We start from the raw sequence: 115,343 nt of genomic DNA on the forward strand, positions 1-115,343 counted from the left end.
GAATCCGCTCGCATCGAGTTCCGGTTCCACATTCACGGAACTGCTGCTTGCAACAGGATCAGAACCCACGCTCGATGTCGGATTAGCGGAAGACGAACTCAAGAGCGTCACATCACCCGTTCTAGGATCTACAGTGGCATTCGCCTCGCAAATAGGCAAAACGGTAGGATCCACATTTGCCACCAAAACCTGACCGGCAGCATTTACAATCGTCCCTTCCACAAGAGTTCCAATTGAATTGCCCTCTGCGTCTGTCACGTGGCCATCGGCATAGATGATCCGGCTCGCGTTCCCAATATCAAGCAACCATGCCGTAGAGGTAAGCACTACCTTATCGCAAGGGTTGTTTACACGAGTCTCGGAATCAGAGGATGCCGGATTCCCAGCATCGACACTACTCGAAGACAATTCCGGATTTTGCTGAACGACACTTGACGATGAAAGTTCGTTACTCGGCAAATCGTTAACAGAAGTCGATTTGGCATCGTCGCCACAGGCACAAACCATTGCGACCGTACCGGCTGTAACCATCAACTTGAACAGATTGCTTTTCATAAATCCTCATTACGGAACGTAAGACTAGTAAGACTTGGCCTTGTCGGCAGCCAACTGGTCGGGATCGCAGTATTCACCCTGTGCATTGGGAGTTCGGGAGCAGGCATCCGTGGTAATGAATTGTCCGTCCCCTTTATATTTGTCCCACTTTTCAGAGTAAAGGATATTGGTTTCAAGTTCCAGGCTGAGGGTTGTCCGGTACTTATCCACCAAATACTGGGGGCACTCCACTTCTTCCCAAACGAAGGAAGGATTATCCGCAGCCTCGAAGAATGTGGCGAGCCACTTGCAACCACGATTCAGGTGAGGCCACACAGTGGAGTCAAACACGGCCTCGCACTTTTCAATCACGCACTCTTGGTATTGTTCCTTGGTAACTTGCCAGTAACCCAGCTTCTGCATGCAATAGCTCAGGACTCCACCATTGTTGCTACCGAGATCTTCGGGAGCCTTGCCGATCTGCGTAGAGAGTGCGTTAAAGATACCGACACCACCACCGGGAACAAGCAGGTCAAACTGGGTACTGCTGGCATCGACATCGTGACCGATATTGGAAGCCATGACGATCATGTGCTTGCCCTTAAGCGCTTTATGCGTGTCCTTTACATCCGGGCCGCCATTACCCATATTACTGGTGCTGCCATCATACTGCAAGTGGTAGCACTTGCCGCAACCCTGGTTGCTGGGGCCAGCCACAAAACCATAGGACAACGTATCGTTAACTTTAATGGGAGCCATATCGGTACAAGTGAAGGAACCCCCTGCACCAACTTCACAAGAACTGGGCACACCTTCCATGCCCCACCAATACCGTTCCAGGCCCTTGCTCAATGTGAACGTGGGAATTTCAACGTCATTGATGTTGCAGTTCCTTACCGTGTAACCCGCAGCCGCATACGCAGCCTGGCTGGAAGTATCAACATTGTCCATCCAGCTGCAGTGAGGCTTGCAGGAATCCCAGTAACGGGAGTTCCAGCCTTTTTGAGTCGTGCCTGCCGCCAGGAGGTTCTTATAGGAAGCGACAGGATACTTCTTGATGTCTTCTTCGGGGTTACCGGTCGGCTTGACAGGTTCTGCGCTGCTGGAGCTTTCGAGAGCCACATCAGAACTGGAAGTCGGATTCACGGGGCCAACACCGCTAGAGGAAGTGGGGTCAATTGCACTCGAGAGAACCGTGCCCGAGGAAGTCGGGTCGACCGGATTCACGCCGGAAGAGGAATTGGGATCAGCCGGATTCACGACATCTGCGGAGGAGGAACTCACCGGCACAATCGCACCCGTACCCGGGTCCACCGTCGCATTCGCCGGGCAGACCGTAAGTGCGTTCAGGTCAACGCCCCCCGTGATAGGAGCACCGCTCAAGTCCATCAGGACTCCGTCAGCAAAATAGCCGACAGGATTTCCTGCAGCATCGGTCACATTGCCGTCGGGATAAATCACGTACACGCCATTCGCGTTCAAAACGAAGGCATCCGCAGTGGCGACAATACCCGCGCATTCTGTATTGGCGGAAGGGGGATTATTCGGGCTCGAGGCGGAATCGTCACCGCAAGCACAGAGGGCAGCCACGGCGCTGGCCGCAACCATCATCTTCACAAAACGTCTTTTCATAAAGCTCCTTTTCTATTTACGCCCTTAAAAATATATTCTGTTCCCCAAATGCGGAAGTAAAAAAGCAATTTGACGCAACTTTGTGTTCCCAAAACGTGCCCGCGAGTGCCCAATCTCACAGGATTGTGCGACTTTTCGCCACAAAAAAAGACCCTCGCCTTCGCGAGGGTGACGATTTAGAATCGTGAGAGCAACGATGCAGAAGCGCGATTAGTCGCGGAACTTCACCTGCTTGGTGCCGGCGACGACTTCACCGATCTGCGTCCACTTCTCGCCCTTGGCTTCGAGGTGTGCAACGACTTCAGCCTTGTCTGAGGGGTCGATGAAGATGAGCATGCCCATACCCATGTTGAAGGTATTGTACATCTCGTCCTTCTCCACAGAGCCGGCCTGCTGGATGAGCTTGAAGATCATCGGAGGATCCCACGTGGTGCGGTCGATAATCACGTCGACATCGTCCGGGAGGATACGCGGGATGTTGCCCTGGTAGCCCGAACCCGTGATGTGGGCGAGGCCCTGGATAATCTTCTTGTTGCAGAGGTCGATGAGGCTCGGGTAGTAGCTGCGGTGCGGCACGGCGAGCGCTTCGCCAATCGTCTTGTCCATGCCGTCGACGAGGGTATCCACCTTGTAGCCGGCCACGTCGAAGAGCACCTTGCGGGCGAGCGAGTAACCGTTGGTGTGGAGACCGGTAGAAGGCAGACCGAGAATGATGGTACCCGGCTTGATCTTCTTGCCGTCGATGATGTTGTCGCGTTCCACGACACCCACGATGGTGCCGGAAATATCGTAGTCGCCCGGACCGTAGAAGCCCGGCATTTCTGCAGTTTCACCGCCAATCAAAACGAGGTCGTTCTCGCGGCAGGCCTTGGCCATACCGGCAACGAGCTTGTCCATGACACCCGGTTCCAGGCGGCCCGTAGCCACGTAGTCCAGGAAGAACAGCGGGCGCGCGCCCTGCACGAGGATATCATCGCAGCAGTGGTTCACGATGTCCTGGCCCGGCAGTTCGTGCGTGCCCATCTCGATATCGACCTTGAGCTTGGTGCCCACGCCGTCGACGGAACTCACGAGAACCGGGTCCTTCATGCCGAGGTGGTTCAGCGTGAAGAGACCGCCAAAGTTGCCGACGTCACCGAGGACGCCCTGGTTGAATGTAGTACGTACGGATTTCTTGACACCGACCATCGCTTCGTCAGCTCGGGCCAGGGAAACTCCTGCGTCTGCGTAATTCATCTTTTTTCCTTTGCCCGGAATCGGGCACTTTGTTTTGCCCTGCTAGCGGGCACCTTGTTTTTCATCAATATTTCTGAGCGCATCCAGAATGAGGCTCGTGGTATCGGCCATCTGGTTGATGTTCGTCGTCTCGGGCATCAGGTGCGTATCGAGCTTGTACATGGAGTCGTCGCCCCATGCAAGAATCTGCTCGAGTGCATCCGGCCCTGCCAGTTTACCGCACTTGGCACAGCAGATGCGGCCATCCTGGAACGCGACAAAGCCCCTACCGCCCTGGTTCGATTCGCAAATCACCGTACCGGTAATGCGGCTCTTTTCCATGGTCTGCGCGAAATCGATAAACGGCAACACCTTGCCCGAAGCAAGGAGCGAGAGGCGCTGGAACTCGTCGAACGCCTTGTTCTTCGCACGGAGGCTGTCGCACACCACCTTGTACAGGAACACCATGATGTTGGGGTTCTTGTCCAGGAACTTGACGAACTCGGCCTTCGGGATGTGAAGCACCGTGCAGCCATCCTCGGCAGCGATAATCGTGTTGCTCGTGGGTTCGTTACAAAGAATCGACATCTCGGCAAAGCATGCGCCACTTTCGATATAGGCAAGCACGCTGTAATGCCCATCGGGGAGAATCTGGCCGCACACCTGCGCACGGCCGCTCTGCATCACGCAGAAGAACTGCCCTTCCACTCCGCCCTGGACAATAATCTCGCCAGCATCGTACTCGCGGATCTGGGCGTTCAGCAGCAAAAAGTCGGCACATTCACGCGGCACCTGCTGCAGGAACGGGACCTTTGCTTCGTAGCTGGAGGCAATCCAGCCACCAATACCTGTAGGAGTCTTCATCATATACGCTAATTATAAATATTTCTATACCATCTGTAAGGTTCATCCGGCTTTTTTTCGCCGGTTTTGGGCGCTTTTTCCGAAAAGATGCAACCATGAAGATTCCATACCAGTTCAACGGGCCTTGCGACCGCCCCCTCGTAGAAGTCGTTCCCGCCACCCGCGCTCTTGCGGGCATCGTTCTGGCACACGCGCTTTTCCCTGAACGCCCTTATGCGGGAGAGACGCGGTTCCGCAGCCAGGATTTCTTCGGGCGTGCCGTATATACCGGGATTCACCCACACGTCGGCGCTGTCGGCAACCGCAAAGATTTCTTCGAGCGAAAGCTTCATCTCGCGGGTGGTATCGCCCGCCCACAAGTAACAGCCGCCCGCCTGCCTGATGAGGCTTGCGGTATAGCTCCTGCCACCCGGTGCATACCACACACCGCCATACGCCATGCCCGCAATTACACGCGGGCCGTTTGCCCTGCAGGCCGTAAGCGGGTCAGCTTCCTTCTTCGCCATATCGGGAATCAAGCCCGAATACGTTTTCGTAACGAGCGCCGCCTGCGGTTCCACACCGAAGAGTTTTGCAAACAAACTAATCCAATCGAATTTCGCGAACGGAGTGTCTTCTTGCCATTCCGAGGTAAGCATGAGCGGAATATCGAGCGTGGAGAGCCTTTCGTAATCGTCGTAGGCGCCACCGGTCGCAAATGTCATCACGAGGTCGGGCTTGAGCGACACCACCTTCTCGAGCGATACCTGAGGACCGTTCCCGACCTCCACGATTTCACCCGCAGTCACGCGCGCGGCAAGCGCGGAATCCACGATATACCTGCCCTCGCCCACGCCCACGATGCGGGACTCCACCCCGAGACGTTCCATGAAGCCGAGTTGCGCCGAAGACAGCACGACCACGCGCCGGAGCGGAACCCGGAGGGGCACCGCGCCCGCCCATTCCCTGCCCGCGGAAAGCTTCCGGAGCGTCGCGGTATCGGAAGCAAGGGCGGAATCCACCAGCACGAAGCGCTTGACCAGCGTATCGCGCCCGACTACGGAGCGGATTTCGGCCAGCGGCTGCCCGCAGGATACACCCATCCGGAGCAGGCGGGCGTATTCCAAGGGGTAAAACTGCACGGAATCCGAACAGAGGGGAGCGTTGCCTGCCCGCGATTCGCGGGAAGACGTTTCCCCGCGGGAATCCCCCCCGCAGGCGGCAAAAAACAGGGCGACAAGCACCGCGAGAGCCAACCTAGCCCCCAGGAACGGCCTCAAAAAAGCACGTAAATCGTTGATTTTTAACACTTTATGAAAATTTTCCCTGCACATGTGCAAAAGATAATGTATTTTATACACCGGAATTTACTTATTTCGGAGTCTTGTATGAAGACAAAAATAGTTTACCTGGTCTCGCTCCTCTGCGCACTCACGTTCGCGACAAGCGCGTTCGCAGATTCGGAAGACGGTTTCTACGAGAAGGACCATATCCGCGGGTTCATCTCCTTCGGCGCTGACTACCGTGGCATGTTCGACGGTTTCAACGACTACGTGAACACCATTGCGAGAATCAATCCGGGCCACATGGTAAAGGACAGCTCGGGCACAGCCGAACGCTATTCCGGCACACTGAAGTACGCCCCGTTCGACGACTGGTATGTCGGGCTGCACCTGAACATCGGTGCGCAGTACAAGCAGTTCCTCACCTGGTTCAACATCAACTTCATGCCGACCCAGATTTCGGAACGCCCCGCCGAGACCTACAACGTTACGGGTGAAACTTCCGGCAACTCCGAAAAGATGCCCCTGTACGACGTCAAGTGGTTCACCTACGGCGTGGACTGGATGTTCGCATGGAAACTCTTCGGCGAGCACACGTTCATCAACCTCATCCCGGCCGCAGGCTTCGGCTTCAACCTCATGAACTTCCACATGGCATCGAACTTTGCCATCGGCGAAGCAAGCAACTACGTAGACCTTCGCGACCGCTACTACAGCACGATGGACATGTCGTTCACCGCCGAACTCGAACTGCGCCTGGAATTCGACCCCATCGCTATCGGCATCTACGGCGGCTACCGCCACATCGACTACAGCGACCTCGAAGTCGAAGACAAGCTTGTCGTAAACGGCCCGTTCGACACCGACAACAACGGCGACACCTGGTTCGTGGGTCTGCGCGTCACCTGGATTTTCATGAGCGACTGGCAGCGTAAGCAAGCTGATAAGCTGTAGAGACCGCTCGCTCGACATCTCGGGTGTAGAACCTCCGGTTTCTCACTCGCTCTCGCAATCACGCCTCGTTAATACGAGGCGTTTGTTGCTCACAGAAGACCGCTCGCGCTTTATTTTTACCCGTCGCAGAAGAGGCCGCTACCCGCGGTACCCATCAGGCCTTCGGCCACGCAATCCATCGCCACGTAGAACGTGGCGTTTTCCTTAAGGTTCCGGTCGGTCTTCCACACCACATTGCGGTCGTTCTTCACGTACTGGAAGTTCCAGCCCATAAGGAGCGTCTTGATGCCCATCGCAGAGAGCTTTTCGGGCAAGGGCGCGAACTGCCTCTGCGAACTCAGGAGCACCAGCGCGTCCATCCTGCTGTATGTCGCGAACATCATCACGTCTTCCATGAGCGACATGTTGGGCTTTACGCCATCGGGCCCAATCTGCTCGCAGTAGTGGATCTGGAACCCGGTATACCTGAGTTCCCGTTCCAAGCACGAGATTCCGTGCGAATGGCAGTACATTTGCGGGTCCTTGTACGGATGGTAGTAATGGCACTGCATCTGCGCGTACCGCGATACGGGCGTGAACAGGCGGAGCGCCTCCTTCCGCGCCCAGTTCTTGATGGCGCGGAAGTCGAGCGGCGTGTGGCAAGGGTGGTAAAGCCTGTAGTAGTCGTTGGCTTTCTTGAGCGTGTATCCGTCCACGATGAAGAATACACGCAAGGGTGCTTTTGTCGTCATGGGAATCTCCGTTTTTAAGTGTTCCTATCCTTAAAACGGAAATCCCCCTAAAATGAGCCAATAAAATTTTGTTTACGTGAAAATTTTACAAAGCTAGTCCAGCAAGTCCCTCTTGTCCAGGTCGTCCGTCAGGGAGCCCGGCATCCAGTCCTTCATCTTCTTGAACGTATCGTCATTAAGCTTTTCACGCCACGCCTGCATCTTGGCCTTGTCGCCCATGTCGGCGTAGATGCGCACGAGGTTCATCACCGCGCACCAGTAGCGAATGGACTTGCCCGTACGCGCCATGTAGTCCGCGGCACTCTTCTCGTAGATTGCGGCAGCCTCCTTGTAGCGCTTGAGCCTGTAGAGCATGTCGGCCTTGACCTGCAACAGCACCGGATGGTTCGGGACCTTGCCGAGCCCGCGCTGCGTAAGCTTGAGACCCGCATTAAAGTCGCCCTTGTCATAATGCATCCAAACTAGCGAAGTGAGGTACAGCGGCCAGAACCGCTTGGAGCCCGTAGCAACGGAATCGAGCACAGCAAGGTATTCGCTGCGGCGATCGGACTTGAACGGCACCCAACTGAAACTCTTGTCTATGTAGTATGCGTATATCGCGTAGAAGGCGCGCGCCTCCTGTTCCGGAGACTCCTCGAACAGCTTTGCCGCAGAGCGCGTAGTCATGGCGCCCTTCACCGAATGGCCCGACTCGCTCTGCACGTAGCCCAGCTCGAACTTGCGGAGAGCCTCCCACAGCCCGGTAGAAACGCACTTCTCGAGGTTCACACCCGCCTTCTGCAACGCCACCGTATCGCCCAGGTCGTCGTAGCGGCTCACGCGAACGATGTTCTCGAGCACGCAGCCTACACCGTCGTCACTCCCGCGGACTTTTTTTGCGAGCGCCATGGCACCGTCGTAATCGAGCGCCATGGACTTCTCGGTCACCTGCTCGGACAGCTGCATCAGGGGCGCCGGGAGCGCAAGCGTAAGCGACCCGCCAAAGGCGAGCGCGAAAGGCAGTGCCACAAGTGCCAAGATACGGATAAACACAATACTCCAAAAATAAAAAATTTGGCTATTCACAAGCAGTCCACAAACAAGCTTTCGGCGCATGTTCATAAGTGAAGGGCAAAAACAGGGCGCAATTTTATAATCCAACATGGAATAATTGGAAAACACGTTCAACAAGGATACAGCCCTGTCAAAAAACGGCAAATTATCCCCTTTAGAATCAACGAGTTACGGATATCCCGAAGCCCTGCAATCCTTGTATTATGGGCACTTGCGGCCCATGGTGCCAAAACTTACAATAAGAATATTTCTTTACAAAAAGTGGTTTTTCAGGCCTTAGAAAATCTATAATAAAAACAAGAAATCCACAACGTTTTAACAATCATGTCACCAACCGCCGGCAAGAGGGACGAGCCCGACATGACAAACCCGTAGAAAATTGCGATAAGCGTATGGAGGCAACCCATGAAAACAATCCATAAAACATCCGCGATATCATTCTACCTGATCAACTCCGGGTTCAAGGCCTTCAAGAACAGGATCCGCGAGGAGTTGAGCGCCATCTGCAGCACTCCGCTGGAATCCCTCGTGGATGACTCGAGCCTGCAGGTGTATTACCGGAGCGGAGAATCCGCCGACTATGTCGCCGCCTGCATCGCGGGCCCCAACTGCGAAATTGACGACGATCTGGATTTTGCCGACGCGGGATAGCGAGAATTTTCTCTCTGTAAAAAAGGAGCCCGCGGTGTGCTGCCGCGGGTTTCCTTTATGCGACAAGGGAGGGCTATGCCCTCCCTAAGACCCTCCCAACACTTAATAATCCGCTTCGTTCACATCACTAGTTGCTGGTCAGCGCGGATTATTTGCGTGGGCGCCTTACGGCGCTACGAATAAATTATTTCTTTTTCTTCTCGTCCTTCTTGTCGGATTCTGCGGTGGGCTGTGCGGATGCAGGCAGGTTGCAGCCTTCCATCACGTAGAACTTGCCCTTGCGGACGGTCACGACCTTCGTGTTCGTGTTCGCTCCACGTACAAACTTGATTTCGCCATACACGCTCTCGAACGAGGGCGTGTTGTTCAAGTATTTGGTGAGGCTTTCGGCGTTCTTCTGGATACCCGAGAACACGATATTCGCCGCATCGTAGCTGAGGCCGCTCACCTTGTCTTCGGCGGGGTCCTCGCCCCACTTTTCCTTGAACGCCTTCGCGAATTCATCAAACTTGTCCTTGTTACCCGAAATGTCGAGGCCAGGCACGCTGAAGTAGGTACTGTCCACGAGGTGCTTGCCCTGAATCAAGAGTTCGCGGCCATACCAGCCCGAGGCACCGAGCATGGTGCCCGCAATCTTGTTGTAGGCGACCTGCCCCACCATGAGGCCCGCGTCGCCCGGGTTGGTGGAGGGAATAAATATGCCGGGAATCTTCATCGTGGAATCGGCCAGGTAGTCGCGGCGTTCGCGAGGGCCCACTGCATCGAGATCGCTTGCGCCGCGGGCAATGTTGCGCCTGCGGTTCTCTTGCTTGAAGCGCACGTCGCGGAGCAGCTTGAATTCGGTCGCGTAGTCGGGACGGCCTTCCTCGTAACTGCGGAAGGCTACCACGTTGCCGCCGCGACGCTCCACCGCGCGGGTGAAGCTCTGCGACATCGCCGCACCGTAATCGCCCAGCGGGCTAAGCACCGCAAACTCGCGAATGTCAAGGCACTTGGTGGCAAAGTCCGCAATCTTCTGCGCGAGGTTGTCCATCGTGATATTCACCTGGAAAATGTTCGGGCCCATCTTCGCGATGCCGTCGTCGGTCGCGGTCGGGGTGAGCATCGGGATGTTCTGGAAGTTGCTGCCGAGCCAGGCGGCAACGGTCGCGGCGGGCGCACTCATGATGGGGCCGATGACTGCGACGATACTATCCTGGTTCACCGCCTGCTGGGTTCGCATGAGGGCGATAGAGGCGTCGGCGCGGGTATCGGCGATGCGGATGCGCACCTTCTTGCCGAGGCCGGACTGTTCGTGGGCGAGGTACACGCCCCGCACCGCGGCGGCGCCGAATTCTGCAAAGTCACCCGAAAGCGGCGCGAGCACCAGGATGGTGGGCTTGCCGGCGCCAAGACCCTCGAGGGATTCGAGGCCCTGCTGGGCCGTAGCGGAAAGGTTCTCGGCGACACTGCCGTTCAATACCTTCTTGTACCAGTAGCGGGCGGCGCGGTAGCGCTTGGCGTTCTGGCATTCGCGGCCCATCTGGAGCTGCATCCAGCCCACCACGTCCTTGTCGACCGGGTACTTTTCCATAAGCGCCTGCAACTGGTCGGCATTCAGGAGGCTTGCCGCAAGCGTCTGGATGGCGACATCCTTCGTGTGGCTCTTCGCGGCCGGGTTCTTGGTATAGGCGAGAATGCGGAGCATCGCCTCGACACCCTCGTAGACGGAACCCTGCTCGGTGAGCACGATGGCGCGTGCAAGTTCCATGCGCTCGCGGTACTCGGAAGCCACATGGTACTCGAGGAACTTGGAGGCAAGCTTCAGGGCATCGGCACGCTTGTGTTCGCGCAAGTAGCACTCCGTGAGGAGCACTGCGGCCTGGGCACCTTCGTGCTTGCGGAAGCTCTTGGAATCGGAAAGTTTCTGGAGCGCGGGAGCCGCCTCGGCACACTTGCCTTCGCGGATGAGGGACTTGGCCTTCGACACGTCGTCCTGGGCAAAGAGGGCCGTAGCGAACGCGCACACAATGAGAAAAGGTAAGAGTCGATTCATAATAATCTACTGCGCTAGTCTTCGGCGACAGTTTGAACCACTTCGTGTTCTTTCTTGATTTGTTTCTGCATGGTATCCGGGAGCTTGGCCCAATCCATGACATCCACGCGGAACGAAAGACCGCTTTCGGCAAACGCCTTCTCCACCGCGGTCATCGCCTCGAAAGAGAGGGGCCTTTCGGCAATGACTACAAGGTCGAGTTCCGTTTCCGGGGTAAGGTCCACGCCCGTGAGCCTGGGACCGTATGCCCAGACCTCCAGCCCCTCGAAATGGAGGGAAAGGATTCGCTGGACGGTTTCCAGTTGTTCGGTTTCTAAGCAAAGAGCCATAGTGCGACAAATATAGTTAATGGGGGCGGTCAGGAATTGGCACGGGAGGGCCAGAATTGGCACGGTTGGCACGGAGCGTGCCAAAAATCGCCGATGCTAAATGTGAGAAAAATCACACGATTTTGCATAGTAAATTGCAAAATTTGTTCAAAATCGGCAATTACGATCGTACGAGGCCTCGCTTTTGACTTTTTTTGACAAAAATCTGCCCCTTATATGGGAGGCCACCCAAACGAAACGAGAAAAAAAATTTTGCGAAAAGACTTTACATTTCAAAACCACAAAGCGATAAGGAAGTATGCGATTGATGTATTCCCTTTTTTCCAGCAGCAAGACATAACGCAGCAGGGGACCCGACAGACGCGCACGGGAACGCGCCGCCGCCCCTACCCCTCTTCCCATAACTCGATACCCCAAAACCGGGGCATCAAAACAATCAAGCCCGACCATCGAGGCCGGGAAAAGGGAATTATGTCTATGAAGCAGACCCAGAAGACCTCCACCGCCAAGTACAACCTCTCCAAGGAACAGGAGATGGAACTCATCCAGGCAATCCGCCAGGGTGACTACGACGCCGAAAACCGGCTGTTCGAATCCCTCTACGGCATCATGAAGAAGACGCACGAGTTCGGACCCGACGGCATCACGGGCAGGGCAAGGAAAGAACTCAGCAGCAACTTCGAAAACGCGCTCGCCGACCTCGAGATTCTCGAGATCTTCCGCAAGTGCGTCGAGACCTACGACCCCGAACGCGGGTCGTTCAAGACCCATCTCGGCTACCGCCTGAACATGGCGGCCAAGGACCGCGTCCGCAACAGGACCAAGTCCAAGGGCTTCGACAATCCCGACACCCTCGTGTTCGTGGACACCGGTTCCCACGAGTGCGATGAGGGTGACGGCCAGAAGGGCGTCATCAACAGGTTCGACGCCATGACCGCCGACTGGGCCGAGGCAAAGGCAATCGAGGACGAGGAACACGACCTCTGCTTCAGGGCCATCGACCTGATTATCGAGCACTTCGGCGAGGAGAGCATCGAGGGTCGCTACGTGGAACTGTACTGCGCCCTCGGCGTGGACGGGAAGAAGCACACCGCCGAGATCTGCGAGGCGCTCGGCTGCTCGCGCCAGACGCTCAGCAACATCAAGAAGCGCATCTACGATGCGTTCGGCGGGATGTGGCCCATGGCGGCATAAGAATCTTCTTTGTGGTGAAGCCAGAAGCGGCGCCCTTCGGGGCGCCGCTTTGTCAACTCGATGCATCCACTTAACATTTTGTATATTACAAAATGTTAAACGAAAAGTCAATAGCGATTATCAATAAGGAATAGCCCTATACGAAAAGCCCGCGGATATTTATTCCGTGGGCTTTTATTATAGACCCTATCGGTCGAGCGTAGCTCTCCCTCCAGGGTGACATTTGCTTACAGGTCAATCACCCTGTCGTTCTGCAACAGCTGCTCGAACGTCTGCCTTTCGCGGATGACCTTGAGTTCGCCGTTCGTGTACATGGTTTCGGCGGCATAGCGGCGGCTGTTGTAGTTGCTGCTCATGGCCGCACCATAGGCACCGGCATCATGGAGAATCAGCAAGTCGCCGACCTTGGCCTTCGGGAGTTTGCGGGTCACGACGAATCCGCCTTCTTCCTGAGTGAACACGTCACCGGATTCGCAGAGCGGACCTGCCACGATGGCATCGACCGTCTCGTTCAATTCGCGACCATCGCGGGCGATGATGGAAATGCCGTGATAGCTGCCGTAGAAACTCGGGCGAACGAGGTCGGTAAAACCGGCGTCAAGCAGGTAGAACAAATTATCGCCCTGCTTCTTGACAGCGCGGATTTCGGCCATCAGGTAACCGCTTTCGGCCACCAGGTAGCGACCGGGTTCGACTTCCAGGTGAACCTCGTGGCCGATGCTCTGCTGGATGTTCTTGCGGGCCTTGTCCCACAGGTCGTAGTAGGCCTGCATATCAATGCGGTTGCCCTTGTCTTCCTCATGGTAGGGAATCGGGAGGCCGCCCCCTGCACTGATGGTGCGCAAATGAGAGCCCAGGCGGCGGCTAGCGTCCACCATGGCGTCGCAAACCTGCGAGAGGTGCTCGAAGTCGGAGCCGGAACCGATGTGCATGTGGAGTCCTGTAATCCACATCCCGTTTGCCTGCGCGAGCTTGACGCAGTCCTTGATCTGTTCGTGCCACACGCCGTGCTTGCTAAGCGGACCGCCGGTATTCACCTTGCTTGAATGCCCGTGACCGAAACCCGGATTCACGCGGAGCGTAAGTTCCGACTTCACGCCGAAATCGGCCAGCTGCTGGATCATGTCGGGCGAACCGACGTTCACCGCAATGTCGTACTTTTTCACGAGTTCAAGAGCGTCGCGGTCGAAGATGTCTGCGGTGTAGACAATCTCGGGAGCCTTGCCTTTCTGGACACCGCCCTTGAAACCCGCCTTGAGGGCGCGGACGATTTCGCCTGCAGAAACCGCATCGACCACGCCACCGAGCTTGCGCACGAGCGCTACGATAGAGAGGTTCGGGCATGCCTTCTGGGCAAAACGCACGGTGTCAAAAACCTGGACTTCCTTCACGCGCTTCTCGATGGTGGCGCGGTCATAAAGCCAGAGGGGGGTGCCGTACTGTTCGGCAGCCTTCACGAAAACTTCTTGAGGAATGGAATAATTCATGGGGGGAAAGATAGTAAATCTCCCTAATACAGATACCATTCCCAATCAATCTTGTAGACACTGGTGTATTGGTATTGTTCCTGCACGCTGTAATCGGTCAGGTAACCCACGTCAGAAACTGTCTTGCACCCACCCGACACGGTCTTTTCGTCATCGCTGGAGGGGTCATCGTCTACGACCTTCGGGCAGACCTTTATTTCATCCGTATTTACAGGAATGGTCAATGTTTTGCTGCTTGTACCGATCCACGACGTAACATCTTCCTTGTCCAGAAGAAGACCCGTCGACAGGGATTTCAACAGCGAACCCTCCGAATAGCAATAGACCGTAAAACTCACCTCCGGATCGCCCGCGTTATCGAATATGTCCCAGTCACTCGACACCTGCTTGTAATAGGTGAGCGAGAACTTCATCGTTTTCGAGGTCTTTAGGTAATATGTCTTGGCAGGAGCCGAGCTGCTAGAACTGTAGTACGAGTAATAACTTGAGGAACTGTAGCGGTAACTCGAACTTGAGTAGCAGATATAGTATCCGTAATCATCATAGCACTTATTGGTGCAGTAAGAGCATTCGTAGTACCCGTAGGCATAGTAGCAGTTGCTGCAGCAGGTAGAATTGTAGCGGGCCTCGCACATGCTACGGGCTTGCGCCATCGAACTGCTCGACGCCTTGATCTGCGCTTCATGTTCCATAGAATAATACGTGTCATTGCGTGCCCAATCTTCGGCATCCTCGATATCCTCGCCGGCCATATACAGCGGGCTATCGCCACATGCAGTGAGGAACGCCATAGCAAGGCCGGTCGCCAGTGCGACAAGAAGGGTGTGAATCCATTTTTTATAAACTTGTCTACAATTCATGGTGCCTCCCTAGAAAGTGTATTCAGCCAAGAGCCGGAAGGAGAAATATCCGTCGAAAAGATATTCGTATTGATGAGTTCCATTGCTTGAGCCATCATTTGCGAGCAAAGCCTGAAATTCAAAACCAAATCCGTTGTGCTGGACGCCCACGCCAAGCCAGAGGCCAATTTCAGCATCGTCCGCCGCAAAGAAATCAAACCCGTCACCATTATCGTAATCAAAACTGCTATAAGAATAGTTCCGGTAAAAATCTACCTCGTATTCATACCACTCGGCTATAGGCTTGCGCAGGTCAAGCGTGACACTCCCGAAGAACATGCTACCGAACCGAAATTCAATGGGAATGTCCAGCGTGATGTTTTGGTAACTGATCGAGCCATCCTCACTAACTGTGGTGTAGCTATAGCCATAGTAATAATCATAGGTATTCCCGGATACAGTCATTTCGTCATCAATGTTGAGAGTATTGTTCCGGAACGCGATGCCTATGCCGGGAGCAAACGTAACGTAGTCGTGCCACGCCCACTTGAACGTGTATCGCGGGAAAAGTTCCAGCGCCTGCGTAACATCCAGTCCACCAATATAACCGTATTCATCTTCGGCCAGGAACCCGAGCGAGAACGCGATTGCATGCGAAAACTTCTTGTTCTTGAAGCGCCTTGCGGGTTTCTTCGCGACAGGAGAGGAAACATCGCTTGATGCCAGTGCAACAGTTTGCGGGGCAGCAGCCTGCGGGGCAACTTCTTGCGGAGCCTGCCTTGTAGACTTGCGTGGCATGGCGATTGCCTGAACCGCGAAAGGCTTTACCTCGGTATCGGAAGAATAGTGTATCTCGGCGTAGCGCGGGATTTCCTGATTCCTGGGGCGAATATCCGTAGTCACGTTCCTGAGCGATGCAAATGTGAAGGAGGGCCCGTGCAACGTGGCCTCGAGAGTACAGAATTCCTTGCCCGCGCACATTTTTGCAAGTTTATCCGCAACTTGCTTTTTTTGAGCATCCCTGTCAAGCGGAGCCGCACTTTCAACACCGGATTCAAGAGAATCGCCTTCTACATCCGTAATGGGAGCATTGTGGGCAGAATCGTAATCTAGAAGTTCCTTATTCGATAGCAGCGACCTGGACTTTGTCATCTGCGAATAGGTTCCGTTCCTGAAGAATATCTCTACAGCACAGAAGCGTTTGCTACAAATTTTCCCGAGATCCTCAAAAATACGATTGTCGTAAGCAGGTGCAGCCGGTTCTTCAGGAGAATCCGGTGATGTCGCCTCATCTACGAAAACGGGAGCAGGTTCAGTAACAGCCGACACACTATCCTGTGCAAAGCACAATCCGGCGACAAAAGGCAATATCAAAAACAATAAAACTAATTTATTCATAGCTCGCCCGACCGTTATTTCTTGAAAGAAAGGTTGCCATCCTGTACACAACGGACAGAATATGTACTCCGCTTGTCGGACTCGCCCAAACGGAGTTTATCGTCACAAAGTTCCCAGTAACTTGCAACCATGTTATTCACTTGCGTATTGCTCCAGTACCTGGCACATTCCTTCTTTTGCGGTGGAGCCTGTGTCCCGTATTCCGTGAACTTAGCCAGCCTCGCACTGAATCCGTAAAGGTCGATGCCCGGATTAGCCCACCCGCGGGCGGCCTTGAGCATGGGCGGGATAGGGGCGCCATAGCTATTAGCATTCACGAAATTCCCGAGTTCTTTCCAGTCGTCATCCGTGGGCAGGTGCCAGCCCGCCGGGCAAGACTGCACGGCACGCCTCCAATCACCGGTACCCAGATCCATCGCGCTCCATTCCTGCTTGCCGACAGTGACGCTCTTGAAAATTCTCCCACTCTTGAACGCACGGACCGTGCGGAGCGGGGCAGTGCGGTCGCCCCAAAGCATGCGGCCGTTGAACCCTCTCTTCTGGATTTCTTCCTCGTTGAAGATGGCGTAATCCTTCCACTGGATACCCGACGTGTTTATGAAACGCACTACGCCCGCCTTGTCAATGGAAAGGAGTTTCGCACCCGCAAGGATGGACTTGCCGAAAAGGAATCGGTCGTTCACGTAGTAACTGAAGCGTTCCTGCTTGGCCTGTACCACCACAATCTTGCCGCCAATAATGTCGATATAGTTACCGGCCCGCGAGACCTGCTTCTTGATTCTCTGTACGAACAGCGGCGAATAGTCCCCCTGACTCAGGACACCCTCCCCACAGGCCTCGTACCACTTGGAAAGCTGTGCTTCAATAGCCTCGCGCTTTGCCCTGTTGATTGCAAGCGCCAGGTTATACCTGATCATCGCCATTCCGTCATCGAGAGGCTCGGGAGAAACTTCGCCAATGACCGTCATTATATTGGAGACCTGGTATGTTTCCGGAGTGAGGGCAGCAGCACACGCCTCGATCATCGCACGCTTATCCGAGAGCGTGTTGGAAGCCTTGACCGCATTCAGCTTGAATTCGCCGGTGAGTTCAAAAAACTTCGCCTCGAATGCAGGGAGTTCAACCTCGTAAAAGTGCTGGCACGCCTCGTCGGGGATATCGTTCAAAAGAATCGAGCCACAGCGATTGTTCATGGCGGCGACATTATTCGCCTGTGTCCACAGGTCGTTGAAATCCTTCTGTTGCGTGGCGTCGAGATTTGCATTTTCGCGAAGGTCTTTCAAGAAGCTGATTTTTTCACCCAAGTTCTCGGACGAGGGGAGCGATATAGAGATGTCGCCTGCGAAAACGGATGCGCATGCGGCAATAAGCGTGATGGCGGTTCGTTTAAGCATGGGCTAGTCCTTTATGCAGCGCACGGCAAAGAGTTCTTTTTTCCCGGCAGCACGCGGAGCAAGGTTCGTGTAGTCGAGTTCCACGTCCCACACGAACGCGGTTTTATTATCTGCCTGCGTACTTGTCCAGAATGCGGAAAAGGCTGTTTCGTAGCAGAGCCCGTTATCGAACGTCTTGCCATCATCATGGCATGCCAGGTTCACGACATCGTTCTTCGCCTTGCGCGCACTTTCGAGAGTCGAGAATTCCTGTAGACTCGGCAGGTGAAAACCTTCGGGGCACGCGCTGTTCGCACCTTGCCAGTCATAGACCATGAAGTTGTCGGCACACTGCTGGCCATTATTACCTTGCCTGTAACATTTTGCACCTTCGACCGGCGCATTCGCGTTGTCGGTCATCCAGGTCTGTTGCCCGATAACCACAGTCTTGCCTGCGCATCCCGTAAGCGCCATACCGGCCACGAGAAGGCATGCGACAAATAGCGCCTTCAATGTCCTTATTTCCACCATTGGTTATCCCCGGATTCATCGATCATCTGGTTGCGCGCAGGCTGTGCGGGCTGTGCAGGAGCAGGTTGGGCGGGCTGCTGTGTGGGTTGCTGGTATGCGGGTTGTTGCGACGGAACGGGTTGCGGCGCAGGCTGTTGGAGTGCAGGTTGCGGCGCCGCATGTGCAGGCTGCTGTGCGGGGGGTACGTAGTGGTCCATTTCCGGGTCGTCGGGCGGGTTGTCCACAAAACGGAAGCCCTGGCGGATCATGCAGTTGTTCACAGCGCGGCCCTGCTTGTCGTCGGGCAGCATCTGCATGCTCACGTCGTATTCGCACTGGGCAAGCGCATTATCAGTTTCGTACTTGGAGTAGCCCGCCTTATACCATGCGGGAGGGTTTGTCGCGCACGAACACAGGAGGATTGCCGCAGTAGCAAGGGCGGCGCATGCAGGAACGTATCGGGAAAAACGCGCTTTGATTTCCATAGAGTCTCCGTTTTTTTTTGCGGGGAGGAAAGCGGCGAAAAAACGGAGGGCCAATCAAAGGCGGTCATTGCATAGAAAAAGGCGTGTGTTGCCAATCGATTGCTTGCAGACTGAGGCTCGGCAAAGCCATAACGCACAAACAAAAATCAACAACCCACGCCCCGAACGGGACGTGAGCGTTTGCCTATTACCTTCCGCGTTTGAATTTTGCCGATTCCAGTCAAGAAGATAATAAGAAGCAAAGCTCCATAAATCCGGACGCAGGTTACCCCGCTATGTAAGTGTAAATATAATTAAACCAAGACGTTGGCGCAATAGGGTCGCACCAGAAATGTGAGCAAACGCATCTTTACACACCATAATATGATATCTAGCAAAAAACGCCGAGCGAATGGCCCGGCGTAATTTCTATATGGATTCTATCGCGCCTTGCGCTCCAGAATGACAAAGAACGTTAATTAGACGTGCTTGATCTTGTTGTCGCCTGCGTCCCAGTTCTTGCCGTCGCACACGAACTTGTATTCGTAGTCGCCAGCGGCGAGGGAAATCTTCGCGGTCCAGAGGCCAGTCTTCTTGTCCTTCTTGAGCATGTCCTTGTCGACAGCCCAGTTGTTGAAGGAACCGGCGACGGAAACGGTCGTTGCGAGCGGGCAGTCGGCGACGAATTCGACGGCGACCTTCTTCGCGGCGGCGGCCTTCGGAGCGGCCTTCTTTTCGGCGGCCGGCTTGGCGGCAGCCTTCGGGGCAGCCTTCTTGGCGGCGGGCTTTGCACAAGCCTTAGCGCAAGCCTTCTTTTCGGCAGCCGGCTTGGCGGCGGCCTTCTTTGCGGGGGCCTTTGCGACCTTGTTTGCAGTAGTCTTAGCCATGATTTTATCTCCTAATGTTAAGTTCGGGTTCAAAGTTAGTAAAAAATAAGTTTCGTGGCTAGATGTAAAATGAAGGCGTTTTGGGGGCTGACGATGCGTATTTCCGGCTTGATGATGTTTATTTTGGGTTTGAAGAAGTGTATTTCCGGTTTGGTGATGCGCCGGGCCTTGCTTTTTGCTAATTTTGGCGCATGCTCAAACAAATTATCGCCCCCAGCGTGCTGAACGCTAACTTCCTCGAACTCGGTAACGGCCTCAAGGCCATCGAAAACGGCGGCGCAGGCCTCGTGCACCTCGACATCATGGACGGACACTTCGTGCCGAACATCAGTTTCGGTCCGGGGATTTCCGCATGCGTGGGCAAGGGCACTAAGCTCCCGCTCGATTGCCACCTGATGATCGAGAATCCCGAGAACTACGTGGGCGAATTTGCGAAGGCGGGTGCAAGCATCATCAGCGTGCACGCCGAGACAACGAACCACCTCGACCGCCTGCTGCACCAGATTAGGGAACTCGGCGTGAAGCCCGCGGTGGCCATCAACCCGGCGACCCCGCTAGAAAGCATAAAGTACGTGCTCGACATCGTGGACATGGTGCTCATCATGTCGGTGAACCCTGGCTTTGGCGGCCAGAGCCTTATCCCGTACTGCCTCGACAAGATTCGCGAACTGCGCCAGATGAAGCCGGAACTCGACATCCAGATTGACGGCGGCGTGAAGCTCGACAACATCCTCGCCTGCAAGGAAGCGGGCGCGAACGTGTTCGTGGTGGGCTCCGCGATTTTCGGGAAGAGCGACCCCGAGGCGGTGTGCCGCGAGTTCGTGAAATTAGTTAACGGGTAGCGCGGGCGCCGCGTGCGGCGCATGGACTAGGGCGGGCTCTTTTACGGCGGCCAGGCTGGTTTACGGCTGGCGGGCAGACCAAAGCAAGGATTCAAAGCCATTTGGTCTGCCGATTTTTAGTTTGTAAGCAACAATTTGGATGGTTTTACGGCTGGCGGGCAGACCAAAGCAAGGTTTCAAGGCCATTTAGTCTGCCGGTTTTTAGTTTGTATGCAACAATTTGGATGGTTTTACGGCTGGCAGGCAGACCAATGCAAGGTTTCAAGGCTATTTGGTCTGTATAAAAGGGAAATCCCCGCCTAAAGCGGGGATGCCAGCGGGTGCTAAACCGCTATTTTAAATGCGTTCAGCGGGCTTATCGCGGGGATTTTCCGCTGGGCCTGCAGGCGCGTGACGATGATACCCGGGCGCACGTGGAACGCACGTGAAAAATACTCGATGCAGCGCGGTTCCTCGAATCGCCCGCAGCAAATAATCTCGCATTCCTCGGCTTCGGTGAGCAGCAGGTTTTCCGCGATGTGCATCGCGGCAACACCCCGCAAAGGGTCGCTCGAAATTACTTTATCTGCAGTCACGAGACACGAGAGCCTCTTGCGGTTATACAGGATATGCCCCATCGCGCCGTATGCGGATTCCATGAAGTCGCCATCGCTTGCCGTACCCGTGGGCAGTTGCAGTACCGGGCGCGCCCCCTTCCAGAAGCACGCCGCACGCGGGGCTGGCGCAGCAAGGAACGCAGGCACCTGCAATACGGCGACATCGCACTTGCGAAGAGTTTCCACAAATACGCGCCGCAGTCCGGCCCTGTAAGGCACCGCATTGTTCCGCAAGAAGGCAAGGTTACGCGCAATGCACCCGCGGTCAATCTCGAAATCTGCGGGAGGGCGGCTCACCTGGAGTTCCCCGACGCGCAGCCATGCGGAATAGGCGTGCGGGTTGAGCGTATCTTGCGCAATCGCGTAGGCCTTCTGCCAGCCGGCAATACTCGCGACGCCCATGAACCTCATTACCTCGCGGGGAACGAGCCCCGATTCGTAACGCTGCGCATGCGAATTGCACGCAGTGGTCGCAGAGGCCGCGTTGTGGCCGACGGTGTGGCCGATGGCGCCCATGCCGGCGGCGCTCGCAATAAGCCCGCGCGATTCAAGTTCACGCACCGGGAAGCGACGCGCCCAAGCGATAACCTCGCGCGAGCAAAGCATGCGGTTGAATTCCCTGCGGCCCGCCTGCAATGCACGCAGTTCGCCCTTCCGGAAATTCCACAGTTCCTTCGCGGGAGTGTCAAGCAGAAACTCGATGGCCGCGGCAAGTTCCATCGTGAAGTTGTCCACAATCTTGCGGCGCGACCAGCCGACACGCAAGCACAAATCCTCTTGCGTGTAGCCCTTCGCGGCCATTGCCCGGAACATTGCCGGAGTGAAAACTTCTGTTACCATCGCCATGCCGTAAAGATACATTTTTTTAATCGCGACCCGCAACGCGACCCGAGCGAAGCCCGCAACATACATGAACGCGACCCGAGCGCAACCCCGCAACACGCCCCCGGCCCGCATATAATACACCCGCGTATCATATACGTCGCATCTTGTATCATATTTTTCAAATCACAAATTATTTTTATAAAAATTGCGGTTTTTGTTGCTTTTTCGACTGTTTTGTATTATTTTTACTCATATGAAGCCCATAACCGAGTACAGTGACTACCGTACCTACATGCGCGACTTCTACGAGGAGCGCAAGAGGGTTTCATATTTCACATGGCGCGAATTCGCAAGCCTCGCCGGTTTTGTCTCGCCGACATACCTCAAGCTGGTTTGCGACGGGGGGACGCGCCTGAGCAAGCCCGGAATAGCGAAGGTTGCGCGAGCCATGGGGTTAGAGGGGTTCGACTACACCTATTTCGGGCTGCTCGTAAAATTCGGGAACGCGAAAAGTGCCGCGGAGAAGGAGGCGGCACTTCGCGAACTCGAACAGGAGGCCAGGCTCAACAAGATACGCATCGTCGATGCCGAAGCCTTCCACTACTACGAAACGCCCGCCTGCCCCATCGTGCGCGAACTCGCCCCGATAATGCCAGGAGCGGCACCGGGCGAAATCGCAGCGAGCATCAGGAACAAGACATCGGCACTCGACGTGCAGGATGCGCTCCAGTTCCTGGTGAAGGCGGGGTTTCTCGTAAAGACGGGCAAAGGAACCTACAAGCAGACGGAAAAATCCGTGAAGGGCTCGAAAGAGGCCATCCCGCTCGCCATCCGGTCCATGAACCGCGAAATGGCGGGCCTCGCCGTGCAATCCATCGACACGGATAGCCCCGACGAGCGCAACATTACGGGCGTCACCATGGGAATTGACGAGGCCGCCTACGCCCGAATCGTAGAAACGATAAACGACTGCCGCAAGAAGATTATCAACATCGCGCGCGAATGCGAGAACATCAACCAGGTGTATCGCGTGAACCTGCAGCTTTTCCCGCTTTCGGACAAAGTAAATAATAGGGTTGTAAAAAAGGAGACGAGCAATGAGCAAGATTAAGCTAATTCTACCCGCATGCTTCATTGCGTTTTTCGCCTGCTCCTGCTCGGAGAAGGTGACGGGCACCACCGAAGACGATAATACGGTCATCGCGCAGGGCGAAAGCTCCTCGAGCGAAGTCGTCGGCGAACCCGAGCCGGGCGAACCGGAATCCTCGAGTTCCGCGAGCAAAACTCCGAACAACCCAGAAACCATCGAACAGCACATCTACGCCATCATCGACACCAACACACGCGACATACTAATCGGTGGTGAATACGGTGGCATAGGCGGGGTCGGCTGCGGTGGCATAGGCGGCATAGACACCGCCACGACAAGCACCACGCTGAACCTCATCACGCTCGACAGCGTCCTTGCGGGCCGTATCGAGGTACTCACCCAGGGCGGAATGTCCAAAGACGCAGCAGATACCACCGCCAAGTGGGAACTGCTCAGCGCCATCGGCGTAGACAGCATACTCCGCGAGCACCCGGGCGTCGATACAAAGTTCATCGACTATGCGCTTGACTACATTTTCGGAGGGACCACGAAATCCGAGTTCTTCAAGGAAGTGGAAGAAACATTCGCGAGGACCGGCACCCTCGAGAAAAAACATTATTGCAACTTTAGCGACCTGTTTCAATTCCGGAAAAACGACGTTTCCACCATATATTCGGCAAGTGCATTCCCCAACTACATCCTCTACGACAATACGGCGTACACACCCAAGGGATGTGCTGGAGGCTTTTCGCGCCCCATACCCAAGTTCATCGTGAACAACGTTGCACGTAAGTGCTTTGACATTCCCTATTGCACTACCGACCTGAAGGATTCCATCCGCATCGGAGAATACAAAACTGATACCATTGGCATCGGGAATATCCGCTTTATATGCCGCAAAACCGGCTGGGACATCCCCACCGACAAAGAGGTCTACACGTACAATCAACCCTGCAACAGGGAAGGCAAGTACATCTTATACGGGGGCAAGCCCATCAGCAAATCATTTGTATGCAGTCTCGACTCGGGCTGGTACGAAGCAGAAACCATCGATGCGGAAACCTTCGACGTGCCCTGCGACAAGCACGGCAAACTATACATAAGCCCGAATAACCCGGCCAAAACCTATGTGTGCCGCAAGGAACACTTCTGCAGGAGTTACGACTTCTACAATGCTGACGCCCCCTGCATGGACGAAGGCTGGGATTACGCGAACCAGAACGACATCGAAATGTCAAAGACGGAATGCACTACCGACGGGCAGACGCAACAGAGCGAAATAGACCCGAACATGTACTACGTTTGCCAGGACGGGAGATGGAGCGAGTTCTACAACAGGCCCTGCGATACCGACAACCAACGCATCAAAATCGTCAACGAAAAAGTCTGGACAAACTTCACCGAATACATCTGCTACAACAAGACATGGCGCCCCACGTACGAATGGCATACCGAGTACCCGGCGGAATACTACTTTAACCCCGAAATTGATTACGGAAGTTTCAAGGACCCGCGCGACAACTACGTCTATCACACGATAGAATACAAGGGCCGCACATGGATTGCAGAGAACATGAAGTACGCCGGATTTACCGAAAGCGAACTCGCGAAGGAAACCCGATGCCTCGATGACAGTTGCAAGAATATCGGAAGGTACTACAGCGTGAACGTCGCGGGCAAGGTATGCCCCGAAGGGTGGAACCTCCCCGATTCCAGCGACATACTCACGCTCGGGACAAGGCAACCGGAAACCCCGCACAACATTTCGCAACTGGGCGGCACAGGGAGCAGTTATTCAGCGCCCGACACCTACGGACTGAGCTTTATACTGAGCGGGAGAATCATCGATACCGACCAACCCTATTCGCCCTGGCAAGGATACACCGCCCTCTTATGGATGAACGAGACAAACGAAAAAGGAGAACGGCTTATCGCTGATATCAGTTATTACGAAATTGAATTCTGGGGATACTACACCGATCCGCAAACCTACCGGAATACCTACCCCGATACGGACCCGACGGCATTCACCGACCAGACCTTCCTCGCGGTGCGCTGCGTGAAGAAGTAACGCGGTTTTGCCCCGCCACGGCAATGCAGGACAAAGTATTATATTTAAGATATGGTACTTGAAGCTTTCAAAAAATACCCGAGCCAGATTTCGAGCGCGTTCAGGCGGTTCCCCGTCGCATCGGCACTCGCCCTCTTCACCTTCTTCGCGCTTGTTTACAGCACGGAACATACAGAAATCTTTGAAAGACTCGCCGGAATGAGATTCCTCGCATGGCTCGGCATCTACCCTATCGCAGCGATGCTCATTTCCCTCACGACATCGCTCGTGCAGGAATCCCTGAAAAACGAAAGCAAGTTGCCGCAGGCAATCTCGGGCGCAGCATGGCTCGTATTCTCACTATTCCTGACTTTCGCCTTCTCGATGGATGTTTCCTGGGCGAACTACTACCTTGTCGCGACCGCCAGCTTCATCTATATAACCGCCACGCTCAGCATATTTATCGCCCCGTTCTGGAAAAACAAAGACGAAAACGCATTCTGGATTTTCCTGTTCAAAAACCTCAAGGCGCTAGTTGTCGCCGCGCTCGTCACAGCACTCCTGCTCGCATCCGTAGAAGCGCTCGTCTTCTGTTTTGGTGCACTTTTCGAACATGAATTCGATGAGAAGGTGTATTTCTACATTTTCTACTTCTGCGCGAGCACCGTCTTCCCCATACTCTACTTCAGCGGCATCCCTTCCATCGAGGAATGCCACAGCGAAACACCCGCGCTGAACAAGTTCGCTACGAGCACCATCCGGTTCCTCTTCGTGCCGGTGCTTTCGCTCGCCATACTCCTGTTCTACGCCTACATCGTCAAGTTCATCGTGCTGTGGGACATGCCGCAGGGAATGGTTTCGTATTTCGTCTCGGGATTCATGCTGTACATGCTCGCGCTCGTCACCGTCCTGTACCCCACGCGCCTTGCTCCCGGCAACACGTTCGAGAAAAAACTCCTCAAGGTTTTCCCCGCAGCGTGCATTCCGCTCGTGGCCATGATGTCCGTCGGCCTTATCCGCAGAATCAGCGACTACGGCATCTCGGCAGAACGCATCTACGCCCTCAGCATCAACATCTTCTTCTACATCATCATCGCGGTCTTCCTCATCGACAAAATCAAGTGCAAGTCGCGCTACATCGCCGTCATATTCTGCGCGATATTCTTCGTCATCACCGACACGCCGCTGAGCGCATACAGCATTTCGCAGCGCGTCTGGATGGGGAGCATCAGGGAAGCCCTTGCCGAAGCGGGCTACACGGAGTTCCCGCTCAGCAAGGATGACGCCCGGAAATTCGTTATCGACCTGCGGAAAAAAGACGACGAAAACTCGAAGCTACTTGTTTCGCGAATGCTCGAGCTTGCCGAAGCACACAACCCGGAATTCACCGAATACCTCCCCATCACAGGATACGACTACGCATTCACCAACGACCTCACCGAAGACGTATGTTGCGGGGAGGGTTCGGACAGCACCGGCGAAGAACCGTTCGACCAGTTCGAGGTCAGCATAGAGTACCCCGACAAGGCGCTACTCCAGGTGCCCCGCGGCACAAAGGGCGCCGTCGCCATAGACCATTACTTCAACAACGAGTTCGAATTCACGGGCGACACGCTCACCTTCCGGATTTCGCTGAAAGAAGACAGTGGCTGCAGTTGCAACAGCGACGAGAGTGACGCATGCCCCGACAGCACCGCAGGCCCGGCAGGCGAAAGCGCAACCAGGACCGTCTACAGCTTCACCGTCGACAGGCAAGCGCTCAAGCAGGACTCCACAAGGCAAATCAAGACCGACGGGGCTGCAATCGCGATAAGCTACCTGCATGCGGAAGAAGAGTCGAAAAGCAGCAAGTCCCTACGAATTAAGGGAATATTGTTTACGGAATAAGTCCTCCTGTCACCCTGGAGCCGAAGGCGATAGGGTCCATGTCCACATATCTATAGTTGACGCGGAATATGCATAAAACTATATTTATGCATAAATAAGGAACATAACCATGGAATACAAAATTAAGGATATCAACCTTGCTGTGGAAGGCCGCAAGGAACTCGACCTCGCCGAAACCGAAATGCCGGGCCTCATGGCTCTCCGCAAGGAATACGCAGGCAAGAAGCCGCTCGCGGGCGCCCGTATTATGGGTAGCCTCCACATGACCGTGCAGACCGCCATCCTCATCGAGACGCTCGTGGACCTCGGTGCCGACGTGCGCTGGGTGAGCTGCAATATCTTCAGCACGCAGGACAACGCTGCCGCCGCCGTCGTGGTCGGCAAGAAGGGTACTGTGGAAAATCCGCAGGGCGTGCCCGTGTTCGCCTGGAAGGGCGAAACGCTGGAAGAATACTGGGAAAACACCGCCCGCGCCCTCGTGTGGCCCGACGGCAAGACCGCAGACCTCATCGTGGATGACGGCGGCGATGCCACCATGCTCGTGACTTGCGGCGCAGAATTCGAAGATGCCGGCAAGGTGCCCGAATTCAACCCGGCTACCGACAGCGAAGAATGGGGCGTATTCCTCGCCACCTGCAAGAAGATTTTCGAGAAGGACCCGAAGCAGTGGACCCGCGCCCGCGAAGCTCTCCGCGGCGTTTCTGAAGAAACCACGACCGGCGTGCATCGCCTTTACCAGATGGCCCAGGCCGGCCGCCTGAAGTTCCCAGCCATCAACGTGAACGATTCCGTGACCAAGTCCAAGTTCGACAACCTCTACGGCTGCCGCCATTCCCTCATCGACGGCATCAACCGCGCCACCGACGTGATGATGGCCGGCAAGATTGCAGTCGTGTGCGGCTACGGCGACGTGGGTAAGGGCTGCGCCCAGTCCCTGCGTGGTCAGGGCGCTCGCGTGATCATCACCGAAATCGACCCGATTTGCGCACTTCAGGCCGCCATGGAAGGCTACGAAGTCAAGACCCTCGACGAAGTGGTTAGCTACGCCGACATCTTCGTGACCACCACCGGCAACACCGGCATCATCAGCGCCGCGCAGATGGGCAAGATGAAGCACCGCGCCATCGTCGGTAACATCGGCCACTTCGACAACGAAATCGACATGGCCGGCCTCAAGAAGATTCCGGGCATCGTCCGCAACGAAATCAAGCCGCAGTACGACGAATGGATTTTCCCCGACGGCCACAGCATCCTCGTGCTCGCCGAAGGCCGCCTGCTGAACCTCGGCTGCGCTACCGGTCACCCGAGCTTCGTGATGAGCGCAAGCTTCACGAACCAGACCATCGCGCAGATTGACCTGTGGCTCAATGCGCAGGGCAAGCAGACCGTCGCCGGCATCAAGTACGAAAGCGGTGTCGTGTACACGCTCCCGAAGATCCTCGACGAGAAGGTCGCACGCCTCCACTTGGAAAAGCTCGGCGTTCACCTGACGACCCTCACCAAGGCCCAGGCCGACTACATCGGCGTGCCCGTGGAAGGCCCGTACAAGGCTGATCACTACCGTTACTAATGAGGTCGCGCCCCCGCGCCTTACATGTCACCCCCGCCTCCGGCGGAAACATCCTCTTATAAAAGGCGCACCCCGCATTAGTGCGGGGGGCACCTTTTTACTTTCATCCCCACTTTTTTGTCATGCCCGCGCAGGCGGGCATCTCTTTTTTTAGAAAAAAAGTTATTTTAGGATTTAGAAATTCATGGATGAATTAAAGCCCGAAGAACAAGCTCGTGTTTTGATAGATGAAATGCTCGCCGCAGCCGGCTGGGCAGTTGTTCCGCGTTCTGAGTATTTGGACGTTCCGCATGCACAGGCGGTTACTGAGGCGCTGACCAAAGGGAACAACGAGGCAGACTATCTATTGTTTCTAGATGGAAAGGCTATTGGCGTTTTAGAAGCTAAGCGTGCAGAGAACTCTTTGGGGATGCATGTTGCTGAACAAACGGCGAAGTACTCCGCAGGGGCGCTTCCTTGGTACCAAACATGGACAAAACCTTTGCCATTCCTTTTCATGTGTAATGGCGACAAGTTGCTGTTCTGCGACCGAAGGGATTTCGCTGCTGGAGAGCCTCTGGAGTTCCTTCAACTTAAAAAGATGTTCACGCCGAAAGAAGTCGCAATTCGTGCAGAACTTAGTTCTGAATTTGCAAAAATGCCTGCGGTTCCCGCAGTGCAGACGAAGGCCAAAGCAGGTTTGCGCCAGTGCCAGTACGATGCAATTTGCAACTTGGAACTGAGCTTTAAGCATGGCAAGAAAAAGGCTTTGATTGTCCTTGCAACGGGTGCTGGTAAAACATTCACCGCATGCACAGCGGCGTATCGTTTGCTCAATTATACCCCGGCAAAAAAAGTCTTGTTCCTGGTGGACCGCAACAACCTTGGCAAACAAGCCGAAGGCGAGTTCGGTACATACAAGCTTACGGAAACAGGAATTCCGTTTAGCGATGAGTATGTCGTTCAGCGTCTCCACAACGTGAAGGATATCGAAAAGTCCCATGTGGTGATATCTACCATTCAGCGTCTTTATGCTGTTTTGACCGGGCAAACCTTTGTTGATACCGACGATGACGAATCAGAACTTGATGGCGACTCAACAAACGATCAGTCCTCCGTAAGCATTGAACTTCCGCAAGATTTGAAGGTTGCAAGAGATACCTTCGATTTGATTATTGTGGATGAATGTCATCGCTCCATTTATGGCAAATGGAAACAGGTGCTCGATTATTTCAATACGGCTCGTGTTGTTGGATTGACTGCTACTCCGACCGAAGAAGCTTACGCGTTCTTCAACAAGAATACGGTGGTAGAATACACCCTCGAAGATTCTATCCGCGATGGCGTGAACGTACCCCCGCGTGTATTCCGCATCAAGACTTTAGTCAGTTCGCAGGGCGGGACAATCGGTCAGGGCGAACACGTAGAGCGCATTACGCTTTTGAATGGTTCCAAGCAAAAGAAAATTCAGAAAGAGGACCAAAAGTACGAAAGTACCGAACTGGACCGCAGTGTCGTGAACCCGGCACAGATTAGGCTCGTAGTTGACTCCTTTAAGCAAGCCATTTATTCGTCGCTTTACCCGGAACGTTTGAGCGATGACCCTGTCCGCAATTGGAAATATATTCCCAAGACGCTTTTCTTTGCAAAGACCGACAGCCACGCCGACAACATCGTTGATGCCCTCAAGCAGTCCTTTGCCGTTGAATTTGAAAAGGTGGGGCTCAAGCTCCCCGAAAAGTTCGTGCAGAAGATTACATGCAAGGCAGGAAATTCCAATCAGCTGATTTCCGATTTCAGGAACGAGAAGGAATTTCGCATTGCGGTGACGGTGACGCTTGTGGCGACCGGTACGGATGTGAAACCTTTGGAAGTCCTTGTGTTCATGCGCGATATCAATTCCGCCGTACTTTACACGCAGATGAAAGGTCGCGGTTGCCGAACGATGGACGATGACAAGTTCCAGCTTGCAACTCCGAACGGAACGAGCAAGGATTGTTTCTACTTAGTCGATGCGGTTGGCGTTACCGAACACGAAATGAAACTTCCGGGTGCGACAAGCGATGCGGAATTTCACAAAACCTTGGGACTCGAAAGGTTGATGGAACGCCTGGCCCATGGCGAAGTTCCTGATGAGCACTTGAATTTGTTTGCGGGTTATCTCTCGAAAATAAACAACAAGGCAGAACAGGAAGATTTGAGCGAAGTTAACAAGTTGCTGGCTCCGACATCCCTGTATTTCTTTGTAAGTCGAATTTACGACGCCCTCACAGGTAAGAACGAATTCTCGACGCATCCTTTACCGGAATACAAGGACATCAACGACGCTAACATTGAACGCAGGGAGTTGATTTCTGCGGTCATCAACAATGTCAAGGTTCGTAAGGTTCTCCTTGAAATCAACCGTGGCTTTATCAAGATTCAGCATGAAGGCACTGATAGTCTAGTTTACTCCGGTTTCAGCATTGATGAATCTAAAAAGTATGCGGAAATCTTTAAGGATTTTATTGAGCAGAATCGTGATGAAGTGGAAGCTCTGCGCATTATCTACAACAGCGAAGATGTTGCCATTACCTACGAAATGCTCTCGGATTTGAAGCGCAAACTCGAAAAGTTCAATCCGATGCTGAACGAGAAGAATCTTTGGACTTGCTACAAGACATTGTCCGTGAATAAAGTGGGTAAGGCCGGAAAAGTAAAGGACCTAGAAAAGGACGAAGTTGGCCTTTTGACGAACCTTATACAGTTGGTGCGTTACGCTTTGGGGCAAAAAGAGTCGCTTTATTCATTGCAAAGCACTTCTGCCAGCCTTTTTGAATTATATTGCGGTCAAAATCAACGCGTGTTAAACGAAGATCAAAAGCAGGTGCTTAAGAGGATTGCTCAATATGTTGTGCAGAACGGTTGCGTCTCGGCGCCAATCCTGATGCAGTATGAGAAACCTCTATTCTTACAGGCGGCAAAACTCTTCGGCCCGCAAAATGTTAATACCGAAATCCAGAACCTGACAAAGTTCATGTTCCAGTAGAGAAAGATGAAAAAACAGATTGAAGTAAAATCCGAAACGACATTGACAAAAAAGGTCTGGAATATGGCCGATGTGCTGGCGGCTGCCGGCGTGGGCTTTACCGACTACATTATCCAGCTGACTTACTTGTTGTTCCTGAAGATGGATGCAGAAAAGGAATCCTACGGATTGGGTAGTGCTATTCCCAAGGGCAACCGCTGGAAAGATTTGCTTTCTCTTGACGGTCCGGATTTGCAGGCGAAATACGAAAAAATTCTTGAAACGCTCAAATCCAAAGACGGTCTGATTGGTGCAATCTTTACCGAAGCGCAGAACAAGATTCAAAAGCCCGCCATGCTTAAAAAGCTCATCAACATGATTGATGAAGAAAACTGGTTCAGCATGGAAGGCGATATCAAGGGTGCTATTTACGAAAGTATTCTTGAAAAGAACGGCCAAGATAAAAAGAGCGGTGCAGGGCAGTATTTTACTCCGCGTCCGCTTATTAACGCCATGGTCGATGTCGTGGCTCCGAGAATTACGGAAACCGTTGCAGACCCTGCTTGTGGAACGGGTGGCTTTTTGCTTGCCGCATACGATTACATGAAGCGCCAGAGCAACGATATCGAAAAGTTGAAGTTCCTGCAGACAAAGGCTCTTAGCGGTAATGACATCACGCCTTTGGTGGTGACCTTGGCGAGCATGAACCTTTATTTGCATGATGTCAGCCCGGATACGACTCCTGTCAAGTGCGTTGATTCCTTGGAACACGAACCTGAACATTTGGTGGATGTTATTTTGGCGAATCCGCCTTTCGGAACGCGTCCGGCAGGTAGCGTGGATATTACCACCATGCGCACCGATTTGATTGTCACGACGACCAACAATCAGCTGAACTTTTTGCAGCACATGATGTTGATGCTCAAGGATGGTGGCCGTGCGGGCGTGGTGTTGCCGGATAACGTTCTCTTTGCAGATGGTGCGGGTGAAACGCTCCGCAAAAAACTTTTGACCGAGTTCAACCTCCACACAATCCTCAGGCTCCCCACGGGAATTTTCTACGCGAACGGCGTTAAGGCAAATGTGCTATTCTTTGTCAAAGGAAGCCCCACCAAGGAAACTTGGTTCTATGATTACCGTACAGGCGTCAAACACACGCTTGCGACAAGACCCCTGAAACGCAGCGATCTTGATGATTTTGTGAGTTGCTACAATGCAAAGAATATCGCTAAACGCAAAGAAACTTGGAGCGAAGAAAACCCGACCGGGCGTTGGCGCAAGTATAGTGTCAAGGAACTCCTGGCCCGCGACAAGACGAGCCTCGACATAACTTGGATTAAGGACAAGGACGATATCGAAGACGTAACGCTTGCCGACCTTTTGACAAACATCAAGGACGAAGCGAAGGAAATTGCCGCCCACTCCGAAAAACTCGCCAAGATGCTCAAGGGAATCGACGGATGAACACGAAACTCCTGAAGCAAAAAATCCTTGACCTCGCCATTCGCGGAAAACTCACGCAGCAACTCAAAAGCGACGGCACCGCTCGTGAACTGTTAGAACAGATTTCTTTGAAGGTCTCGTCATCCTCCTCTACACTGTCATCCCCGCGTAGGCGGGGATCGCCTTCTTCGTCTGCAGCAAAAACAATCATCCCCCTCGACAAAAACGAGGCGCCCTTTGAAATTCCTGCAAACTGGGAATGGGTGAGGATTGGTGATATTTTTAATTTGCAAGCTGGAAAGAATATTGCCGCAGGATTGATTAGCAGTACATGTGAAGATGGTTATTATCCTTGTTTTGGAGGAAATGGATTAAGAGGTTTTGTATCGTGTTTCAATAGAGAAGGTGATTATCCTTTAATTGGAAGACAGGGAGCTCTTTGTGGAAACATTAATAGAGCCACAGGAAAATTTTATGCGACAGAACATGCTGTAGTTGTAGAAACGAATTCGATGATGAATGTTTCGTTGGCTTGTTTTTTTCTAACGCAACTAAATTTGAATCAGTATGCCTCATCTACGGCACAACCAGGTCTTTCTGTTGCAAAAATTAATGAAGTTCCTATCCCGCTTCCGCCCTTAGCGGAACAACAACGTATTGTCGCAAAAATTGAAGAAGCCTTCGCCGAAATCGATGCCATCGAAAAGAATAAGGAACTTCTCAAAACCCATATCAAGCAAACCCGCCAAAAAATCCTTGACCTCGCCATCCACGGCAAGCTCGTCCCCCAAAACAAAAACGACGAACCCGCCAGCGTTTTGTTAGAACGAATAACACGTGATAACCCCCATTATGAGAAGTTGACCGATATTCCCTTTGAAATCCCGGAATCGTGGGAATGGGTTAAGTTGGGGTATTTAGGTAATACCAATATAGGACTTACGTATCATCCCAACGAAATTGTTGACAACGGAATTCCTGTTTTGCGTTCAAATAATATAGTAGCAGGAAAATTAGATTTAAGCAATCTGGTATGTGTTAATTCAAAGATTCTTGACAATCAATTTCTAAATACAGGCGATATATTAATTTGTGCACGAAACGGGAGCCAATCCCTAGTCGGAAAATGTGCAATAGTTGACAAATCAGCAAAGCATTTTTCTTTCGGTGCTTTTATGGCTGTTTTTCGTAGTGAATATAATCCTTTTATATATCACTATTTAAATTCAGAATACTTTAGAGATTACATGTTTGAGGCAAATTCTACTCAAATATGTCAACTAACACAAAATATGTTGAAGAATGCGTTAATCCCATTTCCGCCATTGGCAGAGCAGAAAAGAATAGTGGATAGAATTGAAGAAATCTTTGCATCGTTAGACGAGATTTCTCTCCATTTGGTCTAGTGTAGAAAATAGTTCTTCAATCTTTGTAACAATCCGAGATTGCTCATTAAGCGGAGGTAGCGGAACCACGAGAGATAACAAATCATTGGCCGACAAGGATGTTATCCCCACACCACGTCCATTTAAGTTTCCCTTTTCTTTATTATACCTAATGACGTATAGATAAAAAACATTGCTCAAAGAAACAGATTTCGGGCGAAGTCTTGAAATATGATTTTGAAAACAAATGTCGTAATCAAAATTCCAAATAGCGGCACGCCCTACATCTCCTCCGTTGCAAAGAAGTAGATCACCTTTTTTGGCGGTACACTTATCCAACTCATCCTCTGTAAAATACATGGACCGTACTTCAGACAAGTCAAATTCGCACCAATATAAATTTGAAGTGGTGATATAGTTTCTCTGTATTCCTGTTGAATTTGCCTTTTTTAGCGCTTTGCCAGTTGTGTGAAAAAACAAATTTCCTAGCTTGCACCACACCCAATTTTGGGGTATTTCAAAAGGTTCGTCCTCTATCTTCTCATAATGGGGGTTATGCCTTACAATTTTTTTTCAAAAAAATTCCAAACCTCTTGACAAATTTTCAAAATAGTGTATATTTGTGCAGTAGTCCGTTTTTTATAGCGTGTAAACGGAGTGAGGTAGTATATGAGCAAGCAGAATGTGTCGACTTTTACCGCATCAAAATCAGCCGGCAAACTCTATTTTTCGAAGATGCCCCAAAGTTAGTTGAAATTTCTGCAACCAAAAAGAAAAAGGTGGTCTCCAACTTGTAAATTTGGTTCAGCAAAAAAACACCAAGCAAGAGGATAACCACCATGATGAAAAGTACAAAAAGAACCCCCAAACTGTCAATCGTCCGCCGCGAAGAAATCGACATTTCGACCAGTGTCGGGGTGGTTCTGGCCGACCTTGCCGAACAGGGGAAAAGCTGCCTTGACGCGCTGTCGAGGGAGATGGGCGCAAGGCTCGTGGAGGCGATACTCCTGGCCGAAAGGGAACAGCTCGGCGGTGCAGCATACCACCCCAGGAAGGGCTTCAAGAAGTGGTCCAGCCAGGGTGGTTCCGTGTACATCGCGGGTGGCAAGGCGAAGGTGCGCGTACCCAGGCTCAGGGACGAAAACGGCGAGGTCAAATCGCGTATCTACGCCCGTCTGAAAGACCCCGACGCGTTCTCCGAGCACCTGCTGCACGCATGCCTCTCAGGCCTGTCCGGGAGGCGTTACGAGGATGTGTTCTCGACTGCCGGGGAGGCGTTCGGCGTAAGCAAGTCGTCGGTGTCGCGCAAGGTCGTTGCCGCATGCACAAGGAAACTGAAGGAACTGAACGAGGAATTTGTCCCTTTTTTAGTTGAAAATCCAGGTCTCCAACTGGTGTAAATCTAGGCTATTAGCGCTTCATTGTCAAGTAATTTCATGCTCTTTTCCCGAAGTTTTTCGACAAGTTCGGGGATTTCCGCATAGCCGTCCAACCGTCTCCAGTTCTTTTCGCGGTGGAGGACCTCAGCGGCCATCCAGCGTTTGAACATTCCAATGTCCCTGTAGCGCTTCACGTTCTTCTCGATGGCGTCGAGACCGTTGAAGGTGGACTCGATTATGTTGGTCGTTATGAGCGACTTGCGCAGGAGCGCGGGGATGCCCAGCCGGTGGACCGTAAGCAGCCTCTCGCCGCCCTCGGAAAGCGATTTGGCGGCACTCGTGTTTATGCCTTCGAGCCACTCGTGGACCTTGAGAAGTTCCCTTCTCGCGTCCTCGTAGCCCACCATCCCGATGGCGTTGTTGTAGCGCCTGTCGAACTCGGCCCGGTACATCTCGGGCAGATGGGACTCGACGTTGCGCCTCTTGTGGATCACGCAGCGCTGGTGCTTGAGGTCCTTGCCGAAGCGGTCCTTGAGGGCGCGGTTGAGGCCCGTCCCGCCGTCGGTCACGAAGATGATGTCGGGGTGCAGGGCGAGGCCCCTGCTCTCCATGTCGGAAAGGAACGAACGGCACATTTCGGTGTTTTCCGAACTGCCCTGCCAGAGGCCAAGCACGCGCTTGTAGCCTTCCGCGTCAACGCCTATGGCGGCCATCACGACCTCGCCGCAGCGATGCATTGCGTCCATGAAGACGGCAACCGCCTCGAAGTCCTCCAGCCTGCGCTCGTTCAGTTCCTTCAGTTTCCTTGTGCATGCGGCAACGACCTTGCGCGACACCGACGACTTGCTTACGCCGAACGCCTCCCCGGCAGTCGAGAACACATCCTCGTAACGCCTCCCGGACAGGCCTGAGAGGCATGCGTGCAGCAGGTGCTCGGAGAACGCGTCGGGGTCTTTCAGACGGGCGTAGATACGCGATTTGACCTCGCCGTTTTCGTCCCTGAGCCTGGGTACGCGCACCTTCGCCTTGCCACCCGCGATGTACACGGAACCACCCTGGCTGGACCACTTCTTGAAGCCCTTCCTGGGGTGGTATGCTGCACCGCCGAGCTGTTCCCTTTCGGCCAGGAGTATCGCCTCCACGAGCCTTGCGCCCATCTCCCTCGACAGCGCGTCAAGGCAGCTTTTCCCCTGTTCGGCAAGGTCGGCCAGAACCACCCCGACACTGGTCGAAATGTCGATTTCTTCGCGGCGGACGATTGACAGTTTGGGGGTTCTTTTTGTACTTTTCATCATGGTGGTTATCCTCTTGCTTGGTGTTTTTTTGCTGAACCAAATTTACAAGTTGGAGACCACCTTTTTCTTTTTGGTTGCAGAAATTTCAACTAACTTTGGGGCATCTTCTGAACGAGCGCAGGCTGGAGGACTTCGAGGCGGTTGCCGTCTTCATGGACGCAATGCATCGCTGCGGCGAGGTCGTGATGGCCGCCATAGGCGTTGACGCGGAAGGCTACAAGCGCGTGCTTGGCCTCTGGCAGGGCAGTTCGGAAAACACCGAAATGTGCCGTTCGTTCCTTTCCGACATGGAGAGCAGGGGCCTCGCCCTGCACCCCGACATCATCTTCGTGACCGACGGCGGGACGGGCCTCAACCGCGCCCTCAAGGACCGCTTCGGCAAGGACCTCAAGCACCAGCGCTGCGTGATCCACAAGAGGCGCAACGTCGAGTCCCATCTGCCCGAGATGTACCGGGCCGAGTTCGACAGGCGCTACAACAACGCCATCGGGATGGTGGGCTACGAGGACGCGAGAAGGGAACTTCTCAAGGTCCACGAGTGGCTCGAAGGCATAAACACGAGTGCCGCCAAATCGCTTTCCGAGGGCGGCGAGAGGCTGCTTACGGTCCACCGGCTGGGCATCCCCGCGCTCCTGCGCAAGTCGCTCATAACGACCAACATAATCGAGTCCACCTTCAACGGTCTCGACGCCATCGAGAAGAACGTGAAGCGCTACAGGGACATTGGAATGTTCAAACGCTGGATGGCCGCTGAGGTCCTCCACCGCGAAAAGAACTGGAGACGGTTGGACGGCTATGCGGAAATCCCCGAACTTGTCGAAAAACTTCGGGAAAAGAGCATGAAATTACTTGACAATGAAGCGCTAATAGCCTAGATTTACACCAGTTGGAGACCTGGATTTTCAACTAAAAAAGGGACAAATTCATTCCAGGAAAGAACCTATCAATGTTTGGTCTTTTTAGAAAAGAGATATGAGTCAAATTTCGCATATAAGACATATTGTCATTATTTTGTATTAGAGCATTATTAAAAAGCAGAAATCCGAATCCCTAAAATTTGATTTTTCACATCATCCTTACCACTCAAATCCATCAAGGTTCCCGTTAGTCGCGAGGTACGCTATCGCATTGGCACCGATATGGGACTCCTCCGATTTGTGAAAAACGCCACTTAACTTCTTCAAGTTCAATCGCGACTTGTAATCTTGCAGAATCTGGTTTATAAAGTAGCGCAGGCACTTGGGCTTGATATATTCCAAATGGAATCGGTTGTTTATCCCGCAATCTTCGAGCCTTAGGGCATTATCCATCTGATCCTTGCCCAGCGGCAATACGAGGAAGGGGACATCGTAATAAACGCATTCCTTGATAGTGGCCAACCCGCCATGGATAATCGCACAACTACCATCATGTTTGCCATCTGCAAGCGCACTCAAGATTGTATGTTGCGGGGCCCAACCGCAAATGGTCACATTTTCGTAATCAGAAGACAATTCTTGGACAAGCGTAGAACCAGCACAAATAATCAAATGATAACCTTTCATGTCCGATGCCTGCATAGCACCAATTATGGACTGGAACAGAATAACAGCCTTATCTTTGTAATCAAGGATTTGTGAACCAGCCGTGACAAATACAATTTTACCGAGACTTGCCAGAAATGTTGTCCATGTATCGGCCGGGCATTCATCATTAGGCAAGGCAAGTTCCTTGTTAATGCACGGTTCGACATAGTGAACCTTGGGGCCGTGCTCATAATGCGAGTAGTCAAACACCTTCGGGCAAGGGATAAACTCATCAAGATTTGTCAAGGGCAAAATGAAGTCTTCTACACTTTTTTCAGGCTCCTTCTCCAGTTCATCCGTATCAACATCTTCGGGCATCACTATATTCAGGAGCATTCTCTGTTGGTAGTCATTGAAACCATTTAGATTTTGCAACACCCTGGTAGCAGAGTCTTCACTCGGATGCCGCAAGTAAGTCGTCGAAATGGCGAATTTCATCTCCCTCTTAAATTTATTACTGTTTTGGCTTAAATGATAAAGAATCGCTGTTTCCATTGAGGTGAAGAATCCGGAAACAATCAAATCTGGATTACGGCACTTATCCAAGCCATTTTCAAATGCATCTTTTGCACTTTCATCTAATCCCTTATAAAAATCCGGATAATAGTCATCATCAGTTTCATCATTCGTCAAAAAATTTCGTAGGGATAGTGCTTCAAAAATCTGCGACTCATTTGCGCCAGCATCTTTCATATCTTCCTCATCATCAAATCTCGCATAAACAAGACTCATAATATGGTCAGATTTCCAGCGTTCATTCGTAGTCGCCTGAACCTGTGCCGTATAACCTTCAGGATACGTTTTCGTAAAAATCGGATAATAGAAAAAATCCGTTCCGTTCGCAGCATTATAGTCATCGACAATCTGCTTGCAGTCCATTATCCCCATAAAGGCGATACTGTATAACTTTTCTCCGTCCTCTTCCAGGGAACTGAGATAATCCGCCCACGCAAGCGTCGGGAGCCAGTGGCCTTGTTCCTTGTAAACATCAGGCCAGAAAAGGATTTTTTTCTTATCAGCCATAATAATTTCTCCCCAAAAGGTTAATTATCCTTTATACAGCGAACTGGATTACCAGTTGTCATTTGGCTGCCATTTGTTCGAAAAAACACATCTAATCCATGAAAACTCAGCGTATAAGCGATTGTATATAAAGAAGAAGCTTGCGCCGTTGAAGACCATAATTTAGTAAAAACACCTATCCCAGTAAAACTCGGATTGTCGCCACTGTTATAAAAGAATCCCGTGTACAAAATAGAATAGCCAAATGCATTCGAGCCCTTTGTTTCACTAGTAGCAAGCACATCATACCCATATTCGGTCGGGCTATACTTTTTTATATAATTTATTAATTCTGAAGAAGATGTTGTATCTGGTAAATGCCATCCATTTGGACAAATTCCTCGATGATTATGGTATGCCTTACAACTTATTGTATCTGCACTACAACTTTTTTTAGGTATATCCATTGCAGCAGACCAACTATACAAACGACCGTATTTATCACAATTCAAATCATCATTATTATAGCACCAAGAGCCGCCCTGCAAATTTGGAGAAGCAACACTATCTGAGTAGTTCAAATTCTCTGCCATCCATTCCTGTGTTCCCATAAAGACTGTTTTATATGTCTGTCCATCTCGTTCATCATATAATTCACCGTAAATACACTTATCCTCAGTTGATGTTTTACATTTACCCACAACTGTATGGCTACTCGAAGATTCTATAACTAAACTTGATGAAGTTGTTGGTTCAGATGAACTTGAATCAACAATCTCATTAGAAGAACTGCTTTCCACCTGATGTTTTATGCTACTCGAACATTCTATAACTGAACTAGATGAAGTTGTTGGTTCAGATGAACTTGAATCAACAATCCCATCGGAAGAACTACTTTCTACCTGATGTTTTTCACTACTCGAACATTCTATAACTGAACTGGATGAAGTTATTGATTCAGATGAACTCGAACAATCAATCCCATCGGAAGAACTACTTTCTACATGCTGTTTTATACTACTTGAAGATCCTATAACTGAACTAGATGACACCCCTTCTTCAGATGAACTCGATAGGAATACATTCTCCGATGAAGACGATTCTAATGTCGAAAAAGGATTATCTCCAGACGATATTCCATCACTACAAGAAAGAAAGAAACAAGTAATTGCGATATAACATATAAGATTAATAAATCGTTTCATTTTTTACTTCCTTGCCGTGTAGGCTAAATAGATTAGAATTTGTCCCTTTTTTAGTTGAAAATCCAGGTCTCCAACTGGTGTAAATCTAGGCTATTAGCGCTTCATTGTCAAGTAATTTCATGCTCTTTTCCCGAAGTTTTTCGACAAGTTCGGGGATTTCCGCATAGCCGTCCAACCGTCTCCAGTTCTTTTCGCGGTGGAGGACCTCAGCGGCCATCCAGCGTTTGAACATTCCAATGTCCCTGTAGCGCTTCACGTTCTTCTCGATGGCGTCGAGACCGTTGAAGGTGGACTCGATTATGTTGGTCGTTATGAGCGACTTGCGCAGGAGCGCGGGGATGCCCAGCCGGTGGACCGTAAGCAGCCTCTCGCCGCCCTCGGAAAGCGATTTGGCGGCACTCGTGTTTATGCCTTCGAGCCACTCGTGGACCTTGAGAAGTTCCCTTCTCGCGTCCTCGTAGCCCACCATCCCGATGGCGTTGTTGTAGCGCCTGTCGAACTCGGCCCGGTACATCTCGGGCAGATGGGACTCGACGTTGCGCCTCTTGTGGATCACGCAGCGCTGGTGCTTGAGGTCCTTGCCGAAGCGGTCCTTGAGGGCGCGGTTGAGGCCCGTCCCGCCGTCGGTCACGAAGATGATGTCGGGGTGCAGGGCGAGGCCCCTGCTCTCCATGTCGGAAAGGAACGAACGGCACATTTCGGTGTTTTCCGAACTGCCCTGCCAGAGGCCAAGCACGCGCTTGTAGCCTTCCGCGTCAACGCCTATGGCGGCCATCACGACCTCGCCGCAGCGATGCATTGCGTCCATGAAGACGGCAACCGCCTCGAAGTCCTCCAGCCTGCGCTCGTTCAGTTCCTTCAGTTTCCTTGTGCATGCGGCAACGACCTTGCGCGACACCGACGACTTGCTTACGCCGAACGCCTCCCCGGCAGTCGAGAACACATCCTCGTAACGCCTCCCGGACAGGCCTGAGAGGCATGCGTGCAGCAGGTGCTCGGAGAACGCGTCGGGGTCTTTCAGACGGGCGTAGATACGCGATTTGACCTCGCCGTTTTCGTCCCTGAGCCTGGGTACGCGCACCTTCGCCTTGCCACCCGCGATGTACACGGAACCACCCTGGCTGGACCACTTCTTGAAGCCCTTCCTGGGGTGGTATGCTGCACCGCCGAGCTGTTCCCTTTCGGCCAGGAGTATCGCCTCCACGAGCCTTGCGCCCATCTCCCTCGACAGCGCGTCAAGGCAGCTTTTCCCCTGTTCGGCAAGGTCGGCCAGAACCACCCCGACACTGGTCGAAATGTCGATTTCTTCGCGGCGGACGATTGACAGTTTGGGGGTTCTTTTTGTACTTTTCATCATGGTGGTTATCCTCTTGCTTGGTGTTTTTTTGCTGAACCAAATTTACAAGTTGGAGACCACCTTTTTCTTTTTGGTTGCAGAAATTTCAACTAACTTTGGGGCATCTTCTGAACGAGCGCAGGCTGGAGGACTTCGAGGCGGTTGCCGTCTTCATGGACGCAATGCATCGCTGCGGCGAGGTCGTGATGGCCGCCATAGGCGTTGACGCGGAAGGCTACAAGCGCGTGCTTGGCCTCTGGCAGGGCAGTTCGGAAAACACCGAAATGTGCCGTTCGTTCCTTTCCGACATGGAGAGCAGGGGCCTCGCCCTGCACCCCGACATCATCTTCGTGACCGACGGCGGGACGGGCCTCAACCGCGCCCTCAAGGACCGCTTCGGCAAGGACCTCAAGCACCAGCGCTGCGTGATCCACAAGAGGCGCAACGTCGAGTCCCATCTGCCCGAGATGTACCGGGCCGAGTTCGACAGGCGCTACAACAACGCCATCGGGATGGTGGGCTACGAGGACGCGAGAAGGGAACTTCTCAAGGTCCACGAGTGGCTCGAAGGCATAAACACGAGTGCCGCCAAATCGCTTTCCGAGGGCGGCGAGAGGCTGCTTACGGTCCACCGGCTGGGCATCCCCGCGCTCCTGCGCAAGTCGCTCATAACGACCAACATAATCGAGTCCACCTTCAACGGTCTCGACGCCATCGAGAAGAACGTGAAGCGCTACAGGGACATTGGAATGTTCAAACGCTGGATGGCCGCTGAGGTCCTCCACCGCGAAAAGAACTGGAGACGGTTGGACGGCTATGCGGAAATCCCCGAACTTGTCGAAAAACTTCGGGAAAAGAGCATGAAATTACTTGACAATGAAGCGCTAATAGCCTAGATTTACACCAGTTGGAGACCTGGATTTTCAACTAAAAAAGGGACAAATTCATTCCAGGAAAGAACCTATCAATGTTTGGTCTTTTTAGAAAAGAGATATGAGTCAAATTTCGCATATAAGACATATTGTCATTATTTTGTATTAGAGCATTATTAAAAAGCAGAAATCCGAATCCCTAAAATTTGATTTTTCACATCATCCTTACCACTCAAATCCATCAAGGTTCCCGTTAGTCGCGAGGTACGCTATCGCATTGGCACCGATATGGGACTCCTCCGATTTGTGAAAAACGCCACTTAACTTCTTCAAGTTCAATCGCGACTTGTAATCTTGCAGAATCTGGTTTATAAAGTAGCGCAGGCACTTGGGCTTGATATATTCCAAATGGAATCGGTTGTTTATCCCGCAATCTTCGAGCCTTAGGGCATTATCCATCTGATCCTTGCCCAGCGGCAATACGAGGAAGGGGACATCGTAATAAACGCATTCCTTGATAGTGGCCAACCCGCCATGGATAATCGCACAACTACCATCATGTTTGCCATCTGCAAGCGCACTCAAGATTGTATGTTGCGGGGCCCAACCGCAAATGGTCACATTTTCGTAATCAGAAGACAATTCTTGGACAAGCGTAGAACCAGCACAAATAATCAAATGATAACCTTTCATGTCCGATGCCTGCATAGCACCAATTATGGACTGGAACAGAATAACAGCCTTATCTTTGTAATCAAGGATTTGTGAACCAGCCGTGACAAATACAATTTTACCGAGACTTGCCAGAAATGTTGTCCATGTATCGGCCGGGCATTCATCATTAGGCAAGGCAAGTTCCTTGTTAATGCACGGTTCGACATAGTGAACCTTGGGGCCGTGCTCATAATGCGAGTAGTCAAACACCTTCGGGCAAGGGATAAACTCATCAAGATTTGTCAAGGGCAAAATGAAGTCTTCTACACTTTTTTCAGGCTCCTTCTCCAGTTCATCCGTATCAACATCTTCGGGCATCACTATATTCAGGAGCATTCTCTGTTGGTAGTCATTGAAACCATTTAGATTTTGCAACACCCTGGTAGCAGAGTCTTCACTCGGATGCCGCAAGTAAGTCGTCGAAATGGCGAATTTCATCTCCCTCTTAAATTTATTACTGTTTTGGCTTAAATGATAAAGAATCGCTGTTTCCATTGAGGTGAAGAATCCGGAAACAATCAAATCTGGATTACGGCACTTATCCAAGCCATTTTCAAATGCATCTTTTGCACTTTCATCTAATCCCTTATAAAAATCCGGATAATAGTCATCATCAGTTTCATCATTCGTCAAAAAATTTCGTAGGGATAGTGCTTCAAAAATCTGCGACTCATTTGCGCCAGCATCTTTCATATCTTCCTCATCATCAAATCTCGCATAAACAAGACTCATAATATGGTCAGATTTCCAGCGTTCATTCGTAGTCGCCTGAACCTGTGCCGTATAACCTTCAGGATACGTTTTCGTAAAAATCGGATAATAGAAAAAATCCGTTCCGTTCGCAGCATTATAGTCATCGACAATCTGCTTGCAGTCCATTATCCCCATAAAGGCGATACTGTATAACTTTTCTCCGTCCTCTTCCAGGGAACTGAGATAATCCGCCCACGCAAGCGTCGGGAGCCAGTGGCCTTGTTCCTTGTAAACATCAGGCCAGAAAAGGATTTTTTTCTTATCAGCCATAATAATTTCTCCCCAAAAGGTTAATTATCCTTTATACAGCGAACTGGATTACCAGTTGTCATTTGGCTGCCATTTGTTCGAAAAAACACATCTAATCCATGAAAACTCAGCGTATAAGCGATTGTATATAAAGAAGAAGCTTGCGCCGTTGAAGACCATAATTTAGTAAAAACACCTATCCCAGTAAAACTCGGATTGTCGCCACTGTTATAAAAGAATCCCGTGTACAAAATAGAATAGCCAAATGCATTCGAGCCCTTTGTTTCACTAGTAGCAAGCACATCATACCCATATTCGGTCGGGCTATACTTTTTTATATAATTTATTAATTCTGAAGAAGATGTTGTATCTGGTAAATGCCATCCATTTGGACAAATTCCTCGATGATTATGGTATGCCTTACAACTTATTGTATCTGCACTACAACTTTTTTTAGGTATATCCATTGCAGCAGACCAACTATACAAACGACCGTATTTATCACAATTCAAATCATCATTATTATAGCACCAAGAGCCGCCCTGCAAATTTGGAGAAGCAACACTATCTGAGTAGTTCAAATTCTCTGCCATCCATTCCTGTGTTCCCATAAAGACTGTTTTATATGTCTGTCCATCTCGTTCATCATATAATTCACCGTAAATACACTTATCCTCAGTTGATGTTTTACATTTACCCACAACTGTATGGCTACTCGAAGATTCTATAACTAAACTTGATGAAGTTGTTGGTTCAGATGAACTTGAATCAACAATCTCATTAGAAGAACTGCTTTCCACCTGATGTTTTATGCTACTCGAACATTCTATAACTGAACTAGATGAAGTTGTTGGTTCAGATGAACTTGAATCAACAATCCCATCGGAAGAACTACTTTCTACCTGATGTTTTTCACTACTCGAACATTCTATAACTGAACTGGATGAAGTTATTGATTCAGATGAACTCGAACAATCAATCCCATCGGAAGAACTACTTTCTACATGCTGTTTTATACTACTTGAAGATCCTATAACTGAACTAGATGACACCCCTTCTTCAGATGAACTCGATAGGAATACATTCTCCGATGAAGACGATTCTAATGTCGAAAAAGGATTATCTCCAGACGATATTCCATCACTACAAGAAAGAAAGAAACAAGTAATTGCGATATAACATATAAGATTAATAAATCGTTTCATTTTTTACTTCCTTGCCGTGTAGGCTAAATAGATTAGAATTTGTCCCTTTTTTAGTTGAAAATCCAGGTCTCCAACTGGTGTAAATCTAGGCTATTAGCGCTTCATTGTCAAGTAATTTCATGCTCTTTTCCCGAAGTTTTTCGACAAGTTCGGGGATTTCCGCATAGCCGTCCAACCGTCTCCAGTTCTTTTCGCGGTGGAGGACCTCAGCGGCCATCCAGCGTTTGAACATTCCAATGTCCCTGTAGCGCTTCACGTTCTTCTCGATGGCGTCGAGACCGTTGAAGGTGGACTCGATTATGTTGGTCGTTATGAGCGACTTGCGCAGGAGCGCGGGGATGCCCAGCCGGTGGACCGTAAGCAGCCTCTCGCCGCCCTCGGAAAGCGATTTGGCGGCACTCGTGTTTATGCCTTCGAGCCACTCGTGGACCTTGAGAAGTTCCCTTCTCGCGTCCTCGTAGCCCACCATCCCGATGGCGTTGTTGTAGCGCCTGTCGAACTCGGCCCGGTACATCTCGGGCAGATGGGACTCGACGTTGCGCCTCTTGTGGATCACGCAGCGCTGGTGCTTGAGGTCCTTGCCGAAGCGGTCCTTGAGGGCGCGGTTGAGGCCCGTCCCGCCGTCGGTCACGAAGATGATGTCGGGGTGCAGGGCGAGGCCCCTGCTCTCCATGTCGGAAAGGAACGAACGGCACATTTCGGTGTTTTCCGAACTGCCCTGCCAGAGGCCAAGCACGCGCTTGTAGCCTTCCGCGTCAACGCCTATGGCGGCCATCACGACCTCGCCGCAGCGATGCATTGCGTCCATGAAGACGGCAACCGCCTCGAAGTCCTCCAGCCTGCGCTCGTTCAGTTCCTTCAGTTTCCTTGTGCATGCGGCAACGACCTTGCGCGACACCGACGACTTGCTTACGCCGAACGCCTCCCCGGCAGTCGAGAACACATCCTCGTAACGCCTCCCGGACAGGCCTGAGAGGCATGCGTGCAGCAGGTGCTCGGAGAACGCGTCGGGGTCTTTCAGACGGGCGTAGATACGCGATTTGACCTCGCCGTTTTCGTCCCTGAGCCTGGGTACGCGCACCTTCGCCTTGCCACCCGCGATGTACACGGAACCACCCTGGCTGGACCACTTCTTGAAGCCCTTCCTGGGGTGGTATGCTGCACCGCCGAGCTGTTCCCTTTCGGCCAGGAGTATCGCCTCCACGAGCCTTGCGCCCATCTCCCTCGACAGCGCGTCAAGGCAGCTTTTCCCCTGTTCGGCAAGGTCGGCCAGAACCACCCCGACACTGGTCGAAATGTCGATTTCTTCGCGGCGGACGATTGACAGTTTGGGGGTTCTTTTTGTACTTTTCATCATGGTGGTTATCCTCTTGCTTGGTGTTTTTTTGCTGAACCAAATTTACAAGTTGGAGACCACCTTTTTCTTTTTGGTTGCAGAAATTTCAACTAACTTTGGGGCATCTTCAATAGATTACAACATCTTTTATTTGATTCCCAGAGGCACCAGTTATTGAAAGAGTCCAGTTTGAAATAGCGCCGCGGCCTTCAAACAGTTGCCTTCTACCTGAAGACAAATTAAATTCAAATACGCCAGGATTTACGTTTGCCATACTAGCAGCAAATGATTCAGAATTGTTATCAACTATATTATTCAATTCACTTTGCATCAAAGTCAAATCGGCATTTACACAAAGAACATCTTCATCCGTTTCTACCAGCAACCGAACATTTCGAATTCTGCGGAATCTATGTGTATTGAAATCCCGATAAAAAAAGTCTTCATCCAATAAAATTGAGCACGTTCCACTATTTCTTAATGTGTTAAGTTGTGTCTTTTCAGCATCCAACTCGCTTAACCTTATCGGCCTTGTAATTTCCATTTCATGCACATCATTCTCCAAATACGCCTTCTCCATTCTCCGTAAATCTAACAAGATTCTTTCTGGAGCCAGCAATCCCTTGTAGAACGTTTCCCAATAATCGCCAGCCATAAATTCCGATGGTTTCGTGGAGTCTCCTTCAATTTCGAAATGGTAGGCCTTTTCCGCCATCTGGGCAACCTCAAGTAGCGTTTTCACATATTGCCGGAACACCTTGCCCAGTTCCTTCTCTAGCCAAATATAAAGGTCATTGTTAGTAAACTTCTCGCTCAGCACGTCGTAGATTTCTTCGGAACGCAGAATCTCCCTTTCAATATTTTTCTGTTCCTTCTCGACCTGCTGCACCTTGATTTCGTTTACTACCTCCTCCTTCTCTATCTCTGCAACCTCGGCATCGGCGACTTCGTCCTCGACAAGCCACTCCTTCTTGCGGCGTTCCAGTTCCGCCTGCAACTTTGTCTTCGCAGCATCTAACTGACGCTGGGCAAAGCGGGCGGCATAACTTTCGGCGGCACTAATCAGGTTTTCTGCAAGTTTCGTACCACCCAGCGACTCGATATCGAACCGAGGGCCACCGAAGGCATTTATGACAGAACCATACTTGAAGTCAGGCATCTTGTATGTCGCCGAGGCGATATTGCGCACCTTCTCGACAATCTCCTGTATCCTGGCGACCTTCTCCATCGCCTTCTGGTACATCTCCTCGCCCCTCGATACAAGGTGCATCGCCTTCTGCTGCTTCGTCACATTCTGCTTGGTGGCCTTCTTCTCCTCAATCTTTGTCTTTTCCACCTCAAGCGACTTGACCTTCATCTCGTGCACGGCCCTGGTTTCGGCAACCACTGCCTTGTCGCACTTCGCCTTGAATACCTGCAACTGCTCGGCATCCTGCTTCTCGAGTATGCCAAGCAGGTCGCGGCCCATCTGGCAGGCGTCCTTCGCCATATCGACAGCCAACTTAACAATGACACGGAATCGGTAGATCGGCAACTTGGCATCAATCGAGTTCAAGATGGAATCGACCGAGAGTCCCATCGCCTGCGCCTTGACCATCAGCCCAGGGTCTATTGGCGGGGCGAAAAGTGCCAGGGTTCGCTTTACACCCTGAATGTTGAGGCTGTTGCGAATCTTGTACAGCCTGTCGGCAATCGTGTCCCAGTAAGAGAACAGGGTCTCGTTGCGCGGGATGCTGAAATAGAACATAGATTCTACGATATTGCCGGTACGCCTGGTCTTGGCATCCATCGAGCGTATCAACAAGGCCTTCGCCCTGCCCTTGCCAACCAGTGCGGCATTCTCGTACTCGATAAAGGCGTTGCCCAAGTCGTCCGTCCTCGAGAGCAGTTCCTCCGCCGTCAACGGCGAGGCCGCATCCGGTTCCGGGGCTTCCGGGCTCTTCGGGCCAAGCAGTTCCGCCGCAAGCACATAGAACTGTATCGCAAGGTTCACGGATTCCGTCGTGTCCTTGGCGAACTCCCGGTCACCCCAACCAATGAGGGTGTCCAAGTACTTCATCACCACGTACTTCTGGTACGCCACGTTGCGGTAACGGGCTATCAGGTGCGGGTTGAACGGGTCGTTCTTCCACTTGTCCGCAAGCGACGAGAGCGCCGTGCGGTCAGGGAGCTTGTCGCGCTTTGTCGGCATCCCCAGCATCTGCAGTATGGACTTGTCCGCATCCTTGTTCGCAAAGAACGGCAGGAACTTCCAGTAACGCGCGCCCTTGGGCAAGAGGTGTATAAAGTGCTTGGTCCGCTCGTAAGCGGAATAGTTCTCCCTAGGGTCAAACACCAACTGCAGCCAAAGCAGCGCCTCCTCGTAGCTTTGTTCCGCAATCATCTTTTCGGCAATGAGCATCGGGACATAGAAGAACAGTTCCCAGTTGTACATTGCATTGGCTCCGCCCCACACAAAATCCACCATGGGTGCTGGGTAAGGGCCGTCCACGTTGGCCTTGTTGGGCCAGTAGTTGTAACGGAAAATGGTCTGTCCCAGGTCCCACGCCTGCCAGTCGCCCGCCATGTAGTAGCCGAGATACACGCTGAAATAGTAGTTGTAGTACGAGTAGGAGTAATAGTAACTATCTGAAATCGGCAAAGCCTGCGTCTCGCGGGTATAGAGCCACTTGGTTCCGCCGTCGCGGTATCGCTTATAGAAATCATCCACCAGCGAGTGAGACAACAGTTCGAACCTGTAGTTCTTCTGGCCGGAATTCACATCGCCGTCCTTCGGGACAGCCTGCACAAAGAATGTTCGACGGTCATCCATGTAGAAGAACGGCAAATCCTCCACCTTGTCGTTCCTGTCCAGTTTCAGCATCGAAAGGTTCGTCGCCACGATACGGAACAAACCCGGCGTATAGTTCAACACCGCGTTGTCCTCCGGGTAGAGCAACCCCTTGTTTCCGCAGGTGAACTCAGGAACTTCCGTAAACACGCCATGTACAAGTTGTGTGCGCTCCGGTGCGTAGTCGTCTATCGGCAGATAGTCGGAATCGAGGAACTCTATGGTATCGCTCCCGTCATTCTTGATAATGATGGACGCCAGGCACCTGTAAAACTGCCGCGACTTGTCGTAAACACGCTTTGTCACCTTGTTTATCTTGGTGGAGCCGTCCATGACCTCGGTGGTCCCGACAATCTCCTCATATTCCTGATACTTGTACGCCGTCTTGACTATTGAGACCTTCACCCAGTCCAGAGAAGATTCCGTCTTCAGGCTGTAGCGGTCGTCGATAGCCTCGTTGTCGCCGAGCGCGAAGTCGAGCTGGTTGCTGGACGTGTCGTACAGCGCGTTGCAGGTCATGCGGGTTCCGGTCCACTTCGTCCCCGTATAACTTGTCCAGCATATCCGGATCCTCGCGTAGTACTCGATATTCTCCATCCCGCCATCTGACGCCGCATCCATGGACCGTTGCCCCATGGTAACCTGGGGCCACAGCAGGTAAAGGCGCTGGTTCACGACAGCCGGCACAACCGTTTCCGAAGGGATATCCACATCGAGGCGTTCCCATGGGGTCCATTCCCCGGAAAGGGTCGCCTTCGCCTTGTACTTTCGGTAGTAGTAGGCGTGCGGCTCGCCGCGCGTACGCCCGATGATGTGCAGCGTATAGAGGATTCCGCCTTCGTCGCCGCCATCCTCCTTCGTCGCGCCGACAATCTCAATACTGGAAACCTCGCGGACCTTCTCGAGATACTCAAACAGGGCATCCTCTAAATTCTTGTGGTCGTCAGAAAATTCCTGAATCCGTTCCTCGAGTTCCTCAAAGAACGGGGTCTTGTCGTCGCGCAGGTCGGACGCAATCCAGTTCTCGGGGTAGAGGAACACCTTGCGCGCAGCCTCCCACACACGGTAGTTCTTCATCCATTCCCATTCACTGCGCTGTTCATCGGTCAGGATATTCTCACCTTCCAGGCCCAGTTCCGCACGCTGCACAAACAACTGGATGGATGCCGACGCCTGGACAATGCGGGAGATTGTCATGTCGGGTTCCATCTTCACGTCCATCAGGTAATAGCCGTAGATGTCGTTCTCGTCTACGAACTTTCTCGGGTACCGGCTATTCTTCTCGTAATCCTTATTGGGGAGAATGCAGGAATCCCAGCAGACATATGCCGCGAGGGCATCGCGCTTTCTCCTGCGCAGGTCATCGTTCATCTCCTGGGCAAACTTGAGCCACTCGGATTCCCTGGTATTGGCCCTTACGGCATCTTCTAGGGTTTTTACCGAGGCAGTATAACTGGATAGCGCCACCCCGATGTTCTCGTCATAGTTATCCGAACCAGGGACGAGGTCTATTTCGGACAGCAGGTCATCTAGGTCTGTCGGCAGCAGATGGGTCTTCGCATACAGTTCGTAGTAGCGCGTAAATTTCAACCATCCGTCAAGCGACGTGCATTCGACAGGGTCTTCAAAGGATGCTTCCTTTAGGGCGCCTATGACATCCGAGCCTACCGCCAATAGATTCTCAAGATCCTCGCCCTCCACCAGCCTGTCAATATCGAAATCACCTGAAAGCAGCCTATCCGTGACATAGTTCGCGACAATCAGCGGACGGATTACGCCATACTTCCCAGAATCCGACTCAGCAGCGTTCAAGAAATCCACCGTCGTCAAATCTATCCCCTGTTGGGTCTTCTGTATAAAGTTATAGACTGCGACCTTCCTTAAGAGGGTGACATACAGTTCATAGGATTCCGTGGGAAGGCGGGGAGTCTCAACAGTGCCTGTTCGGGTTTCGCCTTTGGGGTGGACTATTTCGTCATACTGTTTAGCATCGGCATAAAAGTCTTCCCATCCGTCCATTTCAGGAGGCCAATCATCTGGCAAGAGTTCTTCGCCCTGACCCTTGACAAGTCCAAATTCCGCACATATTAGGAGTTTCAAGTTATCATGCCAGGCCTTAATGACTTTGTCGTAATTTTCAGATTCGGAGGTCGGCACCTCTCCCAAACCAGATGAGGCTAGGTTCAAAGCAAACTGATTAGCCGCACTCTCCTCATCCTCGCCAATCGGGGCAAGCAAGTCCAAGTAAAACTCTGCGTCAACAGATGTTCCCGAAATGATACGCCATTCATCGGACAGTTCACGGATGGATTCAAGGGTATGGTCATCAGTCCATGCCCCATATTCTACGATTCTGCCCAAGTTAGGCACAGAAATGCCAAATGATTTCGCAATAAGGCTGTAACGGTAGCACTCGTAAAGCACCTGTAAAAGCGAATCATCGTCACCAACACTTATAGTGTCATAGATATTCTCAGAATCCTCTTCGGAAAGTCCCAGACCCTCTACCAACAGTTTAAGCGCTGTTCGACGATATTCATCGTCCCCGCTCATGCTCACCAGCAACCCCGGCAACTGATACACGGAATTGATGAATTCCGTCGTTGCCTCCTGCTTGCATCCCAGAACCATGGCGTCCTGAACCGATACGTTATAACGGCCAACCAGTTCACAGACAACATCCAGTTCTTCAAGAGACAGGTTAAATGTCAAGAGAATGTCGGAAAGGGACCAGCCGAGAATGTTCTTCCGGTGGACCAAAACCGCCATCTTCCTAAAGAACGAATCCCAATCAACGTTAACCGGGACCTCCTCTTCATCGACAACAACCATCCTAGGTACAAACTCATAGCCATTGATGTTTGCCAACTGGTAGAATTCGGAATCCTTGGGCCTATAGCGGACACCATCAAAGTTTCCGTTATTCAAGATTTCGTTCAGGTCATGAATCGTGAACCCGGTCCTTTGCAGGAATACCGCGACCCGACGCAGGACGCCAATGTAATTCCCCGTTGTTGTGGAATTCTTGTCTGGAAGGATAATCTCGTTGCCATGCTCCTTCAACCCCCACATGTCCCAGGTACTGAACTGGCCACAGTCCAGGCTTGAATCCATAAGGCATCGCTGGTTAAAGTCAAGCCTCAACTCCCTGCAGTCGCTAGTCGATTCCGCATTTGCATGCTGTAATTTGGGAATATCATAAAAATGCAGCGACAAGTTCGAAAGAATTTTTCTCGCCTTGTCCCTGCTGAAATTGGCAGGAAGCTGGAACGGGTAGATTTTCCTTGCCAACAGAAGGGCGGCAGCGTCATCGATCGATTTGTCCTCCCCGTCCTTAAACTCCAGAGGCTCCGCCCGCAGCACAGCCGCGGTCGCATCGACGGGATTGTTATTGGCGACAACACAGGCTTTCCCGTTTTTATCCAGGCCATCGTTTACCAGGCATTCCAGCAGTTCTATCCCTAGGTCTATCGTAGGCATCGGGATTTCAGCATTCGCCTTGGTCAACTGCAAACCGAGATAGTCCGGACGGCGCTTGGTAAATGCGCTATACGCCGTACTCTTCTTCAAAAACTTCAGCAAGTCAACGTAGTATGCAGACGCACTGAGTATAGATTGCCCCTGGGTCGCCTTCGTGAAGTTGATGTTCCCGAATAGGCCAGCCCAGTTAATGGTATTGCGTGTAGCCTCGCGAACTCTCGCCGTATTCGTATTGAGTTCGGGGTCGGTTGCCCTCAACATCCGGGTCTTGGGCAGGGCACGCGGGATTGCGCGAAGCGTTATGTTTTGCTGGCCATCCCGATTCTCCGGTACTGGGTATTCCTCCTCGGGTTCCTCGGCAGGTTCCTCGACAGAACTTGTTACATACGCCTGAATATTGAGCGAGGCCTCTGCCATGTAGTTCTGAGCAAGCCTATGGATTTGCCTTGCCTCTGCGACCTTGCCGATACCGTTACCATGCTTGGCGACAAACTCGTTCTCGCTCATTGTCGAAATTTGGTATGCGGACTTAAAACCGTGATTGATTAGATAGGCAATCGCCTCGGCGCTCTCGGTCAGGTGATAAAGTCGCTGCAACTGCTGGATCTTTTCTTTTGCAGATACCGTACTATCACCGATATACTCGTCAAGGTCGGTATCGGAAAGCGAGAAATCCTCCCATGCCGGACTCATCAATAAATCACAAGTATCTCCCCATTCCTGGTCTTCGAGCCTATCTTTTAGGCCCCACAACAACGCTTGCTGCGGGAACCACGCTATAATCTGTTCCGAAAGTTTGCGGGCATAGACAATTTTCTTCAAGTTAACATTGCTGCCAGGGAATTCGGGCGGCAGGGCACTTGAAAGTTGGCCATTCCCATTCGTCGGGACAGTTCCTTCATAACGATAAAGGGTATAATATTCCTTGGCAATTTCATCAACAATACTTTTCCAATCTGAATCATCCAAGTAAATTAAGTCTGCCAGTCTGCCAAATTCAAAATTTTCCTTTTGAATTGCATAGCGATACGCGCAGACCACTCCGGGAGCAAATTTTTCAAAGAAATCATTGAGGTCGAAGACTGCCTTCAGCCTAGAAATTTCAGCTTGAGTCAAATGCGGGGTTTCGGCTTCTTGCAGCCATTCAATCAAGGCGCCAGTATCCGCTCCAACGTTGTAGTAGGCTTCCAGCAATTCTTCGTAAAGAACCTGGTCATCCGATTTAGGTGGTTCCTGAATTTCCTCTTGACCATCTTCCTCTTGACCATCTCCATCTAAAAAAGATCCATTATCTGTTCCCGTCCCTTCATTGGCGGTTTCTTCGGCAAAGTCCTCTACAGCGACATAATGCGGGCGCCTACCGGCAGCCTCCTCTCCATCCTGGGATTGACCCTCGGACGGGAACTCTATAGTCAAATTTCCCTTGATATACAGGCTGATGAGTTGGCTGATAGTCAGCGAATCGTCCGTTTCGCCGTCTTCCCCCTGTAGCATATTGCCGTTTACCAACTTTTTCCAAAGTTCCAGAATATACATGGTATCGACAGGGCATATAAGCCCATCGGAAACCGCTCCAAAAAGTGTCTTCTGGATTACCGTCGGCTTAATGCTTTTCAGCCTGACAAGCGTAGAAACGCCCTCCCGCAATGCCAACGCGAAAAACACCTCGGGCCATTTTTTCGGGGGCTCCGGTGAAAGGAACTCATCCGCCTTAGGGTCGTTCGCTAGGCGTTTCTGCAACTGCAAAAACAGGCTATACGCCATAAAGTATGCCTGGGCCATGCTATCGGCAATGCGCTCGCGCCCCGTCACCAAGGGGAATGTCGTATTCGACTTCAGGAATGTCGCTATGGCAGAAATTTTCTTCGTTATGTCCGACCCGTCGTATTCCGCAAATACGGCATCATAATAAACGGCGAGCGACTGCTCTATCTTCTCGAATTCGCACCTGAATACTTTCTGCTGGCTCTTTAGCGTGAAGTTAATCTCCTGCTCGCTTTTCCCGTTAAACACGAGATGCTCGATTGCAAGGGACTTGTACGTTTCATTATCCCCCTGCTCAAAAACTTCGGCATAAAGCGAAACCTTGTCCTTGCCGTAGTCCTCCTTCGAATCCAGATGGAGGCCCGTAGGCAGCATTGAGGAACTATATCGGATTTCATACCGACCATCGAGATCGGAGTCGACCGTGCCGAGCACAATCTTCCTGAAACGGCGCGTAGTCGAATTACTCGAAACCGTTTCCTCAAAATGGAGGCAGTAGGCATTAACCTTCAGGCCCGAAAGGACATTGCCCTGGTTGTTCTTGACCGTACCAAATACGCGGCAATCGCCGCCTTGGTAGTTCAAGATGTCAACTGCGCCTATATTCAATGCAGAATCAGGTTCGTTGTATATGCCAGATGTCCAGAGGGTATTCTGCTGGTAGTCTTCTACACGAATCCGGAGCGTAGGGTACTCGAGAGTCGTATCGCCGTTCTGAAACTGCGAACTCGAAAAGCCAAGCGTGAAGGAGCCATCGGAAGAAATACCCGTTTCCGCAATCGTTTGAAAAACGCCATTCTTCAGGTTATCGGCATACACCTTACCCTCGTAAAATGGGATGCCGTTTTTGTTGAGCGTTCCGGAAACAATCCAATAGTTAGGTACGGGATAGGGCATTACGGCTCCTTTGTTATAGTCTTAAATCTATACACGAATTGCCGCCCAGTCAATATTTTTGATACAAAAAATTCGATTTATTTATTTTTCGCCAATATTTTTTCGCAAAATTTTAAATTTCAAAAATTTGAATACGCTTTGAATACGGCAAAAGAAAAATTTATATGCAGCCACAATTACATAACAAATTTATATCCAGCGTCATTTCATCTTCTTGTCTATGTATTTAAAAAACAGAAATTACCCTTATCTATCATAACAAGCCACTTTCTCCACCATGGGCAAAGATGCCAAACAATACCCACCAGCGCAGCCCAGTCTTTCCCATTTTTCCGGAGGACCATAAAATCCAAAATACCACCCCCTTGTAGAACTCGTATAACTATACCACTGTGCGGTATCCCGCTCTGCAATCACATTATAGTGATTCCCCGTGTAGAAGTTTATAACCGGTTCCACAATCTCAACATCATTATTCAAATAGACATGAAGTTTATCCTAAGGTTCGGGAAACATTCCGTACCATCGTAATCGCACCCCAAAAGGATACCGACCAGCATACAATAAAGGAGTCCAAGCACTTTTGTGGACTGGTTACGCTGCCTAAAAAAGGAAATAAGGTGAACAAATACCGTATGGAAAAATACACTTCAGTAAAAAAAAATATATATTAACATAAGGCAGCAATGGAGATGACTAAACTTACCGTAAAAAACAATTACCTTCCAAGGCTAGCTTTTCGATAAAAATACAAAAAATCCGTTATTCAACTCACCGCACGTTCTGCCGTGCCGCCAAAAGCAGGGAGAGGCTTTGCAAAAATTTAGTCCTTGCAAATGTCCTCAAATTTAATTTCAATATTTCCTCCAGAGCTACGGTATTTACCGTAAAAATATAAAGCCTTTTCACAATCATCTTTTGATGGTTTATATCCGTAAAGATTGCCAAGAGCAGAATAATAATATGCTTCTGGATATAAAGATGCATAGGGGTTCAATAGATTATATGGAAATAGAATCCAATTTTTTGAATCGCCTGCTATTGTTCCATTTTCAAGAGACAATTGATATATCAACATGCTAATAAAAAAATCAAAATTTCCCAATTCCACATTTGAGCGAGAATAATCTTTCAAGGCTTTTAAAACATTCTTGTCATTATCTTTAGCCACCATTTTTTTGAATCCATTTTCCATAACATCAACATGGGCTGTTTTGCAATTATTCAAGCGAAGTGCTGTGTTCGGATAAATCGAAATAATCATCGCTTCGACAAAGCACTGGACATCTGTTTTCTGGACTTGAAGAGAATCGCCTTTTTTTTTCTCCATACTTGATGTTTTTTTCAATATGGGTTGTATTGTATTTTTTGAGGAATCCAGGTTTACTTGGTATCCCCAAAGAAACCCCAACACAAACGCAACAACCAAACTTATCGCAACCTTTTTTTTCATTTTAATTTTTACCATACTCCTTTAGAAGACTCTGGCTTAAGCCCTTCGACTCCTTTCCATAGACGCACTTGAGTCACAGTATATTTATAACTATCCACATATTCTCGGAAGATGCCCCAAAGTTAGTTGAAATTTCTGCAACCAAAAAGAAAAAGGTGGTCTCCAACTTGTAAATTTGGTTCAGCAAAAAAACACCAAGCAAGAGGATAACCACCATGATGAAAAGTACAAAAAGAACCCCCAAACTGTCAATCGTCCGCCGCGAAGAAATCGACATTTCGACCAGTGTCGGGGTGGTTCTGGCCGACCTTGCCGAACAGGGGAAAAGCTGCCTTGACGCGCTGTCGAGGGAGATGGGCGCAAGGCTCGTGGAGGCGATACTCCTGGCCGAAAGGGAACAGCTCGGCGGTGCAGCATACCACCCCAGGAAGGGCTTCAAGAAGTGGTCCAGCCAGGGTGGTTCCGTGTACATCGCGGGTGGCAAGGCGAAGGTGCGCGTACCCAGGCTCAGGGACGAAAACGGCGAGGTCAAATCGCGTATCTACGCCCGTCTGAAAGACCCCGACGCGTTCTCCGAGCACCTGCTGCACGCATGCCTCTCAGGCCTGTCCGGGAGGCGTTACGAGGATGTGTTCTCGACTGCCGGGGAGGCGTTCGGCGTAAGCAAGTCGTCGGTGTCGCGCAAGGTCGTTGCCGCATGCACAAGGAAACTGAAGGAACTGAACGAGCGCAGGCTGGAGGACTTCGAGGCGGTTGCCGTCTTCATGGACGCAATGCATCGCTGCGGCGAGGTCGTGATGGCCGCCATAGGCGTTGACGCGGAAGGCTACAAGCGCGTGCTTGGCCTCTGGCAGGGCAGTTCGGAAAACACCGAAATGTGCCGTTCGTTCCTTTCCGACATGGAGAGCAGGGGCCTCGCCCTGCACCCCGACATCATCTTCGTGACCGACGGCGGGACGGGCCTCAACCGCGCCCTCAAGGACCGCTTCGGCAAGGACCTCAAGCACCAGCGCTGCGTGATCCACAAGAGGCGCAACGTCGAGTCCCATCTGCCCGAGATGTACCGGGCCGAGTTCGACAGGCGCTACAACAACGCCATCGGGATGGTGGGCTACGAGGACGCGAGAAGGGAACTTCTCAAGGTCCACGAGTGGCTCGAAGGCATAAACACGAGTGCCGCCAAATCGCTTTCCGAGGGCGGCGAGAGGCTGCTTACGGTCCACCGGCTGGGCATCCCCGCGCTCCTGCGCAAGTCGCTCATAACGACCAACATAATCGAGTCCACCTTCAACGGTCTCGACGCCATCGAGAAGAACGTGAAGCGCTACAGGGACATTGGAATGTTCAAACGCTGGATGGCCGCTGAGGTCCTCCACCGCGAAAAGAACTGGAGACGGTTGGACGGCTATGCGGAAATCCCCGAACTTGTCGAAAAACTTCGGGAAAAGAGCATGAAATTACTTGACAATGAAGCGCTAATAGCCTAGATTTACACCAGTTGGAGACCTGGATTTTCAACTAAAAAAGGGACAAATTCATATTCTCGATTCTCCGCAGTAATTTTTTGGGGTTTTGCTTTTTCAATTGCTCCAGTTTTCTCATTAACTTCAAAATTTACTGTTGGTGGTTCATGATCACTATTATCAATTCCAGAAAAACCAACAACCTTTCCATCCTTAGCATCATAACTAGTCAAAACTAAAAAATGTTTTGTAACGCCCTCATTGATCATCCTTCCATTTTTATCTTCGGCCTTTTTTCCAATAGACACACCGACAACAACAGGCAAACCTTTATCAATTGAAGCTTTTATATATGACAGCATATTTTCAGCAATTTTTTTTCTTATCGAAAGATTTCTATAATCCTTAGGTTGTTCTCGTTTTATAGCTTCTTTCCAAACACCACCAATGGCGTAATCCCTTTTATCCTTTGCACGACCGACATGAGCACCCGTATACTTTTGAGAAGCAGCAGCTTCTGCAGCTGCAACAGCCAAATCAAAACAAACAGCGTCATCATACCATCCAAATTCTTTGATTTTTTCAATCATCTCATCACTAATTGACTGGGGGCCATCAGTTGGTATATTTTTTTCCTCATCACTATCCCTATTTTTTTTCGATATTGACACTTGATTAACATTTCTTTGTTCTTGATCAACAACATTTTCTTCGTTGGTGCCATGAGGATCCACTCCGCTTACGGGGTTCCCGTGCACGTAGGCGTAGAGGTTTATTCCGTCTTCTAGCCATGTGGGGTCCGTGGAGACCCACCTTGATATATGGGCGGCGTAGTAGCGCTGCTCGCAGTAGTACAGCGAGGATTCCTCGTCCTTCTCCTTACCTGTGTAGAATATCATCTGCATGGCATCGTCTTTTTCGCAAAGAAATCCTAACTCAAGTAACTGCGCATCTAAATCAGAAGGGTTCTCCTGAAAATTAGAAGTCTTTCTCTGTAAAGAAACGCAAGGCATAGAGTTAATATAAGATAATTATTCGCAACTAAAATTTACTCTACAACAATTCCATATTTCTTTTTCAATTTTATGCGGGCGGCAGCTGTTATTTTCTCGGGCGGCAACTTCGTAACAGCAAATTCTAAAGCCTGTTTTGCATTTGTCACCATAAACGACAAGGTTATAAAAAGCGATTTAAAATTAGCAATCGTATAAAAAGTAAGTCCAAATTTTGTCACCGTAAATGGAAGATCAAGTTCCACTACATTATTCCAAGGGATACGAATTTCTTTTTTATATAAAGAGCGAGAAAAAAATTGCAATTTTTTTATTGCAGTTATTCCAGAATCATCAAATATTAAGCGCGTGTTAGGCAAATAGCAAAAAAGCCATACACATAGCAAAAGCATATATATAATTGAAATAATTATAAAATTTACAGAAAGATTGAGCGGAGAAGAAAAAATGGTTGCATAAGAGAACAGAGAAAAAAACAAACCTAAAAATGTTCCCACTATAATATAAATAGCTTTACTTTGTTTACAAACGATTTGCATTTATTCTACCCCTTTTTTATCAAATTCCGACATAATCAAATTTTGTAAAAGACTTAATCCAACCATAAACGTAATAGAGAGTACAACCACGCCACCAAGGGACAATATTGGAGACGCTAATAGAGAGCCAACACCAAAAATAGATACCATAGTAAAAGACGCAGAAATGGTCGGCCCCCATAATAATGATTTTAGAATGCTGAACAGATGATTCAAACAAAATCTTTCCATCAATCAAGTCATCTTCATATTCATCTTTGGTCTGTTTCGTTGTATCGACCTTTTTGAGTTTTGGACAAACAAAAACATCCTCCAATACGACATTTTTCTTTCGAGGGTGAGCATTAGTTAAAGGATCAGCGGAGTGTAAATAATCTTCAAATTCTTCACTCATCTGCATTGATTTGATTTTCTTGATTGTCTCAACAACCTTCTTTACACCATTATGAACATCCATTGAGGCTTTTTCTTGGCTTTGGATTTGTAGTTTTTTTAATAGTGGGTTCATGAACAACCATATTCATTACCGGTTAAGTTAAATATATCCTTTTTTCTTGTTAAGTGGTATACCCTTGTGGTCTAGGCAGCCTGTTTTGACAGCCTATATTCAACCGGAGTCATGTATCCCAGCGAACTATGGAGCCGTTTCCGGTTGTAGAACAGCTCGATATACCTGAAAGCGGCCTCCCGCACGTCTTCGATGTCCTTGAAGTCACGCCTGTAGGCCATCTCCTTCTTGAAGCTTGCGAAGAAGCTTTCCATGCAGGCGTTGTCGTAGGGGCAGCCCGGTGCGCTCATCGAGGGCGTTATCCCGTTCTCCGAGAGCATCGTGCGGTAACCCATGCTACTGTACTGCACGCCGCGGTCGGAATGGAAGATTAGTCCGTCGTGATGGCCGCGTTGCATGATGGCATTGGACAACGCGCGCTTGACAAGTTCCGTGTCGATGTTCTTGCTTACGGCGTAGCCCACCGCCTCCTTGTTACACAGGTCCAACACCACGGCAAGGTACACCCAGCCAAGCGTAGTCTTGACGTAGGTGATGTCGCCGGCCCAGACGGCGTTCAGGCTGTCGGGATCGAACTTACGCTGCACCAGGTTCTCGCTGTACATGGAGTCACATTTGCCCTTGCGGTAGGGTTTCCATTTCTTGAGCGTGACCGGATAGAGCCCGTTCTCGCGCATGATGCGGCGCAGTTTCCACACCTTTACCTCGACACCCTTGTCTTGGAGTGCCGCCAGCATCTTCGGGCAACCGTACACGCGGTGGTTTTCTTCGAAGGTGTCGCGGACCTTCTGGACAAGCCGTTCTTCGCGGGCCTTCTTCTCGGCACGTTTTTCCTGCTGGCGCGACCACTGGTAGTAGGAACACTGCGGTATTCCTAGGGCTCTGCACATCTTCCTGACTGAGTATTTCTTGCGGTTCACGTGTATCGCCTCGCATTTCAGTCGTGTGGTCGCATAAAGATGTGCAGGGATTTTTTTAGGATCTCTACCGTCTCCTTCTCGTCCGCGAGTTCCTTTTCGCGTTTCTTCAGGAGCTTCTCCAGTTCCCTGTTCTTGGCGGCGAGTTCCTCGACGGACACCTTGCGGATGCGCCGTTCCTCGCGATAGCTCGGCAGGTTGTGTTCCTTGCGGTACTCGTTTACCCACCTACCGACCGTATTTGGCCCTATTCCGAGTTCCTTGGCTATCTGATTTGCGGACTTTTCGCCTTTCAGGACCAGCTTGATGACCTGTTCCCTTGTCTCGGAGCTATAGTTGATTTTTGCCATTGTTTTACCTTTTGGGGGTTGCGCAATGAATATAGTAGCTTATGCTACCCTCTTATTAAACTCCTGCATGGTCCACTTTCCCAATAACCAGATTTTATTGCGTGACCATCGGTCGGTAGCGCAAGCAGCTTCTTCAGGAACGGATCATCTTGCCAAGGACTATCACCCACAATTATTGGAATTACCACCAGCCCCTTTTCTTTTCTCAATTTTTCAGCAATTTCTTTTTCCTTAATACATGATTCAGATGCCAAGTATGCAGTAGAAAGAAAGAGACATATAATATCGGACTCGTCCATCATTTTTGGAATATCTTCATTCCAAAAATCAGATCCTGCTTTTATATCTCTGTCCCATAGAATTTCAACCTCTTTGATTCTTTCCATAGGAGCAAATGTATCAATGACATTTTTTACAGTTGTGCCATCGCTATGTGTATAACTTATAAATATCTTTACCGACATAAATCCTCTCTTACTGACCTATTTTTTAACCAATTACTTATTCATACCACATATTATAACCCAAGACTACATTCCCTGTACCAGAATTTGCATAACGCTTTATCCTAATTTTCAAGTCACTATTGGAATTCGCATAGAAATCAACAACTTCGAACGGGTTCTTTGCACTATTCGAATATGCAAGAGTCACACCATCCTGTACTACAAATAAATCGATATCTTGAGGAATCGTCTTATTCATATAAATATATCCACCAGGCATAAGCCAAGAGATGGCAATTCGGTACCTCTTGTCTTTTATAATGCTCGTGGATTTGTAGTTTTTTTAATAGTGGGTTCATGAACAACCATATTCATTACCGGTTAAGTTAAAATATATCCTTTTTTCTTGTTAAGTGGTATACCCTTGTGGTCTAGGCAGCCTGTTTTGACAGCCTATATTCCACCGGTGTCATGTAACCGAGCGAACTATGGAGCCGTTTCCGGTTGTAGAACAGCTCGATGTACCTGAAAACGGCCTCCCGCACGTCTTCGATGTCCTTGAAGTCTCGCCTGTAGGCCATCTCCTTCTTGAAGCTTGCGAAGAAGCTTTCCATGCAGGCGTTGTCGTAGGGGCAGCCCGGGGCGCTCATCGAGGGCGTTATCCCATTCTCCGAGAGCATCGTGCGGTAGCCCATGCTGCTGTACTGCACGCCACGGTCGGAATGGAAGATTAGTCCGTCGTGATGGCCGCGTTGCATGATGGCATTGGACAACGCGCGCTTGACAAGTTCCGTGTCGATGTTCTTGCTCACGGCATAACCCACCGCCTCCTTGTTGCATAGGTCAAGTACCACGGCAAGGTACACCCAGCCAAGCGTAGTCTTGACGTAGGTGATGTCGCCGGCCCAGACGGCGTTCAGACTGTCGGGATCGAACTTCCGCTGCACCAGGTTCTCGCTGTACATGGAGTCACATTTGCCCTTGCGGTAGGGTTTCCATTTCTTGAGCGTGACCGGATAGAGACCGTTCTCGCGCATGATGCGGCGCAGTTTCCACACCTTTACCTCGACACCCTTGTCTTGGAGTGCCGCCAGCATCTTCGGGCAACCGTACACGCGGTGGTTTTCTTCGAAGGTGTCGCGGACCTTCTGGACAAGCCGTTCTTCACGGGCCTTGCGTTCGGCCCTTGCCGTTTCCTGTTTTGACCACTGGTAGTAGGAACACTGCGGTATTCCTAGAGCTCTGCACATCTTCCTGACTGAGTATTTCTTGCGGTTCACGTGTATCGCCTCGCATTTCAGTCGTGTGGTCGCATAAAGATGTGCAGGGATTTTTTTAGGATCTCTACCGTCTCCTTCTCGTCCGCGAGTTCCTTTTCGCGTTTCTTCAGGAGCTTCTCCAGTTCCCTGTTCTTGGCGGCGAGTTCCTCGACGGACACCTTGCGGATGCGCCGTTCCTCGCGATAGCTCGGCAGGTTGTGTTCCTTGCGGTACTCGTTTACCCACCTACCGACCGTATTTGGCCCTATTCCGAGTTCCTTGGCTATCTGATTTGCGGACTTTTCGCCTTTCAGGACCAGTTTGATGACTTGTTCCCTTGTCTCGGAGTTGTAGTTGACTTTTGCCATTGTTTTACCTTTTTGGGGTTGCGCAATGAATATAGTAGCTTATGCTACCCTCTTATTAAACTCCTGCATGGTCCAGCAACCTTCTTGACGTTTCCGATATCGGGCTGCTTGACATTCACGCCGGCGCAGGAGCACAGCAGGAACACAAAAGAGCAGAGGGCGATTAGCTTTTTCATCATTTTCTCCTTATAGGATTTAAAAGTTCTTTGTTCTCGTCTTAACCCGGCAGCGGGTTTAGAAAATAATTTGATTCCTGTCACAAGATTTTGACTATTCTGTTGTATATAATTACAACAAGTTAACATATTTTTTTCTTACTTTAGATGGAACGCGTTGTTTTGTAAGAAAAATGTATGATGATTACGGGTGCGAGATGTGTTTGCGGGGATGAAATATTTTTTTTGAGGGAGTTGAATGCGCGAGTAAAAAAAAGTTTTTCGAGGGAACAAAATGTGTGCGTTATGTTGTGTGCAATTTTTGAACAGACTTCACGTGATTCTGCTGGACGCTTTCGGGAACGTTCACGCAGGGCTGCAGCGCCTGCCACCACGATTCCAGCGTGCGGGAATCATACACCTGCGGGCGCGAACTGAATGCATGCTCGAGCGATTCACGCAGTTCGCACAGGTGAAGCACCTGCCAACCATTCCCGTTATTGCCAAACTTGCCACTGGCAGGCACGTTCCTGAGCGTACACCTGTCGCTGAACACCACGAAGGAATATATGCTCGCGCTCTCGAGACGGACTCTCAACTGCCGGAGAAGCGCCCCCATGTGGCCCGTGTTCTGCCGGATGGGGTTATACAGCGTGTGATGCACCCGCGGGCCCAATTCCTGGTTCCAGCGTTCCATCTCGAGATCTCCCTCGATTTCGCCGGAGATGTTCTTCGTTTCGAAAACATAGATGCCCGTAACGTGCAACAGCACCGTATCGATTTCGGTATAACCCGCATGCGTCGGGATAAAAACGTTCTGCAATATGTAATGCTTTCGCTTGTCCCCGAACGCCGCCCGCGCTACGAGCGCCGACGTGGCCGCCTCGCCGAACTTTCCGTGAACGTCATCGGCCAGGGCGGCCTCGAGCCCGCGGGCCTTGCGCGCATCGACCGGAGGGCGATCCTCTTGCCGGAACTGCACGTCGCGCGCATTCCAGTAGCCCGCGCCGTCGAATCCGTTACCTGCGGGCGACTTGCGGGAGCGGGCACTCCCCCGCCTGCCGAACCCGCGGGGGGCATGCCTGCCGGGCCGACCTTGCCGTAAATCTCCGCGATGCCCGCTCTTCCGCCGCGTCAATACGAGCAGCAGGAATATTGCCACCAGGATAACTGCGAGGAGCGTAGAATTCATAGCGCTACACCGGGTCGTTTGTGAGCAACAAACGCCTTGTATTAACGAGGCGTGGTTGCGAGAGTGAGCGCATATTACATTTCACTTTTGCCTCTAGCGCGAACGGTCTTATAACTGTTTACTGTAGTCGCGCTCGCCGAAGAGAGCCGTGCCCACGCGAATCATCGTGGAGCCCTCCTCGATGGCGACTTCCAGGTCGCCCGTCATGCCCATCGAAAGCTGGTCGAAGTGGGCAAACGCACCGCCTTTCGCGAGGAACTTCTGCTGGAGGGTGCGTAGGAATGCGAAGCATTCGCGGCTGTCTTCGGCATTGCCCGTATTCTTTCCGATGGTCATGAGCCCGCGGAAGCGCAAGTGCGGGAAGTTTTCGCTCTTGCCGTCATCAGTCGCGGCGCCCGCCTTTGCGGCAAGGTCGTTCAAAAAAGCCTCGGCCTCGTGCACGTCGAGCCCGCTCTTCGTCTCTTCTTCGCCGGCGTTCACCTGGAAAAGAATATCGAGGATTTTGCCCGCGCCGTTCTCTCCGGGGAGAGCCGCGCAGACGCGTTCCAGTTTTTCTACCGCCTCGATGCTCGCGATGGAATGGATGCAGTCGGCGACAATCGCCGCCTTCTTTAACTTGTTGCTCTGCACGGGGCCAATCACGTGGCAACGTACGCGGCTCCCGTCCTTCGCCATGCGCGGAGCACTGAACTTGAGTTCGGCTTCTTGCACGCGGTTCTCGCCGAAGTCGGTTGCACCCAAACTAATTGCATTTTCCACGGCCTCTGCAGGGTGGAACTTGCTCACCCAAACGAGTTTTACCGATTCGCGGCTACGGCCCGCAATCTTGCAGGCTTCCGCAATCTTTGCCTCGAGAGTAGCAAGGTGTTCACGCATTTCTTCGAGAGTGAATTCCATTTTACGCCTCTAATTTTCCAACGCTCAAATATATAAAACGAGTTATCGTCTAGCAAGAAAAAGGCCCAGTAAAACAATGAGATAGCAAGCCAAGAAAATAAAGGACGGTAAACCAAGAATCCCCACCATTTCCCATTCCCACTTGATAGACAACCAAATAGCGCAGCCCAATATATACAGCCATCCTGGAATAAACGGAACAAACGAAATCTTGGCAATGGTAAAGAAATCATGCGGCGTGCGCCAAAGTTTTCTATAGACGCACACAAAAGGGGCGCACAAAGCGAATGGAATAAAAGGCCAAAACACTGCAGAAAGAATCCACGCCCGTTTATCCGGACCCGTACCATAATCTACATAAAAACCCAAAGCAATCGCTGCCACAGTTAAAATTGTCGGCAAAAGAAAAAGAACAGTTTCTGCAATCACAAAAAAGAGAACATCTCTTTTTTCAAGCGTATATAGTGGCTTATCTTTCGACATATAATTTGTCCGTCAAATTTCTTTATTCAAAATACAAAAAAAATCCCCGGAGCGCACCGGGGACAATAAATGTAACATGGACCCTCTCGCGCTTCGCGCTCCAGGGTGACATTCCTGTTTTACGACTTCGCCTTCTTCTGCACGAACAGAATCTTCACGATTTCGTCAATGTGCTTGTGCGTGTAGATCTTGAGGCCCTTCTTCGCGGGTGCCGGGAGCTCGTCCACGTCCTTCTTGTTTTGCGCAGGCAGGCGAAGCGTCTTCACGCCGGCCTGGAGTGCGGCAAGCGCCTTCTCGTTGAGCCCGCCAATTGCAAGGCATGCCCCCGTGAGGCTCACCTCGCCGGTAAACGCGACGTCAGGCGGCACGGGAATCCTGGTGAACGCAGAAAGCAGGCAGAGCGTGAGGGCGATCCCCGCAGAAGGCCCGTCCTTCGGCACGGCGCCTTCGGGCACGTGGATGTGGATGTCCGTCTTCTTGACAATCGCGGGGTCGATGCCAAAACGATGCAGGCGTTCGCGCACCAGGCTCACCGCAATCTGGGCGGATTCCTTCATCACGTCGCCAAGCTTTCCGGTCATGATAATCTGGCCCTTGCCGCTCAGGAGCATGCACTCGATGGGCAGAATCTCGCCGCCCACGCTCGTCCAGGCAAGGCCTGTAACCACGCCGGGGCGGCCCGGTTCGGGCAGCTGGCTGTCGAGGAATCTCGGGGCGCCGAGGTATTCCTGCAACTGCTTCTCGGTAACGGCGGGCTTAATCTTCTTGCCCATCACGATTTCCTTCGCACGGTGGCGCACCGCACTCTCGAGGGTGCGTTCCAGTTCGCGCACGCCCGCCTCACGGGTCCAGCCGCGCATCACCTGGTTGATAATCGCATCGTCAAACGAAACCTGCTCGCCGAGTTTTACGCCGGTGCGTTCGCAAATGCGCGGCACCAGGTACTTGCTTGCAATCTGCAGTTTTTCGTGCGGGTAGTAGCCGGGCAGGCGCACGATTTCGAGCCTGTCGCGCAGCGCCTCCGGGATTTCGCTCTCGCTGTTCGCCGTCGCGATAAACAGCACGCGGCTCAGGTCGAGCCCCACCTCCATAAAGTGGTCGGTAAAGTCGTGGTTCTGTTCCGGGTCAAGCACCTCGAGCATCGCGCTCGCGGGGTCGCCACGGAAGTCGCTCGCCATCTTGTCGATTTCGTCGAGCAGAATAATCGGGTTCATGCACTTGGCACGGCGCAGCGCATGGATAAAGCGGCCCGGCATCGCTCCGATGTAGGTACGGCGGTGGCCACGGATTTCGGCCTCGTCGCGCACGCCACCGAGCGTAATGCGCACAAAGTTACGCTGCATCGCGTTCGCAATTGATTCCACGAGGGTCGTCTTGCCCACGCCAGGAGGCCCCACAAGGCACAAAATCGGGGAACGGCGTTCGGTCCCGGTGAGTTTCAGCACCGCGACGTATTCCATGATGCGCTCCTTCACCTTGTCGAGCCCGAAGTGCTTGGAATCGAGCTCGCTCTTCACCTTCTTCATGTTGAGGACGGTGTCGGTGTACACGCCGTAGGGCAGGTTCAAAAACCAGTCGAGGTAATTGCGGCTCACCGCGTATTCCGGCGAGGTCGGCTGCATGAGCTTCATGCGGCTAATCTCGTCCTCGAGCTTTTCCACGATTGCCGGGGTAAAGTTCTTCGCCCTGATTTTCTTCAAGAGCTGTTCGGGTTCCGAGGCCCCTTCGCCATCGCCGTCCAGTTCATCCTGCAACTGGCGGATCTGTTCGGAGATAAACCATTCCTTCTGCTGTTGCGCCATCTTCTGGCGCACGCTCTGCTGCACGCGCACGAGCACGTTCTCGTTGTCCTCGGAAACGTCCATCAGTGCAAGCAGCTTCGCCGACATCTCGTCGAGCGTCGCAATCTCCAGAAAGCTCTGCTTCTCGGCAAGCGACACCTGCAAGAACGGAATCATCCCGTAATAGGCATCCAGCTGGTTTTCCATGCCGAAGAACGCATCGACCATGCCCTCGGCGATGTTCCTCTTTGTCGCGTAGTCGCGGAAGCGCGTGAGCACCTCGTCAAAAAGGGAGGTCTTGTCCTTGGCACCGATGCGCATCTTGCGCGGGGAAACCGTCACGTTCAAGAAGCCGTCGTTCATCAGGATGGAGCGCAGGTCCACGACCTCTTCGCCCTCGAGCACCACCTTCACGCAGCCGTTCGGGAACGGCATCACGTTACTCACATGCGCAATCACGCCCACCGAATACAGGTCGAGCATCGGGTTCTGGATTTCTTCAACGGTCACGTCCTTCTGTGCAACGAGGACTATTTCATTATTGTGGCTTTCGGCAAATTCAAGCGCGCGTAAAGACATGTCGCGGCCCACCAAAATACGGCGGGTCGTGTGCGGGAACACCACGGCATCCCTGAGCGGGAGCAGCGGATACGTTTTCGAAAAATCAAAGTTCATACACTGCAAAGATAGTATCTTAAAACAGGGCGAAAAAAAAGCAGTTGTCGCAAAAAATGCGACAACCGCAAAATCGGGTTAAAAGGTCTTGCCCTACGAAGCCTTCTTGCGGCCACGGCGCGGGGAATCCTTCACGAACTCGGATTCCGAAAGGTCGGCAACCCCGCCGAACTCCACGGAATTGTCCTCGGGAGAAGCTTCCTCGGAAGCGACGGCAAGTCCCTTCTTCACCGTATCGGCGGTCACCACGAGCTTCTTCACGTCGGAACCGGGCATCGAGAACATTGCCTTCTGCAGGGTGCGTTCCATGACGGAGCGGAGCCCGCGGGCACCGGTCTTGCGGCTCATCGTCTCGTGCACGATTTCCTTGAGGGCGTCGTCGGTAAACGAGAGTTCGATACCGTCCATCTCGAACAGGCTCTTGAACTGCTTCACGAGCGCGTTTTTCGGCTGCGTCAAGATGTTGAGCAATGCAGACTCGTCGAGTTCCTCGAGCGCGACCGCAATCGGCAAGCGGCCCACGATTTCGGGAATGAGCCCGAAACGGATAAGGTCGTCAGGTTCCAGCTGCTGGAACAGCTCGCTCAGCGTGTTGTCCTTCTCGCTGCGGATGTCGGCGCCGAAACCCATGCCGCCCTTGTTCACGCGCTGGGCAATAATCTTGTCGAGCGTCTCGAAGGCGCCACCGCAAATGAACAGGATGTTCTTGGTATTCACCTGCACCAGCGGCTGTTCGGGGTGTTTGCGGCCACCCTTCGGCGGCACTGCGGCAACGGTACCTTCCAGGAGCTTCAAAAGGCCCTGCTGCACACCTTCGCCACTCACGTCGCGAGTGATGGAGGGGTTCGCGGTCTTGCGCGCAATCTTGTCGATTTCGTCGATAAAGATGATTCCGCGTTCGGCCTTCGCCACGTCGTAATCGGCAGCCTGCAACAGGCGCACGATAATGCTGTCCACGTCCTCGCCCACGTAGCCCGCCTCGGTAAGCACCGTGGCGTCGGCAATGGTGAAGGGCACGTCCAGGAAGCGCGCCATGGTCTGCGCAAGGAGCGTCTTTCCGCTACCGGTGGGGCCCACCAGGAGCAGGTTGGACTTTTCCACCTCGACGCCCGGCGCATCGGCATGGGCCTGCCTGTAACGCAGGCGCTTGTAGTGGTTGTAGACGGCAACGGAGAGCGCAATCTTCGCCTGGTCCTGGCCAATCACGAACTCGTCCAGGTGCGCCTTGATTTCGGTCGGGAGCGGGAGCGGCTTCTGCACGGCAGCATCCGCCTTGGCCCTCTCCTGCATCGAGCGGGACTTGTCCTCTTCGATAATGCGGTGGCACATCGCCACGCAGTCACTACAAATCTGGACACCTGCGCCAGTAATCATCTTCTCGACACGTTCCGCGGGCTTTCCGCAGAAACTGCATGTCACGGTCGGATGGTTTTTCCCGCTACGGTACATGAGCGCTACACTCCCTCTTTACGCGGAATAAAAATTTCGTCGATAACGCCGAAGGACTTCGCTTCCTCGGGCCCCATGTAAAAGTCGCGGTCGGTCTTCGCGCGGACTTCGTCGATAGACTTGCCCGTATGCTTCGACACGATCTCGGTGAGGGTATCCTTGGTGCGGACGATTTCCTTCGCGGTAATCTGGATATCGGTAGATTGGCCGGTAGCGGCGCCCGACGGCTGGTGCAGCATGATGCGGGAATGCGGGAGCGCATAGCGCTTGCCCTTGGTACCCGCGGCAAGGAGCACGGCGGCCATCGAGGCACAGCTTCCGATGCAGATGGTCGCGATATTCGGGCGAACATGCTGCATGGTATCGTAAATGGCAAGTCCTGCCGACACGTAACCACCCGGGCTGTTGATATACAGCGTGATATCCTTCTCCGGGTTCTCGTACTCAAGGAAAATCAGCTGCGCCATGACGTTGTTCGCCACTTCATCGTTGATGGGCGTACCCAAGAAGATGATGCGCTCCTTGAGGAGGCGGGAGTAGATGTCGTAGGCGCGTTCACCACGCCCGGTGGTCTCAATGACGGTAGGAATGATCATTAACTAACCTCTTTTACTTGGTTTCTTCGGCAGCGGGGCGGATGCCCACGATGAAGTCCGCAGCCATCTGGACACGGAGTTCGTCACGCAGCTGGTTGATTCTGCCGCTCTGGCGGAAATGGTTCTTCAAATCTTCGAAGCCGATATGGTAGGCATTCGCCATCTGCTGGAGGCGTTCGTCCACCTTGGCCTGGCTCGCCTTGAGCTTTTCCTTCGTGGCGACGAAGTCGAGAATGCGGTGCTTCTTGATTTCGCGGATAGCCTCGGGAGAAAGCGTCTTCACCTGTTCTTCGGTCGGCTCGACGGCGTCCTTCTCGTCCTGCACGTTGCGGTTGAGCGACCACCTGATGAGGTCGAGCACGCGGGCGTTCGGCACCTCGAACGGGTTCTGCTCGATAAGCTTGTCGATAGCCTCGTTCACGGCCTTCGTCTTGGCGGCATCCTGCTTCTGGTTGGCGAGGCTCTCGGCGAGGTTGGCCTTCAGTTCGTCGACGTCCTTGACGCCCACCTGCTTGCAGAATTCCTCGTCGAAGGTCGGCGGCACGATTTCGCGCACGTCGGTGATTTCCACGTTAAACTGGGCGGTCTTGCCGCGGTAGCGTTCGTCCTTGTGGTCATCGGGGTACTTGAAGTTGATTTCCTTCTTGTCGCCCGCCTTGACGCCCATGAGGCCCTCGTCGAATCCCGGAGAGGCGGATTCGCCGAGCAGGCTACGGAATTCCTTGTTTTCGGGGAGTTCCTGCTTTTCGCCGTCGATAACGACCTCGATGTAGTTGCCCACGACGACATCGCCCTTGCCCGCGGCGCGGTCGACGTGCTCGTCCTTGCTCCACATCTTCACCAGGCGGTCAAATTCTTCCTGGACTTCCTCTTCGTGCACGGCGGTATCGGGAACGGTAATGCCCGTGTTGTCGTAGCCCTTGATGTCGATTTCGGGGTCAATTTCGACTTCGAGGGTCAGTGCGACGCCGGCTTCCTTGTTGTCTTCGAACTTGGTGACCTTGAGCTGGCCGACCGGGATAATGTTCGCGTTCTTGAGCGCCTCGCCCACAACCTTGTCGACGGTCTCGTTCACGGCCTCGTGACGGATGGCGTCACCGAACTGCTTCAGGATCATCGCCTTCGGGACCATGCCCTGGCGGAAACCCTTCAGGGCCACCTGCTTCTTGTACTGGGAAAGCTTCTTTTCGAAGGGGGCTTCAAGGTCGGCCTGCGGGATTGCGACTTCGAGGGTGCGCACGGTTGCGCTTGTTTCTTTGATTTCAACGGACATTATGGACTCCGATATGCGGTTTAATTTGAAATTCTCTGCGAAAGGAGGGAGTCGAACCCTCACACCGAAGTACCAGATCCTAAGTCTGGCGCGTCTGCCAATTCCGCCACTTTCGCGTTTCCGCACCCAAAATTAGAAAAAGTCCAAAACATTTGCGAGCAAAACATCTATTTTATCCCTCGTTGCAAGTATTCAAGAACATAAAGATCGGCGTTTTCATTTCCTTGGTGAACATACTCATACAAGGCGTTTCCGTCCTTGTACAGAATATTATCGCAAATAACCTCGGAATTGTCAACTTCGGATATTTCGGAATCTTACAAAGCGATTACACCATATTCTGCGCGCTCGCCGATTTCGGCATGGCCACGCTCATTCTCGCCTATTTCGGGAAAAGGGCCACCGAGGGCAGGCTGTTCAGGAACGTGCTGCAGCTGAGGCTCCTCACCACGGCTATCGCCGCCAGCGCGATGGTCATCTTCGCGATTGTCGCACGCCACGACCACCCCGCCTTCTGGGGCGAACTCATTCTCGCCTTCGGGCTACTGTTCCAGCACGCGTTCTTCGACTGGTACTTCATCTGCGGGAACTTCTGGAAAAAGCTGCTCATCTCGAAAATACTCCACACCGTATCGTACACCGCCATCATGGGCATCGCACTCTGCGTGCTCCGCTTTGATTCCATCGCGCCCATCGCGCTTTCGATGGTGCTCGCGGCACTGCCCGCGTTCGGGTTCGGCGTGCGGCAGGCGTTTACCCCGGCAGTCCTTTCTATCGGCAGGCATGCGCGCAGGTTCTTCACCCTCATGTTCAAATCCGCGGTCCCCTACGCCATCGCGAGCATCGCAAGCTTCGCCTACCTGCCGGTGGGGCTATACACCGCATCGCATGCCGCAACTCCCGAATTCCTCGGCTCGTACAGCTTTGCGCATAAACTAATAATACTGGCGTCGGGGCTCATGGTACACTTCATATCGTCGAGCCTCATATCGCTCCACCAGACCGACAGCCGCACGCTCCACCTGCGCGATATCGGGATATTCACGCTGTTTATAGCCGCGGTGAGCACGCCGTTCTCGGTGTTCCCCGAATGGACGCTCAAGATAATCTTCTTTGCAGCGCCCTGGACAAGCGACGTGCTATACACGAGTTCGCTTTGCCTCCGCATACTCACCTGCTCGCTCATACTGCAGGCCATCCGCATGAACATGATATCCACCCTGCTCAAGGAACGCCGCATGGCGCTCTACTGCACGCTCATAGCCCTCGGCGGCATTTTCAATATCGGCGTGTGCTACTACGGGTCGGGCATGTTCGCGCCCGAATGCATTCCCGCGCTCACCCTAGCGGGCGACGTCTTCTTGACCATCGCGCTGGCATTCTACTTCACCCTCAAGCGGCGCATCCGCTGGTAGGCACTCCGCGCCGCCTTCCCGCGCATCACCGGTATCGGCAGTCGCATCTGCAAGCCCTGCAGGCGACTGGCCCGCAGGCTCGGCGCCTTCCTGCGAAAGTTCCACGGGCCTAGAGCATATCGTGGTCACTAGGTATATCGCCACGCCCCACATGCAGTAGATGCTCTGCTTGTAGCCCGAGGTAAAAAACCACCAGCCCACGAAGTAGATAAAGAACACGTGGAACATCACCTGCCTCGGCGTAAACGGCCTGCATAGCTTCAGGTGCAGAACCGTAAGGCCTATGCCGCACAGGAACGGGAAGAACAGCACTCCCAGCAGGTGGAAATCCTTGTAGACATCCCACAGGTAGTTCACGGTGTTGAACCCGTACTCCTTCTGGATGCTCTCGTTGAACGCGTCGTCCCAGCCGAACGAATTCCTGAAACTCCCCGGGATGCGGAAGAACTCGAGGAACCCGCTCAAAAAATCGAGCCCGTAGGTATGCGGGTGGTACTCGTCGTCGTTGGGCGGGTTAATCGCGTAGTCCATGTTCCAGTAGTTGTTGGCCACGTACTTGTACGGGAGCACCACCAACACCTCGAGCGCCTTGTTCTCGACCCCCTTGGTGCCGTACTGGTTACGCAGGTTACTGATGGCGACAAAGCTCAGGATGGCAACCGCCATCGCGATAAGGATAATGAGCGGCGATATGCGCTTGTAGAGATAGTTGATGAGTATCATCAAGAATCCCAGGTTGAAAAAGAGCGCCGTACGGTTCGGGTAGGCAAGCAGGTTCACGACAATCACCACGAACACCATCACGAACGAGACGCGCCTCACCCACACCACATCGTTGAACTTCTTGAACGCGGCAACCCCGAACATGAGCACGCACAGGGGCCCGCTACTGAACAGCAGCGGAAAGTACCCGTAGCTCACGTCCTTGCTCATCCAGCGGCCCGGATTCTCGGTGAATATGATGAGGTTTCCCGCGACCGCGATAATCTTTACCACGCCCACAAGGAACAAAGCAAACATGAAAAACGAAATTACCAGGTGGAGCCGCCAGTTGTAGCCCTGCGGGGGAGTCGCCTCCACGACGCGCACCGGGAGAGAGCGCGCCTTCGCCGTAAGTTTGGCCACAAAGCAGCCCGTACAGAAGGAGACAAGCCCGAGTATCCACACCATCCAGGTAAGCGGCTTGAAGTCCGACATGAACGCGTCTATCTGCAGGTAGGCAATCGCAAGCGTTATACACTGCGAAAAACAATAAACCGTCACCGGACTAAAGAAGTCCTTCTTCAGGAGCCACGACTGCAACAGGCAAAAGAGCACTACCAGAAGGAGCGCGCACGTTACCGGATATACAGCCATCCAGTGAAACATAGGCTATGCCTTCTGTTTTCTGAAGAACCCCTTGAACGCCTTCCACTGCTCGGCGACCGATGAACCGCGCGCCTCCTCTTCCTTGAGGTAGTCGAGCGTGTTCGCAACAATCGTCGCGATGAGGAACGTGACGAACACGGTAAAGATGAGGGTCACGCCGCGCAGGGGGGCGACCTTCTTATCATTTTCCCAAGGAGCTTCCAGCACGTGCAGGTTGGTGAGCATCTTGGATTCCTCCATGCGGAGTTCCTCGCTCTGCTGGCGCAGAATCTTGTAGAGCGCTTCCTGGATCTTTATCTGCGCCTTCCACTGCATGTACTCGGTCGTCAGTTCGGGAGACTTCTTGAGCGACACCACGCCCACGTTCTTCTGCTTGCCGTTGAGGGCGCCGTTCAATGCGGAGTTCACGCTCTTGTAGCGCTTGGAAAGTTCGTCGTAGCGCTTGCTGCCTTCGCCGCGGTCCGCCTTCTCGAACGCAAGTTCAATCGAGAGTTCCTCGCGCCTGCTCTGCAGTTCGCCCAAATACTTGATGGTCGATTCCAGCTGGATTTCCGGGTCGTAGAAGTCGTGTTCCACCTGGAACTTGGTAAAGCCCTGCAACAGCGAGTCGAGCGCATGCTCGCACGAATCCAGGCGCGACTGCATGTATTCCCTCGACTGCTTCGCCTGCGCCGTCTTGAACGCGTTGAACGCGGAATCCGCCTTGTCGAGCATGAACTGCACCATGGCGGCGGCAAGCTTGTAGTCCTTGTCCTCGATGGCGACCTCGAACATGCTTTCCTTGTTGCAGTCGAGGCTGAAGTTCTTGCGGAATTCCTTCAGCAGGTCGGCATGGAAGTTGCCGTCGAACTCGTAGTGCTCGGCAAGGTTGAACTTGTCGATGACCATGTTGTGGAGCTCCCACGAGTTGAGGATAGTCCACACGGCGTTCGCGTCGTTATCGCTGAACGAAAAACCGAGAAGCGAACTGAGGCCGCCCGAAGCCCCGCCCAGAAGGCTGCCCAGACCCTGGAGGCTCGTCTTCGATGCCGAGGGGGGAGTGACAATCGCCTTGGAACGGTACGTGGGCTCGATTACCCACATCACGAGGGCGAACACCGCGAGCGTAGGTATAATCACGATAGAGGCGCACAGCCAAAAGTGCCGCAGGTTGCTGTTGATGAGCCTGAGGCAGACTTCGATAAATCCTGAACTCTCTTGTTTCATAGTGCGCTACTTTTTGTTGTAACTGGCGTAGATGATGAAGGCCGAGGACACCACCGTGAGGAGCGAGGCGAGGAACAGCGTAAAGTCCTTGAACGCCTCGTAGCGGCTCTTGGGAATCTCGATGTAGTCGCCGGGGAGAATCGGGTCCTCGGTAACGCTCAGCTTCAGCGGGTCGGGCTTGTTGCCGCGCCACACCTTCACCTGGCTCCACGTACCCGAAATCGTGTTGAGACCAGCCGCGGCGATGTAGTCGATGGCGTGCCAGCTCGGGTTGTATTCCACCTGCCCAATGCGGGCAACGGCGCCGCCCACGTAAACGAGCATCTCCTTCACGGTAAACTCGAGTTCCGTGTTGGCCTGCACCGTGGTCTTGCTCATCTCGGTTATGGGAATCCAGCGCGGGTCGCTACCCGGTTCGCGCACGCACACGGCCTTGTAGCCGTAGTTGTGGAGGCGGCCGGCGCCCGAAAGCTCGAAGTATTCCTGGATGGTGCGCCCTTCCTTGTAGGGCACGCTCGTGCGGTATCCCGGGAACAGGAGCGCGACGTTCTCGCCCATCACCTGGTAGGGCACGAATATCCGGTCACCCTGCTCTATAATCGGGTCACTCGCGAAATCGCCCTTGGTCGATATCGCGTTGAAGTCGATATGCAGTGTATCGTCGTTCCTAATAAGGGTAATGTCTTCTAGGTTCGCGGTCGGGAGCGGACCGCCCGCCTGCCGGATAAAGTAGCTGAGGCGCGTCTGCGGGTCCACCGGGTGCTGGCCCACGTGCACCACCGCGCCCATGATGCTCGCGCGGAACCGCTTGAGGGCCGAAAGCTGCACGTAGCAGTACTCGCGCTTGTAGCGCTTCGATGCAAGGTCGAGGATAAGTTCGCGGGCCTCGGCGAGGGTCTTGCCCGCCACCTTCACGGAACCGCATTCCTCGATTGCGACATAGCCGTCCGGGTAAATCTGCACCGTCAGGTAGTTGTTCTCGAGCCCGATATCGAGAAAGTCGCCCGGCCCCAGCTTGTACGTGGAATCGACGGTGACTTCCGAATACGCGGGAGCAAGCGTCACGCTGCTCCTGGGCTGGATTCCCTGCTGGGTCACGCCGGTAACACCGCTCGGGAGCGTCGCCGAAAACGAGAGGGCGCAAAAAGCAGACAGGAACAGGATAAATGTCGCGAACCTAGACATAATTCATTAACCAGCAATAAAATAGACGTTCTACAAAAATACAAAAAAAGCGTGCCTACAGAGTCATTCCCGTGTCATTTTTATATACGACAACGGTAAATAGAAAGGCCCGGCAAATACGCCGGGCCTTTCTAAACGTGTCGAAACCTTAGTTCGAAGCCTTGCCTTCGCCTTCGACCATGCTAACGGCATCGGACTTGGCGGGTTCAGCAGCCTTCTTTTCCTTCACGACGATCTCGTCTTCGACGAGGCCGATGAGGGCCATTTCGGCAGCGTCACCAGCGCGGTTCGGGCCGAGCTTGATGATGCGAGTGTAGCCACCGTTGCGGGTCGCGTAGCGCGGGCCGATGGTAGCAAACAGGTCCTGCAGCACCTTCGGGCTCGTGATGAAGCGGGCAGCTTCGCGACGGGCAGAAAGGTCGCCCTTCTTCGCGTAGGTAATCATGCGGTCCACGTTGGAGCGGACAATCTTTGCCTTGTGGAGCGTAGTGCGCACGTAGCGGGCAGACTGTTCGGCTTCCATGCCCTTACCGATAATGGAGGTAGCAAGGGCGCGGAGGATGGCACGCTTGTGTTGGGCGTTCACGCCCAGTTTCTTGTTCTTTACACCGTGTCTCATTGTTAATCCTTCAAGTAGTCATCGACGTCCATGCCAAAAGAAAGGCCCATGGAGGTCAATACCTCGTTAAGTTCCACCAAGGACTTCCTTCCGAAGTTCTTGTATTTGAGCATATCGTTTTCCTTGTTGCGCACAAGTTCGCCGACGGTATGGATGTTGGCCATACGCAGGCAGTTGCTGGAACGAACGGAGAGTTCGAGTTCTTCCACGCGAGTGCGCAGGAGCGTCGCAATACGCTGGCGTTCTTCGTCCATCTCGATTTCTTCGGGGCTCTCGAGGTCGCCTTCGAAGTTGATGAAGATTTCCAGGTGATCGACGAGGAGCTTCGCAGCGTATGCGAGGGCGTCTTCGGGATCAATGGAGCCGTCAGTCGTGATTTCGAGTTCCAGGCGGTTGAAATCGGTACGCTGTCCAACGCGGGTATCGCTGATGTGCATCGCGACCTGCTGCACCGGGTTGAAGTTAGCGTCCGTGGCGATAACGCCGATCGGAGCGTCCTTGTCCTTCAATTCGTCGGCACGGACAAAACCGCGGCCACAGGAGATCTTCACATCCATGGAGAGCGAAGCGTTCCCGTTCAATGTCGCGATATGGACATCCGGGGTCAGGATGACCACGTTCGGATTGTCCATGAAGTCCTTGGCCGTGACTTCGCCGTCACCGGACATATCCAGGTGCAGTGTTTCGTCATGGTCGGAAAGGAGCTTCACGCGGATGCTCTTCAAGTTCAGGATGATATCCGTGACATCTTCCTTGACACCCGGAATCGTAGACATTTCCTTTTCAACGCCTTCGATTTTCACGGAGACGATTGCCGCACCCTGCAGGGAGGAAAGAAGCACACGGCGGAGAGCGTTACCGAGCGTGATGCCCCAGCCCCTTTCGAGAGCTTCGACAACAAACTTGGCCTTGCGACCGTCTTCGCTAGATTCCACCTTCTGGAAGCTACGCGGCATCTGAAGTGATTTCCACATCATAGGCGATACCTCTTTGGATTAGACCCTTCTCTTCTTTTTAGGACGGCAACCGTTGTGCGGAATACCCGTCACGTCTCGAATGGAGAGAACTTCGAGGCCCGCATTCTTGAGAGCGCGGACGGCGGACTCACGGCCACCACCGGCACCCTTCACGCGGACATCCACCTTGCGCATGCCGAGGTCGAAAGCCTTGTGGGCGGCAGTTTCGGCAGCGAGCTGGGCGGCAAACGGAGTGCTCTTGCGGGAGCCCTTGAAGCCGGAGTTACCGGGGGAACCCCAAGCGACGACGTTGCCACGAGCGTCGGTGATAGAGACGATTGTGTTGTTGAAGGTGGCGTTGACGCAGGCGATGCCCTGGATGTCAATACGCTTCTTGCCCTTCTTGACCTTAACTTCTTCAGTAGCGGCTGCGGCCGGAGCTTCAGCAGCGGCAGCGGTTTCCTTGATTTCTTCTTCAGCCACGACGAATCTCCTTACTTCTTCTTGTTAGCCACAGTCTTCTTGGGGCCCTTGCGGGTACGGGCGTTGGTACGGGAACGCTGACCGCGGACCGGCAGGCCCTTGCGGTGGCGGATACCACGGTAGCAACCGATATCCAAGAGACGCTTGATGTTCAGGGTAACTTCCGCGCGGAGCTGACCTTCCACGGAGTATTCGTCTTCGAGAAGATGACGAATCTTACCTTGTTCTTCTTCGGTGAGGTCATCGCACTTCTTGTTCTTGTCGATGCCCAGCTGAGCACAGACCTTGTTTGCGGTGAACAGACCGACACCATAGATTGCCGTGAGGCCGTACTCGACGGTCTTGTTTTTCGGCAAATCGACACCAGCTATACGTGCCATACGATCTCCTTATCCCTGCTTCTGCTTGTGACGGGGGTTCTTCGAACAGATGATGCGCAATACACCCTTGCGACGGATGATCTTGCAGTTTTCACATCTGGGTTTGATGGAGGCTTTGATTTTCATAGGTTTGACCTTCTTTGAAAATACCTATTACTTGTAACGGTAAGTGATTCTTCCACGATTGAGGTCGTAGGGAGAAATTTCTACCAACACTTTATCGTCCGGCAAAATTCGGATGAAATGCCGACGCATCTTTCCTGAAACATGTGCGAGGATCTCGTGACCATTTCCGAGTTGGACACGGAAGAATGCGTTGGGGAGAGCTTCCAACACAACGCCTTCTACTTGAATGCCTTCTTCTTTAGCCACTAAGATGCCATCCTGCCGCGGATGCGGCCATGCTTCAAGAAACCTTCATAATTCTTGGTATGCAACTGGGCTTCGAGTTGACGAAGCGTATCCAGCGCCACACCGACCACGATAAGTACCGAGGTGCCCCCAATATAGAAACTCATATCGAAGGCGTCTTTCAGATACCAGGGCGCAACGCTAATAAAAGCGAGGTAAAGCGACCCGGGAAGAGAAATTCGGGTTAAAACGTGGTCAATATATTCGGCCGTCTGCTTGCCCGGACGAACTCCCGGAATGAATCCCCCAGACTTCTTCAGGTTTTCGGCAATGTCGTTAGGGTTGTACTGGATTGCCGTGTAGAAGAAGGTGAAGAATATGATAAGGAGCGCGTCGATCACGCTGTAGGACAGGTGACCAGGGACGAACGCGATGGCGAACGACTGCATCGCAGAAACGTTCGGGAACCAAGATGCGATCATGGCCGGAATGAACATGATGCAGCTTGCGAAAATCACGGGGATCACGCCAGCGGTATTCACCTTGAAGGGCAAATAGCTGGACTGGCCGCCCATGACCTTGTTGCCGACAGTCCTGCGAGGACTTTGGAGTGGAATGCGACGGTTCGCCTGCTCTACGAAAACGATAAATCCGATAATCACGACCACGATAGCGAGAATGATGATTTCGCTAGCGAGCGGCTGGATATCTTCCTTGAACATTTCCCATTGGGCGAGGAAGGCCCGCGGAAGGCCCCCGACGATACCGGCGAAGATGATAAGAGAAATACCGTTGCCCACACCGTGCGAAGTAATCTGTTCGCCCAGGTACATCACGAAGATGGTTCCTGCGGTGAAGGTCAGGGTAGCAAGTAAGCGGAAACCGATGTTACCGGCACCGGTGGCGAAGTCGTCTGCGAGAGCAGAAACCTGGACACCGGAAACGGACACCTTGAGGGAGGAAAGCCACACAGAAATGCCCCAGCCCTGCAAGGCGGCGAGAGCCACCGTAAAGTAGCGGGTGTACTGGTTCAACTTGGCGCGGCCTTCCTGACCTTCCTTCTGGAGCATCTGGATGCCCGGGATAACGGAGCCCATCAACTGGATGATGATGCTCGCGCTAATGTAAGGCATGATACCCAGGGCGAACACGGTCGCTTTCGCAAACGCACCGCCCGTGAAGGAGTCGTACAGGCCGAACAGGTTGTTCGAGTTCTTGAAGTATTCTGCCAGCACGGCAGCGTTTACTCCGGGGATTGTGATGTGGGCGCCCACGCGGTAGATGATGAGCACGGCGAGCGTGAAGAGAATCTTCTTACGCAGGTCGGCTATCTTGAACGCGTTGACGAACGCATCTATGGCTTTCTTGAGAGCTTCCATTAGACGATCTCGACTTTGCCGCCGGCAGCTTCGATTGCAGACTTTGCAGCTTCGCTGATGGCGTTAACCTTTACGTTGATTGCCTTGTCGATGGTTCCAAAAGCGAGGACCTTGATCGGTTTGTCAATATCCTTGATGAAACCCTGGTCGAACATCACCTGAGCGTCGAAGTCCGTGACGCTAACGCCAGCGAGCTTCTTCAGGTTCACGATCTGGAATTCAACACCGGCGTGCTTGAAACCACGCTTCGGGATGCGACGGTGGATCGGCATCTGGCCGCCTTCGAAGGCGACACGACCGGCCTGGGCGCTCTTACGAGCACCGGCACCCTTCTGACCACGGCCAGCGGTGGTGCCCCAACCGGAACCCGGACCGCGACCAATGCGCTTGCGGCTCTTGCCCTTGGCAGCCTTGCCAGGATTGAGAGTATTGAGTTCCATTATTAGATCTCCTCGACCTTCACCATGTCAGCCACGGCATTGATCATGCCCTGGATGCTGGGGGTCAAAACGTGTTCAACAGACTGTCCGATCTTGCGGAGGCCAAGGGCCTTCACATTGGCACGGTGCACCGGCAGGCGGCGAACAGTGCCCTTGATCAAAGTAATACGAACTTTCTTCATGGTGTATTACTCCTTAGGCTTCAAAACCGCGCAGCTTGGCGCAGTCCTGCTTGTTCTTCTGGGACATCAGGCCTTCCAGGCAAGCGCTGACGACAGTGCTCGGGTTGGAAGAACCGTGAATCTTGGTGAGGATGTTGCGCACACCGGCGAGTTCGAGAACAGCACGGGCGGCAGCACCGGCGATAACGCCAGTACCCGGAGCAGCCGGCATGAGGAGGATGCGGGTAGAACCGCTCTTCACTTCGATGTCGTGCGGGATGGTGCCGTCGAGGAGCTGGACTTCGACGATATTGCGCTGAGCGGCTTCGGTACCCTTGCGGATGGCTTCGGAAACTTCCTTAGCCTTGCCGAGACCCACGCCGACCTTGCCGTTCTTGTTGCCGACGACAACGAGAGCGGAGAAGGACATACGGCGACCGCCCTTGACGGTCTTTGCGCAACGGTTGATGTGTACAACCTTGTCTTCAAATTCAGAAACTTGAGCTTCGCGTTCCAAAGTGTACCTCACTAGAATTTGAGTCCGCCTTCACGAGCTCCCTCAGCGAGAGCCTGAACGCGACCGTGATAGATGTAACCGCCGCGGTCAAAGACCACGGATTCAATGCCCTTGGACTTCGCGATTTCAGCGATCTGGAGGCCAAGCTGCTTGGCCTGTTCCGTCTTCGTCATTTCGGCGAACTTGCCCTGGAATTCCTTGGCAGTCGTTGCGACCTGAGCGAGAGACTTGTTGTTCGCATCATCGATAATCTGGGCGACCATGTGGGACAAGGAACGGCGAACAGCCAAACGAGGGCATTCTGCAGTTCCGACAACAGTCTTGCGCACACGAGCATGGCGTGCGATTCTGGACTGGATTCTTTTCTTAGCAATTGCAGTCATAGTTTACCCTTATTTACCTGTCTTCTTACCTTGCTTACGGCGGATGATTTCGCCGGTGTACTTGATGCCCTTGCCCTTGTACGGTTCAGGCTTCCTGTACTTGCGGATTTCTGCAGCAGCCTGGCCGACCTTCTGCTTGTCGATGCCGGAGATGGAAATCTTCAGCGGGTCGACAGCCTTGAGCTCGACGCCTTCGGGTGCCTTGAAAATGACCGGGTGGGAGAAACCGAGAACGAGGTTCAGGTCCTTGCCCTTCTGTTCGACGCGGTAGCCCACACCGACGATTTCGAGAGTCTTCTCGAAACCCTTGGTGACGCCTTCGACCATGTTGGCGACGAGGGCGCGGGTGGTACCGTGCATAGCGCGGGAGAACTTTTCATCGTTCGGACGGGTGAAGGAAAGCTGGTTGCCTTCGAGCTTGATGGAGATCAGCTCGTGAACGTTAGTTTCCAGCTTGCCCTTGGGGCCTTCCACCTTGATGTTCTGACCATTGACGTTAACTTTAACGCCAGCCGGGATATTGATAATAGCTTTTCCGATACGGGACATCTTTTACCTCACCAGACCTTTGCGACAACTTCGCCACCCACCTTCTGTTCGCGGGCTTCGTGGTCAGTCATCACACCTTTAGATGTGGAGATAATCGCATAGCCGAGGCCGTTACGGACACGCGGGAGCTTGGCCACGTCAACGTAGTGGCGAAGACCCGGCGTAGAAACGCGCTGGAGGCCCTGGATTGCGGGAACGCCGTTGGTGTAGCGGAGCAGGACCTTGAGGATACCCTGCTTGCCGTCTTCGACCACGACGAACTTCTTAATGAAACCTTTTTCCTGCAGAACGCGTGCAATTTCACGCTTCAGGTTGCTGGCAGGAATGTCCACCACGGGGAGCTTAGCCTTGCAGGCGTTGCGCACGCGGGTGAGCATATCGGCGATAGGATCTGTCATTGCCATGAGTTATACTCTCCTTACCAAGACGACTTTGTGATACCGGGGATTTCGCCGGCGAGTGCCATTTCGCGGAAGCAAATACGGCAAAGGCCAAAGCGGCGCATAAAGGCGTGCGGCCTACCGCAACGCTTGCAACGGTTATACCCACGAACGGTATACTTCGGGGTACGCTTGCATTTTTCAATCATTCTTCTGCTTGCCATGGTATTACCTTACTTCCTGAAGGGGAGTCCAAGTTCTTCGAGCAGGGCGCGGCCTTCGTCGTCCGTCTTGGCGGAAGTCACGAAGGAGATGTCCATACCGAAGGTACGAGAAATCTTATCGATATCGATTTCGACGAAGATCGTCTGTTCCTTGATACCGAGGGTGAAGTTACCCATTCCATCAAAACCACGGCGAGCGAGACCACGGAAGTCACGGACACGCGGGAGGTTGATGTTGATGAAACGATAGAGGAAGTCCCACATCATGTCGCCGTGGAGAGTCACCTTGGCACCGATGCCGAGGCCTTCACGGAGGTGGAAGTTGGCGATAGCCTTCTTCGCGGTGGTGACGACTGCCTTCTGACCGGTGATGGCCGTGAGGGTTTCAGCGGCTTCGTCGAGAATCTTGCGATTCTGAGCGGCAGCGCCCACGCCCATGTTCACCACGATCTTCTGGAGACGGGGAATTTCCATCACGTTCTTGTAGGCAAACTTTGCTTGCAAGGCCGGAACGACTTTTTCGAGATAAAATTGCTTCATCTGGTTCATTTCTTTACCTTACACAGCCTTTCCAGTCTTGACACTGGTACGAACGCCCTTCTTGCCCTTCTCGCGAACGATGCGGGTACGGACAGGCGTGTTGCCTTCGAGGAGCATCACGTTGGAAATGTCGATGGGCATTTCCTTCTCGATGATGCCGCCAGTTTGGTTGGTCTGGCTCGGCTTCTCGTGACGCTTGCAGACGTTCACGTCCTTGACGGTCACCTTGCCGGCCTTGACACTAATCACGGTGCCGGTCTTGCCCTTGAAGGCACCGGAAATCACCTTGACGTTATCATTCTTCTTGATGTTTGCCATTAGAGAACCTCAGGTGCGAGGGAGATGATCTTCATGTAATTCTTTTCGCGGAGCTCACGAGCCACCGGTCCAAAAATACGGGTTCCACGCGGTTCGCCATCCTTGGTGATGAGCACAACTGCGTTGTCCGAGAAACGAATGAACGTTCCGTCCGGACGGGAGATTTCTTTGCGCGTACGCACGACAACGGCGTCGGCCACGGAACCCTTCTTCACCTTGCTCTGGGGGATAGCGTCCTTAACGGCTACCTTGATGACATCACCGATGCTAGCATAGCGACGGTTCGTGCCACCCAAAACACGGATGCAGGCGACTTCCTTGGCTCCACTGTTGTCAGCCACGACGAGTCTGGTTTCTTCTTGAATCATAATTCGCCTTACTCCAGGAGTTTACTTCTTCTTTTCGACCACGCGGACGAGACGCCAGCGCTTGGTTGCGGAAAGAGGACGAGTTTCCATGATTTCCACCAGGTCACCCTCGCCCGCTTCGTTATTTTCGTCGTGAGCCTTGAGCTTCTTGGTGGTGGTCATGATCTTGTTGTACATGGGATGACGCTTGCGGTTTTCAACCACAACCGTGATGGTCTTGTCCATCTTGTCAGAACTGACAATTCCCTGCTTGACTTTACGAAGGTTTCTATCCATTTCCTGCTCCTGCCGGCTTATGCCTTGGCCTTTTCGCTGAGGATGGTCTTGATACGGGCGATGTCCCTGCGGGCAGCCTGAATCATAGAGGGTTTTTCCAAATTACCGAGCTTCGCAGTCATGCGGTAATTGAACAAATCGAGATTCAACTGAGCCAGCTTTTCCTTGAGCTGCTTCACGTCGAGAGCTCTCAGTTCGTTTTTAATGTCACGTGCCTTCATTAGATCTCCGATTCTTCGATGATTTTGCACTTGAGGGGGAGCTTCTGCGAAGCGACATGGAGGGCTTCCATGGCGAGTTCACGTTCAACACCGCCCATTTCGAAAATGATGCGACCCGGAAGAATCACGGCGACCCAGAATTCGACGCCGCCCTTACCCTTACCCATACGGGCTTCGGCCGGGTGACGAGTGATGGGCTTGTCGGGGAACACGCGGATCCACACGCGACCGCCACGCTTGATCTTACGGGTCATAGCGATACGAGCCGCTTCGATCTGGCGAGCCGTCAGCCAGCACTTTTCAAGAGCCTGAATGCCGAATTCGCCGAAGGCCATGGAATTGCCGCGGGAAGCGACACCCTTCATGCGGCCTTTCATCTGCTTACGATGTAATGTTCTTTTAGGACTCAGCATATTACTTCTCTCTCTTGTTGTCGTTCATGACGTCCTTGCCAATCTTTTCGCCGTGCATGATCCACACCTTGATACCGATGGCACCATAGACGGTCTTAGCAATGGAAGTCGCGTAGTCAATGTCAGCACGGAGAGTGTGCAGAGGCACGCGGCCTTCGGCATACTTCTCGACGCGGGCAATTTCGGCACCGCCGAGACGGCCACCGCACTGCACCTTGATACCTTCGACACCCAGGCGCATAGCGGACTGGATGGCGCGCTTCATGGCGCGGCGGAAGGAGATACGCTTTTCGAGCTGACGCGCGATGTTTTCAGCGACGAGCTTGGCATCCGTTTCCGGGCGCTTGATCTCGTGCACGCTGATGAAGATTTCCTTACCGGTGAGGAACTGGAGTTCGCTCTTGACGCGATCGAGTTCTTCGCCCTTCTTACCGATAACGATACCCGGGCGGGCGGTAAAGAGGTTCACGTTCACCTTCTTGACGGTGCGTTCGATGCCGACCTTGGAGAGGGAGGCATGTTCGAAGCGCTTCATCAAGTAGCGACGGAGGGTGATGTCTTCATAAAGAAGATCTGCGAAATTGTCTTCGGCATACCACTTGGATTCCCAACCGCGGATAACGCCAAGACGAAGACCATTGGGATGACTCTTGTGACCCATTGTTATTTCTCCTTGTCGGCGACGACGACGGTGAGGTGAGAGAGCGGCTTTTCGATACGGAAAGCACGGCCCTGGGAACGCGGGTGGATACGCTTCATGATCGTACCGCCATCGGCAGCGATGGTCTTGATCACGAGCTCTTCGGCAGCGACCGCACCGGCGGCCTTCTGCTTGTAGTTCGCGACGGCGGACTTGAGAGCGTTCTCGACGAGCGGGGCGCCCTTGGTCTTGGTGTGGAGAATGGAAAGCATTGCGAATGCTTCGTCAACACGCTTGCCACGAACCAGGTCCACGACACGGCGGAGCTTGCGCACACCGTAACGGACGTTTTTCACTTTAGCAACAGCTTGCATTATTTCTTACCTCCAGCGGCGGTTTCCGTCTTGCGGTGGCCGCGGAACGTGCGGGTCATTGCGAATTCGCCGAGCTTATGGCCGACCATGTTTTCAGAAACATAGACCGGGAGGAACTGCTTTCCGTTGTACACGGAGAAGGTAAGTCCGACCATATCCGGAACGATGGTGGAACGACGGGACCAGGTCTTGATCGGCTGCTTCTTGTCGGAGCCAGCCATAGCCTGGGCCTTGTTGAGAACGTGGGAATCCACGAACGCACCTTTCTTAAGGGATCTCGACATGAATTAGGCCCTCTTCTGACGACGGCGCACGATGTACTTATCGGTACGCTTGTTGTTACGAGTTTTTGCACCCTTCGAGTTCTTACCCCACGGAGAGCACGGATGACGACCACCAGAGGTACGTCCTTCACCACCACCGAGCGGGTGGTCGACCGGGTTCATAACGACACCGCGGACGGAGGGACGCTTGCCAAGCCAGCGGGAGCGGCCGGCAGAGCCCGAGGATTCATTCATGTGGTCGATGTTGGAAACCTGGCCCACAACGGCGAGGCAGTCTTCAGAGATGAAGCGGACTTCGCCACTCGGCATCCTGACCTGGCAGAGCTTGCCGTCCTTGGCAACGAGTTCGGCAGCGGCACCGGCGGAGCGGACCAGCTGGGCACCCTTGCCAGGCTTCAGCTCAATGTTGTGAATCATGGTGTTCAGCGGAATGTCGCGAATCGGGAGAGCGTTACCCACGCGGAATTCGGCACCTTCGCCGGAATTCAGCACATCGCCGACCTTCACGTTAGCCGGAGCGACGATGTAGGCGCGCTTGCCGTTCTGGTACTTGACCAGGGCGATACGGGCCGTACGGTTCGGATCGTACTCGATCGTTTCGACAGTGCAGGGGATACCCGCGAACTGGCGCTTGAAATCGATGATACGGTACAGTTTCTTGTGGCCACCGCCGCGACGGCGGGAAGTGATTTCACCAGCGTTGTTACGACCGGAGCTGCTCTTGATGCCTTCGGTGAGCGGCTTGTACGGCTTTTCGGCCGTAATTTCCTTGCGGTCACCAATCTGCTTGTAGCGCAGCGTCGGGGTAAGCGGTCTATAAGATTTCAGACCCATAGTTATACTCCTTCGAACTCGGCAATCTTTTGCCCGGCCTTCAGCGTGATGTAGGCCTTCTTCCAGTTGGGTTTCTTGCCAGGAACCATGCGAACGCGCTTGATCTTACCGCGGGTAATGGCGGTGTTCACAGCGTCGACCTTCACTTCAAAGCGCTTTTCGATAGCGTCCTTGATTTCGGTCTTGGTAGCGTTCATGGCAACCTTGAAAACGTACCTGTGCACGTCGTTACGCGGATTCACCATGTTCTTCATGGTTTCTTCGGTCACGTGCGGGGTAAGCAGGATTTCACGAATTTCCTTCATTAGCGGCCTCCTTCAAGTTCTGCGAGAGCAGCCTGGGAGATGACGACGTTGTTGGCGCGGACAATGTCGTAAGTATTGACATCTTCGACGCGGGCGCAACGGCACCAAGGAATGTTGTTGGAGGAGAGGTAAAGGTTCGCATCCTTCGCGCTCACGATGAACAGGGCGTTGCGCTGTTCGAGGTTAGCCTTCTTGAGGACGGCGAGGAGGTCCTTGGTCTTCGGGGCGTCGAAGCTGAGGGCTTCGAACACGACGACCTTGCCTTCCTGAGCCTTGGAGGCGAGAGCGGAGTGGAAGGCGATCTTCTTCACCTTCTTGTTCACCTTCTCGAAGTAGTCATGGGACTTCGGACCATGGGCCTTAGCACCACGAACCCACACAGCGGAGGTGTTCTGGCCGGAACGAGCGCGGCCGGTGCCCTTCTGCTTCCACGGCTTCTGACCGCCACCGCTAACGGAGGACTTGTTCTTAGCCTGGGCAGTACCCTGACGGTTGTTGTTCAGGATAGCCTTGATGTGGAGGTACATGCAGACCTTGTTGACTTCTTCATCAAACAGCTTCGGGAGTTCGATATCGTTCTTGAAATCGCCTGTTGCGGCGAAAAGCTTTGCACTAGCCATTAGTCTTTCCTCACCACGATGATGCTGTTCTTTGCACCGGGGACTGCGCCACGGACGAAGATCAGGTTGCGATCGCCATCAACTTTGACGACCTGGAGGTGCTTCACGGTCACTTTCTTGTTGCCGTACTGGCCTGCCATGCGCTTGCCCGGGAAAACACGGCCCGGGTAGGAGTGAGCAGACGTACCGCCCGGTTCGCGCATGTTGTGCGTACCGTGAGAGCGGGGACCGCTGTGGAAGCCGTGGCGCTTGATGGTACCAGAGAATCCGTGACCCTTGGAGATACCGGAAACGTTCACCATCTTCGCATCGGCAAAGTCAGCTGCACCGAATTCCTTGCCAACCGGCCAGGATTCGAGATCAGCAACGTCAAACTCGGCGAGGTGTTCACGAACAGCGACGTCAGCCTTCTTGAAGTGGCCGATTTCAGCCTTGTTGGCACGCTGTTCTTTCTTGAGACCAAAGCCGATCTGGACAGCCTTGTAGCCATCCTTTTCTTCTGTCTTGTGGGAAACGACCACGCACGGACCGGCTTCGAGAACCGTGACAGGGACGCATTCGCCCTGTTCCGTGAACACTTGGGTCATTCCCAACTTCTTTGCGAGAATACCGTTCATTGTTATTAGACCTTAATTTCGACTTCGACACCAGCCGGCAAGTCAAGTTTCATGAGGGAATCAACAGTCTGCGACGTAGCATCGAGGATGTCGATAAGACGCTTGTGCGTACGGGATTCAAACTGTTCACGAGAAGTCTTGTTGATATGCGGAGAGCGGAGCACCGTATACTTCTGGACTTTCGTCGGGAGGGGGATGGGTCCCGCAATGCGGGCACCCGTTTGCTTAGCTGTATTCACGATGTCTTGGGCAGAGCGGTCGATCATACGATGATCGAAGCTCTTCAAGCGAATACGGATGCGTTCACCAGCCATGATTTTTCCTTACTTGATGATTTCGGTTACGGAGCCAGCACCAACAGTACGGCCACCTTCGCGGATAGCGAAGCGGAGCTGCTTTTCCATGGCGATCGGGGCGATGAGGTTCACGTGAATCGTGACGGTGTCACCCGGGGTCACCATTTCGACGCCTTCCGGAAGCTGAATCGTGCCGGTCACGTCGGTGGTGCGGAAGTAGAACTGCGGACGGTAGCCGTTCATGAACGGCGTGTGGCGGCCACCTTCGTCCTTCGTGAGGACGTAGATTTCTGCCTTGAACTCGGTGTGCGGAGTCACGGACTTCGGGGCGGCGAGAACCATGCCACGGACGATGTCCTTCTTTTCGGCGCCACGGAGGAGAAGACCGACGTTGTCACCGGCCTGGGCGTCGTCGAGGAGCTTGCGGAACATTTCCACGCCCGTGATGACGTATTCGGTGGTTTCACCGAGACCGATGCGTTCGACCTTGTCGTTGAGGCGGACGATACCGCGTTCGATACGGCCAGTAGCGACAGTGCCGCGGCCGGTAATGGTGAACACGTCTTCGATCGGCATCAGGAAGGGCTTGTCGGTATCGCGCTGCGGGAGCGGGATGTAGGTATCGCAAGCGTCCATGAGTTCCATGACCTTGTCCTGCCATTCGGCTTCGCCTTCGAGAGCCTTGAGAGCAGAGCCACGGATGATCGGGGTGTTGTCACCGTCAAATTCGTACTTGGAGAGAAGTTCGCGGACTTCCATTTCGACGAGGTCGAGGATTTCGGCGTCGTCGACCATGTCGACCTTGTTCATGAACACGACGATCTTCGGCACGCCCACCTGGTGAGCGAGGAGGATGTGTTCACGGGTCTGGGGCATCGGGCCGTCAGTAGCGGCCACGACGAGGATGGCGCCGTCCATCTGGGCAGCACCGGTCACCATGTTCTTCACGTAGTCGGCGTGCCCCGGGCAGTCGACGTGAGCGTAGTGACGGTTAGCAGTGGTGTATTCGACGTGAGAAGTGTTAATCGTGATACCACGAGCCTTTTCTTCAGGAGCGTTGTCGATTTCGTCGAAACGCTTGGCGTTGGCGAGGCCGCGGGCAGCGAGAGTCGTGCAGATTGCGGCGGTCAGAGTGGTTTTACCGTGGTCAACGTGGCCGATGGTGCCAATGTTGCAGTGCGGCTTGCTTCTGTCAAAATGTTCTTTTGCCATTTTATTCCTCTTCTTCAGCAGAAGGTTTATCGCTTCAAGTCAAGAAGCCTCAAGGACTTCCGTTAATCCGGAAAGCATAGGAAGCGGTACTCTCCGAAATTGAGCCACAAATTTAGTAAATGACATTTTTTTTGCAAGCGTTTTTTTTGTTTTTTTACGAAAAAGGGGAAAAATGCAGGGTTATCCACAATCAAAAATGCCTCGCGCGGCACGATTTTCGACTGCGCCAGCCCGTTTCTGGCAAAATGCCGTTTTTTGCACAATTTCAAGGTTTCAATATTTTTAACAAATGGATAGTTCCACTTTATCAACATCTAACTAACATTTACGTACCGAGCCGCGCAGGAATTTCAATACTCCCCCGACTTTATTGTAATATTTATTTTACATTTGGAATTTTTACATTCAGTTTACATTTGCGATTTCATCGTGTGACCGGGAACATAAAAAGAACGCAATTAACGAGTTAGCACTTTTTTTACAATGAAATGGACATCAATTAAAGTATCTTTGTCTGCGGTGTGATTAGGGTAATGAGGAAATTATGAAACATGCATTTTTGAAAGCCCTGCTCGCCGCGGGCGCAATCATGATCGCCTGGAACTGTTCCGACGAATCCACGACTGGCCCGAAGGCTCCCGAATATGCAGTAACATCTTCGGCATGGCTTCTTTCCACAGACCAGGACTACATCATCTACCTTGACGGGCGCGTCACCAACCCCGAAGGCGACATCATCGCCACCATCAAGTTCATCGAGGGTTCCTCCGTGGGCGCCATCACCGACCTCGCGGGCAACGTGCTCTACGACGGCGTGGACGTGGCGGGCCTCCCCCTGCTCGAAAAGAACACCACAGTGTACGCCATTACCGGCCCGGCCTTCCACCTGGTGGACGAAACCGGCGACTACCTCATCTACCTCGCCGAAGACGGCGGTTCCATCGGCTTCGTGAAGGATTCCAACGCTACGGTCATCGGCTTCTTCAACTTCGAAACCAACACGGTTGTCGCGCCCGACGGCGTTACCGAACTCACCAAGGTCGAAGACATCCTCGACCTCCCGGTCCTGCAGCCGGGCGACAAGTTCACCAAGGAACCCGACCCGGTTATCGAATCGAGCTCCAGTGCAATCAATCCCGAATCCAGCTCGGATATCGGCCCCACCCCCACAAGTTCCGCAACACCCAAGTCCAGCAGCAGCCAGCCGAAATCCTCGAGCAGCGCCCCGAAGAGCAGCTCCTCTGTCGCCCCTGCAGGCGGATGCCCGAACATCAAGGTGAAGAGCGGCGGCAGAACCGGTTCCGGCTGGGCAACCCGCTACTGGGACTGCTGTGCACCCCACTGCTCCTGGTCGGAAAATGCCGGCGGCAACACCAGCAAGACCTGCGACTCCAAGGGCAAGAACGTTGTCGGCGGCGGCGGAAGCATCTGTTCTGGCGGCTACCAGGCGACCTGCTTGAGCCAGATTCCGTTCACCGTCAACGGCTGTACCGATATGGGCTTCGCCTTCGCGGCAGTCCCGGGTGCTGACGGCGGTTCCTGCGGCAAGTGCTACCAGCTGACCTTTACCGGCAAGGGCAAGTACGCAAGCGACAACAACCTGAGCGCAATCAAGGGCAAGAAGCTCATCATCATGACCACAAACATCGGCCACGACGTGCAACAGGGACAGTTCGACATCATGATCCCGGGCGGCGGCGTGGGCGCATTCAACGGCTGCAGCCAGATGGGCTGGGGCAGCCAGGGCGAGCAGTACGGCGGCCTCCTCAGCGACTGCGAAAAGGAAAGCAACTACAACTCCTCCAAGACCCTCACCTGCCTCAAGAACAAGTGCAACAGCGTGTTCAGCAACGACGCGACCGCCAAGCAGGGCTGCATGTTCCTCGCCGAATTCATGCACGCGGCAGGCAACCCGCTACACAACTACGTCGAAGTGGAATGCCCCGACGTGTTGAAGCAGAAATATTAGTAGAAAAAGCCGCAAGTTCGGCGACTCTACAAGCAATTTGATAAACGGCCCGCGAGCGCGGGTCGTTTTTTGTTGATTGTCGCACACCGGCGATTTGCAAAACTGCCCGCCGGCCATGACGACCGGGCGCTCGGGAATTTATATTGTAGGCATGATGTTTGGAAAGAATAGCAAGGCTTTGGCGATTGCTTTGATGGCAGTCGCGGGAATTACATGCGCCGCAAGCGCACAGACGCGCGTGGCGTGCGTAGGCAACAGCATCACCGCGGGCTACGGGCTCGGCTGGCAAGAAGACTACCCATTCCAACTGCAAAGTATGCTGGGCGATAGCTACAAGGTGCAGAACTTCGGAGTCTCCTCCATGACGTTCGCGAACAAGGGCCCAAGCGACAACATGAGCTACTGGAATACCGACAAGTTCAAGGCGGCCCTCGAGTTTAACCCCGAGATTGTCGTCATAGAGCTCGGGACAAACGACAGCAAGTTCTTCACGAACAACTGCATCGAGAACGGACAGCCCCAATACAACTACAACTACGGGCAGTACGAGAAGGAACAGCTCTACAAGGATTACGAGGCGCTGCTCGACACCTTCATGCACCTCGCGACAAGCCCGAGGGTCATCGCGACGCTGCAGCCCTATTCCAACAACTGCGGGTGGGGAATCATGGATACCGCAATCGTGAACCAGATCAACCCTATCATCGAGGAAGTCGCGACCCGGAAGGGCGTGGAAATTATCGACCTGCATTCGCAATTCAATACGCCCGCATGGTTTTTGGCCGACAGTGTGCACCCGAACGCGACCGGCGCGAAGGAACTCGCGAGGATTATAAAGGAAGGCATCTTGAAGGCGCCGGCGGACACTTCGGGAAATACGCCCGCGGACACGGTGCCCGGAGTAAGCGACTCGACCGGGACGGGAGATTCCACGACGGCAATCCGCGGGAATGTGCGGGGGTTCGCGGGGCAGGATGCGCATAGTTTAGGGGAACAGGATGCGCAATGCTTTATGGATAAGGATGCGCGCCGGTTCGACATGCAGGGGCGCACAATGCAACGGGAATACGGCAGGCGTAGCGCGACTCCGCTCGTGCAGAAAAAGCGCGGGGCGAACTGATGCCGAAAATCCTCTTCGTATGCCACGGGAACATATGCCGGAGCCCGATGGCCGAATTCGTGATGAAGAAGATGGTCACGGAACTGCAGGACGGCGCGACCTTGGGATGTGCGGACAAGGACGGCGCGGGTCTGAAATGCGCGGAGTCTAGAGCCGCGGAAAAAAACTGCGCGGATTTTGAAATCGCGAGCGCCGCGACAAGCACCGAAGAAATCGGGAACCCGGTGTACCCGCCGGCAAGGCGCATGCTGGAACGGCACGGGATAGATTGCAGGGGCAAAACCGCCCGCCAGATGACCCTGCGGGACTACGAATACTACGACTATATAGTCCTGATGGACAGGAACAACCTGCGGAACCTCCGCTGGATACTACCGCCCGAGATTTACGAGAGGGAATGCGCGGGTGGAAGCATGCAGGACCCGCGCCACACCCACAGGAAAATTTCCCTGCTGATGGACTGGACCGGGAATTCGCGCGACGTAGCGGACCCGTGGTATACCGGCGACTTCGAAGCCACCTGGAACGACGTGAACGAGGGTTGCCGCGCGATGCTCACTTCTTTACGCAACGGACAGGCATAAAGCTCGTCTTGAGTTCGCCTTCGACCGTCTGGTCGAGATATTCCTCAAAGTGGATCTGGTACGCCTCCGCATAGCCATCTTCCGTATTGTCAGAAAGCCATACCGACGACTTTACCAGAAGGGTTTCATCGCCATCATTCTTGTAGGGGTCATCCACATAGTATAAGCCCGAGGGAACAAACGACAACCCGTACGCATCCGTAATTTCGAGATCGATTTCCTTGCGCATTTCGAGCGATACCACCTCGAGTACGCTGTGCGTCGCATGCCAGATATCGTAAATTTCCGCCTCAGTCGGGAGCCTCCAGCCATCCGGGCACACTTCCATCGCGGCATCCCATGTATAGAGGCGCCCCGTAGACTCGCAATTTTCTTCCAGCCCCTGCGTGCAACGGTTAGCCCCGCGGAGTTCCGGCATCGCGATAGAATCCGCATAGTTGAAATCGGGATTCAGGTGTTCCCACGACTTCTTTGCAACAGAACAGGGGTTAAAAGGTTCCGAACTGCTGGATTCCGGTTCCTCGACGGAGGAAGACGAACTGCTTACCGGCCTGAATTCCATTTCCATGAGCAGGGTATCCTTGACGCAGCGGAGCGGAGCGTAGTGCGACTTGCTCTGGTTCGAAAGCCTTACGCCATCCTCGCCAAGTATTGCATAATAGGAGTTGACGCGCGTAAAGTAGTCCCTGTCCTGAATCAGGCCGTAATCCCTATCGTAATCAACATACCAGTCATCGACGGAATCTTCCACCGCCGTGTGAAAGAACGAGTAATCCGGATTATACCTGTAATAATAGATGGAATAGAAGCCCGGCTCCGTGTCCGAGAAACCGTATTTTTCCAGCGAAGAAAAACCGCCCGCGTAGTCCACGAGATAGAGCCATTCAAGAGTATCGGGCACATGCCAGCCTTCGGGGCAGATTCCGCGGTGGTGCGGTTTCGAGACCTTCGACGAGGCTTCGCCTATAAGGAGCGACTTGTCCAGGTCCATCGCCTGCGTCCAGCTATAAAGGCGACCGTGAGAATCGCAGTTGGATTCCTTGTCGTCAAGGCACTTGCTGCCATCCACATAGTACTTCAGGTTCCCCGTCATCCACACGAGGGCGCCGATTTCACTCGTTGCATAAACATTAAAGTCGCGCGTATCGCAGAACTCGCCTGCCGCAAGAGACTCCGGACATTCCGTACGCGAGGAACTGCTCGGGACTTCCGAAGCCGAACTGTAATCATCGGAAGCGGAACTGGAGTCATCGCCACAGGCAATCAGGGCGAACGGAACCGCCAGCAAAAAAATCCTTCTTAAAATATTTACTGATTTCATGTTCCGAGAAATATAAAAAAATTTACTTTGTAGACAACACCATCCGCAAATTTGCGACAGGCGGGACATTTCGGGCGATAAAGTGACCTGCGGCTTCCAAAACTAGAACTGTTCCAGAAGTTTGATGCGCTCCGGAGTGTCGGGGTGCGTGCAGAACAGGATGTTCGCCTTCGCGACAAGACCCTTGAGGCCCATATCGTTGTCGAATTCCTCGTCCGGATGAATCACGTAGAGCTGCGCGATATCGTCGCGTTTTACATCGGCAAGGCCCGGATCCGCAGAAATCTTCCTGAGGGCAGAAGCGAGCGCGAGCGGGTCGCCACAGAGTTCGGCGCCACCCGCATCGGCGACGTATTCACGCTTGCGCGAGATGGCAAGGCGCGTGAGCGTGCTGAAGAGATACCCGATGGCGGCCCATACCAGCACGGCAAGCAAAATGATGATTATGCCTCCCCCGCCATTCTTGCGGCTACCCCTACTGCGCGACGAGCGCATGGCACTGCTCAGGAGCCGCAGGGAGACATTCATGAGCATCGAGAATATGCCCACGAAAACGATGCACACCACCATCAGGCGCGTATCGCGGTTCTTGATGTGCGTGAGTTCGTGCCCCACAACAGCCGAGAGTTCCGCATCGTCCAGCCTGTCTATAATGCCCGTGGTCAGCGTGATGGTGTATGACTTTATATCGATACCGCTCGCAAACGCGTTGAGGCTCGAATCCTCGACGATGTTTATGCGCGGCATCTCGATGCCACCTGCGATGCAGAGGTTTTCCACGATGTTGTAGACGCGCACGTTCTCCTTGCGTTCCAGCGGACGCGCGTGCGTCGCATGCCGGATAATGAAGGTGTTCGTGAAGTACGCGATAACAAACCACGTCCCCGTCACCGCGAGCGTGTACGGCACCGCATCAAGGAAATACTGCCAGATGACATCCCAATGGAAGGTACCCGCCTGCAGGCCCTCGGGGCATACGCCGTTCCAGCAGAAGAACCCGAGCCAGTCCAGCAACACGACCGTGCCGAAAACCATCCCCAGGAGGAGCAGCGGGAACATGAAAAGCAGGATAACCGTATTGCGGTTATTCCGCCAAATCTGGGTCTGGATGCCGACGTACTTCATTTACGAAGTCTAAAATTTCACCTCGGGAGCCTTGTTGAGGGTCTCGCGGCCTTCGGACGCCTCGTACATGGGAGCACGCCTGAAGTTGAACATGCCGGCGATGATGTTGCTCGGGAATACCTCGCAGGCGTTGTTGAACTCGCGGGTGGCGGAGTTGAAGAACCTGCGCGCGGCAGAGAGCTTGTTCTCGATATCGGAAAGTTCCGTTTGCAACTGCAAGAAATTCTGGTTCGCCTTAAGTTCCGGGTACGCCTCGAGGGAGACGCGGAGCCCGGCGAGCGCACCGGTAAGGGCCTTGTCGGCAGCAACCTTCTCGTCGACCGTGGTGGCGCCCATCGCGGCGGCACGGGCGGATGTCACCTTATCGAGAGTTTCCTTCTCGTGGGTGGCATAGCCCTTCACGGTATTCACGAGTTGCGGCACCAGGTCAAAGCGCTGCTTGAGCTGCACGTCGATATTCGCGAAGGCATTTTCGCGGTTGTTGCGGAGCTTCACGAGGCCATTGTACATGGAGATGAAACACACGACGAGAATGACCACGACGACGGCGATGACAATTCCTATAGTCATAAGAACTCCTTTGAAAATGAATTTGTCCCTTTTTTAGTTGAAAATCCAGGTCTCCAACTGGTGTAAATCTAGGCTATTAGCGCTTCATTGTCAAGTAATTTCATGCTCTTTTCCCGAAGTTTTTCGACAAGTTCGGGGATTTCCGCATAGCCGTCCAACCGTCTCCAGTTCTTTTCGCGGTGGAGGACCTCAGCGGCCATCCAGCGTTTGAACATTCCAATGTCCCTGTAGCGCTTCACGTTCTTCTCGATGGCGTCGAGACCGTTGAAGGTGGACTCGATTATGTTGGTCGTTATGAGCGACTTGCGCAGGAGCGCGGGGATGCCCAGCCGGTGGACCGTAAGCAGCCTCTCGCCGCCCTCGGAAAGCGATTTGGCGGCACTCGTGTTTATGCCTTCGAGCCACTCGTGGACCTTGAGAAGTTCCCTTCTCGCGTCCTCGTAGCCCACCATCCCGATGGCGTTGTTGTAGCGCCTGTCGAACTCGGCCCGGTACATCTCGGGCAGATGGGACTCGACGTTGCGCCTCTTGTGGATCACGCAGCGCTGGTGCTTGAGGTCCTTGCCGAAGCGGTCCTTGAGGGCGCGGTTGAGGCCCGTCCCGCCGTCGGTCACGAAGATGATGTCGGGGTGCAGGGCGAGGCCCCTGCTCTCCATGTCGGAAAGGAACGAACGGCACATTTCGGTGTTTTCCGAACTGCCCTGCCAGAGGCCAAGCACGCGCTTGTAGCCTTCCGCGTCAACGCCTATGGCGGCCATCACGACCTCGCCGCAGCGATGCATTGCGTCCATGAAGACGGCAACCGCCTCGAAGTCCTCCAGCCTGCGCTCGTTCAGTTCCTTCAGTTTCCTTGTGCATGCGGCAACGACCTTGCGCGACACCGACGACTTGCTTACGCCGAACGCCTCCCCGGCAGTCGAGAACACATCCTCGTAACGCCTCCCGGACAGGCCTGAGAGGCATGCGTGCAGCAGGTGCTCGGAGAACGCGTCGGGGTCTTTCAGACGGGCGTAGATACGCGATTTGACCTCGCCGTTTTCGTCCCTGAGCCTGGGTACGCGCACCTTCGCCTTGCCACCCGCGATGTACACGGAACCACCCTGGCTGGACCACTTCTTGAAGCCCTTCCTGGGGTGGTATGCTGCACCGCCGAGCTGTTCCCTTTCGGCCAGGAGTATCGCCTCCACGAGCCTTGCGCCCATCTCCCTCGACAGCGCGTCAAGGCAGCTTTTCCCCTGTTCGGCAAGGTCGGCCAGAACCACCCCGACACTGGTCGAAATGTCGATTTCTTCGCGGCGGACGATTGACAGTTTGGGGGTTCTTTTTGTACTTTTCATCATGGTGGTTATCCTCTTGCTTGGTGTTTTTTTGCTGAACCAAATTTACAAGTTGGAGACCACCTTTTTCTTTTTGGTTGCAGAAATTTCAACTAACTTTGGGGCATCTTCTTTGAAAATCGTTTTAAAGGAAAAGTATATAATTTTTTCGCAGATAGTTTTATATCTTGTAAAAAAAAGGAGTTTTCAAATGCGCAAAGATCTCGGAGTAAAAACCTACCTGTACCCGCAACCCACACTCGTCATCGCGACCTACAACGAAGACGGTTCGCCGAACGCGATGGTCGCCGCATGGGGCTCGGTGAGCGACTCGAACCAGGTGGCCATCTACGTGGCCGCATCGCACAAGACCGTGCCGAACATCAAGGCGCGCAAGGCATTCACCGTGAGCATGGCGACCGCAAAGGACATCAAGGCCATCGACTACCTGGGCATAACCAGCGGGAACAAGGTTGCCGACAAGTTCGCCAAGTCGGGACTCACCGCCGTCAGGAGCGAGAAGGTGGACGCCCCGCTCATCGCGGAACTCCCGCTCGCGCTCGAATGCAGGATGGTGAGCTACGACGACGATTCGGAACTCCTGCTCGGCGAAATCGTGAACGTGACCGCCGACGAATCCGTGCTGGATGCCGACGGCAAGCTTTCCGTAGAAAAACTCGCGCCGGTATGCTACGATTCCGCAGGCCACGGCTACTACGTAATGGAACGCCGCATCGGGAATGCATTCAGCGACGGGAAGACGCTTTAAGGAGGCGGGAGTGTTTGTGAAGAAGTTTCTGCACGGCATGAACCCTGCCGCTTTCACGGGTTTCGCCCTTGCGGGCATGCTCGCGGGTATGCTCGCCGCCTGCGGTGACGACAGTTCCAGCAGTTCCCCCGCACCGGAAAGTTCCGACGCAGTCATCGAATCGAGCGACGCGCTTTTGCCGGAATCCAGCGGCGCACTTTTGCCGGAATCGAGCAGCGCGGCCCTGCCCGCATCGAGTTCCTCGGCGGAAGCGGTTCCTGGCGATACCATATGGAACAAGGCAAACCTCACGTGGTACACCTCCTGGCCGGAGCCCGGCAGCGAGGAATGCGAGGACTACAACGGATGTACGTGGGCGGGCTGGTTCGCAGGTCTCGAAGACCAGCAGACAGAGGAATGGGTCAGCGAGCACAACATCATCGCCGTCCACGAGAAGGACTGGGACGCCTACAAGCTCAAGACATTCAGGCTGCGCAAGAACGGCCACACCATCGACGCCGTCGTCTACGACATGTGTGCCGACAGCGACTGTGACGGCTGCTGCACCAAGAATGCGGGCAAGGTCGGGTTCCTCATCGACATAGAGAGCTACACGCGCGCCCGCTTCAACAACTACGGCTCGGGCACAGTGGAATGGACTTGCCTCGACTGCGAATAGGGCGCAAACGGCAATGAAGGTCCAGATTCTCATCGATAACATCGCAGGTCATGTCGGCGGCGCGATTTCTGCCTACGTGGAACCTGCGAACAAATGTGCGGCCCAAGGCGAACGCACCCGCAAGCTATTCGACGAGTGGGGACTTTCCGTGTACGTGGAATATGGCGGCCACAAGGTGCTGCTCGACACGGGCGCATCGCACCTGTTCGCAAAAAACGCGAAAGTGATGGGCATCGACCTCTCGCAGGTGGATATCGGCGTGCTGAGCCACGCGCATTATGACCACGCGAACGGCATGGCGAAATTCTTTGCGCTCAATAAGACCGCACCCTTCTACCTGCGGAAGGGCGCAGGCGAAAACTGCTACCACACGCACAAGCTTTTCGGGCGCTTTGCCTACCACGAATACATCGGCATTCACAAAGGATGGCTCGAGCGATTCGCGGGCCGCATCCGCTATGCGGAAGGCAATGCCGAAATTGCGCCGGGAATAACGCTCGTGCCGCATTCTACCACAGGGCTCGAACGCATCGGCGAGATGGCGCACCTGAGCGTCAAAGAAAACGGCAAATACCGCTACGACAGTTTCGCGCACGAGCAGAGCCTGGTGTTCGATACCCCGCAGGGGCTGTTCGTCATGAACAGTTGCAGCCACGCGGGAGCAGACAACATCGTGAAAGAAATCGGAGATGCCTTCCCCGGGAAAAAGATTTACGCGATTCTCGGCGGGTTCCATCTTTTCCGTTACCCGGATGCACGCGTGCGCGCCTTCGCCGAAAGGCTACGCGAACTCGACGTGCAGAAGATTTACACAGGGCACTGCACCGGCGACCGTGCCTACGGAATATTGCGGGATGTGCTCGGCGAGCGTGCAGAGCAAATGCACACCGGAATGACTATAGAAATTTAGGGGCGGCGGAAGCCCAACATGGCGCGCTATTTTTTCGCAGCGCTTTCCTTGCGCTGGGCGCGAACAGCATCAACCGCGGCTTTAACAGCCTCTTTCTTGGCCTGTTCCTCTTCCGGCGTAGGCTTGGTATCTTCGAGAAGGCGGTCAGCCCACTCGTCCCAGAAGCGGCAGCGTTCGCCCTCGAGCTTCATCTTCGCGAACTTGACCGGCTCGGTCTCGACGGCGAGCGTCACGACCGATTCCTTGTAGGCCTGCGGGAGGCCCGCCACATGCGACATGCGCTGCTTGAGCTCGGCGACGGTCGCATCCAAAATGTCCACGTCGAAACGGCGTTCGATGTAACGGCGGGCAATGAACCCGAGCGCCATGAAGTAGTCGCCCTGGTTGCCTTCGGCGAGATAATTTTTCTGCCTGAGTTCCTTGAGAGCGAGTACCGCCTCCTCGTACGGCGGGAGTCGCGGCGCCTCGCCCTTCTTCGCGAATTTCTTGTGCAGGAACCACCCGAGGAACACGAGCAGCACCACGCCCAGTACAATCAGCACGATGTAGAACCACTGCGGCAGGCGCGGGTCATCGAGCGGGTCTTCCGCTTCCAGGATATCCGTCTCCTCGCCCGTCGTGCGCATGGAAACCTTCACGGCCACCGGGTCAGTATTCGTCTTGACCGTATCGTTACCCACGACAGCGCTCACCTGCTGCGGCGCAATCAAGAAGTCGCCGCTCACGAACGTGTTGAGCGTCGCGAGCCATACGAACTTCGCGGTACCCTTGGGCATGCCCTCGGTCACCTTCTCGTTCTTCATCTCCTTGACTTCAAAGCTGCCAAGGTTCCCGACAAAGCTAGGCAGGTCCACGATGGCGTTCTCCGGCGCCGTGACCTGGATTTCGTAATTGAACATGTCGCCCACGAAAACCTGGGCGTTATCGACGTTCGCCTTGACGCTCACATCGAAGGCGAAGGCGGGAAGTGCACAAAAAGCAAAAAGGACGGCCAATGCGGCGGGGCGGAAAAGGCTCTTACAAGAAAAACGTGACATAAAGACCTCTGTGCCGAAGAATATACAAATTTTACCAGAAAAAAGTACAGGATGTAGGCCACAGGCCGCAGCAGCCTTTTCACGAAAAACCATGCGGCAAATGCAGGCCGGAGAGTTTCTATATTGTAACTTTATTTATGTTACTCCCGTCCATTTGCAGAATCGTCCTCGTGCTCACGCTAGCCGGTGCCGTACTTGCAAGCGCGGGCGAAAATGCGAATGCAGACGAAAAAGCGAATGCGGGTGAAAAAGCGGACGCAAAGGCCGACTCGGTAACGCAGGCCATAGCCGACACGACGGAATTCTCGCAGGAACATATCTTCAACGTGATAGGGCTCGTGCTCCCCCACAACTCGCTGCGCAATTCCAAGACACTTCACAACTGGCCGTTCTTCGCCCTGGCCGCACCCGCCTGGGTATCGACCATCAGGCTCAAGAGGGATATCAACAGGGCTTTCACCCTCAAGGGGTTCGCCACGTACGACCTGGGATTCAACGGAATCGGGCTCCGCATAGGCACATCGCTGGAACTTATCCACCTGCTGGAACTCGGCGTGCAGGTGAACACGGGAACGGCGCTAAACTACGGCGAGACCGCGACCTTCATGGGCGTGTACGACCCCGAAAAGAGGGACTACCGCCAGGACATCATCTTCACACAGTACGCCTACGGATTCAAGTACGATGCCGCGCTGACCATCCCGCTGCTCGCATTCCTGCCCAAGAGCAAGTGGACAAAGATTATCCTGAAGGGCACGGCGGAATACGCCTACTCGGGCTACACCGGCGCCGATGACGGCGAAGTGTGGAAGGCGGGCAGCGAGAACCTGGTGAACGGATTCAAGTACAAGTGCGGCGGCACGCTAATTTATATGCTGCCGTTCAAGCGCGTGAACATGGCCATGGTATCGGCAAACGTGAGCGGGTTCAAGCACGCCTACGATTTCGACAGCGTCTACAAGGACTACAATCCCGGATTCAAGACGGTAAGCATCACCCCGATGGCGTCGGTCAAGATAAGCGAGAACTGGAACGGCATGCTGATGGCGGTCGTATCGCGTGACCGCGTGTTCGAGAACAGGCGCTACCCGGTCACCGAGGAACCCCTGCAGAAGCAGGTCGGGAGCGAATGGGACCTGCGCACCGTGATGTTTATCGCGAGCAGGAAATTCTAGGGCCGCCAAGGCTTTTTCGCATATTCTATCTTTGCCGTGACATGACAGCCGCCCTCATCATATACCTCATAGTCCTCGTGCTTATTGCAATCCGCAGCGCACGCAAGGTCAAGGACATTCCCGACTTCTTTGTAGCGCGGAAGGGCGCTTCGGCGCGTATGGTGGCGGGGAGCCTGGTGGCGACAATTCTCGGCGGGTCGGCCGTTATCGGGGCCATCGATTCCGGAATGAAACTCGGCGGGGCCGCCAGCTGGTTCATGCTTACGGGCGCCCTCGGGCTATTCGCCCTCATCCCGTTTGCGGGTCGCGCATACAGCCACGGGAAATACACGCTCCCCGACCTGGTAGAGAACCTGTACGGCAAAGGCCCGCGGTTCGTTGCGTCGCTCGTGATACCGGTCGCGTGGACGGGAATCGTGGCGGCGCAGATTATAGCGGCGGCGAAACTCCTGATGACGTTCACCCCGATGGAATACACCACGGCCGCCGTCGTGTCGGCGGCGGTCTTTACGGGCTATACGCTCGCGGGCGGCCAGCTTTCGATTTTGCGCACGGACTTTTTCCAGGCGTGCCTGATTATCGCAGGCCTGCTGCTCATCGCGGGCTTCGCGCTGATCAACGGTGCGGGCGACGCGGGCGTGCTCCCGGCCAAAGACCTTCCCTTCCCGTTCAACGCGGGCTTCTCGCCTTTCGACCTCTTCCTGCTCATCCTCACCTACGGCACAACGTACACCGCGGGCCCCGACATCTTCAGCCGCGTGTTCTGCGCGAAGGACACCGCCACCGCGAAGAAGGGAATCGCGATTGCCGCCTGCGTGCTCATCCCGGTCGCATTCGTCATCGGGATTCTCGCGCTGTTCGGCACGAGCCTCGGTGACGTGCAGGGGGCCCGAATCACGGCCATTGCGAACGCAGTACTCCCGCCGGCGCTCGTCCCGCTGGTGGCGCTCGCGCTCCTGAGCGTCGTCCTCAGCAGCGCCGACACCACATTGCTGAGCAGCTCCGTGATACTCTGCGGGCTGTTCCGCACCGGCGCAAGCCCCAAGGAGGCTCGCGACCCGCATACCGCCGCAGGGCTCGCAAACAAAACGCTTCTCAAGGCGCGCGTCATCATCCTCCTGAACGGCATCGTGGCCCTCCTGCTCGCGCTCGTGTTCACCGACATCATCGGCACGCTCCTCCTCGCGCTCACCGTCTACGCCGGCGCCTTCACCGTGCCTATCCTGTGGGGCCTCGCGGGGCTCCGTTCCAGGCCGGCAAGCGTCGCCGCGGGCATAATTCTCGGCGGTGCGCTCGCCCTCGCGGGCAAGCTCTGCCCTCCCCTTCCGGGATCTATCGGGAGCCATACCGGCGATATCCTCACCATTGCGGCCTTCATCGTGAACGGGATTTGCCTTGCCGCCGGCCGTTTAAGGCGCAAAAGCGCGTAGTCTCCGGGAATGCCGGGCCAACAGGCTCCCCGTAATATCATATCTTTTGGATATGGGTGTAAGTTTCTCCAGACATGCGGTTCACCGCCTGCTCGCCTGCATACTCGCAGTTTCGCTCGCAGGCTTGCTCACCTCGTGCGCCTCCACCAAGATGGAGTACGCCAAGGAAGTCGAGATGGACGCCTACCCCGGGCCAAACATCCAAGGCATCAACCGCTACCTCAAGGAAAACACCGTGGGCTCGCGCCTGCACGGCGGGTTCATCGTGAGCAAGCTCGAGCATCTCGGTGTCGACGGCGTAGAAAACAAGGACGAGTGGGATTCCGTCGACGTGGATTCGAAATACAGGATTACCTACCTGCCCGTCTACGGTTCCATCGACAAGTTCGCGAAGGGCGACCTGTTCATGATGAACATCGGGTTCGGCATCTACCACGGCATATACGCCTCCACCTCGGTCGGTATCAACACCAGGCACTTCGAGCTCGGGCTTTCCACGTTCCAGCGCTTCACCTACCAAATTATCAACTACCTCGGCTACGAAAGGGACGACGAGGGCAACCTCAACAAGCTCGAGAACTTCGACAACGAGAACAGGCTCGTGTTCCAGTACGGCGCAGGCGCCTACGCAAGCCTGTTCCTTGGCCCCGTGACGCTTTCGTACAACGGCAACATCTACAGGCCGAACAAGTCCGTCATTATCGACAAGCCGATTCCGCAATTCAAGTTCGCGACCCCGTACCTGTTCACGAACAACTTCCTCGTTTCGTACTGGTACAACCCCACCACGGAATTCCAGCTGGGCGTAACGAACATCCTCGTCGACTTTAACGGCGGTCACTGGTCGCTGAACGCAGGCATTTCGCTCTGGTCGTTCTAAGAAAAACTCTTTATCGCTTTGTTCAGTATTCGCTTGCTCCGGAGAGCAACCGTCGGGTGCTCGCGGTAAATAAGCGAGAAGAGAACCGTATGCGGGTATTCGCAGCGGGCCAGTTCCTGCAGGGCATTTTTCGCAACCTTCCTGTCGGTCTTTTCCAGCGCGTAGCGGTCGCATTCATATTCCTGGTTCCAGCAGTAGAAATGGAAGAACGTGCGGAACGGGATGGCGGCCAGGTGCAGCCACAGGACCGATTCCACAATGGAGCATTCCCACCGCACCATCAATGCGGCCATGAACCATATGGCACAGAGCGCGAAGGCGACCTTCACCAGGTTGCGCAGGATGGCGTGGTGCAACTTCGCGTGCGCCTGCTCGTGCATTTCCACGAACTTGCCCACCGTAGGCTGCTCGCGGTTTTCGGGAAGCGGCACAAGGTCGTTCACCAGCGGCAAAATCCGCATCACGGTAAAGGCGCTAAACCTGCACTGCACCGCGCGACATTCCCGGATTTCGAGAACCACCCGCGCGACAAGTTCAATACAAAGTAATGTAACCAGCAGGAGAGACAATTTTCTACCCGAGCGACTTGAGTACGTTCGCGAGGCGCTTCACGGATTCCTCGAAGCGGGCGCGTTCCCATTCCACGAAGGCGCTGTCTACGGGGTGTGCGCTATCGTAGTCGTCGAATATCTCGCGACCGCGCTGGTTATCCTTGTCGAGCCCATGGAACACCGACTCGAACCAGCCCTTCTCGAGCACGCGGAAGCGTTTCACCAGCTCGTCGAGCGTCTCGGGGAGCTGCACCGCACGCGCAATCTCGCGGGGCATGTCGGCAGGCAAAAGCTTGCGGAGTTCGCGCGGGGTCTGCGACAGGAGCGAGGTATCGTTTTCGACAAGCGAGATGATGCTTTCGAGCACGTAACGTTCCAGGTACTCGCCGTATGCGTGCAGTGCATTCTGGCGCACGCGCTCGCGCATAAAGTTCTCGCCGAGCCCGTCGATATGCTCGCGGGTATAAACATCGCGCACCTGTTCTACCTGCAGGCGCATCCACGCATCGTACACATAACGCACGATGTCGGGGCTGAACAGGCTACAGAACGAGGTGCTCACGACTCCCTTGCCCCGCTGGGAATACTTGTAGAAGTTGCGGTCGAGCGCGTAGGCGTTGCGCATGTAGTTCCATGCAGGGACAATCTCGTTCAGGCGCGCAGGCACGCCCATCAGCTGCGGGTCACCCGGACGGATGAGCGAGAACGGGAACTTGAGCCTCTGCGGGAGGGTCGTGATACCGCTTGCGACAATCGTGAACGGGGATTCACGGAAATTCGCGGGGAACTTGACGTTCACGCCGAGCCCGAAGAACATCCCGCGACCGGGCATCACCTCCTGGTCAGGCATGCGGCCCGTGTGGTTGCTCCCGACATTCGCGCCGTAACCCAGGTTGCCACAGCCCTCGGGCCATAGCGCCGCAATCAGGAGCGAATGATGGTGCATCTGCGTCATGGGGCCCATGTACGAGCTGTTCACCTCGCCCTCTTCGATATGGCAGCACGGGGCAATAATGGAAGATTTGACGATGGCCTTGCTCCCGACCTTCACGCGGCCCATAAGCACGCTCCCCTGCACCTCGGCGCCGGTATGCACCTTCACGCCCATCTGCAGGTTGGAATTCTCGACAATCACGGAATCGTACACGTGCGTCGATTCCTCGAGCGAACTCAGGATTACCGTATTGCGGATCTTGGAGGCACCCTCTATGCGGGCATGCGCGCCAATCCAGCTGTTGCGGACAATGTTCGTGTTGCTCACCACGGCACCCTTGCCCACCACTCCGAACGGGAGAGCCATCTCGGCGCGGAACTGCTGCAACTGCTCGTCGAACGACGCCTCCACATCGGGTTCGGCCTTGTGGAAAAGCTGCACGTCGACAAGGTCCGGGGTAATGTCAGGGAACACGCGCACGCTGCGCCCGCCCATCTCGTTACCTACGGTGATGGACGTCCCTATCATGTAGTTTATCTTGCCGCTGCTTACCAGCGAGCCGACATTCTCGACAACGGCACTGCTGCGCACGAGCACATTGCAGAGCATCGCCACCTTGTACACGAGCGCGTTCTCGATTATGCTGTTGCACACGAGGCTATCGTACACGCCCGTCGGGAACGACACGTCGCCCGGCAAAAGGAGCGTCCCGTAAAAGCCCGCGAGCTTCACGTCGCCCATGAACACCGAATTCCTGACACGGGCGGGGTCGAAATTCGCCTCGACCTGCACGCGGTTCCAGTCCTCGCACCGGTTGCCATTACCCTCGAGGGAGGCAATCTCTTCGGGAGTGAGCGAACGGAACTTTCCGCCAGAGGCCTTAGCGGCCTTGACACCTTCGGCCAAAGTCGCCAAAACACTGTTCTTCAGCACTTTTTTCAATTTGAGCAGTCGTTGCATGTACAAAAAATAGACTAATTTTGTGGTGCGATGAAGCAAGAACTCTTCAAATTGATTAGAAAGCACCACCTAAACATTTCCATCTACACGGCGGAAATATTCGAAAGGCGGTGCCAGGAAGAAATTATCCGTAGCGACGAGGACCAGAGTTCCTTCGTCTACCTGGAATTCGAGTTCGACGAAATCAAGAAAATCGCGCAGAACGACGAGGACGCCCTGAAGTTCTGGGAAGTCATGCTCGAGGCCCTCAACAGGAACAACCGCGGGAGCGACATCCTCGGGTTCCTCGAGAACGATACCGGGCTGGGCATGCTGCTCCTCGACTCGAAAATCGAAGGCTGGATACGCGTACGCGGGCGCATACTGCAGCACGCGAACAGCGAAGGGTTCAAGAAGGCGGCAAACATCCTGGCCGCCGTCGTGAAGCCCATCGTGTACCCCACCTGCATTGCCGACGCGCAGGACCTGAAGGCAATCGAGGCCGTATCGCAGGAACTCGCCGCCCCGGTCGAAAGCACGGAATCCGCAACCGCATAACATGAAAGTCCTCGTCATAGGCTCCGTCTATCCCAGGTTCCACGAAGACGCCGAAGTCCCGTGGCTACGCACCTCCATAGCCCACCTGAAGCAGGCCGGAGTCGAGATACAGGTACTCGCGCCCGCATACAAGGGCCTCAAGAGCCACGAAATCGACGGCGTGAAGGTGAACCGCTTCCGCTACGCGCCCGCGGGCTTCGAATTCCTCACGCACGAAGAAGGCGCGCCCAGCAAGATGGCAAGCAAGCCCTGGCTACAACTGCTCGCCATACCCTACATCATCAGCGGGTTCTTCAAGTGCATCGGGATATGCCGCAAGTTCAAGCCCGACGTGATACACGCCCACTGGCCGTTCCCGCACGCCTACATCGCGCTCGGGGCCGCAAAACTTTTCCGCATCCCGCTGGTTCTCAACTTCCACGGCGCGGAACTTCTGCTCATCCGCAAGAAGAAGTGGGTGAAGCCGCTCCTGAAATTCGCCATCGGGCAGGCGCAGGCCGTGTTCGCGAACTCGAGTTTTACCGCCGGTAAAATCAAGGCTCTCCGGAACGTGGACGTGGAATGGAGCCCGTACGGAACGACGCTAGATACAAAAGACGAAAGACGAAAGACGAAAGACGAAAGAAGAGAGACAAGAGAGATTTCTGCCGAACCAACCCAAGCGCCGCACCCGGTAAACGGCAAGTTCAAGATACTTTTCGTGGGCCGCCACATCGAGCGCAAGGGAATCTGCTACCTGATAGAAGCCGCAAAATACCTGCCGCGCGACCAGTTCGAAATCCGCATCGTGGGCGTTGGCGACCTTACAGACAAACTAAAGGCACAGGCAACCCAGGTGGATGCCCTTGCCCCTGCGGGGCTACGGCATGACGCAAGCGAGACGGAGCGGCAGCACGATGCACCGGCAGAAATCATCTTCACCGGGAAACTCTCTCCCGAAGCGCTCGCGAACGAGTACAGGACGGCAAACGTATTCACGCTCCCCGCCATCGTCGACAGCAAGGGCGATACCGAGGGCCTCGGCGTCGTGCTTATCGAGGCCATGGAACTCGGGCTACCCGTAGTCGCGAGCAACGTGGGCGGCATCCCCGACGTGGTCGTAAACGGCGTCTCGGGCATACTCGTCCCCGAAAAGGACCCGCAGGCACTCGCAAACGCCTACAAGCGCCTCGCCGCAGACCCCGAACTGCAAAAACAGCTGCTCGAGGGCGCACAGAAACGCATTGACGAATGCTTCAACTGGAGCAAGATTGTAGAACGGCAGATCGCGGTATACGAAAAAATCAAGAACAAGAAGAAATAGTTCTTGTAATTTCGCTACAGTTTAAACAACTCCTTCAAGGTCTTGCCGTTAGATTTCCATTCTGTTTTGCCATTGCAACTGCCTCCAATAACAAATTCGGCAGCAGGAGACAGTTTGCCAAAATGAACGTCTTCTTGAAGGATATATTTCCCTTTGACTTTTTTGATTTTTCCTTTGTCTTTGAACTCTTGACGGAGTTTTTCAATGCTGTCGCCATTGGCAGGGAGGTTATCATCTAACCGAATTTCCGAGCCTGCCTTAACAATTATAGAACCATCATTGGGATTAAATAATCCATTCGCATTTATTCCACCGCGAGTAGCCTGAACCGGCACAGCAGAGGAATCAGGATTACCCATTTTAGTAGAGGATGTTTCGATATTATATTCAAAAGCTGCTAGACAAAACTTTATTTCAAAAAATATTTTCTTGATTTCAGAAAGATTTGTTAATGATTCTTCTTTTCTACCTAATTTTTTCTTGTTTTGTAGTTTAAAGCGAGTCCCTTTTTCAGCTTTTTCAAGGCGAATTATTGAGTAAGTTTCTAGTTCATCTATCAAGGATATCCATTTATCTTTTTCTGCAAGAAACATAATTGCAATAGACCAAAAATCCTTTTGCTGATGATGCGTTTGCAAACGACCTAAACCATCTCCAGTTTGACCAATATACACTTGTGTTCTATTCTCATCAAAAAGAAAATATACTCCAATCTTTTTTTCTGGAATAACATTTGTCGTTTCTGACATACAACAACGTGGAATTATATATGCGTCAAAAGGAAATGAGGGATTTCTCACAATCCGAATCCCATTAGGATTATCATTTTTAAATTCAACAACGATTTTACGTCCTTGCTTTTCCATATATGCCTCGTGCTTGCAACAAGTCTTTTTAAAGACTAAAATACTTTATTTTCAGAATTGTAGGACATGGACTCTTTTAAATACTTCCCTTTTTCCCTAAAAGTAGGGTATTTTATAGCAAAAAAGCCCTTACATTTGCTGGCGCATGGAAGTAGACTATCACACCAAAGAAGGATTCATCCGAGTGATTACGGTGTACAAGTAACCTTTTCAATAAGTTTCTGTACGCCATCAAAAGCAATAGCCCAATAAGGCGGTTCTTTACCAGACCAACGGGACAATATTTTTTTGTATCCTAAATGGAAATTTTTAAAACATACCTTAAGAAATCCCCAATTATCACAACTTCCATCATACATATGAGATAAATGTTTTTCGTACGACTGAGCCCACTCGTGGCAATAAGCCTTGTCAAATAGAATTTCAAGGAATTCCCGCCAATCATCATCACTTATTATACAAGATTTCTTTTCTAATTTGCCCTGCTCTAGATTTGCATATTTGAGTTTTATCTGTTTCTTTTTGGAAATCGTTAATACGATTCCTGTTGTAGATTCTAAAAAGAATTGATCCGTAGCGAATTCGATTTTAACAAAAGAAACTGCATCCGCCAAATCAATGCCATTGGGTAACGGAAATTTCTCACACACTTTTTTATAACATTTATAACAAAATCTTTTTGAAAGATCTCGGTAATCCTTGTAATTTGTTTCTCCTCCACAACAAGGACATTTGCAGGGCATCGTATCTTTGGGATAGAATATATCATCAGGCTTTTGAAGATTCTGTAGATTATATTTTGCACCACAAAAATCCTTTATTGCGCCGCCATTATCAAGAAAAGACTCTTGTTCTTTTGTGAGGAAGAAACCTTCTTCAAAAGAGGTCCTAGTATTTTTCCCGAAGAACCGATTAAAGAATGTCAGAAATTCGTCCCAACCTTCTGGCTTTTGACGTGTCCAAGAAAAAAATTTCTCAAGTTCCTGAGTATATATACGAATAGAACCATATTCACCGGAATTTGCGTCTAGTCCGCCATCAGATTTCCATTCCAAAACATTAAATTTTTGGAACATAACCCACATATAGTGTTCCCAACTGACATTTTTAGAAGTTATAAAGCAACCAAACCACTTGACGTTCCTTATCCATACGCGGGTTTTGAATTCCACCCCATCGCCTTTTTCAATCCATATAGTGATTGGATTTTCTTTAACAGGACGTTTGGATGGAGTCGCGGTCAATTCCTGATTTATTCCTTTGAAATACGTGATTTCAAAGGATGTAACAGTTTCGCTCGTAAAATTAGAATCGCCGACAATAATGCCACGATCAATTCGCTCCTTTAGAAATCGTCCATTTTCTTCGGGATGCGTAAATGCTTCTACCAACGGATCAACAATTCGTTTTTCCTTCGGTCTTTCTAAAACTTCACCTACAGGATCAGGAACATCGTCTGTTATAATTTTAGAAGGATTAAAGCACTGAAATGTTTCGTCCAATGCAAAATAAGACTCCAATTCGTTCAAAAATACAGAATTTGCAGCCTTACGGATTTTATCCCGTCGTATTTCATTTAAACGCTCTTCTTCAGTAAGGCCAGATGCAAAATAGGAATCATAAAAACTCGTTTTTACATATTCACCACAATCATACCGGATAGATTCAAACAATAATCCATGTTTATTGAACCTTCTTTTTAATCCATGAATCAATCCACCAACATACGGAATTTCAGCCTTAATCGTACCATCAGGATAATAGCGCTTTTTAACACCATTCATAAGACCATTTTCATAAGGAATTTCACTTGCAAGAAATCCCTTTTCAGAATAACGCTTGACAACGCCATTGATTATTCCATTTTCAATGGGGCGTGTTTCAAGAATTTCGCCATTCTTATGGTATATGGTCACTATAGGCATTTTGTACCTCTTGGCAACTGTATGTAAATATATATTCAAGTGAATGCCAAAATTTGTCTTTCTTGTGATCAAGAATGAAAAGTTGAACAAACAAGAGGGCAAAAATAGCCGGGGCGTTGCGGGGTGGCGAGCGCCCGCAGAGGGGGTAGGCAAAGACTACAGGCTTTGACGAGGGGGAGACCTCCCCCGCTTGTTTTTCCGCTCGCTTTTTTTGTATATTATAACCAACACCAGAAAGGGTGCTATTAGAAGATCGCTATCCGCGCAAGCGGGGCGGTCTTTTTTGTTTTTGAAAATGAGGTAAAAATGGTGAAAAAAGAAGAAAAAGGAGAAAACTGCGACAACTTGTCGCAGTTTTGATCACATTTTGTCCAAATTATTTGAAATAAGGAACTTCCCATGGCAAAAGAACCCCAAAAACTGCAAGAAACTGATTACAATGAAATTCTGCAACAGGCTGTCGCGGTAATTAACGAAACTAGGGTAAACATCGCTCGCCAACTCAACGCAAGCGAGAATACCGCCTATTGGAAAATAGGGAAATTACTTCACGAGCGAAAATTGGAAAGTAAGCATGGAAACGCCGTTGTCAAGCGACTTTCAATTGATTTGAAGGAACGCTTTCCAGACATGGGTCTATCTCCTCGAAGTTTATGGGATATGAAAAAATTTTATGAGCGTTTTAGCCTCAGTTCGCCAAAAGTGCAACAGGCTGTTGCACTTTTACCATGGGGACACATTCTGTTATTGATGCGCTCTGTGGCGAATGACGACAATCGTGCGCTCTTTTATGCAACAGAATGTGTTTCTAAGGGTTGGCCCCGAGATTTACTGGTTAATGCCGTCCAAATGCAAATGTATGAGCATGCCGTTTTGAGCAATCCAGCAAATAATTTCAAAAAGACCCTTCCTGAAAATCAAGTTGCGTTTGCAAACGAAACTTTCCGCAGTTCTTACAATCTTGGCTTTTTAAGTGTAACCGGCTCTTTAGAGGAAGTTGAACTTGAAAAGAAACTGGTTGAAAAGGTCAAGCAGTTTCTTCTTGAATTGGGGAAAGGATTTGCCTTTATTGGAAACCAACATGTATTGGAATACAATGGCAAAACAAGAAAGGTCGATATGCTTTTCTTTAATCGTCAGTTAAGGAGCCTCGTGGCGATAGACTTGAAGATTGGTGAGTTTAAGCCGGAATATGTTGGTAAAATGAATTATTATCTGTCTTTATTAGATCGCTTGGAACGTGGCAAAGATGAAAATAGGTCCATTGGCATTATTTTGTGCGCAACAAAAGACTCCGTTGAAGT

112 protein-coding genes and 1 tRNA gene (2 of these 113 only partly in view) are annotated in these 115,343 nt (G+C 52.9%); 28 read left to right on the top strand and 85 right to left on the bottom strand.

Translation table 11 applies throughout. The features are described from left to right. The 5 genes from CRO08_RS08645 to CRO08_RS08665 all read right to left on the bottom strand — a co-directional run. Nucleotides 1-555 carry the 5' portion of a glycosyl hydrolase family 5 gene (locus tag CRO08_RS08645; protein ID WP_255252301.1) on the bottom strand. It extends 1,047 nt beyond the left edge of the window, so only the first 555 of its 1,602 coding nucleotides appear in the window; the start codon lies at nucleotides 553-555; its stop codon lies off the left edge, out of view. A 24-nt stretch (nucleotides 556-579) separates the two neighbouring features. Further along, nucleotides 580-2,166: a glycosyl hydrolase family 5 gene (locus CRO08_RS08650; protein ID WP_097035908.1), complete on the bottom strand. Its 1,587-nt coding sequence runs from the start codon at nucleotides 2,164-2,166 to the stop codon at nucleotides 580-582. 210 nt (nucleotides 2,167-2,376) lie between these two features. Next, on the bottom strand, nucleotides 2,377-3,402 hold the full coding sequence (purM, locus tag CRO08_RS08655) for a phosphoribosylformylglycinamidine cyclo-ligase (protein WP_097035909.1): 1,026 nt from the start codon (nucleotides 3,400-3,402) through the stop codon (nucleotides 2,377-2,379). Between the two features lie 42 nt (nucleotides 3,403-3,444). After that, nucleotides 3,445-4,248 carry a cyclic nucleotide-binding domain-containing protein gene (locus CRO08_RS08660; protein WP_254794713.1) on the bottom strand — a complete coding sequence of 268 codons (804 nt, stop codon included), beginning with the start codon at nucleotides 4,246-4,248 and terminating at the stop codon, nucleotides 3,445-3,447. 5 nt (nucleotides 4,249-4,253) lie between these two features. Then, nucleotides 4,254-5,534 (bottom strand): ABC transporter substrate-binding protein, encoded by a 1,281-nt coding sequence (locus tag CRO08_RS08665; protein ID WP_176495108.1) that lies wholly within the window; start codon nucleotides 5,532-5,534, stop codon nucleotides 4,254-4,256. Nucleotides 5,535-5,612: 78 nt separating this feature from the next. On the opposite strand from CRO08_RS08665, the gene CRO08_RS08670 reads away from it, so the two are divergent. Beyond that, on the top strand, nucleotides 5,613-6,461 hold the full coding sequence (locus CRO08_RS08670) for a hypothetical protein (RefSeq protein WP_097035911.1): 849 nt from the start codon (nucleotides 5,613-5,615) through the stop codon (nucleotides 6,459-6,461). A gap of 116 nt (nucleotides 6,462-6,577) precedes the next feature. On the opposite strand, the gene CRO08_RS08675 is transcribed toward CRO08_RS08670, so the two are convergent. Next, complete coding sequence (locus tag CRO08_RS08675) at nucleotides 6,578-7,192, bottom strand: NYN domain-containing protein (RefSeq protein ID WP_141398295.1); 615 nt, start codon at nucleotides 7,190-7,192, stop codon at nucleotides 6,578-6,580. A 93-nt stretch (nucleotides 7,193-7,285) separates the two neighbouring features. Further along, nucleotides 7,286-8,200: a M48 family metallopeptidase gene (locus CRO08_RS08680; RefSeq protein ID WP_255252302.1), complete on the bottom strand. Its 915-nt coding sequence runs from the start codon at nucleotides 8,198-8,200 to the stop codon at nucleotides 7,286-7,288. Nucleotides 8,201-8,650: 450 nt separating this feature from the next. Here CRO08_RS08680 and CRO08_RS08685 point away from each other — a divergent pair, with 450 nt between their 5' ends. Further along, nucleotides 8,651-8,896: a hypothetical protein gene (locus CRO08_RS08685; RefSeq protein WP_097035912.1), complete on the top strand. Its 246-nt coding sequence runs from the start codon at nucleotides 8,651-8,653 to the stop codon at nucleotides 8,894-8,896. A gap of 184 nt (nucleotides 8,897-9,080) precedes the next feature. Here CRO08_RS08685 and CRO08_RS08690 read toward each other — a convergent pair whose 3' ends face one another. Continuing rightward, nucleotides 9,081-10,904: a penicillin-binding protein activator gene (locus CRO08_RS08690; protein ID WP_255252303.1), complete on the bottom strand. Its 1,824-nt coding sequence runs from the start codon at nucleotides 10,902-10,904 to the stop codon at nucleotides 9,081-9,083. Nucleotides 10,905-10,945: 41 nt separating this feature from the next. Beyond that, nucleotides 10,946-11,260: a nucleotidyltransferase domain-containing protein gene (locus CRO08_RS08695; RefSeq protein ID WP_097035914.1), complete on the bottom strand. Its 315-nt coding sequence runs from the start codon at nucleotides 11,258-11,260 to the stop codon at nucleotides 10,946-10,948. Nucleotides 11,261-11,731: 471 nt separating this feature from the next. Here CRO08_RS08695 and CRO08_RS08700 point away from each other — a divergent pair, with 471 nt between their 5' ends. Then, nucleotides 11,732-12,454, top strand: a complete 723-nt coding sequence (locus CRO08_RS08700; protein ID WP_141398296.1) for a hypothetical protein — start codon at nucleotides 11,732-11,734, stop codon at nucleotides 12,452-12,454. Nucleotides 12,455-12,681: 227 nt separating this feature from the next. Here CRO08_RS08700 and lysA read toward each other — a convergent pair whose 3' ends face one another. The 7 genes from lysA to CRO08_RS08735 all read right to left on the bottom strand — a co-directional run bounded on the left by lysA (nucleotide 12,682) and on the right by CRO08_RS08735 (nucleotide 19,412). Further along, complete coding sequence (gene lysA / locus CRO08_RS08705; RefSeq protein ID WP_097035916.1) at nucleotides 12,682-13,941, bottom strand: diaminopimelate decarboxylase; 1,260 nt, start codon at nucleotides 13,939-13,941, stop codon at nucleotides 12,682-12,684. A 23-nt stretch (nucleotides 13,942-13,964) separates the two neighbouring features. After that, nucleotides 13,965-14,801 carry a hypothetical protein gene (locus CRO08_RS08710; RefSeq protein ID WP_141398297.1) on the bottom strand — a complete coding sequence of 279 codons (837 nt, stop codon included), beginning with the start codon at nucleotides 14,799-14,801 and terminating at the stop codon, nucleotides 13,965-13,967. Nucleotides 14,802-14,810: 9 nt separating this feature from the next. Beyond that, complete coding sequence (locus CRO08_RS08715; RefSeq protein ID WP_141398298.1) at nucleotides 14,811-16,109, bottom strand: hypothetical protein; 1,299 nt, start codon at nucleotides 16,107-16,109, stop codon at nucleotides 14,811-14,813. Nucleotides 16,110-16,192: 83 nt separating this feature from the next. After that, entirely contained in the window at nucleotides 16,193-17,572 is a 1,380-nt protein-coding gene (locus CRO08_RS08720; RefSeq protein ID WP_097035919.1) for an FISUMP domain-containing protein, read from the bottom strand. A gap of 3 nt (nucleotides 17,573-17,575) precedes the next feature. Further along, nucleotides 17,576-18,082, bottom strand: a complete 507-nt coding sequence (locus CRO08_RS08725; protein WP_097035920.1) for an FISUMP domain-containing protein — start codon at nucleotides 18,080-18,082, stop codon at nucleotides 17,576-17,578. Next, nucleotides 18,070-18,546, bottom strand: coding sequence for a hypothetical protein (locus CRO08_RS08730; RefSeq protein ID WP_141398299.1), 477 nt, complete (start codon nucleotides 18,544-18,546; stop codon nucleotides 18,070-18,072). Before CRO08_RS08730 ends, CRO08_RS08725 begins: the two co-directional genes overlap by 13 nt. A gap of 458 nt (nucleotides 18,547-19,004) precedes the next feature. Next, nucleotides 19,005-19,412, bottom strand: coding sequence for a glycogen-binding domain-containing protein (locus CRO08_RS08735; RefSeq protein WP_073115016.1), 408 nt, complete (start codon nucleotides 19,410-19,412; stop codon nucleotides 19,005-19,007). Nucleotides 19,413-19,603: 191 nt separating this feature from the next. On the opposite strand from CRO08_RS08735, the gene rpe reads away from it, so the two are divergent. Beyond that, nucleotides 19,604-20,254: a ribulose-phosphate 3-epimerase gene (gene rpe, locus CRO08_RS08740; RefSeq protein WP_097035922.1), complete on the top strand. Its 651-nt coding sequence runs from the start codon at nucleotides 19,604-19,606 to the stop codon at nucleotides 20,252-20,254. A gap of 323 nt (nucleotides 20,255-20,577) precedes the next feature. Here the strand turns inward: rpe and CRO08_RS08745 are convergent, their stop codons facing one another. Then, complete coding sequence (locus tag CRO08_RS08745; protein WP_097035923.1) at nucleotides 20,578-21,696, bottom strand: hypothetical protein; 1,119 nt, start codon at nucleotides 21,694-21,696, stop codon at nucleotides 20,578-20,580. A 232-nt stretch (nucleotides 21,697-21,928) separates the two neighbouring features. On the opposite strand from CRO08_RS08745, the gene CRO08_RS08750 reads away from it, so the two are divergent. From CRO08_RS08750 to CRO08_RS08780, 7 genes are all read left to right on the top strand, one after another. Continuing rightward, nucleotides 21,929-22,786 (top strand): TIGR02147 family protein, encoded by an 858-nt coding sequence (locus tag CRO08_RS08750; protein WP_097035924.1) that lies wholly within the window; start codon nucleotides 21,929-21,931, stop codon nucleotides 22,784-22,786. Next, nucleotides 22,773-24,836 carry an FISUMP domain-containing protein gene (locus CRO08_RS08755; protein WP_097035925.1) on the top strand — a complete coding sequence of 688 codons (2,064 nt, stop codon included), beginning with the start codon at nucleotides 22,773-22,775 and terminating at the stop codon, nucleotides 24,834-24,836. Before CRO08_RS08750 ends, CRO08_RS08755 begins: the two co-directional genes overlap by 14 nt. A 51-nt stretch (nucleotides 24,837-24,887) precedes the next feature. Next, entirely contained in the window at nucleotides 24,888-26,702 is a 1,815-nt protein-coding gene (locus CRO08_RS08760; protein ID WP_097035926.1) for a DUF4153 domain-containing protein, read from the top strand. A gap of 109 nt (nucleotides 26,703-26,811) precedes the next feature. Next, nucleotides 26,812-28,272: an adenosylhomocysteinase gene (ahcY, locus tag CRO08_RS08765; protein ID WP_097035927.1), complete on the top strand. Its 1,461-nt coding sequence runs from the start codon at nucleotides 26,812-26,814 to the stop codon at nucleotides 28,270-28,272. Nucleotides 28,273-28,456: 184 nt separating this feature from the next. After that, nucleotides 28,457-31,279, top strand: a complete 2,823-nt coding sequence (locus CRO08_RS08770; RefSeq protein WP_097035928.1) for a DEAD/DEAH box helicase family protein — start codon at nucleotides 28,457-28,459, stop codon at nucleotides 31,277-31,279. 6 nt (nucleotides 31,280-31,285) lie between these two features. Continuing rightward, nucleotides 31,286-32,722: a class I SAM-dependent DNA methyltransferase gene (locus tag CRO08_RS08775; protein WP_097035929.1), complete on the top strand. Its 1,437-nt coding sequence runs from the start codon at nucleotides 31,286-31,288 to the stop codon at nucleotides 32,720-32,722. Next, nucleotides 32,719-34,107, top strand: a complete 1,389-nt coding sequence (locus CRO08_RS08780; RefSeq protein WP_097035930.1) for a restriction endonuclease subunit S — start codon at nucleotides 32,719-32,721, stop codon at nucleotides 34,105-34,107. The genes CRO08_RS08775 and CRO08_RS08780 overlap by 4 nt, the downstream gene beginning before the upstream one ends. Here the strand turns inward: CRO08_RS08780 and CRO08_RS08785 are convergent. Further along, the gene (locus CRO08_RS08785; RefSeq protein ID WP_255252304.1) at nucleotides 34,078-34,587 is read right to left on the bottom strand and encodes a restriction endonuclease subunit S; all 510 of its coding nucleotides are present in this window, start codon (nucleotides 34,585-34,587) and stop codon (nucleotides 34,078-34,080) included. The genes CRO08_RS08780 and CRO08_RS08785 overlap by 30 nt on opposite strands. Before the next feature lie 338 nt (nucleotides 34,588-34,925). On the opposite strand from CRO08_RS08785, the gene CRO08_RS08790 reads away from it, so the two are divergent. After that, a complete protein-coding gene (locus tag CRO08_RS08790; protein ID WP_097035932.1) occupies nucleotides 34,926-35,486 on the top strand; it encodes a transposase in 561 nt (186 codons plus the stop codon). A 2-nt stretch (nucleotides 35,487-35,488) separates the two neighbouring features. On the opposite strand, the gene CRO08_RS08795 is transcribed toward CRO08_RS08790, so the two are convergent. Then, complete coding sequence (locus CRO08_RS08795; protein ID WP_097034567.1) at nucleotides 35,489-36,760, bottom strand: IS256 family transposase; 1,272 nt, start codon at nucleotides 36,758-36,760, stop codon at nucleotides 35,489-35,491. A 95-nt stretch (nucleotides 36,761-36,855) separates the two neighbouring features. Here CRO08_RS08795 and CRO08_RS08800 point away from each other — a divergent pair, with 95 nt between their 5' ends. Next, nucleotides 36,856-37,635, top strand: a complete 780-nt coding sequence (locus CRO08_RS08800) for a transposase (protein ID WP_097035933.1) — start codon at nucleotides 36,856-36,858, stop codon at nucleotides 37,633-37,635. 201 nt (nucleotides 37,636-37,836) lie between these two features. Here CRO08_RS08800 and CRO08_RS08805 read toward each other — a convergent pair whose 3' ends face one another. The 3 genes from CRO08_RS08805 to CRO08_RS08815 form a co-directional block, all read right to left on the bottom strand. Further along, nucleotides 37,837-39,348 (bottom strand): glycosyltransferase, encoded by a 1,512-nt coding sequence (locus CRO08_RS08805; RefSeq protein WP_097035934.1) that lies wholly within the window; start codon nucleotides 39,346-39,348, stop codon nucleotides 37,837-37,839. A 20-nt stretch (nucleotides 39,349-39,368) separates the two neighbouring features. Next, nucleotides 39,369-40,532: an FISUMP domain-containing protein gene (locus CRO08_RS08810; protein ID WP_097035935.1), complete on the bottom strand. Its 1,164-nt coding sequence runs from the start codon at nucleotides 40,530-40,532 to the stop codon at nucleotides 39,369-39,371. An 85-nt stretch (nucleotides 40,533-40,617) separates the two neighbouring features. Then, nucleotides 40,618-41,889 carry an IS256 family transposase gene (locus CRO08_RS08815; RefSeq protein ID WP_097034567.1) on the bottom strand — a complete coding sequence of 424 codons (1,272 nt, stop codon included), beginning with the start codon at nucleotides 41,887-41,889 and terminating at the stop codon, nucleotides 40,618-40,620. 95 nt (nucleotides 41,890-41,984) lie between these two features. Here CRO08_RS08815 and CRO08_RS08820 point away from each other — a divergent pair, with 95 nt between their 5' ends. Next, nucleotides 41,985-42,764, top strand: coding sequence for a transposase (locus CRO08_RS08820; RefSeq protein ID WP_097035933.1), 780 nt, complete (start codon nucleotides 41,985-41,987; stop codon nucleotides 42,762-42,764). A 201-nt stretch (nucleotides 42,765-42,965) separates the two neighbouring features. Here CRO08_RS08820 and CRO08_RS08825 read toward each other — a convergent pair whose 3' ends face one another. The 5 genes from CRO08_RS08825 to CRO08_RS08845 all read right to left on the bottom strand — a co-directional run bounded on the left by CRO08_RS08825 (nucleotide 42,966) and on the right by CRO08_RS08845 (nucleotide 57,436). Continuing rightward, a complete protein-coding gene (locus tag CRO08_RS08825) occupies nucleotides 42,966-44,477 on the bottom strand; it encodes a glycosyltransferase (protein WP_097035934.1) in 1,512 nt (503 codons plus the stop codon). Nucleotides 44,478-44,497: 20 nt separating this feature from the next. Continuing rightward, nucleotides 44,498-45,661 (bottom strand): FISUMP domain-containing protein, encoded by a 1,164-nt coding sequence (locus tag CRO08_RS08830; RefSeq protein WP_097035935.1) that lies wholly within the window; start codon nucleotides 45,659-45,661, stop codon nucleotides 44,498-44,500. 85 nt (nucleotides 45,662-45,746) lie between these two features. Continuing rightward, nucleotides 45,747-47,018, bottom strand: coding sequence for an IS256 family transposase (locus CRO08_RS08835; protein ID WP_097034567.1), 1,272 nt, complete (start codon nucleotides 47,016-47,018; stop codon nucleotides 45,747-45,749). 106 nt (nucleotides 47,019-47,124) lie between these two features. Next, the gene (locus CRO08_RS08840; RefSeq protein WP_097035936.1) at nucleotides 47,125-55,968 is read right to left on the bottom strand and encodes a neuraminidase-like domain-containing protein; all 8,844 of its coding nucleotides are present in this window, start codon (nucleotides 55,966-55,968) and stop codon (nucleotides 47,125-47,127) included. Between the two features lie 823 nt (nucleotides 55,969-56,791). Then, nucleotides 56,792-57,436 (bottom strand): hypothetical protein, encoded by a 645-nt coding sequence (locus CRO08_RS08845; protein WP_097035937.1) that lies wholly within the window; start codon nucleotides 57,434-57,436, stop codon nucleotides 56,792-56,794. Between the two features lie 200 nt (nucleotides 57,437-57,636). On the opposite strand from CRO08_RS08845, the gene CRO08_RS08850 reads away from it, so the two are divergent. Next, entirely contained in the window at nucleotides 57,637-58,908 is a 1,272-nt protein-coding gene (locus CRO08_RS08850; RefSeq protein WP_097034567.1) for an IS256 family transposase, read from the top strand. A gap of 2 nt (nucleotides 58,909-58,910) precedes the next feature. Here the strand turns inward: CRO08_RS08850 and CRO08_RS08855 are convergent, their stop codons facing one another. The 17 genes from CRO08_RS08855 to CRO08_RS08935 form a co-directional block, all read right to left on the bottom strand. Beyond that, nucleotides 58,911-59,897 carry an RHS repeat-associated core domain-containing protein gene (locus CRO08_RS08855; protein ID WP_255252305.1) on the bottom strand — a complete coding sequence of 329 codons (987 nt, stop codon included), beginning with the start codon at nucleotides 59,895-59,897 and terminating at the stop codon, nucleotides 58,911-58,913. 35 nt (nucleotides 59,898-59,932) lie between these two features. Continuing rightward, a complete protein-coding gene (locus CRO08_RS08860; RefSeq protein WP_141398300.1) occupies nucleotides 59,933-60,436 on the bottom strand; it encodes a hypothetical protein in 504 nt (167 codons plus the stop codon). A gap of 19 nt (nucleotides 60,437-60,455) precedes the next feature. Then, entirely contained in the window at nucleotides 60,456-60,944 is a 489-nt protein-coding gene (locus CRO08_RS08865) for a hypothetical protein (protein WP_097035939.1), read from the bottom strand. A gap of 71 nt (nucleotides 60,945-61,015) precedes the next feature. After that, on the bottom strand, nucleotides 61,016-61,864 hold the full coding sequence (locus tag CRO08_RS08870) for an IS3 family transposase (protein ID WP_176495109.1): 849 nt from the start codon (nucleotides 61,862-61,864) through the stop codon (nucleotides 61,016-61,018). A 17-nt stretch (nucleotides 61,865-61,881) separates the two neighbouring features. Beyond that, on the bottom strand, nucleotides 61,882-62,211 hold the full coding sequence (locus CRO08_RS08875) for a transposase (protein ID WP_097034692.1): 330 nt from the start codon (nucleotides 62,209-62,211) through the stop codon (nucleotides 61,882-61,884). Between the two features lie 44 nt (nucleotides 62,212-62,255). After that, nucleotides 62,256-62,675: a toll/interleukin-1 receptor domain-containing protein gene (locus CRO08_RS08880; protein ID WP_097035941.1), complete on the bottom strand. Its 420-nt coding sequence runs from the start codon at nucleotides 62,673-62,675 to the stop codon at nucleotides 62,256-62,258. A gap of 413 nt (nucleotides 62,676-63,088) precedes the next feature. Then, nucleotides 63,089-63,937 (bottom strand): IS3 family transposase, encoded by an 849-nt coding sequence (locus tag CRO08_RS08890; RefSeq protein WP_176495016.1) that lies wholly within the window; start codon nucleotides 63,935-63,937, stop codon nucleotides 63,089-63,091. 17 nt (nucleotides 63,938-63,954) lie between these two features. After that, nucleotides 63,955-64,284 carry a transposase gene (locus CRO08_RS08895; protein WP_073321178.1) on the bottom strand — a complete coding sequence of 110 codons (330 nt, stop codon included), beginning with the start codon at nucleotides 64,282-64,284 and terminating at the stop codon, nucleotides 63,955-63,957. A gap of 44 nt (nucleotides 64,285-64,328) precedes the next feature. Next, a complete protein-coding gene (locus CRO08_RS17355) occupies nucleotides 64,329-64,463 on the bottom strand; it encodes a hypothetical protein (RefSeq protein ID WP_255252306.1) in 135 nt (44 codons plus the stop codon). A gap of 280 nt (nucleotides 64,464-64,743) precedes the next feature. Continuing rightward, a complete protein-coding gene (locus CRO08_RS08900) occupies nucleotides 64,744-65,631 on the bottom strand; it encodes a nuclease-related domain-containing protein (protein ID WP_097035943.1) in 888 nt (295 codons plus the stop codon). 108 nt (nucleotides 65,632-65,739) lie between these two features. Then, on the bottom strand, nucleotides 65,740-66,528 hold the full coding sequence (locus CRO08_RS08905) for a YggS family pyridoxal phosphate-dependent enzyme (RefSeq protein ID WP_097035944.1): 789 nt from the start codon (nucleotides 66,526-66,528) through the stop codon (nucleotides 65,740-65,742). A 42-nt stretch (nucleotides 66,529-66,570) separates the two neighbouring features. Then, the gene (locus CRO08_RS08910; RefSeq protein ID WP_097035945.1) at nucleotides 66,571-67,011 is read right to left on the bottom strand and encodes a hypothetical protein; all 441 of its coding nucleotides are present in this window, start codon (nucleotides 67,009-67,011) and stop codon (nucleotides 66,571-66,573) included. A 119-nt stretch (nucleotides 67,012-67,130) separates the two neighbouring features. Beyond that, a complete protein-coding gene (gene lon, locus CRO08_RS08915) occupies nucleotides 67,131-69,467 on the bottom strand; it encodes an endopeptidase La (RefSeq protein WP_097035946.1) in 2,337 nt (778 codons plus the stop codon). 93 nt (nucleotides 69,468-69,560) lie between these two features. Beyond that, on the bottom strand, nucleotides 69,561-70,916 hold the full coding sequence (gene clpX, locus CRO08_RS08920) for an ATP-dependent Clp protease ATP-binding subunit ClpX (RefSeq protein WP_097035947.1): 1,356 nt from the start codon (nucleotides 70,914-70,916) through the stop codon (nucleotides 69,561-69,563). 5 nt (nucleotides 70,917-70,921) lie between these two features. After that, entirely contained in the window at nucleotides 70,922-71,512 is a 591-nt protein-coding gene (locus CRO08_RS08925) for an ATP-dependent Clp protease proteolytic subunit (RefSeq protein ID WP_097035948.1), read from the bottom strand. Between the two features lie 13 nt (nucleotides 71,513-71,525). Further along, nucleotides 71,526-72,785, bottom strand: a complete 1,260-nt coding sequence (tig, locus tag CRO08_RS08930) for a trigger factor (RefSeq protein WP_072807567.1) — start codon at nucleotides 72,783-72,785, stop codon at nucleotides 71,526-71,528. A gap of 36 nt (nucleotides 72,786-72,821) precedes the next feature. Next, nucleotides 72,822-72,901 (bottom strand) — tRNA-Leu (locus tag CRO08_RS08935). A gap of 111 nt (nucleotides 72,902-73,012) precedes the next feature. On the opposite strand from CRO08_RS08935, the gene CRO08_RS08940 reads away from it, so the two are divergent. Further along, nucleotides 73,013-74,200 carry an oligosaccharide flippase family protein gene (locus CRO08_RS08940; protein ID WP_176495110.1) on the top strand — a complete coding sequence of 396 codons (1,188 nt, stop codon included), beginning with the start codon at nucleotides 73,013-73,015 and terminating at the stop codon, nucleotides 74,198-74,200. On the opposite strand, the gene CRO08_RS08945 is transcribed toward CRO08_RS08940, so the two are convergent. The 32 genes from CRO08_RS08945 to tuf all read right to left on the bottom strand — a co-directional run bounded on the left by CRO08_RS08945 (nucleotide 74,129) and on the right by tuf (nucleotide 92,099). Then, nucleotides 74,129-75,568 carry an O-antigen polymerase gene (locus tag CRO08_RS08945; RefSeq protein ID WP_097035950.1) on the bottom strand — a complete coding sequence of 480 codons (1,440 nt, stop codon included), beginning with the start codon at nucleotides 75,566-75,568 and terminating at the stop codon, nucleotides 74,129-74,131. The two genes, CRO08_RS08940 and CRO08_RS08945, sit on opposite strands and share 72 nt — an antisense overlap. Before the next feature lie 3 nt (nucleotides 75,569-75,571). Beyond that, complete coding sequence (locus CRO08_RS08950) at nucleotides 75,572-76,774, bottom strand: lipopolysaccharide biosynthesis protein (RefSeq protein WP_097035951.1); 1,203 nt, start codon at nucleotides 76,772-76,774, stop codon at nucleotides 75,572-75,574. 6 nt (nucleotides 76,775-76,780) lie between these two features. Further along, entirely contained in the window at nucleotides 76,781-77,959 is a 1,179-nt protein-coding gene (locus CRO08_RS08955; RefSeq protein ID WP_097035952.1) for a polysaccharide biosynthesis/export family protein, read from the bottom strand. Nucleotides 77,960-78,107: 148 nt separating this feature from the next. Then, complete coding sequence (gene rplQ, locus CRO08_RS08960; protein WP_072807562.1) at nucleotides 78,108-78,578, bottom strand: 50S ribosomal protein L17; 471 nt, start codon at nucleotides 78,576-78,578, stop codon at nucleotides 78,108-78,110. 2 nt (nucleotides 78,579-78,580) lie between these two features. Then, on the bottom strand, nucleotides 78,581-79,555 hold the full coding sequence (locus CRO08_RS08965; RefSeq protein ID WP_072807561.1) for a DNA-directed RNA polymerase subunit alpha: 975 nt from the start codon (nucleotides 79,553-79,555) through the stop codon (nucleotides 78,581-78,583). Nucleotides 79,556-79,573: 18 nt separating this feature from the next. Then, nucleotides 79,574-80,002 carry a 30S ribosomal protein S11 gene (rpsK, locus tag CRO08_RS08970; protein WP_173304119.1) on the bottom strand — a complete coding sequence of 143 codons (429 nt, stop codon included), beginning with the start codon at nucleotides 80,000-80,002 and terminating at the stop codon, nucleotides 79,574-79,576. Between the two features lie 26 nt (nucleotides 80,003-80,028). Further along, entirely contained in the window at nucleotides 80,029-80,397 is a 369-nt protein-coding gene (gene rpsM / locus CRO08_RS08975; protein ID WP_072807559.1) for a 30S ribosomal protein S13, read from the bottom strand. Nucleotides 80,398-80,406: 9 nt separating this feature from the next. Continuing rightward, nucleotides 80,407-80,523: a 50S ribosomal protein L36 gene (gene rpmJ, locus CRO08_RS08980; protein WP_014546097.1), complete on the bottom strand. Its 117-nt coding sequence runs from the start codon at nucleotides 80,521-80,523 to the stop codon at nucleotides 80,407-80,409. Between the two features lie 27 nt (nucleotides 80,524-80,550). Next, on the bottom strand, nucleotides 80,551-80,769 hold the full coding sequence (gene infA / locus CRO08_RS08985; protein ID WP_014546098.1) for a translation initiation factor IF-1: 219 nt from the start codon (nucleotides 80,767-80,769) through the stop codon (nucleotides 80,551-80,553). Next, nucleotides 80,769-82,127, bottom strand: a complete 1,359-nt coding sequence (secY, locus tag CRO08_RS08990; protein WP_072807558.1) for a preprotein translocase subunit SecY — start codon at nucleotides 82,125-82,127, stop codon at nucleotides 80,769-80,771. The genes infA and secY overlap by 1 nt, the downstream gene beginning before the upstream one ends. After that, a complete protein-coding gene (gene rplO, locus CRO08_RS08995; protein ID WP_072807557.1) occupies nucleotides 82,127-82,567 on the bottom strand; it encodes a 50S ribosomal protein L15 in 441 nt (146 codons plus the stop codon). Before rplO ends, secY begins: the two co-directional genes overlap by 1 nt. A 2-nt stretch (nucleotides 82,568-82,569) precedes the next feature. Next, nucleotides 82,570-82,749 carry a 50S ribosomal protein L30 gene (gene rpmD, locus CRO08_RS09000; RefSeq protein WP_072807556.1) on the bottom strand — a complete coding sequence of 60 codons (180 nt, stop codon included), beginning with the start codon at nucleotides 82,747-82,749 and terminating at the stop codon, nucleotides 82,570-82,572. Between the two features lie 13 nt (nucleotides 82,750-82,762). Then, on the bottom strand, nucleotides 82,763-83,245 hold the full coding sequence (gene rpsE / locus CRO08_RS09005; protein ID WP_072807555.1) for a 30S ribosomal protein S5: 483 nt from the start codon (nucleotides 83,243-83,245) through the stop codon (nucleotides 82,763-82,765). Nucleotides 83,246-83,256: 11 nt separating this feature from the next. Continuing rightward, nucleotides 83,257-83,628, bottom strand: a complete 372-nt coding sequence (gene rplR, locus CRO08_RS09010; RefSeq protein ID WP_072807554.1) for a 50S ribosomal protein L18 — start codon at nucleotides 83,626-83,628, stop codon at nucleotides 83,257-83,259. Nucleotides 83,629-83,637: 9 nt separating this feature from the next. After that, nucleotides 83,638-84,177, bottom strand: a complete 540-nt coding sequence (gene rplF / locus CRO08_RS09015) for a 50S ribosomal protein L6 (protein WP_097035953.1) — start codon at nucleotides 84,175-84,177, stop codon at nucleotides 83,638-83,640. A gap of 8 nt (nucleotides 84,178-84,185) precedes the next feature. Continuing rightward, a complete protein-coding gene (gene rpsH, locus CRO08_RS09020; protein WP_097035954.1) occupies nucleotides 84,186-84,581 on the bottom strand; it encodes a 30S ribosomal protein S8 in 396 nt (131 codons plus the stop codon). A gap of 14 nt (nucleotides 84,582-84,595) precedes the next feature. Next, nucleotides 84,596-84,781, bottom strand: a complete 186-nt coding sequence (locus tag CRO08_RS09025; protein ID WP_014546106.1) for a type Z 30S ribosomal protein S14 — start codon at nucleotides 84,779-84,781, stop codon at nucleotides 84,596-84,598. Between the two features lie 9 nt (nucleotides 84,782-84,790). Then, nucleotides 84,791-85,330 carry a 50S ribosomal protein L5 gene (gene rplE / locus CRO08_RS09030; RefSeq protein ID WP_097035955.1) on the bottom strand — a complete coding sequence of 180 codons (540 nt, stop codon included), beginning with the start codon at nucleotides 85,328-85,330 and terminating at the stop codon, nucleotides 84,791-84,793. 9 nt (nucleotides 85,331-85,339) lie between these two features. Beyond that, complete coding sequence (rplX, locus tag CRO08_RS09035) at nucleotides 85,340-85,639, bottom strand: 50S ribosomal protein L24 (protein ID WP_072807550.1); 300 nt, start codon at nucleotides 85,637-85,639, stop codon at nucleotides 85,340-85,342. Beyond that, the gene (gene rplN / locus CRO08_RS09040; protein WP_072807549.1) at nucleotides 85,639-86,007 is read right to left on the bottom strand and encodes a 50S ribosomal protein L14; all 369 of its coding nucleotides are present in this window, start codon (nucleotides 86,005-86,007) and stop codon (nucleotides 85,639-85,641) included. Before rplN ends, rplX begins: the two co-directional genes overlap by 1 nt. A gap of 21 nt (nucleotides 86,008-86,028) precedes the next feature. Beyond that, nucleotides 86,029-86,283: a 30S ribosomal protein S17 gene (gene rpsQ / locus CRO08_RS09045; protein WP_072807548.1), complete on the bottom strand. Its 255-nt coding sequence runs from the start codon at nucleotides 86,281-86,283 to the stop codon at nucleotides 86,029-86,031. Between the two features lie 17 nt (nucleotides 86,284-86,300). Next, on the bottom strand, nucleotides 86,301-86,504 hold the full coding sequence (rpmC, locus tag CRO08_RS09050; protein ID WP_072807547.1) for a 50S ribosomal protein L29: 204 nt from the start codon (nucleotides 86,502-86,504) through the stop codon (nucleotides 86,301-86,303). Next, a complete protein-coding gene (gene rplP / locus CRO08_RS09055; RefSeq protein ID WP_072807546.1) occupies nucleotides 86,504-86,917 on the bottom strand; it encodes a 50S ribosomal protein L16 in 414 nt (137 codons plus the stop codon). The genes rpmC and rplP overlap by 1 nt, the downstream gene beginning before the upstream one ends. Before the next feature lies 1 nt (nucleotide 86,918). Next, a complete protein-coding gene (rpsC, locus tag CRO08_RS09060) occupies nucleotides 86,919-87,578 on the bottom strand; it encodes a 30S ribosomal protein S3 (protein ID WP_072807545.1) in 660 nt (219 codons plus the stop codon). A gap of 2 nt (nucleotides 87,579-87,580) precedes the next feature. Beyond that, complete coding sequence (rplV, locus tag CRO08_RS09065; RefSeq protein ID WP_072807544.1) at nucleotides 87,581-87,931, bottom strand: 50S ribosomal protein L22; 351 nt, start codon at nucleotides 87,929-87,931, stop codon at nucleotides 87,581-87,583. Then, nucleotides 87,931-88,215 carry a 30S ribosomal protein S19 gene (rpsS, locus tag CRO08_RS09070; RefSeq protein ID WP_072807543.1) on the bottom strand — a complete coding sequence of 95 codons (285 nt, stop codon included), beginning with the start codon at nucleotides 88,213-88,215 and terminating at the stop codon, nucleotides 87,931-87,933. The genes rplV and rpsS overlap by 1 nt, the downstream gene beginning before the upstream one ends. Nucleotides 88,216-88,218: 3 nt before the next feature. Continuing rightward, nucleotides 88,219-89,049, bottom strand: coding sequence for a 50S ribosomal protein L2 (rplB, locus tag CRO08_RS09075; RefSeq protein WP_072807542.1), 831 nt, complete (start codon nucleotides 89,047-89,049; stop codon nucleotides 88,219-88,221). 2 nt (nucleotides 89,050-89,051) lie between these two features. Further along, a complete protein-coding gene (gene rplW / locus CRO08_RS09080; protein ID WP_072807541.1) occupies nucleotides 89,052-89,354 on the bottom strand; it encodes a 50S ribosomal protein L23 in 303 nt (100 codons plus the stop codon). After that, nucleotides 89,354-89,974, bottom strand: a complete 621-nt coding sequence (rplD, locus tag CRO08_RS09085) for a 50S ribosomal protein L4 (protein WP_072807540.1) — start codon at nucleotides 89,972-89,974, stop codon at nucleotides 89,354-89,356. The genes rplW and rplD overlap by 1 nt, the downstream gene beginning before the upstream one ends. Next, entirely contained in the window at nucleotides 89,974-90,591 is a 618-nt protein-coding gene (rplC, locus tag CRO08_RS09090; protein ID WP_072807539.1) for a 50S ribosomal protein L3, read from the bottom strand. The genes rplD and rplC overlap by 1 nt, the downstream gene beginning before the upstream one ends. Nucleotides 90,592-90,596: 5 nt before the next feature. After that, on the bottom strand, nucleotides 90,597-90,905 hold the full coding sequence (rpsJ, locus tag CRO08_RS09095) for a 30S ribosomal protein S10 (RefSeq protein WP_072807538.1): 309 nt from the start codon (nucleotides 90,903-90,905) through the stop codon (nucleotides 90,597-90,599). 9 nt (nucleotides 90,906-90,914) lie between these two features. Then, complete coding sequence (gene tuf / locus CRO08_RS09100) at nucleotides 90,915-92,099, bottom strand: elongation factor Tu (RefSeq protein WP_097035956.1); 1,185 nt, start codon at nucleotides 92,097-92,099, stop codon at nucleotides 90,915-90,917. A gap of 544 nt (nucleotides 92,100-92,643) precedes the next feature. On the opposite strand from tuf, the gene CRO08_RS09110 reads away from it, so the two are divergent. From CRO08_RS09110 to CRO08_RS09120, 3 genes are all read left to right on the top strand, one after another. Then, nucleotides 92,644-94,068: a glycosyl hydrolase family 5 gene (locus CRO08_RS09110; RefSeq protein ID WP_097035957.1), complete on the top strand. Its 1,425-nt coding sequence runs from the start codon at nucleotides 92,644-92,646 to the stop codon at nucleotides 94,066-94,068. A gap of 151 nt (nucleotides 94,069-94,219) precedes the next feature. Next, nucleotides 94,220-95,188 (top strand): D-alanyl-lipoteichoic acid biosynthesis protein DltD, encoded by a 969-nt coding sequence (locus CRO08_RS09115; protein WP_176495111.1) that lies wholly within the window; start codon nucleotides 94,220-94,222, stop codon nucleotides 95,186-95,188. Beyond that, nucleotides 95,188-95,772 (top strand): low molecular weight protein-tyrosine-phosphatase, encoded by a 585-nt coding sequence (locus CRO08_RS09120; RefSeq protein ID WP_097035959.1) that lies wholly within the window; start codon nucleotides 95,188-95,190, stop codon nucleotides 95,770-95,772. The genes CRO08_RS09115 and CRO08_RS09120 overlap by 1 nt, the downstream gene beginning before the upstream one ends. On the opposite strand, the gene CRO08_RS09125 is transcribed toward CRO08_RS09120, so the two are convergent. From CRO08_RS09125 to CRO08_RS09140, 4 genes are all read right to left on the bottom strand, one after another. Then, nucleotides 95,744-97,093, bottom strand: a complete 1,350-nt coding sequence (locus CRO08_RS09125; RefSeq protein WP_176495112.1) for an FISUMP domain-containing protein — start codon at nucleotides 97,091-97,093, stop codon at nucleotides 95,744-95,746. The genes CRO08_RS09120 and CRO08_RS09125 overlap by 29 nt on opposite strands. A 102-nt stretch (nucleotides 97,094-97,195) precedes the next feature. After that, nucleotides 97,196-98,218 (bottom strand): M48 family metallopeptidase, encoded by a 1,023-nt coding sequence (locus CRO08_RS09130; RefSeq protein ID WP_097035961.1) that lies wholly within the window; start codon nucleotides 98,216-98,218, stop codon nucleotides 97,196-97,198. A gap of 9 nt (nucleotides 98,219-98,227) precedes the next feature. Continuing rightward, a complete protein-coding gene (locus tag CRO08_RS09135; RefSeq protein ID WP_072811537.1) occupies nucleotides 98,228-98,788 on the bottom strand; it encodes a LemA family protein in 561 nt (186 codons plus the stop codon). Nucleotides 98,789-98,856: 68 nt separating this feature from the next. After that, nucleotides 98,857-100,128 carry an IS256 family transposase gene (locus CRO08_RS09140; protein ID WP_097034567.1) on the bottom strand — a complete coding sequence of 424 codons (1,272 nt, stop codon included), beginning with the start codon at nucleotides 100,126-100,128 and terminating at the stop codon, nucleotides 98,857-98,859. 187 nt (nucleotides 100,129-100,315) lie between these two features. On the opposite strand from CRO08_RS09140, the gene CRO08_RS09145 reads away from it, so the two are divergent. The 3 genes from CRO08_RS09145 to CRO08_RS09155 are packed head-to-tail and all read left to right on the top strand — an operon-like array spanning nucleotide 100,316 to nucleotide 102,441. Continuing rightward, entirely contained in the window at nucleotides 100,316-100,873 is a 558-nt protein-coding gene (locus CRO08_RS09145; protein WP_097035962.1) for a flavin reductase family protein, read from the top strand. Nucleotides 100,874-100,889: 16 nt separating this feature from the next. Next, nucleotides 100,890-101,531 carry a hypothetical protein gene (locus CRO08_RS09150; protein ID WP_255252307.1) on the top strand — a complete coding sequence of 214 codons (642 nt, stop codon included), beginning with the start codon at nucleotides 100,890-100,892 and terminating at the stop codon, nucleotides 101,529-101,531. 13 nt (nucleotides 101,532-101,544) lie between these two features. Beyond that, on the top strand, nucleotides 101,545-102,441 hold the full coding sequence (locus CRO08_RS09155) for an MBL fold metallo-hydrolase (RefSeq protein WP_097035963.1): 897 nt from the start codon (nucleotides 101,545-101,547) through the stop codon (nucleotides 102,439-102,441). Between the two features lie 26 nt (nucleotides 102,442-102,467). Here CRO08_RS09155 and CRO08_RS09160 read toward each other — a convergent pair whose 3' ends face one another. Then, nucleotides 102,468-103,478, bottom strand: a complete 1,011-nt coding sequence (locus tag CRO08_RS09160; RefSeq protein WP_255252308.1) for a hypothetical protein — start codon at nucleotides 103,476-103,478, stop codon at nucleotides 102,468-102,470. A gap of 137 nt (nucleotides 103,479-103,615) precedes the next feature. Here CRO08_RS09160 and CRO08_RS16720 point away from each other — a divergent pair, with 137 nt between their 5' ends. Genes CRO08_RS16720 through CRO08_RS09170 form a run of 3 tightly spaced genes read left to right on the top strand, consistent with a single transcriptional unit; the run spans nucleotide 103,616 to nucleotide 106,963 of the window. Further along, nucleotides 103,616-104,653, top strand: a complete 1,038-nt coding sequence (locus CRO08_RS16720; protein WP_141398303.1) for a hypothetical protein — start codon at nucleotides 103,616-103,618, stop codon at nucleotides 104,651-104,653. 41 nt (nucleotides 104,654-104,694) lie between these two features. Next, a complete protein-coding gene (locus CRO08_RS09165; RefSeq protein ID WP_176495113.1) occupies nucleotides 104,695-106,083 on the top strand; it encodes a sodium:solute symporter in 1,389 nt (462 codons plus the stop codon). Between the two features lie 52 nt (nucleotides 106,084-106,135). Next, nucleotides 106,136-106,963 carry a hypothetical protein gene (locus CRO08_RS09170; RefSeq protein WP_097035965.1) on the top strand — a complete coding sequence of 276 codons (828 nt, stop codon included), beginning with the start codon at nucleotides 106,136-106,138 and terminating at the stop codon, nucleotides 106,961-106,963. Here the strand turns inward: CRO08_RS09170 and CRO08_RS09175 are convergent. Both CRO08_RS09175 and CRO08_RS09180 read right to left on the bottom strand, forming a co-directional pair. Further along, nucleotides 106,960-107,532 carry a M48 family metalloprotease gene (locus tag CRO08_RS09175; RefSeq protein WP_141398304.1) on the bottom strand — a complete coding sequence of 191 codons (573 nt, stop codon included), beginning with the start codon at nucleotides 107,530-107,532 and terminating at the stop codon, nucleotides 106,960-106,962. The genes CRO08_RS09170 and CRO08_RS09175 overlap by 4 nt on opposite strands. A gap of 4 nt (nucleotides 107,533-107,536) precedes the next feature. Further along, nucleotides 107,537-109,408 (bottom strand): DUF4954 family protein, encoded by a 1,872-nt coding sequence (locus tag CRO08_RS09180; RefSeq protein ID WP_072811551.1) that lies wholly within the window; start codon nucleotides 109,406-109,408, stop codon nucleotides 107,537-107,539. 30 nt (nucleotides 109,409-109,438) lie between these two features. On the opposite strand from CRO08_RS09180, the gene CRO08_RS09185 reads away from it, so the two are divergent. Together CRO08_RS09185 and CRO08_RS09190 are read left to right on the top strand one after the other, a co-directional pair. Next, a complete protein-coding gene (locus CRO08_RS09185; RefSeq protein WP_097035967.1) occupies nucleotides 109,439-109,945 on the top strand; it encodes a hypothetical protein in 507 nt (168 codons plus the stop codon). A gap of 1 nt (nucleotide 109,946) precedes the next feature. Continuing rightward, a complete protein-coding gene (locus CRO08_RS09190) occupies nucleotides 109,947-111,248 on the top strand; it encodes a glycosyltransferase (RefSeq protein WP_097035968.1) in 1,302 nt (433 codons plus the stop codon). A 14-nt stretch (nucleotides 111,249-111,262) separates the two neighbouring features. Here CRO08_RS09190 and CRO08_RS09195 read toward each other — a convergent pair whose 3' ends face one another. Further along, nucleotides 111,263-112,114 (bottom strand): GIY-YIG nuclease family protein, encoded by an 852-nt coding sequence (locus tag CRO08_RS09195; RefSeq protein ID WP_097035969.1) that lies wholly within the window; start codon nucleotides 112,112-112,114, stop codon nucleotides 111,263-111,265. A 188-nt stretch (nucleotides 112,115-112,302) separates the two neighbouring features. After that, the gene (locus CRO08_RS09200) at nucleotides 112,303-114,039 is read right to left on the bottom strand and encodes a toxin-antitoxin system YwqK family antitoxin (RefSeq protein ID WP_097035970.1); all 1,737 of its coding nucleotides are present in this window, start codon (nucleotides 114,037-114,039) and stop codon (nucleotides 112,303-112,305) included. Between the two features lie 399 nt (nucleotides 114,040-114,438). On the opposite strand from CRO08_RS09200, the gene CRO08_RS09205 reads away from it, so the two are divergent. Further along, nucleotides 114,439-115,343, top strand: the 5' portion of a protein-coding gene (locus tag CRO08_RS09205) for a YhcG family protein (RefSeq protein ID WP_097035971.1). 148 nt of this gene lie beyond the right edge of the window; 905 of the gene's 1,053 nt are visible here — the first part of the coding sequence; it begins with the start codon at nucleotides 114,439-114,441; its stop codon lies beyond the right edge, outside the window.

The sequence above is a fragment of the Fibrobacter sp. UWT3 genome (genome assembly GCF_900230125.1).
Taxonomy (GTDB): Bacteria; Fibrobacterota; Fibrobacteria; order Fibrobacterales; family Fibrobacteraceae; genus Fibrobacter.

Coding starts and splice junctions, on each gene's coding strand:
- CRO08_RS08650 (WP_097035908.1), bottom strand. CDS start 2,166: ATGAAAAGACGTTTTGTGAAGATGATGGTTGCGGCCAGCGCCGTGGCT.
- purM (WP_097035909.1), bottom strand. CDS start 3,402: ATGAATTACGCAGACGCAGGAGTTTCCCTGGCCCGAGCTGACGAAGCG.
- CRO08_RS08660 (WP_254794713.1), bottom strand. CDS start 4,248: ATGATGAAGACTCCTACAGGTATTGGTGGCTGGATTGCCTCCAGCTAC.
- CRO08_RS08670 (WP_097035911.1), top strand. CDS start 5,613: ATGAAGACAAAAATAGTTTACCTGGTCTCGCTCCTCTGCGCACTCACG.
- CRO08_RS08675 (WP_141398295.1), bottom strand. CDS start 7,192: ATGACGACAAAAGCACCCTTGCGTGTATTCTTCATCGTGGACGGATAC.
- CRO08_RS08685 (WP_097035912.1), top strand. CDS start 8,651: ATGAAAACAATCCATAAAACATCCGCGATATCATTCTACCTGATCAAC.
- CRO08_RS08695 (WP_097035914.1), bottom strand. CDS start 11,260: ATGGCTCTTTGCTTAGAAACCGAACAACTGGAAACCGTCCAGCGAATC.
- CRO08_RS08700 (WP_141398296.1), top strand. CDS start 11,732: ATGTCTATGAAGCAGACCCAGAAGACCTCCACCGCCAAGTACAACCTC.
- lysA (WP_097035916.1), bottom strand. CDS start 13,941: ATGAATTATTCCATTCCTCAAGAAGTTTTCGTGAAGGCTGCCGAACAG.
- CRO08_RS08710 (WP_141398297.1), bottom strand. CDS start 14,801: ATGAATTGTAGACAAGTTTATAAAAAATGGATTCACACCCTTCTTGTC.
- CRO08_RS08720 (WP_097035919.1), bottom strand. CDS start 17,572: ATGCTTAAACGAACCGCCATCACGCTTATTGCCGCATGCGCATCCGTT.
- CRO08_RS08725 (WP_097035920.1), bottom strand. CDS start 18,082: ATGGTGGAAATAAGGACATTGAAGGCGCTATTTGTCGCATGCCTTCTC.
- CRO08_RS08730 (WP_141398299.1), bottom strand. CDS start 18,546: ATGGAAATCAAAGCGCGTTTTTCCCGATACGTTCCTGCATGCGCCGCC.
- CRO08_RS08735 (WP_073115016.1), bottom strand. CDS start 19,412: ATGGCTAAGACTACTGCAAACAAGGTCGCAAAGGCCCCCGCAAAGAAG.
- rpe (WP_097035922.1), top strand. CDS start 19,604: ATGCTCAAACAAATTATCGCCCCCAGCGTGCTGAACGCTAACTTCCTC.
- CRO08_RS08745 (WP_097035923.1), bottom strand. CDS start 21,696: ATGGCGATGGTAACAGAAGTTTTCACTCCGGCAATGTTCCGGGCAATG.
- CRO08_RS08750 (WP_097035924.1), top strand. CDS start 21,929: ATGAAGCCCATAACCGAGTACAGTGACTACCGTACCTACATGCGCGAC.
- CRO08_RS08755 (WP_097035925.1), top strand. CDS start 22,773: ATGAGCAAGATTAAGCTAATTCTACCCGCATGCTTCATTGCGTTTTTC.
- CRO08_RS08760 (WP_097035926.1), top strand. CDS start 24,888: ATGGTACTTGAAGCTTTCAAAAAATACCCGAGCCAGATTTCGAGCGCG.
- ahcY (WP_097035927.1), top strand. CDS start 26,812: ATGGAATACAAAATTAAGGATATCAACCTTGCTGTGGAAGGCCGCAAG.
- CRO08_RS08770 (WP_097035928.1), top strand. CDS start 28,457: ATGGATGAATTAAAGCCCGAAGAACAAGCTCGTGTTTTGATAGATGAA.
- CRO08_RS08775 (WP_097035929.1), top strand. CDS start 31,286: ATGAAAAAACAGATTGAAGTAAAATCCGAAACGACATTGACAAAAAAG.
- CRO08_RS08780 (WP_097035930.1), top strand. CDS start 32,719: ATGAACACGAAACTCCTGAAGCAAAAAATCCTTGACCTCGCCATTCGC.
- CRO08_RS08790 (WP_097035932.1), top strand. CDS start 34,926: ATGATGAAAAGTACAAAAAGAACCCCCAAACTGTCAATCGTCCGCCGC.
- CRO08_RS08795 (WP_097034567.1), bottom strand. CDS start 36,760: ATGATGAAAAGTACAAAAAGAACCCCCAAACTGTCAATCGTCCGCCGC.
- CRO08_RS08805 (WP_097035934.1), bottom strand. CDS start 39,348: ATGGCTGATAAGAAAAAAATCCTTTTCTGGCCTGATGTTTACAAGGAA.
- CRO08_RS08810 (WP_097035935.1), bottom strand. CDS start 40,532: ATGAAACGATTTATTAATCTTATATGTTATATCGCAATTACTTGTTTC.
- CRO08_RS08815 (WP_097034567.1), bottom strand. CDS start 41,889: ATGATGAAAAGTACAAAAAGAACCCCCAAACTGTCAATCGTCCGCCGC.
- CRO08_RS08825 (WP_097035934.1), bottom strand. CDS start 44,477: ATGGCTGATAAGAAAAAAATCCTTTTCTGGCCTGATGTTTACAAGGAA.
- CRO08_RS08830 (WP_097035935.1), bottom strand. CDS start 45,661: ATGAAACGATTTATTAATCTTATATGTTATATCGCAATTACTTGTTTC.
- CRO08_RS08835 (WP_097034567.1), bottom strand. CDS start 47,018: ATGATGAAAAGTACAAAAAGAACCCCCAAACTGTCAATCGTCCGCCGC.
- CRO08_RS08840 (WP_097035936.1), bottom strand. CDS start 55,968: ATGCCCTATCCCGTACCTAACTATTGGATTGTTTCCGGAACGCTCAAC.
- CRO08_RS08845 (WP_097035937.1), bottom strand. CDS start 57,436: ATGGTAAAAATTAAAATGAAAAAAAAGGTTGCGATAAGTTTGGTTGTT.
- CRO08_RS08850 (WP_097034567.1), top strand. CDS start 57,637: ATGATGAAAAGTACAAAAAGAACCCCCAAACTGTCAATCGTCCGCCGC.
- CRO08_RS08855 (WP_255252305.1), bottom strand. CDS start 59,897: ATGCCTTGCGTTTCTTTACAGAGAAAGACTTCTAATTTTCAGGAGAAC.
- CRO08_RS08860 (WP_141398300.1), bottom strand. CDS start 60,436: ATGCAAATCGTTTGTAAACAAAGTAAAGCTATTTATATTATAGTGGGA.
- CRO08_RS08865 (WP_097035939.1), bottom strand. CDS start 60,944: ATGAACCCACTATTAAAAAAACTACAAATCCAAAGCCAAGAAAAAGCC.
- CRO08_RS08875 (WP_097034692.1), bottom strand. CDS start 62,211: ATGGCAAAAATCAACTATAGCTCCGAGACAAGGGAACAGGTCATCAAG.
- CRO08_RS08880 (WP_097035941.1), bottom strand. CDS start 62,675: ATGTCGGTAAAGATATTTATAAGTTATACACATAGCGATGGCACAACT.
- CRO08_RS08895 (WP_073321178.1), bottom strand. CDS start 64,284: ATGGCAAAAGTCAACTACAACTCCGAGACAAGGGAACAAGTCATCAAA.
- CRO08_RS17355 (WP_255252306.1), bottom strand. CDS start 64,463: ATGATGAAAAAGCTAATCGCCCTCTGCTCTTTTGTGTTCCTGCTGTGC.
- CRO08_RS08900 (WP_097035943.1), bottom strand. CDS start 65,631: ATGAATTCTACGCTCCTCGCAGTTATCCTGGTGGCAATATTCCTGCTG.
- CRO08_RS08905 (WP_097035944.1), bottom strand. CDS start 66,528: ATGGAATTCACTCTCGAAGAAATGCGTGAACACCTTGCTACTCTCGAG.
- CRO08_RS08910 (WP_097035945.1), bottom strand. CDS start 67,011: ATGTCGAAAGATAAGCCACTATATACGCTTGAAAAAAGAGATGTTCTC.
- lon (WP_097035946.1), bottom strand. CDS start 69,467: ATGAACTTTGATTTTTCGAAAACGTATCCGCTGCTCCCGCTCAGGGAT.
- clpX (WP_097035947.1), bottom strand. CDS start 70,916: ATGTACCGTAGCGGGAAAAACCATCCGACCGTGACATGCAGTTTCTGC.
- CRO08_RS08925 (WP_097035948.1), bottom strand. CDS start 71,512: ATGATCATTCCTACCGTCATTGAGACCACCGGGCGTGGTGAACGCGCC.
- tig (WP_072807567.1), bottom strand. CDS start 72,785: ATGTCCGTTGAAATCAAAGAAACAAGCGCAACCGTGCGCACCCTCGAA.
- CRO08_RS08945 (WP_097035950.1), bottom strand. CDS start 75,568: ATGTTTCACTGGATGGCTGTATATCCGGTAACGTGCGCGCTCCTTCTG.
- CRO08_RS08950 (WP_097035951.1), bottom strand. CDS start 76,774: ATGAAACAAGAGAGTTCAGGATTTATCGAAGTCTGCCTCAGGCTCATC.
- CRO08_RS08955 (WP_097035952.1), bottom strand. CDS start 77,959: ATGTCTAGGTTCGCGACATTTATCCTGTTCCTGTCTGCTTTTTGCGCC.
- rplQ (WP_072807562.1), bottom strand. CDS start 78,578: ATGAGACACGGTGTAAAGAACAAGAAACTGGGCGTGAACGCCCAACAC.
- CRO08_RS08965 (WP_072807561.1), bottom strand. CDS start 79,555: ATGATGTGGAAATCACTTCAGATGCCGCGTAGCTTCCAGAAGGTGGAA.
- rpsM (WP_072807559.1), bottom strand. CDS start 80,397: ATGGCACGTATAGCTGGTGTCGATTTGCCGAAAAACAAGACCGTCGAG.
- rpmJ (WP_014546097.1), bottom strand. CDS start 80,523: ATGAAAATCAAAGCCTCCATCAAACCCAGATGTGAAAACTGCAAGATC.
- secY (WP_072807558.1), bottom strand. CDS start 82,127: ATGGAAGCTCTCAAGAAAGCCATAGATGCGTTCGTCAACGCGTTCAAG.
- rplO (WP_072807557.1), bottom strand. CDS start 82,567: ATGGAACTCAATACTCTCAATCCTGGCAAGGCTGCCAAGGGCAAGAGC.
- rpmD (WP_072807556.1), bottom strand. CDS start 82,749: ATGAAGAAAGTTCGTATTACTTTGATCAAGGGCACTGTTCGCCGCCTG.
- rplR (WP_072807554.1), bottom strand. CDS start 83,628: ATGACTGCAATTGCTAAGAAAAGAATCCAGTCCAGAATCGCACGCCAT.
- rplF (WP_097035953.1), bottom strand. CDS start 84,177: ATGTCCCGTATCGGAAAAGCTATTATCAATATCCCGGCTGGCGTTAAA.
- rpsH (WP_097035954.1), bottom strand. CDS start 84,581: ATGGCAATGACAGATCCTATCGCCGATATGCTCACCCGCGTGCGCAAC.
- CRO08_RS09025 (WP_014546106.1), bottom strand. CDS start 84,781: ATGGCAAGCAGAAGAATGATTGAAAAATGCAAGCGTACCCCGAAGTAT.
- rplE (WP_097035955.1), bottom strand. CDS start 85,330: ATGAACCAGATGAAGCAATTTTATCTCGAAAAAGTCGTTCCGGCCTTG.
- rplX (WP_072807550.1), bottom strand. CDS start 85,639: ATGGCAAACATCAAGAAGAATGATAACGTCAAGGTGATTTCCGGTGCC.
- rplN (WP_072807549.1), bottom strand. CDS start 86,007: ATGATTCAAGAAGAAACCAGACTCGTCGTGGCTGACAACAGTGGAGCC.
- rpsQ (WP_072807548.1), bottom strand. CDS start 86,283: ATGGATAGAAACCTTCGTAAAGTCAAGCAGGGAATTGTCAGTTCTGAC.
- rpmC (WP_072807547.1), bottom strand. CDS start 86,504: ATGAAGGCACGTGACATTAAAAACGAACTGAGAGCTCTCGACGTGAAG.
- rplP (WP_072807546.1), bottom strand. CDS start 86,917: ATGCTGAGTCCTAAAAGAACATTACATCGTAAGCAGATGAAAGGCCGC.
- rpsC (WP_072807545.1), bottom strand. CDS start 87,578: ATGGGTCACAAGAGTCATCCCAATGGTCTTCGTCTTGGCGTTATCCGC.
- rplV (WP_072807544.1), bottom strand. CDS start 87,931: ATGCAAGCTGTTGCTAAAGTGAAAAACGTCCGTTACGGTGTGCGCAAG.
- rpsS (WP_072807543.1), bottom strand. CDS start 88,215: ATGTCGAGATCCCTTAAGAAAGGTGCGTTCGTGGATTCCCACGTTCTC.
- rplB (WP_072807542.1), bottom strand. CDS start 89,049: ATGGGTCTGAAATCTTATAGACCGCTTACCCCGACGCTGCGCTACAAG.
- rplW (WP_072807541.1), bottom strand. CDS start 89,354: ATGAAGGAAATTCGTGAAATCCTGCTTACCCCGCACGTGACCGAAGAA.
- rplD (WP_072807540.1), bottom strand. CDS start 89,974: ATGGCTAGTGCAAAGCTTTTCGCCGCAACAGGCGATTTCAAGAACGAT.
- rplC (WP_072807539.1), bottom strand. CDS start 90,591: ATGAACGGTATTCTCGCAAAGAAGTTGGGAATGACCCAAGTGTTCACG.
- rpsJ (WP_072807538.1), bottom strand. CDS start 90,905: ATGGCTGGTGAACGCATCCGTATTCGCTTGAAGAGCTTCGATCATCGT.
- tuf (WP_097035956.1), bottom strand. CDS start 92,099: ATGGCAAAAGAACATTTTGACAGAAGCAAGCCGCACTGCAACATTGGC.
- CRO08_RS09110 (WP_097035957.1), top strand. CDS start 92,644: ATGAAACATGCATTTTTGAAAGCCCTGCTCGCCGCGGGCGCAATCATG.
- CRO08_RS09115 (WP_176495111.1), top strand. CDS start 94,220: ATGATGTTTGGAAAGAATAGCAAGGCTTTGGCGATTGCTTTGATGGCA.
- CRO08_RS09120 (WP_097035959.1), top strand. CDS start 95,188: ATGCCGAAAATCCTCTTCGTATGCCACGGGAACATATGCCGGAGCCCG.
- CRO08_RS09125 (WP_176495112.1), bottom strand. CDS start 97,093: ATGAAATCAGTAAATATTTTAAGAAGGATTTTTTTGCTGGCGGTTCCG.
- CRO08_RS09130 (WP_097035961.1), bottom strand. CDS start 98,218: ATGAAGTACGTCGGCATCCAGACCCAGATTTGGCGGAATAACCGCAAT.
- CRO08_RS09135 (WP_072811537.1), bottom strand. CDS start 98,788: ATGACTATAGGAATTGTCATCGCCGTCGTCGTGGTCATTCTCGTCGTG.
- CRO08_RS09140 (WP_097034567.1), bottom strand. CDS start 100,128: ATGATGAAAAGTACAAAAAGAACCCCCAAACTGTCAATCGTCCGCCGC.
- CRO08_RS09145 (WP_097035962.1), top strand. CDS start 100,316: ATGCGCAAAGATCTCGGAGTAAAAACCTACCTGTACCCGCAACCCACA.
- CRO08_RS09155 (WP_097035963.1), top strand. CDS start 101,545: ATGAAGGTCCAGATTCTCATCGATAACATCGCAGGTCATGTCGGCGGC.
- CRO08_RS09160 (WP_255252308.1), bottom strand. CDS start 103,478: ATGTCACGTTTTTCTTGTAAGAGCCTTTTCCGCCCCGCCGCATTGGCC.
- CRO08_RS16720 (WP_141398303.1), top strand. CDS start 103,616: ATGTTACTCCCGTCCATTTGCAGAATCGTCCTCGTGCTCACGCTAGCC.
- CRO08_RS09165 (WP_176495113.1), top strand. CDS start 104,695: ATGACAGCCGCCCTCATCATATACCTCATAGTCCTCGTGCTTATTGCA.
- CRO08_RS09170 (WP_097035965.1), top strand. CDS start 106,136: ATGGGTGTAAGTTTCTCCAGACATGCGGTTCACCGCCTGCTCGCCTGC.
- CRO08_RS09180 (WP_072811551.1), bottom strand. CDS start 109,408: ATGCAACGACTGCTCAAATTGAAAAAAGTGCTGAAGAACAGTGTTTTG.
- CRO08_RS09185 (WP_097035967.1), top strand. CDS start 109,439: ATGAAGCAAGAACTCTTCAAATTGATTAGAAAGCACCACCTAAACATT.
- CRO08_RS09190 (WP_097035968.1), top strand. CDS start 109,947: ATGAAAGTCCTCGTCATAGGCTCCGTCTATCCCAGGTTCCACGAAGAC.
- CRO08_RS09195 (WP_097035969.1), bottom strand. CDS start 112,114: ATGGAAAAGCAAGGACGTAAAATCGTTGTTGAATTTAAAAATGATAAT.
- CRO08_RS09200 (WP_097035970.1), bottom strand. CDS start 114,039: ATGCCTATAGTGACCATATACCATAAGAATGGCGAAATTCTTGAAACA.